A 115343-nucleotide genomic window follows, 5' to 3' on the forward strand; every position below is an offset into this window, starting at 1 on the left:
ACGTTTTGTAATTTAATTCCCAGTGTCGATTTGGCAGGTTTCTCTGGCTTCATGCCCACCAAGTGAGCCGGCAGGATCAACAGGGATTCCACCAGGGAGAAGACCAGACACAACAGTACCACCACCGGCAGGGCCAGCATCATCTGTGCGGTAATGCCGGGTAGAAACAGCATGGGGATAAAGAACACCATGGTGGAGGTCACGGCGAAAATTACCGGGGAAGCTACCTGCTTCACCCCTTGCTCAGCTGCAGCTAAGCCAGATTCACCTCTATCGTGGGCAGCATGCACTGCCTCCCCCACAATGATCGCATCGTCCACCACAATCCCGAGTATTAACAGGAAGGCGAACAGTGACAGCATATTTAGGCTGACGCCGGTCACCGGCAACAGCCAGAAAGCACCCAGGAAAGCGACAACAATGCCCACGGTTACCCACATGGCCAGAGCCGGGCGCAGGAACAGCATCAGCATGACAAACACCATGGCAAAACCGCTCAGGGCATTGGTAGTCAGCAGATTCATGCGGCCTTCAAATGCCTTGGAGAAGTCGAACCAGACATCCAGTTCCATGCCCGGTGGCAATTGCTCGCGAGTCTCCTCCAGGAACGCTTTTATTCGCTCAGCGGTTTTCACCACATCCAGGGGCTCGCCCTGAATAATGCGAAGGTTCATGGCGGGATTGCCATTAAAGCGAATAACGTTGTTATATTCCTCAAAGCCATCGCGCACTGTCGCTACATCGCGCAGCAACAATACAGAGCCATCGGCACGGCTAACTACGGGGATACGCTCGAAGTCTTCAGCGGTATAGGCCTGGCCACGAGTTTGCACCTGAATATCACCGCGGTCCGAGCGCACCATGCCGGCAGGCAAATCCAGGGAGGAGCGGCGCACCGCGTCGGCAACCTGATTAAAGCTCAGGTTGTAGCGACGTAAATCCAGCTCGGAAACTTCAATGGATAACTCGTCTGGTCGATCACCCCAAACATCAACTCTGCGCACACCGGAAATCAGGTTGAGCTTATCGCGCAAATCCAGGGTGGTTTCCTTGAGCTGACGCTCAGAAACTGGCCCACCGATGGCGATCATCATTAACTCGGCGTTGGCTTCAATCAAGCGAATAACGGGACGCTCAATACCGTCGGGAAAGGTGTTGATACTATCCACCTGAACCTTAATATCGTTGAGCAATCGCAGCTCGTCGTAGCCATCCATCGCCTGGATTTCAATAGAGGCACTACCCCGTCGGGAAGCAGAATTTACCTCCTTAATACCCTTTACTTCGGAGATAGCCTCCTCAACCCGAACGGTTACCTGCTGCTCCACCTCTGCCGGACCGGCGCCGGGGTAAGAGATATTAACCTCTACAATCCCAAGCTGCAGCGTGGGAAACACCTCCCGGTCGATACTCATAAGGCCAAAAATTCCGCCGATGATTATCATAATCATCAGCAAGTTTGCGGCTTTGCTATTGCGCGCAAACCACGGGATGATTCCACTCATTACTTGCCTCCCTGGGAAGCATTGCTAACGCCGGCAGCATCACCTGTTGCTGATATCGCAGCGGGCTCAGCAGTATCTTCAGAGATATTGCCCAGGCCCGCAGGTCTTTCATTCAGGGGATTTGCAGTCAACACCATACCTTCGCGGGAATACCCCAGGCTCGAAACAATCACTCGGTCACCCACAGCGATATCACCGCGGAGCCAGATTTTGTCACCTATGGTTTGTAACAGCTCAACAGTTTTGTAGATCAGCTGACTCTCGTCATTCAGCACCAACAGGTGATCCCCTTCATGCAGTGCCTGACGGGGCAACTCCACAACATCATCAAAGGTTCTGCCGGCAATATCTGCCTCTACAAACAGGCCATTCATCAGCGGTACATCCCCTTCATAGGGCTTCTGTACCTGGGCAACAGCAAAAATAAAGCGGCTGTTGGGATCGATACTCGCTTCGGTTCGCACCAATTGCGCACGCCACTCGTGTTCACGTCCAGCCACAACAGCTTTCAGACGCACAGCGGGACCATTCTCAATAGTTTTACCCAGGGGAAGATCGAGCAACGCCAGTTGCTGGTCGGTCAGAGGGAGACGGACTTCAGCGATACCGGTGCTGTGAATTTTTGCCAGAGGGGTGCCGGGGGTAATGTACTGTCCCAGGTCGACAAAAGTCTCAACTACACGACCTGCAAAGGGGGCTTTGAGTGATGTGCGCTCCAAATCCAGCTTTGCCTGGTCGCGGTCAGCTCTCGCGGCTTCCACTGCAGCCTGGGCAGCTTCGAGATGGGGTTTGCGCAGGAACAGGGCATTGGCAGCTTCAGATCCCAGGTCACGCCACTCGCGCTTAGCTTGCTTGGCATGGCCCTGCTCCTGAGCCAGGGCGGACTTGGCATTTGCCAGTTGCGATTCTGCGCGAGTGACCTGGTAGCGATAGTCTGCTTGCTCAAGCTGTAATAAACGGGCGTCTTTATTGAAGAAGCCACCGGGAACAAATGCATCATCCACGCTTTCGATCACACCGCCGACTCGTGCGATCACATCGATTTCATGGCGGGCATGAACGGTTCCCTGGCTGGGTACCAATAGTGTCTGGCGACGGGGTTCTATATAGAGAACATCGGCCATTGGCGGTACCACCACCTCTGGCGGTTTTTCCTCCGGCTTCGGTTTCAATACAACCACCGCAGCAATAACAGCCACCCCGACTAACAATACAATGAATAACAGCTTGTTTTTACTCGAGACTTTCACAGGTACCCTCTACCCCGTTCCCTGACCTGAATTGGTCAAATTTTAGTTAGTACGCATTCTACTGGAGTTCGACGCACATAAGAGGCAATTTGGATGCAGACTGCCGCACAACTTTGTGTCCTGCCGCAAACCTTCCTCGCTGCGCTCGGGTAACGCATAATGCCGACCCAAAATTACTCCTGTAAGGGCCCTCTCGTTTACCCGCCAAATACCACGGAAACTGAAAGGCTACTTACTGGTCCAACATCGCCCTTAACGGTACGAAATTTCCCGGAAAACGGATGTAAACATCAAATGCTGGATATCAACGTTCGCATCGCCGAAGAACTCAATGTCAGACCACAACAGGTTACCGCCGCAGTATCCCTGCTCGATGAAGGAGCCACAGTCCCATTTATTGCGCGCTACCGGAAAGAGGTGACAGGAGCCCTGGACGACACCCAGCTGCGCACCTTGGAAGACCGACTGCGCTATCTGCGCGAACTGGAAGAGCGCCGCGCTGCCATCCTGAAAAGCATCGATGAGCAGGGCAAGCTGACTCCAGAGTTGTCACAACAAATTAACAGTGCCGACACCAAGAATCGCCTCGAAGACCTCTACCTCCCCTACAAACCCAAGCGCCGCACCAAAGGACAAATCGCCATCGAGGCTGGACTGGAGCCACTGGCCGATGCACTGACCAACAACCCCTCCCTCGACCCCGCAGCCGAAGCAGAGCAATACCTCAACACCGACAACGAAGACGCCTCCCTTCACGTCAAAGACATCAAAGCCGCTCTGGATGGAGCCAAATTTATCCTGATGGAACGCTTTGCCGAAGACGCCGAGCTGCTGGGCAAGCTGCGTGAATTCCTCAAGCGCGACGGACAGGTGAAATCCAAACTGCTCGAAGGCAAAGAAGAGGAAGGGGCCAAGTTCCGCGACTATTTTGAATACGCCGAAGATTGGTCCAAGGTGCCCTCCCACCGCGCCCTGGCTATTTTCCGCGGCCGCAACGAGGGCGTGCTCGCCATCAGTGTGGGCCTCGCTGAAGAAGAAGGGGCCTCCCCAACCGCCAGCCATCCCTGCGAAGCCATGATTGCCCGCCATGTGGATATCACCGACGAGGGACGACCTGCAGACAAATGGCTCGGCGAAGTGGTGCGCTGGACCTGGCGAATCAAGCTGCTGACCGCACTGGAAACTGATCTGATGGGTGAGCTGCGTGAGAAAGCAGAGGAGGAGGCCATCAAGGTATTCTCCCGCAACTTGAAAGACCTGCTGCTGGCAGCTCCGGCCGGGCAAAAGGCCACTATCGGCCTCGACCCGGGCCTGCGCACCGGGGTCAAAGTCGCCGTGGTCGATGCCACCGGCAAGATACTCGATCACACCGCTATCTTCCCCAACCCGCCACAGAATCGTCACCAGGAGTCTGCAGCGGTTATTGCTGCCCTGTGTAATAAATACAATGTGGGCCTGATCGCCATTGGCAACGGCACCGCCAGCCGCGAAACCGACAAATTCGTCGGGGAAACCATTAAGCAATATAAGCTGACAGCTCAAAAAGTTGTGGTTAACGAAGCCGGTGCTTCCGTTTACTCCGCCTCTGAATTTGCTGCGCGGGAATTCCCGGATCTTGACGTGACTATCCGTGGAGCCATCTCCATCGCCCGTCGCCTGCAGGACCCGCTGGCAGAATTGGTGAAAATCGAACCCAAATCCATTGGTGTTGGCCAGTATCAGCACGACGTTTCCCAGACTCAACTGGCCCGCTCATTGGACGCAGTGGTTGAGGACTGTGTAAACGGTGTCGGCGCTGAGCTGAACTCCGCCTCTGCACCGCTGCTGGCTCGGGTTTCCGGCCTGACTGCATCTATTGCCAACAATATCGTCAGCTACCGCGACCAGAACGGCGCTTTCAAAAATCGTAAGCAACTGATGGAAGTTCCGCGTTTAGGGCCCAAGGCATTTGAACAGGCCGCCGGCTTCCTGCGTATTAATAACGGTGAAAATCCGCTGGATAAATCCGGTGTGCACCCCGAGTCCTATATCGTGGTTAAACGCATTGCCGAAAAAAATAGCCGTGAAATTAACAGCCTTATCGGCGACTCCGGCTTCCTGCGCCGACTGAATCCGGCAGACTATACCGACGAAAAATTCGGTGTACCTACCGTTACCGATATTATCGCCGAACTGGAAAAACCTGGCCGTGACCCGCGCCCAGAATTCCGCACGGCCAAATTTGAAGAGGGCGTAGAGGAAATTAAAGATCTACGCCCGGCAATGGTACTCGAGGGGACAGTCACCAACGTTACCAACTTCGGTGCCTTCGTGGATATCGGTGTTCACCAGGATGGCCTGGTACATATCTCTGCACTCTCAGAGAAGTTCGTTAAAGACCCTCACGAAATCGTAAAAGCCGGTGATATTGTCAAAGTTAAAGTGATGGAAGTGGACGTTGCCCGCAAACGTATCGGCCTGTCCATGCGCTTATCTGACGAGCCCGGTGAGCAAGGTAGTGGCGGTATTAAAAAGGGTGACCAGCGCGAAAACCGCCAAGCCCAGCGCTACAACAAGCAGCAGGGCAACAGCTCCCAGAAAGGGGGCCAAGGTAATGGCCGTGGTAGCATGGGTGATATTTTGATGGCCGCGATGAAGAATAAAAAATAACCGATAAAAAGGGCGGCCAAATGGCCGCCCTTTTTATATCTCTCTGACAACCCCTCTTGGCATATTATTCAATTAAAAACTCTCCGGGCAACTCGCTAGTAAAATGTAAAGCTTCTCCACTTACAGGGTGAGAAAATTTCAGCTCGCTAGCATGTAACAGTAGCCTCGAAGCCCCCTTCAACGCATCAAGATGGGCATAAAAGGGGTCCCCCAATATTGGATGTCCTATTGCCTGCATATGCACGCGGAGTTGGTGAGAGCGTCCAGTAACTGGCATAAGTCGAATCAAGCTACTGTTTTCAGAGCTGGAGACTTTCTCCCAGCGAGTTAGAGATGGCTTGCCCTCGGCAAAATCTACTTTTTGCCTTGGCCTATTTGGCCAGTCACAAATAAGGGGTAAATTCACTTCACCATTTGCATTTTCCGGCACACCCCATACTCGTGCATAGTAGGTTTTCTCAACCTCACGATTTTGAAATAAAGTGCTCAGCGCCTTATGCACCTCAACACTGCGTGCCATTACGATTAGTCCTGAAGTATCCATATCCAATCGATGGACAGTTAATGCATCTGGATATAGTGATTGCGCTCGACCGGCCAAACTGTCTTTATGATCAGCGCTTCTTCCCGGAACACTAAGAAGTCCACTGGGTTTTTCTAAGATGAGTAGTGCTTCATCCTTATACAGCACTGAAATAAACGGGTCTGCTGGAGGATTATAATCCCGCATTATTCGTACCTAATAACCTCAATAAATTAAGTTCATAGCCAGTTAAAAGAGTCTTTCTTCTGCTTAGCGAATTGGAGGACTTAATATGCAATACAGTTACTTTCAGAAAGTAGAAGTTACATTCAAATATAATAAAGAATTATACCCAAGCCAATTACTCCCCGTTTTTAACTGGATACTCTTTAATCTCAAGAGATGCTTCTCTATGCAAAAGTCTGACGAAAGAGAATCTACAACAGTCACAAATGTCAGCAAAGGATCAATATCCTATTTTGTTCTAGTACTGCTGCCAAAAACAGATCAATTAACAGTCAACTTGGCACAAAAAAACTGCCGGGCAGATCAAAAAGAACGTTCTTTCCGTTAAAAAAACACTATGAAGGTCAAAAAAACAGGAAACTCATCCTAGTCGGGCTGGCAAATTAGTGATAAATATTTCACCGAAAGGTAAAGTAAATGATGCTTAGTTTGTTTTGTTTAATTTATATTAAACTACTCGAGACTATCGAATCTAACAGTTAATATCTATCCTCCACTAATAATAAGTGGCAAAAAAGTCACAACATTATATTTAAAATATTAGGCACGTTTCTTTGGAGGGTTAAGTGGAACACAAGTTTAAAAAGAGCTTTTTAAGTCTAGCAATCGCTGGTACTTTTTCTTTAACAGCATTTCCAAGTTTTGCTCAAGAGGGGGAAGATAAGTTAACTCAAGAAGATGTTTCTGCAAAAGAAGTTGAAATTGCAGAGTCCAGTTCTCAGAATGAAGTTGAAGAGGTTATGGTTACTGGATCACGTATCTCTCGTGATACCTTTTCCAGTGTGTCCCCCCTTCAGATTATTGATACAGAAGGGACTAGAGCAGCTGGCTTAATTGATGCTTCGTCTATCTTGCAAAACAGTCAGGCCGCTTCAGGCCAGCAAATTGACTTAACTTTTTCTGGGTATGTACTTGATAACGGGCCAGGTTCATCAACTGTAAGCCTTAGAGGCCTTGGTTCTGGACGTACCCTTGTCTTGCTCAATGGTAGACGCTTAGCCCCTTCAGGTGTAGGTGGTGCTCCTAGTGCTCCAGACTTAAATCTGATCCCCTCTTCCTTAGTTCAGCAATATGACATGTTGCTTGATGGCGCCTCCTCTGTTTATGGCTCAGATGCGGTTGCCGGTGTAACAAATGTCATCCTGAAGAAAGATTTTGATGGCTTTGATTTCGAGTTTTTCTCGACTAATCCTACCCAGGACAGCGGCGAAGAAAACACTTTCAGCCTTAGCTGGGGTAAAAATTACGATCGCGGTTTTATAGGCTTCGGTGCTGAATATTTCGAAAGCGATGCTGTTACTTATGCTGATCGTGAATGGACATCAGGTTGTGAACAGAATATTGAAGTAGGTCGTGACGGAAACATCTATAAAAGTGATGCTTATTACAGCACTAATTATGGAATGGACTGGCAAGGCGGCTGTAATGTCGGGCTTCTCGCCGGTCGTGTAAGTGTACCGGGTGCAGGCAGCATCTACTATACACCAGGCCAAAGCAATGGAGGTTGGAGTAACTTCTCTGAGTCTAACCTTTATGCAGTAGGGGCTGATGGCAATGGGGATGGCGTTACTGACGTTTCCTTCCTGGACTATAGCTTGAACGGTCGCGAAAACTTTGCACATCTCTACCCAGAACAAGATCGTGCAAGCTTCATGGCCTTCGGTGAGTACACTTTCGATGGAGAAATGAACCTTACTCCATTTTTTGAAACCCTATACTCTCAAAGAAATACCTTTGTTAATACTGGAGCCTCCCAACTATTCCCTGATGTTCCAGCTGAGAATCCCTACAACATCTGTAATCCTGATGGGGTAAATGGAGTTGACTGCGGCCTAGCTTATGATGCCCTACTTACTAACCCAAATATCGTAGACGACTTTGCTGCATACTACGGTGGCTCACCAAGTGACTTTGGTCTTTTAAATGGTGCACTCGGTGCTCAGTCAACAACGCCTATCGTTGCGGTGCGTGGAGACAGAAATAAAACTGAAGTAAGCCTGGAAAGCCTTCGTTTTGTGACCGGTCTTCGTGGAGACCTGCCAATGCTTAATATTGGCACTATGTCAGACTGGTCGTTTGAAACTTATGCTTCATTTAGTAAGTCCGATGGTAGATCCACGACTTGGGGGATACGTGAAGACCGTTTGATGCATTCATTGAACACAACTGTAGAAGATCCAAATAATCCTGGAAACTATATTTGTGGTGATGGCACTGATGGCTGCGTACCCGTTAACCTCTATGCAGGTTCACTATACGACGGGGTTATTGGGGATTTTGCTACCCAAGAAGAAAGAGATTACGTATTTGGAGAGCGGAAGTTCCGTACCGAGTACTATCAGACTATTTTATCCGCCTTTGCATCAGGTAATATTTTAAGCCTTCCAGCTGGCGATATGGCTTTGGTTCTCGGACTTGAGTTCCGTAATGACCGTATTAAGTCAATTCCGAACGATGTAGCAGCTGAGGGTTTATTCTTTGGCTATACATCTGATAAGGGTGCTACCGGTCACAAAGATACTCGTGAAGCTTACGCAGAGTTAGAAATTCCTTTGCTAGCGGGTAAATTCATGGCTGAAGAGCTTACAGCTAATTTGTCTGCTCGTTTCACCGATGATGAGTACTATGGCGGCGACTGGACAGAATCTGTTAAGTTAGGGTATCGCCCTGTTAACTCCTTGCTCTTACGGGGTACTTTTGGTACTTCATACCGCGCTCCAAACTTACGCGAGAACTTCCTCAAAGGACAAACAGGGTTTAATGACGTTACAGACCCCTGTGTTATTCCAGAGGCAGCAATTGATAACGTAACTGGTAACGGCTATAACGCTGACTTGGATACACGCGCACCAGAAGTTCTGGCAAATTGTATTGCTAATGGTGTGGACCCCACGGCACTAGACAATAACGGCCTTGCCACCTATTCATCTGAAATTATTTCAGGTGGCTCACTGGAGCTAGAAGCCGAAACTTCTGAGTCTTATACGCTTGGATTCTCTTGGGAGCAGCCTTTCTTTGATGCCTTTGGTCTAACTATTGGCATGACTTATTATGATATTGAAATTGAGAACGCAATTGTTGAGCCATCTCATCAATATCTTGTAAACGACTGTTATACAAGTGCAGTTCAAAGCTCATTCTGTGGTCTGATAGAGCGCAATGACGAAGGCTTTATAACTTCTATTGATGCGGGCTTTATTAATCGCGATATAGAGGTGTCCAGAGGCATCGACTATAACATCCGCTATGAGCAACCAGTAACAATCTTTGGCGCTCCTATCGAGCTATCTGCCAGCATTAATGTTAACCGCATGCTGGAAAGATCATTTACCTACATCAATGATCAAGGCATTGAGGACTTTGAAGACTACTCCGGTGGATTTGGTTATGCTAAGTGGACTGGCAGCAGTCAGCTACAAGCAGAATATGATGATTTCCGCTTCACCTGGAGCTCACGCTATATCAGCTCTGTAGAGCAAAACGCATTATATTTGGATGAGTTTAGTGATATCTATGATACCAATGAAACAGGTTATAGCTCTGATACCTGTATTGGTGAAGCGAATGGTGGTACTGACTGTCGTGATGTTGGTTATGCTGATGATTACATAGTTCATAATGCATCACTATATTATTACGCAGACACCTGGACAGCAGGCATTGGTGTTAACAACATATTTAATGAAGCACCTCCTGAAGTAGATGGCGACGAAATTCTATCCATCAATAATTCACCAATTGGTTATGGCTATGATTTACAGGGCCGCACCATATTTATGAATATGCAAATGAATTTCTAATTTGCTTTAGTTTTTTAGGCCCGCTATGCGGGCCTTTTTTATTTGTATTTCGAGTAAACACCAGATGAATAAACTTAATTACAATATTTGTATATATTTCTCACTACTAACAACACTCTTATTTTCATCGGTCTCTCAGGCCAACTCCCCCTACCCTCTAGAGTATTGGGCACTTCGAGATGTAATAAGAAATGTAGAAATATCTCCTGACGGAAAGCACCTGGCATTAATTAAAATACCAACTAAGGACGGATCTCCAATAATTGAAATCTATGATACAAATTCAATGGAGAAAACGCCCTATAGAGTCAATTCTGATCCAATGGAAATCACACGATTCTATTGGGCCTCAAATGACGTAATAATCATGAACCTCCGACAACAAGTCAGAAAAAAAATCGATGGATTTAACCAGGGGGTCTATGAAGGAATTATTGCATCTCTGGATATTAAAAAGAAAAAATTAAAAAAATATGATCACATGGGGGCAAGAGTAGAGCATCTACTACCAGAAAAGAAAAATAAAATTATATATTCATTTTTTCCGGGCGGGGATAACAATAAGATAAAAGAGGCATTTAGACCACAAACATATTATGAATTAGACCTGAAAACTGGAAGTAAAAAACTAATTTTGCGCGGAAAGCTTGCTCTAGGGGCGGTAGAATTTGATGGGAAGGGAAATCCCTGGCTAGCTAGGGGTTTTGATATTTCTGAGGGTGAATATGTTTGGTATGAAAGAGTAACAAATAAAAAAGAATGGCAAGAAATTTATAGGCTTAGTGAAGACAGTTTTGAGACATTTGAAGTAAATGGCTTCGACGAAAAAAATCCAGAAATTTTTTTCGTAAGAGCAAATAACGGAAAAGATAAAGTAGGCCTTTGGGAATTCAATATTGCCAAAAAGAAATTTTCTGAAGCAATATACTTAAGAAACGATGTAGATATTGCTGGAGTTACTTACCATAGTAATAAATGGACAAATCCAGATACTATAGCGGGTGTATATTACTATAAAGATGGGGTGAAAACTGAATATTTAGACCCCATCAGTTCTGCAATGGCCAACCAAATACAAGGAGTTATACCTAATTCAGAATTCACAAGAATAACTAGCAGAGATCGATCCGGAAACTCTCTGATTATTACAAACACTGGTTCTCATGATCCCGGTTCATTCTATTTATTACATAAAGGAAAACTGAGAAAAATTGGTAGCCGCCAACCTCTACTCGAAGCAGACCAGCTTTCAGAAGTACGTTATATTGAGTATAAATCCCGTGATGGTAAAAATATACCTGCATACCTGACCATACCAAATGGAGAACCTCCTTTCCCTGCTGTCGTAATGCCACATGGAGGACCTTTTGTATCCGAAGTGGTAATTTATGACGAGTGGGCGCAAATGTTGGCTAACAACGGCTACTTAGTGCTCCAACCACAATACCGAGGCTCAATGGGGTATGGAATGGAGCACTACAAATCTGCATTTAAGGATGGCGGTCAGGGTGGCCACAAAATGCAGGATGACAAAGATGATGGGATGCTCTATTTAGTCGATGAAGGACTTGCAGACCCTAAACGAATGGCAATTTTTGGTTGGTCATATGGTGGTTATGCAGCTCTTATTGCTGCGAGTAGAGAGGATCAAATATACCAGTGTGCCATTGCTGGAGCAGCAGTTTCAGACCCTCAAATGCAAGTGAATTACTATCGCTATCGTATGCGAGGAGCTCAGAAAGAGGAACAGCTCACCATGTGGGGAGATAGTATATCCCCGATAGAACACGCTGCCGATGTAAATATTCCCTTGCTAATTATTCATGGAAGTGTAGATCAGCGCGTACCATTGATTCATGCAGAGAAGTATAGAAAGGCCCTAGATAAGCACGAAAAAGATTATAAGTACCTTGTACTAGAAGGTGCCGATCATTTCTCAAATACACTTTTCTTTAACCATCAAAAAGATCTTTTTGAGTCAATGATTAGCTACTTAAATGAGGATTGTAATTTAGCAAAAAAATAAATTCGTAGATACGAGGCCACTCATTATCTAGTGGCCTCCTCTTTTTTAGATATACGAAACCGATCTCATTACAATTGATGATAAAGCCTAGTCTCAAATAATTAAATTCTTTTAAGTCGAAAAGATAAAATCCATCATTGCACAATAGCTGGAGCAGCTGTTCCAGCCACCTTAATGCAAATGAACTAATATCGCTATCGTATACGTACGAAATGTGGGTAGACTGCATTTCGCTACTGGAACATGCAAAATATGTAAACATCCCACTTCTACTAATCCATTTCTGTGTAGACCAGTACGCGCCACCAATTCACGCGAAAAATACCGCAAGGCGCTAGAAAAATATATAGTAAAGACTCAAAATATATTGAACAAGATGGTGCAGATCGCTTTCAGATACTTTTTTCTTCGAGCATCAAAATAAACTGTTTGAGTCAATGATCTCTTACTTTAAGGATAAATAAGGCCCTCAAGACCTCTAGTATTTTGATAGTTTTTTAGATTTTTGCCCGAATTTTATCGGGCCTAAATCTATATTTTATTCTAAAGAAATGCTCAACGCCCTTAAAATTTCAGCGCTCATACCAGCCTGATTCATGGTATAGAAGTGCAGGCCTGGCGCTCCTCCCTCTAACAAAGTTTCGCAGAGATCAGTCACTACTTCCAATCCAAGCTTTCGAATATCATCAGAATTACGATAGCTTTCCATACGTTTAACCAACCATCTTGGGATTTCTGCACCACAATTGCGAGAGAAACGCACAAGGTTAGCAAAATTAGCTATAGGCATAATACCGGGGTAAATAGGCGCGTCTATGCCAGCCTTCTCACACTGATCAATGAAATAAAAATAAGAATCTGGATTATAGAAATACTGGGTAAGAGCACTATTGGCCCCCGCCTCGAACTTGCCTTTAAGATAACGTATATCATCATCATAGCTGTTCGACTCAGGGTGTATCTCAGGGTATGCAGCTACTTCAAGATGAAATTGATCACCAGTATGTCGGCGAATAAAAGCGACTAATTCATTCGCATAAACCAGTTGCGCCACCGCCCCCATGCCCGATGGCATATCACCACGCAGTGCAACTATTCGATTAATTCCCGCCTCTTCATATTCATTTAACAAACCCAGTATGGTCTCTTCATTGTCACCACCAAACGATAAATGAGGGGCAATGGAAATACCATCACGTCGCATATTGGTCACAATACTCGACGTTGTATCTCTCGTGGTGCCACCAGCACCATAGGTAACAGAAAAAAATTCAGGATTAAATGCCTGGAGCGCTTCGCGAGTTTTGTATAGCTTCTCGCGACCCTCTGGCGTTTTTGGAGGGAAAAATTCGAAACTTATGCGAATGGAGTCTTTCATTATATTTCTCCAACCCCGCACAATTCAGGTGCCGGCGATACCGGCACCTTTTAGTTAGGGGTGATTAGTACTTATAACTTTCAGGTTTGAACGGACCTTCAACTGAAACACCGATATAGTTAGCTTGTTGCTCGGTCATACGGGTAATAACACCACTAAAACCCTCAACCATATAGCGTGCAACTTCTTCATCCAGGTGCTTAGGCAGCACTTTTACATACAGCGCTGAAGTTTTTTGATCTGCCGGTAAGTCAGCAAACTTTTCTTTGAACAAATGGATCTGGGCGAGAACCTGGTTGGCAAAAGAGCCATCCATGATGCGACTCGGATGGCCAGTAGCGTTGCCGAGGTTTACCAGGCGGCCTTCAGACAGCAGCAGCAAGTGATCATTGGTTTCGCTATTGCGAACCACCTTATGTACCTGCGGCTTAACTTCCTGCCACTCCCAGTTTTCACGCATAAAGGCGGTGTCGATTTCATTATCGAAGTGACCAATATTACAAACCACCGCGCCACTCTTCAGGGCGGAAAGCATGTGGGCATCGCAAACGTTTACGTTGCCAGTTGTAGTAACGATCAGGTCTGTATTGGCCAGCAGCTGTTTGTTAATACCCTCAGCGGTACCAGTATTAACGCCGTCGATGTAGGGGGAAACCAGCTCGAAGCCGTCCATACAAGCCTGCATCGCACAGATCGGGTCCACTTCAGAAACTCGTACGATCATGCCTTCCTGGCGCAGGGATGCTGCGGAACCTTTACCTACGTCGCCGTAACCAATAACCAGCGCTCGCTTACCAGAGAGCAAGTGGTCAGTGGCGCGCTTGATGGCGTCGTTGAGACTGTGGCGACAGCCATATTTGTTGTCGTTCTTGCTCTTGGTCACAGCGTCATTGACGTTGATCGCAGGAATCTTCAGGGTGCCTTCGCGCAGCATATCCTGCAGGCGGTGTACGCCAGTGGTGGTCTCTTCACTCACACCGTGGCAAGCATCGAGAAGTTGCGGGTATTCGCGGTGCAGCAATTCGGTGAGGTCGCCACCGTCATCCAAAATAATATTGGGTTGCCAGCCGGCAACATCGGCACCAATAGTGCGCTCAAGGCACCACTCGTATTCTTCTTCAGTTTCACCTTTCCAGGCAAATACGGGGATTCCGCGCGCAGCAATGGCAGCAGCGGCGTGGTCCTGGGTGGAGAAAATATTACAGGAGGACCAGCGAACTTCAGCCCCCAGTGCGACCAGAGTTTCAATCAGCACTGCAGTCTGGATTGTCATGTGGATACAGCCCATGATACGGGCACCCGCCAGCGGCTGCTCTGCGCGGTATTTCTCACGCAGGGTCATCAGTGCCGGCATTTCACCTTCTGCAATTTCAATTTCACGGCGCCCCCACTCGGCCAGGGAAATGTCTGCGATTTTGTAATCTTTAAATTCAGTGCTCATTTGATTCATCGTTTTTGAGTCCAAAAATTATCTGCTTGCCGAGTGGTACCCAGCATATTTTGTGTGCCCGCGCTTTTGGCGCAGGCATGAATATTTATTTCTGAAACTTAGAGGCCGGCTTGGGAGCGAAGCGCATCCGCCTTGTCGGTTTTTTCCCATGGGAAAGCAGTAAAGCTCTCACTGCGTTCCTGGCCATTGCTGTCGATCCAGTTGTAAGTGTGGGTAAACGGATCGCGACCAAAGTGACCATAAGCTGCGGTCAACTGATACATCGGGTGCAACAGGTCGAGGGATTTGGAGATGGCGTAAGGACGCAGGTCAAAGTTTTCACGCACCAGCTCTACCAGCTTATCCTCTGGTACCAAACCGGTTCCAAAAGTATTAATTGCTACGGAAGTCGGCTCGGCGACACCGATGGCGTAGGAAACCTGAATCTCACAGCGCTTGGCCAAGCCTGCAGCGACAATGTTCTTAGCCACATAGCGACCTGCGTAAGCGGCAGAGCGGTCAACCTTAGAGGGGTCCTTACCGGAAAACGCACCGCCGCCATGGCGAGCGGAGCCACCGTAAGTATCGACGATAATCTTGCGCCCGGTGAGACCGCAGTCCCCAACTGGCCCGCCAATAACAAAGTTGCCCGTCGGGTTGATATGGAACTTGGTGTCTTTATGCAGCCATTCCAGCGGCAAGGTGTTGTGAACAATCAGCTCCATCACTGCATCGCGCAGATCTTTTTGGCTGACATCCGGGTTGTGCTGGGTTGAAAGAACAACCGCATCGATCGCGCAGGGGCGGCCCTGTTCGTCGTAACGGAAGGTCAGCTGGCTTTTTGCATCAGGACGCAACCAAGGGAGCAGACCGGATTTACGCACTTCAGCCTGGCGCTCAACCAGACGGTGGGAATAGTAGATCGGCGCAGGCATAAAGGTGGGAGTTTCATTGGTCGCATAACCAAACATTAACCCCTGGTCCCCAGCACCCTGGTCTTCCGGCTTAGCGCGGTCTACACCCTGTGCGATATCCACAGATTGTTTACCGATTACATTGATAACACCACAGGTCTCGCCGTCATAACCCACGTCAGAAGAGGTGTAGCCAATATCGGTAATCACTTTACGCACCAGCTCTTCCAAGTCCACCCAGGCAGAGGTGGAAATCTCGCCGGCAATAACAGCAATACCGGTTTTCACCAGGGTTTCACAGGCAACCCGCGCCTGCTTGTCACGGGCCAGTAGAGCATCCAATACAGCATCGGAAATCTGGTCGGCAATTTTATCCGGGTGCCCCTCAGATACGGATTCTGAGGTAAACAGTCTGTATTCACTCATTTTGAGGTCTCCATTGTCCCGCCGCAGCGGTTGAATATCTTTTAACTTCAGGCTGTGCCTGACAAACCCCCGTCAGGGCTTAATAAACTCTCTTATCTGGATCTGAAAGCCGTTGCGCAGGGCACTGTAAATACTGCGCCCATCTTGTAAGCCGGCAGTCGCGGCCCAGTCACTCAACTGCTCTGGAGCAAAACCCAACCATAAATCTCCGCAGGCCTCTCTGGCCCAGTCCTGGCTGTGTTCTTGCAATTCTGCAATTAAAAGCTGCCCGCCCTTTTTTAGGGCGCCGTGCAAATCGTGAAAAATTTGTGCCGGGTCAGGAGTGTGGTGCAGCACCATGTTCACCACGATGGTGTCGGCACTGGCCGGCCGTGCCGCAGCAGCGCGAGTATCGCTACAGACAAACTCGATATTTTTAATACCCTGTTCATCGGCAAAAGATTGAGCCCGCTCCAACATTGCAGAAGACAGATCCAGTGCTGTCACTGTCGCGAAACGCTGAGCCAACTCCTGTAGAAATTCACCTTCTCCAGGCCCAACTTCCAAGGCATGGCGACCAGGTTTGAGCAGCTGAGCCACCTGTGGTCCGTATACGTCATAGCTGGCAATCAATTCCTGCTGCTCGCGAAAGCGGTTGCCGTAATCGGCAAAGAAACGTCGCGATGCTTCCGCTCTCTCCTCAGAAATCCGGGATACCGCCTGCACCCGCACATCGGCCAGAGGCAAATGATCCAGGTTTGTAAATAGCTGTGCCAGCAATGGAGTAGCTGCAGTGCGCCGGTAGAAAAGGTTATTACCTTCGCGGTGCTTGTTCACCAGACCTGCCTGGGCGAGCACTTTCAAGTGATGGCTCAAAGCAGGTTGGCGCAAATCGAAGATTCGGCACAGCTCTAAAACACTGTAAGAATCCTGGCTGAGCAGGCGCAATATTTCGAGCCGCAGGGGATCTCCGGCGGCTTTCAGGGTCAAGGCCAGCTGAGGAATTGCCTCGGCTGGGCTCAGTTCGGGAGCTGGCTCATTTTCAGACATGGGGCGAAGTCTAGCAGGGGAGCACACCTATATCAAAATGTTTTGATATAGCTTTATTAAATATTTTTGATATAGATGTTAATGGCGCCGCCTGATGCATGGAATTGGAAGTTTGTTGCTGCACTCAACAACAATTCCCCCACCAAAGCTTTGCGCAGGGCCGCCCTTTACGGGAAAATACGCCACCATTTTCGTTGTTGCGGGAATCTGCCGGCAGAGCAGCGCCGCACCCTAGCCAAGAAACCAGAGAGCTCTTCTTATGTCTTCTACTCCCTCTCGCACTGAAAAGGCCAACGCCATTCGCGCCCTATCCATGGACGCGGTCCAAAAAGCCAAAAGCGGCCACCCCGGTGCGCCCATGGGTATGGCGGATATCGCCGAGGTGCTGTGGAATGACTACTTAAAGCACAACCCGGTCAACCCCAGCTGGGCCGATCGCGACCGCTTTGTACTGTCCAATGGTCACGGCTCCATGCTGCTTTATTCCCTGCTGCACCTGTCCGGCTATGATCTGCCGATTGAAGAGCTGCAGAACTTCCGCCAACTGCATTCCAAAACTCCGGGCCATCCCGAATACGGTTATGCCCCTGGTGTAGAAACCACCACCGGCCCACTGGGCCAGGGCATCACCAACGCTGTTGGTATGGCAATGGCAGAAAAGATAATGGGTGCCCAGTTCAATCGTCCCGGCTACGAGCTGGTAGACCATCACACCTATGTATTCCTGGGCGATGGCTGCCTGATGGAAGGTATCTCCCACGAAGCCTGCTCCCTGGCCGGCACTCTGGGCCTTGGCAAGCTGGTCGCCTTCTATGACGACAACGGCATCTCCATCGATGGTGAAGTGGAAGGCTGGTTCACCGACGACACGCCCAAGCGCTTTGAATCCTACGGCTGGCACGTAATCCCCAATGTGGATGGCCACGATTCTGCCGCTATCAAAGCCGCTATTGAAGAAGCGCGCTCTGTTACCGATAAGCCCACCATTATTTGCTGCAAAACCGTGATCGGCTTCGGCTCCCCGAACAAACAGGGGCGCGAAGAGTGTCACGGTGCACCGCTGGGTGACGAAGAGATCGCCCTGGTTCGCGAAACCCTCGGTTGGGCCCACGGCCCATTTGAAATCCCCGAAGATATCTACGCTGGCTGGGATGCCAAAGCCAAAGGTGAAGCCCAGGAAGACGAGTGGAAAGATATCCTCGCCGATTACCGCGAAGAGTTCCCGGAGCTGGCAGCCGAATTTGAGCGCCGTATGAGCGGTGAACTGCCTGCGGACTTCCTCAGCAAAGCAGATGAGTACATCAAAGCTTGCCAGGAAAGTGCAGAGAAGATCGCCTCTCGCAAAGCCAGCCAAAACGCTCTCAACGCCTACGGCCCGCTGCTGCCCGAATTCCTCGGCGGCTCCGCCGACCTGGCTGGCTCCAACCTCACTATCTGGTCAGGCTCCAAAGGTGTCAGCGCCGAGGATGCCTCCGGCAACTACATCTATTACGGTGTGCGCGAATTCGGTATGAGCGCCATTATGAATGGTATCGCTCTGCACGGTGGTTTCGTGCCCTACGGCGCTACCTTCCTGATGTTTATGGAATACGCCCGCAACGCTGTGCGCATGGCCGCACTGATGAAGCAGCGTGTGGTCTTTGTCTACACCCACGACTCTATTGGCCTGGGAGAAGACGGCCCGACTCACCAGCCGGTAGAACAGCTCAGCGCCTTGCGCGCCACTCCAAACCTGCACACCTGGCGCCCCTGTGACGCCACTGAATCCGCAGTGAGCTGGAAGATGGCTATCGCGCGCAAAGAGGGCCCCAGCACCATGGTCTTTAGCCGCCAGGGCCTGGCTCCTCAAGATCGCGACAGCGCACAGCTGGCTCAGATTGAGCGCGGTGGATACGTACTGTCCGACTGCGAAGGTGCTCCTGAAGCCATTATTATTGCCACTGGCTCCGAGGTAGAGCTGGCGATGGCGGCCCAGGAGAAACTGGTTGGCAAGAAAGTTCGCGTTGTTTCCATGCCCTGTGCCGAGTTGTTTATGGAGCAGGAAGAGGCTTATCGTGAGTCAGTACTGCCTTCTTCGGTACGTGCACGAGTAGCGGTAGAAGCGAGCCACAAAGACTACTGGTATAAGTTTGTCGGTTTCGATGGCGCTATTATCGGTATGGAAACCTTTGGCGAATCTGCCCCTGCCGGCGACTTGATGCGCTACTTTGGTTTCACTGTGGACAATGTGGCTGAAGCGGTAGAAAAACTGCTGAAGTAATACTGTTCTCTCCACTGAATATCGTTTAGGTATCAACCCCGCGCGGCACTGACTCAGCGCCGCGCGGAGACGCTTAGCTGACATTTTTTCTCCTGCCTAAAGTTGTGCTATGACCACTAGAATTGCCATCAATGGCTACGGCCGTATCGGCCGCTCCGTTTTACGCGCACTCTATGAGTCTGGCGCCCGCGATAACTTACAAATAGTCGCCATCAATGAACTGGCTGACTGCGACACCATTGCACACCTGACAAAATACGATTCTGTCCACGGCCGCTTCTCAGGCGAAGTTTCCGTGCATAAAGATGTCCTTGTGGTTAACGGAGATTCTATTGCCGTAACTCATTGCGAGCAGTTAGAAGACCTGGATTGGCGACGGGATCAAGTAGATATCGTTCTGGAATGCACCGGCAGCTTTAAACAGCGACGTAACGCAGAGTTGCACCTTGCCGCCGGAGCCAAAAAAGTATTGTTTTCACAACCTGCCAGCCGGGATGTCGATGCCACCATTGTTTACGGGGTTAACGACCATATTTTAACCGGCAAAGAGCAAATAATTTCTGCAGCCTCCTGTACAACTAATTGCAGCGTGCCAGTTATCGCCGCTCTGGATAAGGCCTTCGGAATAGAAGCTGGAGTTATTACTACTATCCATTCAGCGATGAACGACCAGCCAGTAAGTGATGCCTATCATCATACTGATCTGAGAAAGACGCGTTCAGCAGTAAGCTCAGTTATTCCTGTTGATACGGCCTTGGCCCGGGGTATTGAGAGAATATTACCTAATTTAGCAGACAAGTTTGAGGCACAAGCCCTGCGAGTGCCCACAGTCAACGTTTCCGCGATTGATTTATCAGTCTCACTACAAAAAGAAGTTAGCCGGGAAGATGTTAATGCCCTATTAAAATCAGTTTCTAAATCTGAATTTAATGGTGTGTTAGGTTTTACCCAAGAACCTCTCGCTTCCTGTGATTTTAATCACGATCCCCGCTCCGGCATCATTGATGCAAGCCAAACTCGTGTAGCGGGGAATCGCTTAGCCAAGATTTTGATTTGGTTTGATAATGAATGGGGATTTGCCAATCGGATGCTGGATGTGGCGAAACTGCTTTCTCACTAAACTAATTGTATAGTATCTGGGGAGATCTAATTCCTCCAAACTTAAATGCAATTAAACCAGCCCCAGAGGCGGTAACGCTAACAGCTACCGCCTGATTTTTTACATACACTTTTATTTAAAGGGCTTTATATTCCCGGAACCTCGAATGGTCTTTCGGATATTTTTTCCATCTTTGAATTATAAATATAAGCGTTTTCTACTGACAACTGCCCATTTATACTTGATATATCAGAAAAGTGCTTTAACGTTTTTTTCATATAAAACCTATTTTCACCATCAACTCGATAGAGATCCCACTTATACTCTCTAGCGAGTTGGCACTCTGAAATAGTATCAGGGTCCCATAAGCCTGGGATACAGCTCTCTGATCCTTGAGAGTAATGCCTAATGGTTAGCTCACCATTTTCCTCTAGCCTCCAGAGGCCTGGTGTTAGATTAATCTCGCTTTCGTCAAATTGCCCATCAAGATTTAAATCCAGTCCTCGTACTGTACTCACTGATCCATCGGCATTTAATTCAACCCAGTAGTGCTCTAATACGGTGAAGAAAGGCCTGCTAAGATTAGGAATATAATACATTCCGGGCACCTCTTGTCCTTCCCAACCCTCTAGCTCCTGGCCAAATAGAGAGCTGAACTTTGTTAGTTTTATTTCATAGGACTCATCCACAACAAAGACTCGATTATAATCATCGGAGTTATAATCGAAAAAAGTATAGGTAAGGGTTTTCTTATTTGTAACTTCAACCGTAAGTTGATTATGATCATTTACAAACCAAACTCCTGACAATTCAGTTTCAAATGAAGTTCCATCGATGTAGAGTTCAGGAACAATAATGTCAACCCTTCCGCCATTCTCGTAGTCACCATGAAAAGACATATCCAATACCATTACCGCATTAACTGGCGATAATTCTTTATCGGAGTCGACAATATCACTAACTGTTGATGCAATAGGCAAACTATATGTTTTCCCCAACTCAATAACATTGGATACAGCTAATTCTGCGGAAGACCTCAATGCTAAACTCATTAAAGTTTTCTCTATGAAGTAACTACCTTGATATTCTCCACCAGGGTAGTGCTCATATTGAACAGAATTAAGAATAACTGAATCGACAGAAGCCGCATTTGAAACCCAATTTAATTTGGTAACTCTGATATGAGTTTCTACAAAGGCTAAATCATACTCATGATAATAATAACTTGTAACTAGATCTGCCCCTTCAAGAACAAGTCCATCATCGGATTGTGCCCAAGTAATCATGGCACTATCCATGGCACCAATCATTTCTCCTGTTCCATCAGCTCGAAGTGTTAATTTTAAATTATCCCCCAAAAGATAATAAGTATCTTCAATACTGGATAGAATTGATGGTGAAGCGCTAACAAGATTTTGATTCTTGGAAATAGAAATTTTCGTCGATTCAAATTCTTCCAAAAAGTTTTCTTTAATTTGCGAAATATATAAAGCCATCAGACTAAAGTTTGTGGCGAACTCATATACGTCATCAAACTCATCAGGTACGGCAAATCTATCTTCCTGTGGATTATTGATCAATAAATTAATATATGCAGCTACATCAAATACTGTATAGGGATTTAGCTGTTGATATGCTGTCTCATACTGAGATTCAGATATTAACGTACCATTATTCTCAACCTCCAACAGAGCAGAGAGTGCCGTAGTAACACTGGTAATATTTACACTTAATAATTCAGAACGAACTAAAATAGCGTCATCCCCAGATTTTTCTAGCAAGCTTTCAAATGAGCCCAGCGCACTGACGAGCTTCATGCCGCTACCAGCAGGGAAAATAGCCTCAGCCTGAACAAAGGAATCAGTCTCTAACTCAGAGACCTCCAATTCTACTGTGTAATTCCCATACATATCCAAGTCAGCATTAAAAACTTCATCTTCAATTTGGAATACCACTTCCACCCCGGTATAGTCACCAACCTCAACATAACCTTGAATAGTTAAGTTCATAGTAATTTCAGGATCATCATCTATAGTGTCTTTTTTATTACTAGATGACCCGCCACTACAAGCAGAGATGCATAGGAAAACAACCAAAGGAAACAATTTATGGAATAACTTAGGGTAAATCATACTAATTTATTGACTGAGGAAGATTAATTAAGGGGGAGTCTAAAAGAAAAATGTAAATCAGATTTACACAGATGCGCTAGCATATTAAAAACCCATAGAAAAACCAACCAGCCTAACCAAAATAGAAGAGCCAGACCTCAAAAGGCAAATATCTTAATAAATTAAAAAATTTTAGATTCGCCACACCTATAAAGCCCCACTTGGTAAGCAACCCCAAGGACAACTAATTTTCAAGCAGCGAAAAATTTATTAAAAACGACCTGAATTTATAAATTTTTATAAAGTATAGAAAATCAATTTCTATAAAAATCGTTGTTGTTTATACAAGCTTCGACATCAAAAACAATTGCTTTCTTAGGTTTGTTATTTTTCTGCCTAAATTCAGTAGCCAGCCTTAACAGCTCCTGCTCTCTATCTTCCTTATCGAGCTCACCCAATCTTTCAGCTGCATTATAAAAGTCCTCCCAACCATTACTATCAATATAAAGCTGACGAAAAGCTGGAACCAAAGATTCATATTCTGCAGCCAAAGCCAAAGTAGCATTATTGGTTTTCTCTATATAGGCCTGGTAGCGCGCGGGGTAAGACCACTCTGCTGCCATACGCCAATAGCAACGCCTCAATCGACTCAGAATTTCCTCCTTTTCTTGGCGCTTTTCCTCGTCGGGCAAGTTGGATTGGTAAACTGGTTGAAGCTCTTTACGCGTCGCTGTCATTAACTGTCGTACCGCCAGTGCCTGAGCCTTAGTCTCCTCAGCAGAACTCGAGAGACCTTGGCTACGAAGCCAATCAGGTAGGGCAATTTCGGACACTGCTGTAGCAAAGCTCTCATTAAAGCGGGTATCACCCGGCACATAAACTCTTCTGTGGGCCAACTCATGAAATAAGAGTCCGGCTAGTCTCTCCGGTGTCCAATTCACAAAGCTTGATAACACAGGGTCATTAAACCAACCCAGGGTGCTGTAGGCCGGAACGGCTCCCAGGTAGACATCGTAACCCTGGTTCCGCAGGCTGTTTGCTTTGGCAATAGCCGCTGATTTGCGGAAGTAGCCCCTATAGCTAGCGCAACCGGCTATGGGGTAACACCATCGTTTGGGGCTCAGGGAAAACTCTGGTGCGGCCAAGACATTCCATATCGGGTACTCATCATCGAGCTGCACATAGGAGCTATAGGCTTGCCCCACTGGTAGTTTTAACTCCTGTGCTGCATAGGCACGGATTTCCTGAACGAGCTGTAATTGCTTCTGGAGTTGATCACTGGCATTGCCGTCTTGAACCAGCTCTTCAATCGGCTGCCGGGCAGAGAGTATCCGCAATTGACCGCTTGCAGCCTGGAAGTAATAGCCCGCAGTCTCGCACCCGTAGAGCCCTAACAATACTAATACGAGCAGCCAAACTCTGGGGCGCGCTAAAAACCTAAGATCAGAAATACTGATATACACTCTTTTTCCTATTAGTATTTTTCTTAGAGAAACCCACCAGTCAAACGATTCCATGTGCAAAAGGTTATTCCATGTCACCAGTGGCAGCCGTCTTAACAGTATTTGCCCTGGTTTTAGGTGCTGTTGCCTGGTTGCGACTGCTATTTATTGGTTTTAGTCGCGACCCCTTGTCGGGGCTGATAGCACTATTTATGCCACCTTTGGCGCTTTTGCTGCTTCTGCCTGACAGGCGAGAAAATAGTGATCTTTATTCTTTATGTGGCGCGTCCTTACTCTGCCTGCTAGCAGCCCTGACCCTGCGTTGACCAACCCGTCGTTCTTACAATAAGTCGATCCAGCTTGATTTAGGTCAAGAGATTTCCATTACAGCTCCCTAGACTGCATAGGTGAAGCATTAGCCTATTTGGAGAGAAAAATGGATGCTTTAATTGACCTGTTTACCAGCTTTTCTGGCCTTCTCAGCTTGGCCGTTATTGCCTTTATATTCCTGATGGCAGCGTTTTTCGTTCGCTTGGTTCGCAACAATGTTGAAAAAGCTGTTGCCGAGCAGGAACGCATCGCAGCACAAGCAACCGGTTCCAATAAATAACTAGGCTTCCATCGTTGTTGTAAGCAACCAAGCACAAGCTAGTTTAGCGTTTATCTCTCGACCTGGTATCTAATAGCGGGCTTTCTACAGCCGGTAGGGTGGTCAACCTCCCTGCAGCTGGGAAATAACCGTGTCATCAAGCTTCTTGTCATGGAAGAGATGGAGTTGATGCTACTGAGAAGAGAGTGCGGCGTTGTACCCGTATAGCTAGCGCTCTCAGGTGAGTAACCCTATCGAGAGCGCAACTGCAATACCTCAAGCGCTGCCTGTGAAGCTAACCGCTGAAAACCCAGTGGTGACTTTTTTATATCTCAGGTAGCAGGCTTATCTTTGGGTGAAGACTTCATCCAACGCCCAAATAAAATGCCAATCTCAAACAATAGCCACATGGGGAAGGCCAATAAGGATTGGGAAATTATATCCGGCGGTGTCAGTAGCATCCCAATTAAAAAGCATCCCACAATCACATAAGGGCGCTTACTTGCCAGGGTCTTGGCATCCACTACGCCACTCCAGATCAGTAGGACTGTCGCGATAGGAATTTCAAAAGCAAAACCAAAAGCAAAGAAAAGCTTCAGCACCAGATCCAGATAACTGCGCATATCTGGCATTACCTTAATATCTTCTGGAGCAGTTCCAACAAAGAAATCAAAAAGAAGGGGAAAGACCACAAAATACGCAAATGCAATGCCGATATAAAAAAGTGCGACGCTACTAATTAATAATGGAATAGCAATACGTTTTTCATTTTTATACAGTCCCGGGGCAATAAATGACCAAACCTGGTAAAGCACAAAAGGGATTGCAATAAAAAAAGAAACTATAAAGGTCGTTTTGAACGGAGTAAGGAACGTGGAAGTCACCTCTGTAGCGATCATTCCAACATCACCCGCCAAACGCTCCTGTAGTGGGTGGGCAATAAAATTATAAATTTCAGACGCAAACGGCATCAAGCAGACAAATAAGACCAATACGACCAAAAGGATTCGCAATAGGCGATCACGCAGTTCGATCAGGTGGTCGATAAAAGGCTGATGTTTATCTTGGGACTGATCGCTCATGACTGGCTATCTTTTTCCTGTTGCGATGTTTTCTTCTCGCCTTGTTTTTCTTCTTCATCTTCATCGATGTTTTCAGGATGGTCCGGGTTTAAATCCGGGTCCCCAAAATCATGCCAATGCTCCGGGTATTCGGGGTCCTGTAACTCCTCGGCAGTTTCATCCTGTTCTGGCAAATAATCCTCCTGCTCTGCACGAGGATGAGCAGGTTCTTCTATCGCCTTTTCAGGCTTTGGTGCCTCAGGATGATTTACTCCAGCTGCCTGTTTTTCTACTGGTGTCCCTGCAACTTGTGGTTTTTCAGGCTGATTAAGCGCGTCGTGAACTTCCTTATTGGCTTCGCTAAAGGTTTGCTCCATCTCACGACGACTCTCCTCAATCTCACGCATAATGCGCTCGTTGTGAAGTTCACGCCGTATATCATCGGCTCCAACCTCTCGCTCCAATTCTTCGCGAGCACTATGTAAGGTCCGCTTCAAACCGGACCACCAGCGGGAAGTGGTACGCACCGCATCGGGCAGTCGCTCAGGGCCAACCACCAACAGGGCCACGGCAGCAACTACCAATAGTTCTAAAAAGCCGATATCAAACACAGAGTGACGCTCGCCTTAGTCGTTGCCGATTATTTGTCCTGAGACTGTTTATCTTTATTTTTGACAGTAGTGTCTTGGCCTGGCTTCTCTTCCTCATCGTGCTTGAGACGCTCGACATCTTTGTCTTCATCAGCATCCTTGGATTTGTCTTCATCCTTAACCGCTTTGCGGAAACCCTTAATTGCGCCACCCAGATCGCCTCCGAGGTTTTTCAAACGCTTGGTTCCGAACAGTAGCAAGACTATGACCAGGACAATCAACAACTGCCAGATACTAATTCCACCGAATCCCATAATTGTCTCCATTACATTCAATAGGATGGCTTGAGTTTCTTACCGGGCACTCCCGCCATCAGGGGTGGTGCCACAAGTGATTCAAATTTTACTTAGTTCGCGCAGCTTTCTCTTCCAGGCCAGAAAGACCAAATCGGCGCCCAAGCTCTCGAACCACGTCCTGAGAATCAGCGCCCAAGTGAGATAGCATGACCAGCGAGTGAAACCATAGGTCCGCTGTCTCGGCAACCAGGTCTCGATTATCGCCACTACTCTGTGCGTCTTTTGCTGCAAGAATAGCTTCAGTGGCTTCTTCACCGACTTTTTCCAAAATCTTGTTCAGGCCTTTGCTATGTAGACTGGCCACATAGGATTCAGAAGCATCACTGCTATTTTTACGGCTTTCCAACACCGCATCGAGCTGTTGCAGCACATCTTTCATAATTGTTTCACTTATAAATGGACTTCGGGTCCTGAATCACCGGCTGATTCACCTGCCACTCTTCATCTTGAAGGAGGTGATAGAAACAACTACTGCGTCCGGTATGACAGGCGATTCCACCTTCCTGCTCGACCAACATTAATACGGTGTCCCCGTCACAATCCAGGCGCAATTCACGCACCTTCTGCAGGAAACCAGAGGTTTCTCCCTTGCGCCACAGGCCCTTGCGGGATCGGGACCAGTAGACCGCGTAACCCTCACTGGCAGTGAGCGCCAGCGATTCGCGGTTCATCCAGGCCATCATCAACACCCGCCCGGTTTTGAAATCCTGCGCAATCGCAGGAACCAGGCCATCACTGTTCCAGCTGACTTTATCGAGAAAACCGGCCTTTGCTTGAATTTGAGTCAATGTCTAACAATCCTTAGAAGTTCCAGTGTAGGCCGAAGCGCCCTAGGGCCACAGCAGCAGCACTAGTGCAGCAACGCCCAGTACCCAACCGGTCGGCGGCAACTGAGCCAGCCATTCCGGCTTACTGACAGCGACGGCGCCAACGCCCAACACAACTCCGGCGACCCGCCGAATATATTGGCGCAAGCCTCGGCGTTGCGAGCCCGCCAACTGCTCGCCAATTACCTCTAACTTGGGCGCCAGTTCCCGCGACTGCTCCAGAGCTGAGTACACCAGCTGTGGCATCTGCGGGAATTTCTCAAGCCACTCTGGACCATAGCGCTTTATCTCACCCACAATTGTTTTGGGGTGGATTCGATCGCGCATCCAGCGCTCTAAAAATGGATGAGCAGTCTTCCACAGATCCAGCTGCGGATAAAGCTGTCGACCCAAACCTTCGATATTCAACAGGGTCTTTTGTAACAGTACCAGCTGTGGCTGTACCGCCATATCGAATCGACGCGCAGTCTGGAACAGACTGATCAACACCCGAGCGAAGGAAATCTCTCCCAGGGGTTTTTCAAAAATGGGCTCACAGACCGAGCGAATAGCAGACTCAAAGGCATTGATCGGCGTATCGGAGCGAACCCAACCACTTTGCACGTGCAGCTCCGCCACCATACGGTAATCGCGGCGGAACATCGCCAGGAGATTGCGCGCCAAATAGTACTGGTCTTCCCGTGTCAGGCTGCCGACGATTGCGGTATCAATCGCAATATATTGCGGGCGCTGTGGGTGCTCCCTGGAAACGAAAATGTTGCCCGGGTGCATATCCGCATGGAAGAAGTTGTACTCGAAGACCTGCTTAAAGAAGATCTCAACACCGCGCTCAGCCAGCAGCTGCATATTGGTGTCCTGGGCGCGAAGCTGGGCCAGGTCGGTGACGGGGATACCGTCGATACGCTCCAACACCAGGACATTTTCGCGAGTGTAATCCCAGTGCACTTCGGGGATATACAACAGCGGGGAGTTGGTAAAGTTGCGGCGGAGCTGGGTGCCGTTGGCCGCTTCACGAGTTAGGTCCAGTTCACCTTCAATCGTGTGCCGATAGTCCTCAACCACCTCCACCGGGCGCATGCGGCGCCCTTCGGGCACAAAGCGTTCAATTCCACGGGCGATCACCCCCAGAAGTTTCAAGTCTTCCTGGATTACCTCATCAATGCCCGGGCGCAGTACTTTGACAACCACTGATTCGCCGCTCTTTAATTCAGCCGCATGCACCTGTGCAACTGAAGCCGCTGCCAGTGGCTGCTGATCAAATTTGGCGAAGACCTCATCCACCTTGGCACCAAGGGCCTCTTCGATCAGAGCCGTGCACTGGTCACTGGGGAAGGGCGGCACCTTGTCCTGTAAATAATCTAATTGCTCGACAATATCTGGCGGCAGCAGGTCGGGACGAGTGGAGAGAAGTTGGCCGAATTTAACGAAAATGGGGCCCAGCTCTTCCAAGGCTCGGCGCAGCCTTTCGCCCCGTGGCATCTTGGACTGCGGCAGCAACTTCACCGGAAGTAGCAATCCCCGCAACCACAGTGGGCGCTCCTCGGCTGGCAATAATTGATCGAGACGATAGCGCAGAAAAACCCGCGCGATTGTGAGACTTCGACGAACAGGCAAAACTACTCAGCCTCCCTGCGGGAAAACTTTTCTTCCAGCAAGCGTACGCGCGCCTCGAGCCGTTCAGCAGCTAGAGAGGCCTCGGCCAGGTCTTCGACAAATGCTTCGAACTGGGCCTGGGGCGGGGTCAGCTGCCACTCCTCACTGATAGCCTCCGCCGCCACTTCAGGCGCCCGATTCAGGTTGCCTCCCAACCAGCGGGCAGCATCGCGCAGGACATTGCCAATTGAGTGGGCGGGAATATCGCCAACCACTTGTGCCAGCGGCGCTTCCCAATCGATATCCAAGTCACTCAAGATCCATTGCAGTTCTGCCAGCAGGGCACTGGAGCCGCTCACTGACACCCCCAATCCGGCAGGAGTTGCATCCGGGTCTTTGATCAGGCGTACAAAAGACAGCGCTGAACCGCTTAACTGGGTGGTAACTTCCCCCTCCCAGTGCTGGCGCACCCGCACCTGGTCACCCTCGATACACAGGCAAAACTGTAGTTGCGGGGCGGTTAAATCCAGCGCCATGGTTTTCCCATCCAGTGCGGAAAGGCGCTCGCGTGTCGCCGGGTCATACTGGAGGGCAGCATTAATTGTGGTTTCCAGCGCGGCATCAAAGCCCGCGCGAAAAGTGGGGTCGCTCATGGCGGTTTACGGCCTCGTGCCTGCGCTCAGAGAAAAAATAGGCTTATGCAGTTTCTTAGGGCTTGATGCCCCGGTGCAAAGCGACAATTCCGCCGGTCATGTTGTGGAATTCACAATCGACAAAACCGGCATCCGCCATCATCCCCTTGAGGGTTTCCTGATCTGGATGCATGCGGATACTCTCCGCCAGGTAGCGATAGCTGTCCGCATCATTGGCAACCAGTTTGCCCATAAATGGCAACAGGCGGAAAGAGTACTGATCGTAGACTTTCTCCAACAGCTTCGACTGGGGCTTGGAAAACTCCAGCACTAACAATCGGCCACCGGGTTTCAACACGCGCAACATGGAGCGCAGTGCCAGGTCCTTATCGGTGACATTGCGCAGGCCGAAAGCGATCGTGATGCAATCAAAGGTATTGTCCGGGAAGGGCAGGTACTGGGCATCCGCCTGCACCGGTACCACGTTGCCGGCGATTCCCCGGTCGAGCAGGCGATCGCGACCCACTCGCAGCATCGATTCATTGATGTCCGCCAATATTACCTGGCCGCTGGCACCCACAATACGGGAGAAGCGCGCGGTGAGGTCACCGGTACCCCCGGCGATATCGAGAATACTTTGGCCCCGTCGGGCCCCGGACAATTCGATGGTGAAGCGCTTCCAGAGGCGGTGAACACCTCCAGACATCAAGTCGTTCATTACATCGTAACGGGCTGCTACAGAGTGGAACACTTCTGCCACACGACCGGCCTTTTCTTCCACCGGCACTTCCTGGTAGCCGAAGTGGGTGGTCTTGCGATCCTTCATGCTATGCCTGCTGAGCGAAAACTTTAAAAGGCCATTGTACATTGCCGGAGCCAGTGGGGCACCGCTTGAAATCAAGCAGAGCGGAAACCACTAAAATTTAGTGGGATCACCCGGGACTGTTCTATGAGCTATCAATTCCAATGTGACTCTCCTTTTCCCGAGCAAATCAAATCTATCGCCCAGGCAGAAGTAACGGCGGCAAACGGATACTTGCTCCGCAACGGAGGGGAAACTGCCGTCCACGAACTGCGCAAACGCTGCAAGAAAATTCGCGCGCTACTGCGCCTGGTCCGCCCACAAATCAGTAGCACTTTTCAGCGTGAAAATACCCACTACAGAAAATTGGCAAACACTCTCGCCCACACCCGCGACCTCACAGCACTGCGCATCGCTTTACTGGGATTGGCACCGCCACATCACTTTCACCGGTTACACCATCTCCTCGACGAACTGATCCAGGCAGAGCAAAACCACTCAGCGGTTCAAGCGGCATTGAAACTCCTCGATAAAGGTCAAATAAGAATTCCATCGTGGCCGCTTGAACAGCTCGGCTGGCATGATGCGGAAGCCGGTTACCTGCGCGGCTACCGAAAAGCCGCAAGCGCATGGCGTAAAGTGCGCAGGCACAAAAATGCAAACCGCCTGCATCTATTGCGTAAAAGAGCCAAGGATCACTGGTACCAGAGCCGCTTATTGAGGAAGCGTTATCCGCTCACTGTGGGCGAGCGCTGTAAGTCACTAAAGGAGTTGGGAGAAGTTCTGGGTAACTGGCGTGATCTCCATTTGCTGGCACGGCTGGTAATCACTCAGGGAGACAAGCTGCAAAGTGAGTTTGGCACGGTGCTAAAAATTATCCGGCACCGACAAAGCCTACTAATGAAAAAGACCGAAGCACTCTGTGGGGCGCTTTTCTCCAAGCCTCAATTCAAGATCTAACCGGGGAAAGTGTCGGTGTGGATGAACATGCCATCCACACCGACAGCTGATGGAATTACTGTTCCAATAATCCGCCAGCGCGTGCCATTACGTGAAACAGGAAGTTTTGTTCGTTGGTGCCGCTCACCAGGTGCGCACCCGGTCCGCGCGCCCAAACACCCACATCCTCACCGGCGTGGGATTCACTGCTCATGGGAATCAGGGCATCCTGCTGGTAATCCAGGGCGGCAGTGTCTGTGCTCACCAGGCTCGGACGCGCTCCGCTATCACCGGCACTGTAGCCCGGGCCATTGGCATAGCTCAGAGTCGTGTAGGGCAGGCCATCTTCCGCCAGGGCATGAGAGGTTTCCGCTTCGCCATGGCCGTCATTGCCAATCACTTTTCCGAGAATGGGGTTACCGCGAGTGGGGTAGCCGGCGATAGTCATCACGTGGCTGTGGTCCGCAGTAACAACAATCAGGGTGTCTTCTGCACTGGTATTATCCATGGCGTACTGAATCGCTTCTGCAAATTCCACCGCATCGGTCAGGGCGCGATAGGCGTTGCCGGCGTGGTGACCGTGGTCGATACGACCGGATTCCACCATCAGGAAGTAGCCGCCCTCATTTTTCTGCAGCATCTCGAGACCTTTGGCGGTCATCTCTGACAGGGAGGGCTCACCGGCTTTGTCGTCCTCGCGAACAGCCTCGAATTCCATATGTGAGGAATTAAACAGGCCGAACAACTTGTCAGTTGCAGAAGCGTCTACGGCTTCAAAAGCAGTGGTGTCTTCAACGTAAGCAATATTATTTACACCGTCGTCGTAACGGGCCTTCCATTCATCCACCAGGTTGCGCCCATCTTCACGGCGCCCCGCTTCACCTTCGATATCGGTAATATCGCTGGGCAGGAAGTTGCGACGGCCACCGCCCATCACCACATCGATACCATCACCGGCTTCAAGCTCAATCAGTTGAGCGGCGATATCGGTGCAGCCATCCGGGGCTGCTTCTTCCCAGCCGCGCTCAGGCACCTTGGCATAAGTAGCCGCCGGAGTGGCGTGGGTGATACGCGCGGTGCTGATAATACCGGTGCTCTTGCCCAGGTCTTCAGCCAGCTCAATTGCCGTCGTCAGCGGGTACTCGAGGCTGGCAGCACAATCGCCGCGCGCAACATTTTCGGCAACACTCAATACACCGGCCTTGGTTTTAACACCGGTTACCAGCGCGGTCATGGTGCCGGCAGAGTCCGGGGTTTGCTGGTTGGTGTTGTAGGTTTTAACCAGACCGGCAAATGGCATCTTCTCAAAGCTCAGCTGGTATTCCTCACCATCGAGGCCCTGCTGCTGACCCGCCAGGATACGGGCGGCGGTCACTGTGGAGATACCCATACCATCGCCAACGAACAGGATAATGTTCTTGGCGGCACCGGGGGTGTTGTTGATTTCTACAGCGCTCGCTTCTTCGATCGCCTGCTGGGCTTCCTGGAACCAGCTGCTGTTGCTCTGCGCAGAGGAAACACCGACATGCTCCTCTTCGGGTAATTCCACTACGCCGTCAGAGTTTGAGTTGTCGTCGCTACAGGCGGTGGCCAGTAGGGCGACAGAGAAAGCCAGTACTGTTTTCTTAAAATGTCTCATGGTGAATTACCCCCAGTTATTCTTCTGTCAGCGACAGGTCGGTCGCAGCAGTCATCACGTGGAAGACTGCACTCTGCTCCAGGCTACCTTGTACCCGCTCGGCGCCGGCGCCGATAGCGTGCAAGCTGATATCCTCGCCCGCATGGCTCTCAGACTCCAGGTGCACCATTGCTTCCTGGTGGAAGCCCGGCGCCTCGGTATCCACGCCGGAGAGATCTTTGCGTCCGGTATCGGCGGCGATATCGTAGCGCTCATCCGCGTCGGTATTTTCACCTAAATCGGCATAACCCAGGCCATTGGCATAGCTCAGGGTGGTGTAAGGTTTACCGTCCGCAGCGAGACCTTCTTCCGCTTCTGCGGCACCGCTGCTGTCATTCTCAACCACTTTACCGAGTATCGGGTTACCGCGAGTCGGATAGCCGGCGATAGTCATCACATGGCTGTGGTCGGCGGTCACGAGGATCAAGGTGTCCTCAAGATCCACTTTATCCAAAGCAACCTGTACCGCATCCGCAAAGGCGATGGCATCGTGCAAGGCGTTATAGGCATTACCGGCATGGTGGCCGTGGTCGATACGCCCGGACTCTACCATCAGGAAGTAGCCATCGCTGTCTTTTTCCAACAGCTCGATGGCGGTATCAGTCATCTCGGCAATGCTCGGCTCATCGCTGTCCTTGGCGATGCGATCCGCATCGTAACTCATGTGGCTGCTGGTGAAGAGCCCCAATAACTTATCGGTGGAGGCAATGTCGACGCCTTCCAGCTCGGACCCACTCTCCACGTACACAGCAGTCTGCTCGCCGTCATAGCGCTCCAGCCATTCACTGGTCAGGTCGCGGCCATCTTCTCGCTTGCCATCGTTGTCGGTGGTAACAAAGTTGCGGCGGCCACCGCCGAGCATGACATCGATACCGTCGCCGGCAGACATCTCAACCATCTGCGAGGCGATATCGGAACAATCACCCTCGGCGGAATACTCCCAGTTGCGCTCCGGGCTGCGCGAGTAAGTGGCTGCGGGCGTGGCGTGAGTCAGGCGCGCAGTGGAAACAATGCCGGTGGCCTTGCCACGGCTCTCCACCATTTCCAGGAAGGTGTTTAACTCCTTACCCTCAGTGCTGGCGCAATCAGCTCGCAGTGCATCGCCGTCGATATTAATTACACCGGCGCGGGTTTTTACACCGGTCATCATAGCGGTCATGGTACCGGCAGAATCCGGGGTCTGCTGATTGGTGTTGTAGGTTTTGATCAGTGCGGTATGCGGAAACTCTTCAAAAGAGAGTGCATTTTCTTCGCCGCTCTCACCGACTAGCTGGCCTTCAAGAATACGGGCGGCGGTTAGTGTGGAAATGCCCATTCCATCGCCGACGAACAGAATTACATTCTTCGCAGTTTTTGCCTCTCGGGAAAGCGAAGCGCGCTCTTCCAATCGGTCAGCACTTTCCGTGTACCAGGCACTATTGGTTTGGTAGTCGGGCAGGGTTGCCGCTGAAACAGCGGAAGCGAGAGGAATCAGACAAAAGGCGCTCAGTGCGCGGACAATTGTTTTTGCCATGGGGGCCTCCGAAACTCGTTAATTTGGCGAGCATTAGAGTTCCAAAATGTGACAAAAGAATTACGCGCCGGTTACGTTGTTAATATCTTTGCTCTGAAAATCAATGAATATCAAAGAATTACGTAAACTTGACAATATTTGGCAAAGACGTACCAAAAATTAATTATTTCGGTAATAAATTATTGAGAAGAGTGGGGAGATATTGAGAGAGAGAAGGGTGGAACCGCCCCCTGGGGAGCGGTTGTCATTACCGATCAATTTGCCACTAGCCGATAAACTTCACCACACTCTCATCCGGGTCGCGGCCCTGACCAGCATCGCGCAGACGCTGTAGGTAAGCCTCCCAGTTGGACGAATAGTTTTCAGCTAGTTCGTGCAAATACTCCCAGGTAAAAATACCGGTGTCGTGGCCATCGTCGAAATCGATTTTTAGCGCATAGCGGCCAGCCGCCTCCACCGTATCGATACCCACATGCATTTTGCCACTGACCAGCACCGGTTCGCTGGCACCGTGGCCACGCACTTCGGCGCTGGGGGAGTAGACGCGCAGGTACTCTGCCGGCAAGGTAAATTCAGCATCGCCAAATACCAGATGCAGGCTTTTCTCTGCGCGATTTAATCGGATTTTTTGCGGTTTCATTATATTTACAAAATAAAACGCGACAGGTCTTCGTTCTGGCTCAACTCGCCCAGATGGCTGTCCACATAGGCGGCATCAATGTTCAGCGAAGTATTGCCATCGCCCGCATCAAAGGAAATTTCCTCCAGCAAGCGCTCCAATACCGTGTGCAGACGGCGTGCACCGATATTCTCGGTGCGCTCATTCACCTCGAAGGCCACTTCCGCGATGCGGCGAATACCGTCTTCACTAAATTGCAGTTCCAGCCCCTCAGTGGCCAGCAATGCTTTTTGCTGCTCGGTAAGGGAAGCGGACGGCTCGGTGAGGATACGCTCAAAATCTGCGGAGCTCAGCGAATTCAATTCCACGCGAATGGGCAGGCGACCCTGCAACTCGGGAATCAGGTCCGAGGGCTTGGACAGGTGGAAGGCGCCGGAGGCAATAAACAGGATGTGATCGGTTTTAATCATGCCGTACTTGGTGTTAACCGTGCTGCCTTCAATCAGTGGCAGCAGGTCGCGCTGTACCCCTTCGCGGGAAACATCGGCACCGCCGCTCTCCTGGCGCTTGGCGACTTTATCGATTTCATCGATAAATACGATGCCATTCTGCTCAGCAGCGCGGATCGCACGGGTCTTAACGTCTTCGTCATTGACCAGCTTGGCCGCTTCCTCGTCGGTAAGCTGCTTGAGGGCCTGTTTCACCGGCAGCTTGCTCTTGCGGGTCTTGCCCTGGGACATATTGGAGAACATGCCCTGAAGCTGGTTAGTCATTTCCTCCATACCGGGAGGGGCCATAATCTCAACGCCCATAGGCGCAGCGGCCAGATCCACCTCAACCTCTTTGTCATCGAGATCACCTTCGCGCAACTTCTTGCGGAATAGCTGGCGAGTGCTGGAATCCTTATCGGTGGGCTCGGTGGAGCGCGCCGGCGGCAGCAGGGCATCGAGGATGCGCTCTTCTGCTGCGTCCATAGCGCGCTGCTCAACACCAGCCATGGCCTGCTCGCGTTCCTGCTTCACTGCCATCTCGACAAGATCGCGGACAATCGACTCTACATCCCGACCGACATAGCCCACTTCGGTAAATTTAGTCGCCTCTACCTTGATAAAGGGCGCGTTCGCCAGTTTAGCCAGGCGGCGGGCAATTTCCGTCTTACCCACGCCGGTAGGGCCAATCATCAAAATATTTTTCGGCGTGATCTCGGCGCGCAGGTCTTCACTAACCTGCATACGGCGCCAGCGGTTGCGCAGCGCAATGGCTACCGCACGCTTGGCCTCCTGCTGGCCGACAATATGGCGGTCGAGTTCGTGGACAATTTCTCTGGGTGTCATCTGGGACATACAAATTCCTGCAAAAATTCTTGCGGGGGCTTAAACAGCCCGCCAGCCGGTCACTCTAGGGTGTACCCGGTAATCAATAAGCCAGTTCTTCGATGGTGTGGTTCTGGTTGGTGTAAACACAGATATCACCGGCGATCTTCAGTCCCTGCTCCACAATAGAGCGGGCATCCATATCGGTATTGTCCAGCAGCGCGCGGGCTGCCGACTGGGCGAAGGGGCCACCGGAACCGATAGCAATCAGGTCGTCTTCCGGCTGAATCACGTCGCCATTACCGGTCACAATCAAACTGGCAGTGGAATCGGCAACCGCCAGCAGGGCCTCCAAGCGGCGCAGGGCGCGGTCGGTACGCCAATCTTTGGCCAACTCCACAGCGGCGCGGGTCAGCTGGCCACCGTGGGCCTCAAGCTTGGCTTCAAAACGTTCGAACAGGGTGAAAGCGTCTGCAGTACCACCGGCAAAACCGGCAATAACCTTATCTTTGTACAGGCGACGCACCTTGCGTGCATTGCCTTTCATAACGGTGTTGCCCATGGACACCTGGCCGTCGCCGCCAATCACAACTTTGCCGTTGCGGCGACAGGATAAAATAGTAGTTCCGCGATACTGTTCCAATGGAGACCTCTCGGATTGCGCGTGTACTCTGGCAGCGGGCATCGAAGTGCCCGCGCCGGGGAATTGTCTTCAGACTAGGTAAGTGAGGACGGTACGCGCCGATTTCAATAAGAGAGGTCACAATTACTGAGTGGGGCAACACACCTTAATAAACGGAATTGATGGTCACTGGGTCGCCGGGCGTTTTAGCACCAGCGGCATCAGGCGATGCTCAGCCAATGTTTGGCGCGCTTTGGCCATCCGGGAGCGGTTGCTGTAAGGGCCCACCAATACCCGGTGCCAGGTACCCCGGCTATCGGTGGCCGATTCCACTTTGACATCCAGGTTGGCCAGGGTCAGCTCAACGCGCAAGCGCTCCGCTTCAGAGGCATCGCGAAACGATGCCGCCTGCAGGATATATACCTGTGCCGGGGTGCTGCGATCGGGTTCCGATGAGCTACTGTTCTGGGAACTGTTGGTGGAGTCACTGCGGCGCGCCGGTTGTGCCACTTTGGGCGGGGGTACCGTGACTTCGTTTTCTTTTAATTTTGTATAAAAATCAAAACGCGGTTGAGGCGATGTTTCCTCTCGCTGCTGCACCGCCTTTGGCTTAATGCTGCTTATTCCCCGGCTGTCCTTGTCCATGCCCTGAAGAAACAGTACGGCCACCGCAAAGCCACCGACAAAATTCCCCAGGACAAACCAAACCCATGCGGGTTTGCCTGCGGCTTTTTTACTGCGGCGATTACTGGTGCGACGGCTCATCGAAAATTTCTTCCCTGCAAGGTTTTAGCGGTTTGTGAATTGTACCGCCAATTTAGTGCCAGGCGCGTAACCCAGCGCATATTCACGATAATTCCTGCGCATCCATATCCACAGCCCAGCGCAGGCGGCGATTTTTATTGCCCTCCGCCCAGGCACACACTCGCGCCAGCAGCGGCTGTAAGTGGGCTCGGTTTTGTGCGGTGACCTGAATATAAAACCGGAAGCGCCCGGATTTGCGCTCCAGTAGTGCCGGCACCGGCCCCAGATACTGGATCTGCGGCGATGGGGGTGCCAGGGACTGCATAAAGAGTCGCGCATTTTGTAGAAACTCTTCAGCCCAACCAGGCTCTTCACACTCCGCTCTCACCAGTGCCATAGCACTCGCGGGAGGCAACTGTGCAACCGTGCGATCCCTCAGCAACTGGCGCGCAAAAGCGCCATAGCCTTTTTCCAGCAGCAATTGTAAAAGCGGGTGCTCGGGGAAGCGGCTCTGAACCAATACCCGCCCACTGAGACTGCCGCGCCCCGCACGACCCGCCACCTGTTCCAATAACTGGCCGGTACGCTCTGGCGCGCGGAAATCTGCGCTGAACAGGCCGCCATCGGCATCCTGGATCACTACCAAAGTGACCTTGGGCAAATGGTGCCCCTTGGCCAGCATCTGGGTTCCCAGCAACAGGCAGGGCTCGCCCTCTCGCGCCGGTGCTAACAATTTATCCAGGGCCTGTTTGCTCGCCGTGGTATCCCGGTCCACACGTATCACTGGGTAGTCGGCAAAGCGACGGGCCAACAGTTCCTCGCTGCGTTCCGTGCCGGCACCCAGGGCCGAGATCGAACGGCTGTGACATTGTGGACAGCTATCAACCAGCGGGCGGCGGTAATCGCAGTGATGGCAGCGCAACTGGCGTTGCCGCCGGTGCATAGTCAGCTTGCTCGAGCAGTGCGGGCAATCCGCCAGCCAGCCGCAATCATCACAAGTCAACGCGGGGGCAAAGCCGCGCCGGTTGATAAACACCAGGGCCTGCTCACCTCGCGCGAGGGTATCACCGATATGGCGAAGCACCTGGGGAGAAAATCCCTCTTCCAAAGGCTCCCGCAGTGTCGGTACTACGTGAATTTGCGGCGGTTTGGCATCGCCGGCGCGATAGCGCATACGCAGGTGTTGATAGCGCCCATTCAGAGCGTTGTGCAAGGTTTCCAGAGAGGGAGTGGCCGAACCCAAAACCACCGGCACATTATTATTGCGCCCCAAAACCACGGCCAAGTCCCGGGCCGAATAGCGCACACCGTCCTGCTGTTTAAAAGAAGCATCGTGTTCTTCATCGACAATCACAACGCCGAGCCTGGGCAGGGGAGTCATAATGGCTGAACGGGTGCCGATCACAATATCTGCCTGCCCACCCGCTGCCGCCAGCCAGGATTGAGCGCGCTCGCCGTCGGCCAAGCCAGAGTGCAGCGCTGCAATACTGTGCTTGGGAAATCGTGCGGCAATACGCCTCAGCGTTTGCGGCGTAAGTCCAATCTCCGGCACCAATAACAATGCCTGGCGGCCGCCATCCAGAACCCGCTGCATCAGGCGTAGATAAACTTCGGTCTTGCCACTGCCGGTGGTGCCCTCTAGTAGTGAGGCAGAGAAGCCGCTGCAATCGATACTGTCGAGCACCTGTTGCTGTTCGCTGTTCAGCTCCGGAGCCGGTGTGCTCTCTGCAGCGGGCAATGGCGCAGGTACGGTAGGGCCTGGAATCCACTCCACCAGGCCGCGATCCTGCAGGGCTCGAATCACGGGGGTATTGTGGCCGAGGGTCTTAAGATGGGTTCGGCTCTGCTTGCCATCACTCAACAGCAACTGGAACAGAGCCTGCTGCTTGGGCGCGCGTGCCAGTGCAGTTTTCGGTAAGCCCTTTCCCTCTGTCGTGAGCTGAAGCCACTGCTCCGCCCAATGATCAGACGGCTTACCTTTGCGCAGTGCCACGGGCAGGGCAGCGGCGTAGACCTCGCCGAGGGGCGCCTGGTAATAGTCGGCAATCCAGGACAGCAGCTTGCGGCTGCCATCGCCAAACAAAACCTCTGAATCCACCAGTTCCAGCGCTGGCTTCAAACTGCTGTGCGGCGACTCCTGCACTATATCCAACAGTACTGCCACTAACTTGCGCCCGGCAAAGGGCACCCAGAGGCGCTGGCCGGGCCGCAGTGACTCCGGCGACAGTCCCTCTGGCGGCAAATAGTCAAACAAGCGCCTCAGGGGCACGGGCACTGCCAGCCTTAAAATGACTCTCTGTTGGACTGACTCCTGCACCTGGCCCCCACTCACTCAAGCAAAAGGCGCTAGTGTAATGGCAGATGTGGCAAGTTGCAGGGCTTCGTCGGGGATAATGACTGTTAAGGAGCCTCTGAATAACTCCGTAAGGCCGAATTGGCGACTTAGGCGTCACAGAGGAATTAGTTAGGTCAATTGTTATCAAAGCTATTGTGCAATGCTAACAAGTGGCCATCCTCAGTTGTTTCGCCACCCAATTGTGCTTGAACCGCGACATTAATCTGATAGTATGCGCCGACTTTTTAAACAGCCTGGAACCATACTGGTTCCTGCACCAATGACGATGCCGTGCTCGGCAAAAGATCGAGTGGCGGTTTCGAAAAGAGGCAATCATGAAAGCAGATATCCATCCTAACTACACCGACATCTCCGCTACCTGTTCCTGCGGCAATGTTGTAAAAACCCGTTCCACTCTGGGCAAAGACCTGCAAATCGACGTTTGCTCCCAGTGCCACCCTTTCTACACTGGCAAGCAAAAGCAGGCTACCACTGGTGGTCGTGTTGACCGTTTCAAGAAGCGTTTCGGCAGCCGTATCGGCAAATAATCCGGGCTCTTCGCTCGAGTGGGCCCGCCGCTTGCGGCAGGGTCCATTCCAAAAAGGCACCTCGCACTGCGATGGTGCCTTTTTTGTATCTATTCATTCCCCATCATACCCAGCAGCCGTAAGCGTCTGTGTACAAAATCAAAATCGACTTGAATCGCTTAACCTTACCGCTATTGGCGACCATTTTATCCTTATAAATCAAAATATTGCGGCTATTTATCCCGAAAATCGTCGACAAGCACGATAAAAATAGAAGTCCGTACCATATATTGCAGATTTTCACGCTTGTAGCGCCAAGCTTCCCTCGGTTATTCTCTGGCCCCCGCAGTAACCGGGATAACACTTAAGTGTTGTCCACAGTATTCGAGAGAAAAGCCCCCAAATGACGGATTCATTGCGCCAGGCAGCGCTCGATTACCACGCGCTCCCCAGTCCCGGCAAACTTTCAGTAGAACTGACGACCCCTGCCGAAACCCAGGAAGACCTGTCCCTGGCTTACAGTCCCGGCGTCGCCGAACCGGTGCGAGAAATCGCCAAGGACCCAGAAGCAGCCTATCGATATACCGGCAAAGGTAATCTGGTAGCAGTCATTTCCAATGGCAGCGCCATTCTCGGTCTCGGCAATCTGGGCCCGCTGGCCTCAAAACCCGTGATGGAAGGCAAGTCACTGCTGTTTAAACGCTTTGCCGATATCAACTCAGTAGATATCGAAGTTGATGCCAGCAGCCCGGAGCAGTTTATTCAGACCGTGGCCTCGATCGCCAACACCTTCGGCGGTATCAACCTCGAAGATATTAAGGCGCCAGAGTGCTTCCATATTGAAGAGACCCTAATCGAGCGCTGCCCGGTACCGGTTTTCCACGACGATCAGCACGGCACCGCCATTGTGACCGTTGCCGGTATGCTCAATGCTCTGGAGATTCAGGGTAAGAAAATTAGTGAAGTGCATATGGTCTGCCTGGGCGCAGGTGCCGCTGCGACCGCCTGCTGCAAACTGCTGCTGGCTGCCGGAGCGCGCAAAGAGCAGATCACCATGCTCGACAGCCGTGGGGTTATCCACTCGGGTCGAACGGATATCAACGCCTACAAAGGTGAGTGGGCACGGGATACCGATATGCGCACCCTCGACGATGCCATCGCCGGTGCGGATGTATTCCTTGGTGTGTCCGGCCCGGACCTGCTCTCCGCCGAGCAGCTACAGCGCATGGCCCCAAAACCGGTGGTCTTCGCCTGCTCTAACCCCAACCCGGAGATTAAACCCGAGCTGGCTCACAGTGTGCGCGACGACCTGATTATGGCCACAGGCCGTTCCGACTACCCAAACCAGGTTAACAACGTCCTCTGCTTCCCGTTTATTTTCCGGGGTGCCCTGGATGTTCGCGCTGCGCGCATTAATGAAGAGATGAAGCTGGCAGCGATCGAGGCGATCCGCAAAATTGCCCACCTGCCGGTACCGGATTCAGTGCGCGAAGGTTATGGCGGTATCGAGCTCAGCTTCGGGCCCAACTATATCCTGCCCAAGCCAACCGACCCGCGTTTACTGCCTGAGGTGGCTTCGGCCGTAGCTCGAGCAGCCGTAGACAGTGGCTGTGCGCGCCTGCCCTACCCGGACAACTATCCCCTGGAAACCCTGTAAAGATCACAGATTTCCTCACTTAACCCGTTAGAGCAGGCATTTACCGCTTTCGCTCTAACGGAGTTCTTGAGCCATAAAGCCCCCGTCGCTAAACTGCCTTTCTGTCACAGCATCAAAGTTGCCCAACATAATGAGTCATGTGTACGTGCTGACCAATCAGCACCAGCAGTTCCTGAGTAAAAGCGGCGAATGGACCGATGGCCGCGAGCCGAACAAACTGTTTCGCAGCGAGCATAAAGACGTCGCTATCAACCAGATGTTCGAGGCTAATACTCGCAATGTGAGCCTACGCATTGAATTGCTACTGTGCGAACTCAGCATTAAGGGGCAGCCCCAGATCCCCGAGGAAGCTCTGGCACCGGTATCCAGTGATGTGAGTCAGGGTGACCCTGAAATCACCCCCTCAACACCTGAGGAACTGCCAGAGCAGGCCAACCCGGAGATAGAACCCCAGCCTGCGCCTGAAGCCGCACCGGAAGAAGCGCCTGAGGTTGCCCCGGAACCAGCGCCCGCTGAAACGCCCGCACAGCCTGACGAAAACAAATCTGAATCCGCCGCCTGAGCGCCAGAACATTCAGCACCGGCACAGAGAGTCGCCCGAGATGGCAGCGATAAAGAAGCGTTCCGGTAGTACCAAGGAGATTCGAGTGCCCATTTCCCACCTGGCCGCGCTATCGCAAGCCAAACCAGCCCAACTGCTCAAAGGCATCCTCCGCGGTGTCGAGAAAGAGAGCCTGCGTGTCGCTCCCGATGGCGCCCTTGCGCAAACGCCGCATACCACAGCACTGGGCTCCGCACTTACCCATGAAAGTATTACTACCGACTTCTCTGAGGCCCTACTGGAATTTATTACGCCGCCAGTAGCGACCCCAGAGGAAGCGTTACAGGTCTTGGACCGTATCCACCGCTACACCTACAACCAGATCGGTGACGAGCGCCTGTGGGTTAACAGCATGCCCTGTGCGATTGGCGAAGATAAAGATATTCCCGTTGCCCGCTACGGCAGCTCTCACAGCGGCACAATGAAAACTATTTACCGGCTGGGCCTGGGGTTGCGCTACGGCCGCGCCATGCAGACTATCGCCGGTATCCACTACAACTTTTCGCTTCCTGAAGAGTTCTGGCTGTGGCTGCATGAAATCGAAGGCAGCAGTGAGGATTTAAAGAGTTTTAAAACCCGTCGCTACTTCGATCTAATTCGCAATTTCCGCCGCAATTACTGGTTGCTGATTTACCTGTTTGGCGCCGCACCTGCGGTATGCGCTTCTTTTGTCGATGGCCGCGAGCACAGTCTTGAGCCCTTCAATGGGGATGACCACACTCTGCACGTGCCCCACGCTACGTCCCTGCGTATGGGCGACCTGGGCTACAACAGCAACGTGCAGCAGTCACTGGTGGTTTGCTACAACGACCTGCGCAGCTATTTATCGACGCTCTGTTCAGCGATCAGCAGTTCCTACGGCCCCTACCAGGAAATGGGGGTTAAAAATGAAGGCGGCGACTACCAGCAATTGTCCACAGGCATACTGCAAATCGAGAATGAGTTTTACTCACCGATCCGTCCCAAAAACCCCGCCAAACGCGGCGAAACAGCGCTGTCTGCCCTGGATAATCGCGGTGTTGAATATGTTGAAGTGCGCTGTCTCGACCTGAACCCCTTCGCCCCCCTGGGAATTGACGCCCAGCAGATGCGCTTTCTCGATAGCTTCCTGCTGCACTGCCTGCTCACTGACAGCCCCAAAACCAGTGATGCCGATTACCGCAGTACCCAGGAGAACCAACAGCGTATCGTCTACCGGGGTCACGAACCGGAACTAACACTGCTGGATAACGGTGGCGAGCGTAAACTGAGCGACTGGGCCACCCAATTATTGGAAGAGGTCGACTCAGTGGCAGAACTGCTGGATAACGCCTGGGGCGGCTCGCAATACCGCGGCTCAGTGGGCGTGCAGAAGGCCAAGGTGAAAGGGGATATCCTCACACCGGCACAGCAGATACTGGCAGAGATGCGCGAACAAAACATTACCTTTTCCCAGTGGGCTATGGATAAAGCCGAACAGCACCGCCGCTACTTCCTGGAACGCCCTCTGGACAGCGACTATCTGCAAGACTTCTTACAGCAGGCAGAAACCTCACTGCTCAAGCAAAAAGAAATTGAAGCGCAGGATAGCGGTACTTTTGAAACATTCCTGAGCCGTTACTATGCCCAATACAACTGCTGCCAGGACTAGCGGCTGATACAGTGCCGCAGCCTGAGCGAGGCTTATGAACTATCTGGCACACCTGTTACTGTCCGGGCCCAATCCGCGCTGGCGACTGGGCGGGCTCCTGGGGGACTTTGTTAAAGGCCCCCTGGATGACAGTTGGCCAACGGATATTGAGCATGGTATTCGCCTGCACCGTCGCATCGATGCCATCACCGATGCTCACCCGGCCTACCGGGATGCCCTGTCACAACTGGACCCGCGCTGGCGTCGCTATGCCGGTATCGCACTGGATATATGGTTTGATCACCTGTTGGCAGAAAACTGGCAGCAGTGGCACTCTGAGGCGCTGGATGAGTTTTGCCGGCGCTGTTGGAGAGACTTTCATTTCGACAGCCGGTATATTCCGCCACGCGCAATGGCATTTATTGAGCGCGCCGAGCAAATTAAGCTGCTGCAAAGTTACCGCGAGGAGCGGGTAATCGAGCTGACCCTGGAGCGGGTTGGACAGCGGTTGCGCCGCCCGGTAGCACTGCAGGAGCTACTGCCTGAACTTATCGCCGGGCGGAACAAACTGGAAAGCAATTTCAATAAACTATTAACCGACTTGAATCTCGAAGCGAACCGCTTTCGACAGCACTATTCAGGACCCGAATTACCATGACCTTACCCAACCCGCGCATCACTTTTCTTCTGGTCTTCCTAATGGTGGCCTTTTTACTCGGCTCCGCCTTTTATCTCGAGTACGTGCAGGGGCTGGAGCCTTGCAAATTGTGTATTACCCAGCGGGTAATGCTATTGGGTGTTGGCGTAGTTTCGTTGATCGCATTCCTGCACAACCCTGCCACCATTGGCCGTCGTGTCTACGGCCTGCTGGTATCCCTATGGGCAATGGGTGGTCTCTACTTTGCCGGTCGCCAGCTTTGGCTGCAAAGCCTGCCGGAAGACCAAGTGCCGGCCTGTGGTCCAAGCGTCAGCTATATGATTGAAGTTTTCCCGATGGCCGATGTGCTCAAGGCGCTGCTGAGCGGCGATGGCAATTGTGCTGAAGTACAGTGGACCATGATGGGCCTGAGTATCCCCGGTTGGGCCGCTATCGGTTTTGCCGGTCTGATCCTGTTCGGTGGCTGGCAAGCATTCCGCAGAGCTTAACAATCTCCGGCGGCTTTACCGGCCGCCATTTCCTACATGTCAAAATCCACGCTGCACAACATACTCCGCTGGCTGGGGGGAGCTGCCATTCTGGTTGCCTGTACCTGGCTGGGCAATTTCACCAGCTCAAGCCTGTCACTACCCATTCCGGGATCTGTCATAGGGATGCTGATGCTACTGGTGATTCTCGTGTTCAATGGTGGGGCTCCCGCAGGCCTTGCCAAAGTCAGCTCACAACTGCTTTACCTATTGCCGCTGTTATTGCTACCGGCGGCTGTCGGGGTATTTTTTTTCCAGGGCCTGACTCTATCCGACTGGCTAGCCTTAATCGCCGCTATTGTGATTGGCACACTGATCAGTATCGCTATTTGCGCACAGCTACTAAAGAAATTGCTGATTCGCTCTGGGGGTAATAGAGAGTGAATGAATTTCTGGCGAGCCCAATCTTTGTATTGCCCTTGAATGTCATAGCTTTTCTTGTCGGCGTTACCCTTTACCGGCGCTACAAGACTGTTCTGCTGCACCCTATCATCAGCGCTAGCATTTTGACCGCAATAACATTGAGTGTTCTCCATATCCCCTATGAGAGTTACCAGGGCTCCAGTGCATTACTGTACAGCTTGCTAGGGCCAGCAGTTGTTGCCCTGGCTGTCCCTCTCAAACAAAATCTAGTGATTATCCGCAAAGCCGGCTGGCCGCTACTTGTCACTATTTTTGTGGGTGCGATTTTGGCCCCAGTTATAGCGGTATTAATCGCCTTGGTATTTGGCGCGGGCAAGTCAGTACTACTGGCGTTGAGCGGCAAATCTATTACCACACCCATCGCATTGGCCCTGGCGGAAACAATCCACGCTTCTCTCAGCCTCACTGCAGCTATTGTGGTCTTGACCGGGGTGGTCGGTGCTATCGCTGGCCCAGCTCTAATGAGTAGGCTCAATATTCACGATGAGCGCATTGTCGGTATCGTACTCGGCATCAATGCCCACGCGGTGGGGACCGCACGAGCATTAGAAATCAGCGCCCTGTGCGGCGCCTGTGCAGCATTGGCCATGGGTACCTGCGGTACGCTCACCGCGCTGATTTTGCCGCTCATTATCAGAGGATAAAACACCCTAGATTTGCTCCACCAAAGATCGCCGCAGGCATCGTTGTATTCTGGCGTAGATCACACTCTGCACCTTGCCGTCGGCGGGGGAATCTCCTATCTTCTTAGGGCCTTCGGGATCAGCAATAAAGCTGGCTATCACGGCAACAGTAACCAAAGGATTCTTGGAGATGCTGGAAAATTGTAAATCTGCGCGCGAGCGCTGGGGTGGCGTCAGTGAAATCATTGACCGCTGGCTACAGTCCCGACAAATCCTGCTGGTAAGTTACTACCATCTATCTGAGAAAAAAGAATTTAACGATGGGGATTCGGAGACCGAGAACGGTGTTCGTCATCTTTGCCAGTTGCTAGTGGACTACGTCTCTGCGGGACACTTTGAGGTATACGAACAGCTCATACTTGAAGGCCAGGCTTTTGATGATAAACAGGGGCTGCAACAAGCGCGGGAACTCTATCGGGATATTGATGTGACCACTGATGTCGCTGTCGATTTCAATGATAAGTACCAGGAAACCGACGATCTATCCAGCCTGAACCCAGATTTGTCACAGCTGGGGGAAGCACTGGAAACCCGCTTTAGTTCCGAAGATCGAATGATCGCACTTTTGCACACAGCCCATAAAAACCAGCTGGTCTAAAAAACTGAATTCATCACTGTAAAGGCGATGGGAAGCCGGCGCCTTTAATCGAATATTTTTGCTGTTGATTTTTCAAGGTAAAAAATAAAGGCGCCCATTGGGCGCCTTTATTGAATCCAAAGTAGTAAATTTATTTACTCGCTTTTGGGCTCTTCTTTTTTCTCTTCTTTTTTCTCTTCTTTTTTCTCTTCTTTTTTCTCGGCGCCATCTTCCTTGCCAACATTGGCTTTGTGCAGCTCCACTTCAAAAATCAGCGTTGCGTTAGGGCCGATCTTACCGCCTGCACCACCCGGGCCATATGCCAGCTCGGAGGGGATGTAAAGCTCCCACTTGGAACCCTCTTTCATCAGTTGCAACGCTTCGGTCCAACCCTTGATAACACCATTAACCGGGAACTGGACCGGCTCACCACGGGCGTAAGAGCTATCAAACTCTTCACCATTAATCAGGGTACCCTTGTAGTCCACTTCAACAGTGCTGTTCTCACTGGGCTGGCCGCCGGAACCCTCAGTAATCACTTTGTACTGCAGACCGGAATCAGTGGTAACAACACCATCTTTCTTGGCATTCTCTTCGAGGAAGGCTTTTCCTTCCTGCAGGTTTTTATCAGCAGTCTCTTTGAATTCTTTCTCTTGCTGAGCCAGCATTTCCTGCTGCTTCTTCTGCATTTGCTCTTGGAAGGCGGCGATAGTTTGCTGCTTTTCTTCTTCAGTCAAACGGGATTCATGGCCGCTGGAGACATCCTTAAGAGCCATCATCACCACTTGGGGATCTAATTTCACATCCTGAGCTTCAAGGCGCTTCGCCATATCTTCGGCAATGATGTAGCTGACCTTCTTCTCCTGGGTGTCCAGGGCAACTTCTTTTTCCTGCTTAGATCCCTGTTCGTTACAGCCGGTCAGCGCCAGGCCAAGGGCAATTGCTGCAGCCAAAGGGTATTTATTCATGGGTGTTGTCTCTTTGTCCGTATTGCGTTGAATGATTCGCGCTTGACCCTGGGTCAATGCCTGCGGCGGCTTATCAAGTAATCCTGATTCGGCCCTTAGCCTCCAGGCGCACCTTTTCCGCCAGTCCGCTCAAGTCTAACCTAAGGCGACTGCAAGTGCATACCGATGACGCGCACACTGTGCAGGACACCACATTCCACCTTAAGGTTCCAGGGACCAGCGAGAAAAAAATACATTTACAGCACTATTTTCGCTGCTTACGGCATACATTTTTTTTAAAAACAGCGCTATTATCGACCAGTCGCCGGTTATTGTTCCGGACTGTTTGAGGTGCTTTTCAGTTTCAGAACAATTTACAGTGTTCAGATCCTCGATTTAAATATGTCTATTACATATAGATCTGATCCGTACACTGTCCGGATGTTCCAATTGATAATAAACGTCAGGACATTTACTCATGGCTGCCAAACAAAGAGCTGTCAATTCAGTCGCAGAACTGGAAGCACAAATTTCCAAGCTAACCGTCAAGCTGGACAAAGCCCGCAACAAGAAAGTTACCGATGCCGGCAAAAGTGTTTTAAAAGCCGGAAAAGCACTGACTTCCGCAAAAGAAAAATTAGCTAAAGCGAAAACCAAACTAGTAGACGCTAGAACTGCAGCCAAGACACGAAAGACAGCTGCCACTCAAAAACGTGTAGAAACCGCCAAGGCCAATGTAGAAAAGCATAACGAAGTACTCCAGCAAGCAAAGGCATCACACGCCGAAGCAAAGGGTACTGAGTCCCAGGCAAAAGCCGAGCTGAAAGCTGCCGAAGCTGTACGTAAGGCCGGTGTAAAAGCAGAAAAACTGCTGAACAAATCCAAGCCAAAAGCCCGTAAAGCTACCACCTCAAAAAAAGTAGCCGCTCCTAAAGCAACCGCAGCAAAGAGCCGCACTAAAGCAAGCACTACCAACACCACCAAAACAGCGAAAAAGACAGTGGCAAAAAAAGCCACAGAAAAGAAAACTAGTGCCAAGAAAGCGCCGGCAAAAACCGCCGCTGCCACTAAAGCAGTAAAGAAAACTCCCGCAAAGAAAGCCTCCACTGCTGCGAAAAAAGCGCCAGCCAAGAAAGCTTCTACTGCCGAGAAAAAAACTTCAGCGAAGAAAGCTCCAGCTAAAACTACTGCTGCCAAAAAACCAGCGGCGAGCAAACCCTCTACGGAAGCCAAGCCTGCAACAGTCAAGCCAAGCGTGGAAACTCCGAAGGTGAAGGCTGCCAGCAAGCCAGAAACCGTAGAGAAGCCCAAAGACGATTCAAAAACCATGGCTCCAGCTGAGCAGCAGAAACCTATGGATACTCCGCGCCCAGCAGCAACGATTACTCCTAGCACTCCGGCAAACAGCCTGTTTTCTTCGGAGCAACCCAGCGGCGAGTAGTCTCGGGACTCCTCGCAGCCAAATACGGTGCTGCTTAATTGAGCTCTGTACTTTTCACGACTGTATTACCGGCGACCCCAGAAAAGTACAGTGCCCAGAGGGGTGTAACAGTGGCTTAACCCGCTGCCCCCCTGTGAGCCAAGTAGCTTTCGATCAGGCCCGCCCAGCGGGCCTGATCTTTTTGCTGCAAACCATATTGCTGGGATGCTAGCTCCAGTGCAGAACGATCCCCCGGCCAGTCCTCAGCATAAATTTTCCACAGCGCAGCCAACTGTAACTGCTCCAGCTTCAATTCATAGCGTTTACACAGTGCGTAGGCCCGCTGGGTATGGGGGCGCAAACTCCCCAACCAACGACGCAGGTGTCGCACACTGCGAATCATTCGCCTGCGCGGCGCAACGCCTCGATCTGCGACTCTCCATCCCTCTTCACTGATTTCCTTGCCACAAACGGCTGTATAGCTTGCCCACAGCAGAAGACACACGTCAGCGCCATTTCTGTCTTGGCAGTCGAGTAGGAACTTCTCAACATCCTGATAGGCATAAAAGTCCAAGCTGAACTGCCAGAGGGGGTTTTCCTTGGGGGAAGATGGAGGTGAAGTATTTGTCACGTTAAAATCCCGACCCTTTGCTGATCGGCATAGTGCCCCAGTCTCTGTGGAGTCCGGGTCTGTTCAATAGCCTAGCATTCATCGGCCTATTCATATGAGGTTTTTCCAGTGATCAATTTACAAGGGGTTTCTCTGCACCGAGGTGAGCGCGACTTGCTTGACAGCGCAGATTGCAGAATCTTCCCCGGCCACAAAGTCGGAATTATCGGTGCCAACGGCTGTGGCAAGTCAACTCTGTTCAAACTGCTGCTTGGACAACTGGAAACCGATGCAGGGCGGGTAGACCTCCCCAGCACCTGGCGTATCTCCCATATGGCTCAAGAGGTAGAAGCTAGTGAGCAGTCAGCACTGGATTACGTTTTAGACGGCGATAGCGAGTTGCGGCTATTGCAAAAGCAACTGGCAGAGGCCGAAGCGAGCGGCGATACCGACGGTCACAAACTGGCAGAACTGCACGAGCGCATGGCCAGTATTGATGGCTATAGTGGCCCGGCGCGCGCCGCGCAACTCCTCGACGGGCTCGGCTTTTCCCACGAAGAGCAACAGCGCCCCGTTCGCAGCTTCTCAGGTGGCTGGCGTATTCGCCTCAATTTGGGCCGCGCCCTGATGTGCCCCGCAGATCTTATGCTATTGGACGAGCCCACCAACCACTTGGATCTGGATGCCACCCTTTGGCTGGAACAGTGGCTGCAACGCTTCCCCGGTACCCTGCTGATTATTTCCCACGACCGCGACTTTCTCGATGCAGTGGTCGACGGCATTGTCAGTTTTGAACAGCAAAAACTGGTCTTGTACAGCGGCAATTACAGTGCCTTCGAGCGCGCTCGCGCTGAGCGCCTGGCCCAGCAGCAAATACAGTTTGAAAAACAGCAGGCCGAACGCGCACATATGGAAGACTTTGTGCGGCGCTTTCGCGCCAAAGCGAGCAAGGCCAAGCAGGCACAAAGCCGCCTGAAAGCCCTGGACCGGATGGCTCTGATTGCCCCAGCCCATGTGGATTCCCCTTTTCATTTTACTTTGCCATCCTCAGAGAAAACCTCTAATCCGTTAATCGACCTGCGCGAGGCGGATATTGGCTATGCCGAAAAAATAGTGGTGAAGAACGTTCAGCTGGGCATTCAACCGGGACGCCGTATCGGCCTGCTCGGCCCCAATGGTGCGGGCAAGTCCTCTCTAATCAAAACCCTGGCTGGCACACTCGCCCCCCTCAGAGGCGAGCGCCAATGTGGCGAACACTTGGCCATCGGCTACTTCGCCCAGCATCAGCTGGAAGCACTGGATAGCAACGGTTCCCCATTGCTGCACCTGCAAAGGCTGAGCCCCGATGCCTCGGAGCAATCGCTGCGGGATTTTCTCGGCGGCTACGGTTTTATCGGCGATCGGGTTTTCGAAACGGTAGGGGGCTTTTCCGGCGGTGAAAAAGCCCGTTTAGCCCTGGCACTACTGGCCTGGCAAAAACCTAACCTGTTGCTTCTCGATGAACCGACAAACCACCTTGATTTGGAAATGCGCCACGCCCTGACCCTGGCGTTGGCGGAGTTTCCCGGTGCCGTCATATTGGTTTCCCACGATCGTCATCTACTGGCCAATACTGCCGACGAATTTATTCTGGTGGCCAATGGCCGCGCCGAACCCTATAGCGGTGACCTTGATGACTACAAACAGTGGCAGCTCGGCTTTAATCGGGAAAAGAAACGCAAAGAAGAGAGCGCCTCCACTGTTACAAGCACAGAGGAAAAAGCCCCTGAGGATAAGAAGGCCCAAAGGCGCGCCGCCGCCGCTCTACGCGAACAACTGAAACCCCTGACCAACAAACTCAAGAATATTGAGCGACAGATGGCTACGGCAGAAAAAGCATTGGCCGCAGTACAGGAAAAACTTGCCGATGAAACGCTATATAGCGGCGGCCAGCAGGAGGAAATAGCTCGACTTAATAAAGAGCAGTCGGAGCAGCAGGAATTAATGGAAGAGCTGGAAATGGAATGGCTGGAAATTTCTGAGAAGCTCGAAGAAATTCGCGGCGAGTAATTTTATAGAAGATCATTTTAAACAATATCTTCAGCGGGCTTCAGAACCTTTCTGCCGTCCGCTGAAGAAGTCTATTTTAGTTGTCCTTAACGAATGCAACCGTATTCATCCACTGCAATACCAATCGGTGTATTTGGGCATTGATCGATATAGCTGGGTACACCATCAAAATCTGTATCCAGCGGGCAGCCATCTAATTGCACATCGATTCCCACTGGGGTCTGCGGACATTGATCAGTGGCATCAATAACACCATCAGCATCTTCGTCATACCAAAAATCCGGATATTCAAGCCATTGATAGCCGACCGCCAAGCTGGCAAAACCATCGACACCACCTTCTTCGACCCCCTGGAAAAGCCGTATATCTGCGCGGGCCTGCCAGCGGGGCCCCAGGTGATATTTAATTCCCATTCCCACATTCACCATATTCTGCCGGTCATGCCAGTCACAATGGTAAGGCGGGTAGGGATAATGATGGCCGTCTGGCCGATCCTCTGGGACATAGAATTTCTTACGACAATCCCAAGGATAGGGATAGTATGGGTCGTAGGGATGATCCGGATCATAGACATACTTTGGGTCATCTGGATGCCAGTGTTTTTTACGGTAGCGCCGGTCGTAATTAATACGCATTTCACCCAGGCCAAACGCGACATAAGGCTGCCAACAAAAATTACCGCAGAACTGCCCTCCAAATTGATATAGGAGATCTATGCGGTAGTTATACACATCTACTTTCTCGGGCGTATCCGCAACACTCACGACGAAATAGTCGACAACCCCTTCCATCGCCCAATGATTTGTCATGTTAAAGCCAAAACCGGCACCGACACCTGAGGTATCTCGCATTTCAAAACCGCGAAATGGCGTGCCCTGTAGGCGGTCACCATCAAACCAATGCTTACCCCCATTAACATAGAGGTTTAAAGTTCCAACAAAATCAGCGCGGACTTCAGAAACTGTAAAGAGTAAGATAAACGGCAGGCTATAGAGAAATGAAAGCAGAGGGTCACGCCTTCTCATTAGAAACACCAAGATTCCTTCCTTGATCAACCCCCCAAATTATTATTAACATCAATATCCATTAATAAAAATAATTCGGTTTTGTTTTCGCGATGCTTCCTGAATCCGGTTCTTATTGGAAATAAAATTCGATAATCACAGCACCACTAGAAGCATAGACGGCTAGTGGCGAAAAACAGTAATAAAGACAGGAGAGTTAACCCTTGCTGGCACCCAATATCGATAACTATGTTAGGAACTTGGTTCACCCACAAAACATACAAACCACCTGCTATGTCCCCAAAAGTATCCGTGAGTACGCACAGGACTTCCAAAATAATTCCAATAGCAATAGTAAGTGGTATCACAAGCGCAGTAGTGATGGACTAACCCGGATCGACCAATTAGTAAGCCAGGCAGTACAAATTCAAACAAATGATTATGGAAGGATTACCCGTGTCGCCAAAGTACTAGTGGAAACCCTATATACCTGGCTTACTGGATTTGATCCCTCCACACCCACCAAGCTACTCGATAGCGATGGAATAACACGCCGTAAAGATGCCGTTTTAGCTTTACTCGGTGGAGCTTACTGCTGGTATCGACAGGCCAGTGAAGCTTTCAGCTCTGAGAGGAGAGCAATATCCAACATCGAAGCCCATTTGGACGTCCCTTTCTCACTATTTAATTACCGATTTAGCCGCAGTGGTTTTAATCTGCACACAGTGACAACGCTGTTATACCGTGGCGATACCCGCCCACCACAGAAGCTGTGGCAAGCCGGGGGATTCTTTCCCTGGATGAATCAAAATGGCCGCTTTGATCCGCACCTGGGTACCGGAGCATCTAACCAAGTCATCTCAACCACTACCAATGCAAATATTGTTGCGCGCTTTGCCTGGCACAACAAAACTTATTGCCCAAAAAGGTATTATTTTGTGCATGGAACAAATGAGGGTGACTTAGCCACTACCGGTTTTATCTATGAGCTCGATAAAAGAAACCACCAATGCGTAGAGGTTTCCACTGTCACCCAGGGACGTGAAGTTGCCTTTATGGCTATTCCCAACCAATTTATTCGCCGCTTTCGCATGCGTTATTTTGCGGGCACCCAAAATAATATTGAACTGTCGGACTGGATGTCCTATGACAGTAACACCATCCGCAACCTGAATGTTGTAGAAGACAAGCGCCGATGGGAAGCCGCCAAGAAAAACTGGAATGAGTTTTTCTAACAATAGAGGTGGGCTGTTGCATGCCACTGGTGCCATGTTAGCACCGGTGGCAAACATCGATCGTCAGTGCGAATTATTCGCCTTTGGACTCTTCAACAGTTGACGCATCTACGTCAGTGGTAGTTAGCGGCAGCGCTTCACCAGGTAACCTGCGGTATACCAGATCCCAAACACCGTGCCCCAGTCTCTGCCCTCGACGCTCAAACTTGGTCTCTGGGCGCCATTCTGGCCGGGCAACATAATCACCCTCACTGGCGGTATTTTCTAGCAGGTTTTCACCCTGCAATACTTCCAGCATATGCTCGGCATAATTCTCCCAGTCTGTCGCCATATGCATAAGACCGCCAGTTTTTAACTTGCTGCAAATCAGGCGAACAAATTCCGGCTGCACTATCCGGCGCTTGTGGTGTTTCTTCTTGTGCCAGGGGTCAGGGAAGTACAGCTGGAAACGATCCAGGCTCCCATCGGCAATACAATCGTTTAGGACATCGACCGCATCGGCCATGTAAACACGCAGGTTCTTGATACCTGCCTTGCCGGCATTATTGATCAACCGGCCAACCCCCGGCGGGTGTACTTCAATACCAATAAAATCCTTATCTGGCTCGGCTTCAGCCATGGCCAGCAGGGAATCCCCCATACCGAAACCGATCTCTAACGCCAGTGGCGCCTCGCGGCCAAAGACCTGTTGGCGATCCAGAGGTCCATCAAATAGGGAGAGCCCAAACTGCCCCCAATAATTGTCAAAGGCATTGCGCTGCCCCTCTGTCATTCGCCCCGCGCGAATCACATAGCTGCGGATAGATTTCTTCTTAAATTCTGTGCGGTAGGGAAAATCTTCCGCAGATTCGTCTTGCATTGTTCGCGACCTCTTATGCGAAACGGTTTATATCTTGATGTTTTGTTCGGGCTCGGTAACTGAGTGTAAGCCCAGTAAAGGTGGCTACTTAGAGAAATTAAATGCGGCAAAAAACAGGACTAGCCAACCGACAATCATCATCAGCCCACCGAGAGGAGTGATTGGACCTAACCATCGGGGGCCTCCCAGTGCCAGGGCATAGAGACTGCCGGAGAAAAAGATAATACCGAAAGTAAAAAGAGCACCGCTCAGGGTCAGCGATAATCGGTTTCCCCAGTTTTGCATTAGCAGTACCACACCAAACAGCGCCAGGGCATGGATCATCTGGTACTGGACTCCGGTTTTATAGGCCTCTAACAGGTTCTCTGCCACTTTACCGCGCAGGCCGTGAGCCCCAAACGCCCCCAGAGCCACACCACTAGCGCCAAAGAATGCGCACAGCAGCAGATAGAGTTTGGCCATTACCTTCCCTTTTTGTTTTACCCAGTGGTGACAGGTATGCCTGTAACAGGCGGGACAAAAAAAACCGCGCTACTGCGCGGTTTTCTACCCGTGTACCAGAATGCCGATTTAGGCTTCCATAGCAGCACGCACTTTCTTCATGGCATTTTTTTCCAGCTGGCGAATTCGCTCAGCGGAAACACCATACTTATCAGCCAACTCATGCAATGTGGATTTCTCCTCACTGAGCCAGCGGGCCTGAATAATATCGCGGCTGCGATCATCCAGTTGTGCCATGGCACTGGCGAGGCTGGTCAAGTTGGTTTCCTGCCAGTTATCCCGCTCAAGCTGGGCGGCCGGATCAAAACTGCGGTCTTCCAGGTAGTGAGCCGGTGCCTGCCAGGCGGTATCGTCATCGTCATCGACACCCGCATCAAAAGCCGCATCGTGTGCAGCCAGGCGGCCTTCCATTTCATGGACCTGGGTAACATCCACATTCAGGTCTTTGGCGACGGCTTTAGCTTCTGCATTGGTCAACCAGGCGAGTTTTTTCTTCTGACCGCGCAGGTTGAAGAATAATTTGCGCTGCGCCTTGGTGGTGGCAATTTTGACAATACGCCAGTTGCGCAGGATAAATTCGTGGATTTCAGCTTTAATCCAATGTACCGCAAAGGATACCAGGCGCACTCCCTTTTCGGGATTGAAGCGTTTGACGGCCTTCATCAAACCGACATTACCTTCCTGAATCAGGTCGGCTTCATTGAGCCCGTAGCCGGAATAAGATTTGGCGATATGCACTACAAAGCGTAGGTGTGACATGACCAGCTGGCGTGCAGCATCGAGATTTTCGCGGTAATAGAGGTCTTCTGCCAGGTGCTTTTCCTGTTCAGCGGTCAGTACGTCAAAACCACTGACGGTCTGGATATAAGCTCCCAGGTTGGCGCCCGGAGACAGCGTATGCACTGGCTGTAGGCTGGTTCCCATTCAGGTCTCTCCTGTCATTATTAGTCGGCCGATCTTACCGGCCGCTGCCGGCGGATACTGTATCCGGCGACAAGCTGGACTCAGTGTAGCACTTGCACGGGCAGATAAGAAAGCCCGCCAACAACTACCGTATTCTGTTGTATTTCGCGGAATTAGAGGGGCTTTTTACGCCTCAGGTTCCCTTTGCCAGAACACTTTACCCTTCTTGATCAGACTGAACGGTCAGCGGGGTTCTATCTTGCGAGTGTGTCGCGCTACCGCAAGCCAAGCCCCTAATAGGCCCAGAGAGGAGGCCCCCAAAGTTAATTGAAAGAAGTAACTGGCGCCCGGCCCTCTCAGTTCGAAGCTACTGCCATAACTTGATGACAGACTCTCAACTGGACCAGACAACATAGCCACACCACCTGCAAGCAACAGCCACGCCAACAGCCCGCCAAATAGTCCATAACAAATGCCACTGTAAAGGAACGGCCGTCGCACAAACGCATTAGTGCCGCCAACGAGCTTTACTACCAGGATCTCCTCCCGACGACTTTCGATATGCAGTCGTATGGTATTGATCACCACCAATACCACTCCCAGCGCCAATAACAGGGCTAGACCTGCGGAGAGACACTGTCCCAGTTCGGTGATCTGGGCGAGGCGCTGGACCCAGGCGAGATCCAAGACCACTGAATCCGTCAGTGCCTGGGCTCTCAGATTCTCCACCAAAGCCTGAAGTTTATCGCCGTCCTTCGCATCCCTTGGCCGCAGCAACAGTACTGCCGGCAGGGGGTTGGCATCCAGGCCAACCAATACATCCCCAAGCCCCGAGGCCTGTTCAAACTCTGCCAGTGCATCTTCCGGGGAGACATAAGTTACCTCCGCGATAGCGGGGTCACTGCGCAATTTGTCGGCCAGGGAATTAACCGCAGCCTGTCTCGCATCTTTGTGTAGAAAAACAGAAATTTGTGGCTGCCCATCCCAACCAGCCACCGCGCGCTGGAAATTCAACAATCCCAATTGCAATGCCGCCGGCAGGGCCAGGGCAATAGCAATCACCAGCGCCGTCATTGCACTGGCCATGGGTGCGCTAAAAAATCGACTGACAGAGTCGGCAGCCATCTCACGGTGATGCCCCAACCAGCTATTCCATCGATCGCCCAACCCTGTTTGCGCAACAACAGCGCCGGTGCTGCGCACACGCTTGTCTGCGGCAGGGTTGGCCTGCCGTTGCGCTTTAGCTTGGGTGTACTTCACGGCTCGGAACTCCGTCGTAAATCAATTGGCCAGCCTGTAGGGTCAATACCCGTCGGCGCATCCGTGCAATCAGCTCCAAGTCGTGGCTCGCCACCAGCACCGTAACCCCCACAGCGTTAAAGTCGGCGAACAACTGCATGATTTCCTGCGAGAGTGTTGGGTCCAGGTTGCCGGTGGGCTCATCGGCAACCAGTATCGCGGGCTTGTTGACGACTGCGCGGGCAATCCCAACCCGCTGCTGCTCACCACCAGACAACATAATGGGATTTTGCTTTTCCTTATGCAGCAAGCCGACCTTATCCAGGGCTGCGCGAACCCGACGCCCCACCTCGCGCTTATTGCAACCAGCAACAGACAAGGGCAGGGCAATATTGTCAAAAACGCTTCGGTCGAATAGCAGCTGGTGATTCTGGAAGACAATACCCAGGTTGCGACGGTAGTAGGGGATCTGGCCATTGCGCAGGCGGTTGAGATTCTGTCCGGCGACAAGAATACTGCCCTTAGTAGGGCGTTCAATCGCGGTCAGGAGTCTCAGCAAAGTACTTTTACCCGCACCGGAGTGACCGGTGAGAAACACCATATCGCCACGGGGGATTTCCAGGCTGACTCGCACCAGGGCATCCTGCCCCGATGCGTAACGCTTGTTCACATTATCGAAAGTGATCACGGCTTCTGTTGTTCTTGTTATTTCCTAGGCGAATTATCAGGCCTTATCGCGGCCAAACAGGGCGGATACGAACTCACGAGCGCGGAATGGCTGTAGATCTTCCGCCTGCTCACCCACACCGATAAAACGCACCGGGATGCCGAAACGGCGAGCCAGGGCAAAGATAACGCCGCCTTTGGCAGTACCATCCAATTTGGTCAGCACCAAGCCAGTAACGCCGGCCGCCTCACGGAACTGAGAGGCCTGGTTAATCGCATTTTGGCCAGTGCCAGCATCCAGAACCAATAGCACCTCGTGGGGCGCGCTGGGGTCCAGTTTGCCCATCACCCGGCGCACCTTGGACAACTCCTCCATCAAGTTGGATTTGGTGTGCAGGCGCCCGGCGGTATCGGCAATTACCACATCGACGCCGCGCGCCTGGGCAGACTGAACCGCATCGAAAATAACTGACGCACTATCGGCACCGGTATGCTGCGCTACAACCGGTACATCGTGGCGCTGCCCCCAAACCTGTAGCTGCTCAACGGCTGCGGCACGGAATGTATCACCGGCAGCCAACATCACCGACTTGCCTTCACCGAGAAAGCGGTGAGCCAGCTTGCCGATTGTTGTGGTTTTACCCACACCGTTTACGCCCACTACCAGGATGACGTAAGGCTTTTTGCTGATATCGATTTCCAGGGGAGCATCAACACTATCGAGTAAGTCAGCCAGCTCCTGCTGCAATGCCTTGTAAAGTGCATCGCCATCGGCCAGTTCCCGACGGGACACCCGTTCGGTCAGGCGCTCGACGATCTCGCTGGTGGCCTCAACTCCCACATCTGCCATTAACAGCTGTGTTTCAAGTTCTTCCAGCAGATCTTCATCGATCTCCTTGGCCCCGAGGAACAGGTTTCCCATCCCCTCGACAAACTGGTTGCTGGTGCGGCTGAGGCCGCGGCGAATACGCGCAAAGAAGCCCTCTTTCTTTTTGGCTTCCGGTTTCAGCTGCTCTTTGGCTCTGGGTTTTGGAGCTGGCTCGGGTTGAATCGGAGCTGGCTTCTCGGCCTCTTCTTTTATTACAGGCTCTGCTGCTGCAACCACCTGGGGGGCTTCGACAACGGCCTCCGGCTCGCCCGCCACATCAGTATGCTGCGCCCAGCCGGCACTTTCCTCTTGGGGGGCAGAAGCTGGGGCAGTGGGTTCATCGATAGGGACCTTTGCCTCCTCCAGAGCGGAAGTTTCTCCCTGGGCAGGCGACTTTTCCTCTATGTCTGAGGGCGTTTTGTCCAGCGCTGAGGACTCTTTCTCTAGCGCTGAAGGCTCTGGGCTCTGCGCCGATGATTCCTCTTCAGACGCAGCAGTGACCTCCGCCTGGGATTGCTGGGGCTCACTTTGTTCGGGCTTGCGCTTCTTCTTTTTGCGCAGGAAGTCAAAAATCATTCGTATGTCCGGATGTACCGCTTGCAGAAAGACGCTAATCTTAGCATCGCTAAGCCCCCAGTAGAGAGTTACCTTGGCCAGAAGTTCATCCCGAAAGCAAAGCCCGCAAAACCTTTCACAGTTACGCATCATTGGCGGACAGTGGCGCGGGCGAAAATTACAGTTTGCCCCAGTGGAGGGCTTGAGACCTACCGGCGACCGACTGCGGGAGGTTCTGTTTAACTGGCTACAGTTCTACCTGCCCGACGCCCGCTGCCTGGACCTCTTTGCCGGTTCAGGAGCCCTGGGTCTGGAGGCGCTATCCCGAGGCGCCGGCTCGGTAGATTTTGTCGAGCTGAATACTCGCGCTGCGCGAACCCTGGCGGAACAGTTAAAACAGTTAAACGCCCGGGAAGCCAAAGTCCATAACTGTAGTGCAGAAGAGTTCCTCGGAAGTAATGGAAGTAAATACGACCTCGTATTTATCGATCCCCCTTTTGCCGACAATCTTTGGCAGGCAACTCTAGGCGCCCTGTCCGGCCATCTTTCGCAGGATGCATTAATCTATGTGGAAACACCGCGAGACACAGTGATTGCATCAATACCTGGCTGGGAACAGGAAAAAGAAAAACGTGCGGGACAGGTGTGTATGCGCTTGTTTCGTCGCGCTGGCCCGGCAGGTTAGGGAAGAATAAAAAGATTCGGTTTTGACCTTAGCCGTAAATTGTTTACCATTCGCATCCCATTCGGCCCGCATTTAAGCCTTGGCGTATGAAAAAAGTCGTCTATCCCGGAACCTTCGATCCCATCACCAATGGTCACTTGGACTTGGTGGAGCGCGCATGCCGCTTGTTTGACCACGTTATCGTGGCTGTGGCTGCCAGCAATCGCAAAAACCCCCTGTTCACCTTAGAGGAGCGGGTAGAACTTTCACAAAAAGTTCTCGGTCACCTGCCCAATGTCGAAGTCATTGGGTTCGATATCCTGCTCGCCGACCTGGTGCGCCAGGTAGATGCTTATGGCGTACTGCGCGGTCTGCGCGCGGTGTCCGACTTTGAATACGAGTTCCAGCTGGCCAATATGAACCGCCAGTTAGCGCCCAATATGGAAAGCTTGTTCCTGACACCGGCAGAACATTTGTCCTACATTTCATCCTCTTTAGTACGTGAAATTGCCTCCCTGGGCGGCGATGTCACCAAGTTTGTTCCGGCTGCTGTACAAAGCGCGCTGGAAGAGAAATTTCGTTAAGCCTGAATCTGGCTATTTCTGATACACTCGAGCGGATTTATCCACAATCCGCGGAGTGTTACGTGCGCAACTTTCTCGCCGCCTTTGCACTGGTTCTGAGTCCCGCTTTCGCTTTTGCCGATGAACCACAACCGGAGTTTGATACCGGTCGCACTGCCGTTAAGTCCTCAACGGCCAACTTCTATATGGCAGTCACTGCCAACCCCCATGCCAGCCGGGCTGCCGAACAGATTCTCGCCCGGGGCGGCAGCGCTGTGGACGCCGCCATTGCCGCTCAGATGGTATTGGGATTGGTAGAACCACAATCCTCCGGGATTGGTGGCGGCGCATTTATGCTCAGCTATGACGCTGCGGCAAAGAAGCTCAAGTACTACGACGGGCGCGAGACAGCCCCCTCTCAGGTAGACGAAAATTACTTTATCCGCGACAACAAGCCGCGTTCATTTTTTGAGTCTGTAATCGGCGGCTACTCGGTCGGCGTTCCCGGTGTTGTGCGAATGCTGGAAATGGCTCACGAGCGCGATGGCAAGTTACCCTGGGAGCAGTTATTTCAGCCGGCCATACACCTGGCCAAATCCGGCTTTCAGATATCACCGCGCCTTCACCAGCTGTTACTGCGCATGCCGAAGGTGGCTGCTCGACCGGAAATTGCCAGCTACTTCTTCAACAGTGATGGCAAGCCCCTGCCGGTGGGTCACAACTTGAAAAATCCAGCTTACGCGGAAACTCTGGAGGCAATTGCCCAGGGCGGTGCGGATGCCTTCTATCACGGCGACATTGCCAAGGCTATCGTCAAAGCTGTGCGCTATGACAGTGCCAACCCTGGGCTCCTGAGCCTCGAAGATATGGTTAGCTACCGGGCCAAGGAGCGCCAGCCCCTGTGTTCGGAGTTTCTCGAATATCGTGTGTGCGGTGCGGATGCCCCGTCGTCCGGAGGTACCACAGTAGGCGGCATTCTGGGCATGCTGCAACAATTCCCACTGGAGCGCTTCGAGCCTGGCAGTGATCTGCTCACCCACTTATTTATCGAAGCTTCGGAACTGGCATTTGCCGATCGCAACACCTACTCCGGTGATTCCGACTTTGTCCAAGTACCCAGTAAATCACTGGTGTCCAGGGATTATTTGGCTCGCCGCGCGCAGTTAATCGACCCGGACTCCGCCACAGCTGCGACTCCGGGTACCCCAGCCGAACTCGGGGTGAAGCGGGTGATGGCCCAGTCGCCAGAGTTGCCCAACACCAGTCATTTAGTGATTGTCGACCGCTACGGTAATGGTGTCAGTATGACGACCAGTATTGAAACCGGCTTCGGGTCGCGCCTGATGGTGAAGGGCTTCCTGCTCAACAACCAGCTCACCGATTTTTCCTTCACTCCAAAAAACAGTAGTGGGGAGCGGGTGGCCAACCGCATTCAAGCGCGCAAGAGACCGCGCTCTTCCATGTCCCCCACCATCGTTTTCAACAAAGATGGCAGCATGCGCCTTCTGGTGGGTTCCCCCGGCGGCTCACGAATTATTGACTACACCGCGCGCACCATTCTCTACCACCTGGGCTTGAATATGCCGATTGCCGAAGCGATTTCTGCGGGAAATATCGGTGCAATCGGTAAGAGGGTCGAATTGGAGCCCGGCTTTTTCAGCCCCGATACTATCGAGAAACTCGAAGCCCGTGGGCACGAGGTTGTCGAAAGGGGCCTCAACAGTGGTATCCATGCCATCGCTTTGCAAAATAACAAGCTGTACGGGGGAGCCGACCCCCGCCGCGAGGGCAGCGCCCAAGGGCGTTAACATTGATCAACCGAGGGGCGCACTGCCCCTCGGTTTCTTCCTCTCCTTAGCGCCTGCGGTCATAGACTTTCTGACCTTTGTAATAAGTCTGTATCACCCGGACACTACCAATATCTCGCTGCGGAATTAAAAACAGGTTTTTGTCCAAAACAATAAAGTCCGCCCACTTTCCCACCTCCAAACTACCAGTATCCTGCTCCAGGTGATTCGTAACAGCACCGGTAAAAGTGAACATTTCAATCATTGTCTCCAATGATATCTGGTTACTGACTCCAGCATGGATGTTCTGGATTGGTGACACCTCTCGCCCGGCAACATATCCCGAGTCCATAACCACGGCTATATGACGAGGCTCTGTATTAGATTTTCGACTTTCAGTTAAGTAACTTTTATCATCTGGAGAAACTTTTGAGCGCGCTGCTACTGACAGCAATAAAATCGGTTTTTCCTTATCAGCTGACAATACACCCCCAGCATTATCCGAACTAATATTAAGCAGGGTGTTACGCAATCCCAACTCCCTGCCACCATCCAGGGATATCTGTATGAGCTTTTGTAGAGCTGCCAACTCTTTATTACTCTTAGCATCCAGGTAAAACTGGAAATTATGTGAATTAGCACGAGTAATTATCTCGGAAATAAGTTCACTCGATAGGCCTGAATCACGTTGATCACCTAAACCTACCTTGTCAGCTTTCAAGCTGACCGAATTGATCTTGAAATCATCACCGGAATATTTTTCTGCAACCTTCTGCAATTCTCTAAGTTTCTTACCAGTGACATCCATCGCTATTTCAAAGGATGCTCGGATACGCAAACTCAATTTCTCTGACGATAGTGGGCGATCGAAGGCGCTGAGATACTTATTTAAATCATTGAGCGGCATTACAGCCTGAAAAAAAGTAGTTACGCCTCTCTGGGCCGCAATATTCTTAATCTCTGAAAAACTTCGAGTTGGTTTTTCACCCTCATTATTTACGGGTATCAGACGGGAAAAAACCTCCACCGCTTCACGACCATGAAAAATACCGATGGGAAGACCATCTTCATCTTTTTCGATTCTACCGCCCTCAGAAAAATTAGACTCCATATCAATCCCAGCTGCGGCAATACCTTCAGAGTTAGTCCATACACTGGCGCCATCTTCTGAGAAAAGAATAATGGGGATCAAATCATTTATTTGATCCAGTATTGCTTTATGTGGTCTGTGTGGTGCAAAAATGACATGACGCCAGCCGCTGCCAACGACAAGCTGCTTCTCGGGGTTGGCCTGAATAAATTTACGAACGCTATTCTCATACCCCTCTACAGTTTTATATGTGGATAAATCCAAACTGTCACTGATACCAACATCAGGTATTTGCTGAATAAAACCGGGCAATACCATTTTTCCACTGAGATCAGTGACCTTTGTTCCCTCTCCTACAAGGGCTTCTGCCCCCCGATCTGTACCCACATAAACAATGCGCCCATCGCGGATAGCCATTGCCGAGGCAACACTGCGGGCCGGGTCGACGGTATAGATATACGCATTCCTTAAAACGTGCTGGGCGGTTTCAACACTGGTGGCCGGCGAGGGGGATTCAGCTCGTTCACAAGCAATTAACAATAGTGAAATGAGCAGGCAGGCCAGACGCATAGGGACTCCTCACAGTTTTCCGCAATTCCCCGGGACTCGGGTCTTATCAGGAAAAGTGTAGAAAGCTCGGACACATTTGTGTGCCTAACCTCGAGACCACAACCAGTGATACCCAAATGACCCACTGGTGCAGGGACCCAGACCGCACTCGAGGAGAACCGCGACTAAATTGGCCAACACGACAGTGAAGAACGAGATGGCAATGCACTTTTCAATCAAAGTAAACTCTCTCGTGGCAAAACTTCGCCGCTTAAAGCCAAACATTAATGCAACGCCACAGTAGATCAGTAAGACAAAGAAAATCAGCGCAGACCAAGTGTATAAATGTAAGCCAAATACTGGGCTGCCAAACCCTGGATCGCCAGGGGTGATATGCAGCAATACCTGCCTGACAGCAGCAGCCAGACCGGCCAGACACGAAAGAATAACAACGCCGTAATGCTCTGCACGAATACTAAAGCGCAGGTTCAACATCAATCCCATGCCAATCATGGCAAAGGCAACACGTTGTAAGAGACAGAGAGGGCAGGGGTGTTGGTGAGATACCAACTCCATGATCAAGGCAATCCATAGGATTATGCTTACCGCTAACAGCGCCAAGCTATCCAGCCTTCTGACCATAAACACCATCATGGGCACGGTCCCTAGAAAGACAGCGACAGTGCTCGCGTCATATGATATCCACACCACATAATGAAGATCAGCAAGGTCAACAACCACCAGCCCATTGCAGAGCGGCGACGACCATTCCAAACGGCCCAAATCGACAGGGTGACCGTAAGAAAAGGCAATATCATGACCACTAAGCAGCTCCTTATCGGCAATACGATGATATTAGTATTGCCTAAAGCTGCCAGAAGGATGCGATTTAACGTTGGCAGCTAGAGCAGAAAAAGGTATTTCTCTGGCCCAAAACCATATCTTTGACTGCTCGGCCGCAAGAGGGACAGGACTCACCCGCACGGCCATAAACATTTAGCTGTTGGGCGAAATAGCCAGGTTTTCCATCGCCGCCAATAAAGTCCCGCAAGGTAGTCCCACCTTGGGCGATTGCCTGACTGAGAACCTGCTTTATGGACTCAGCCAAGCGCTGGTATCGGGCTTTGGAAATAGAACCGGCCTGTCGATCTGGGCGAATGCCCGCCAGGAAAAGAGATTCACTGGCGTAAATATTACCCACCCCCACAACGATACGGCCATCCATGACGAAGGTTTTGACAGACTGCTTGCGCTTGCGCGAAGCCTCGAACAGATAGTCACCACTAAATTCTTCCGAGAGAGGCTCTGGGCCCAAATGGCTGAGTAAGTCGTGGGCCAGTGGGTCCGCCACTGTCCACAGTAGGGCACCAAAACGGCGCGGGTCGCGGTAACGCAGTGTGAGACCACTATCCAGGCGCCAGTCGATATGATCATGCTTTTCCGGTGCCTGTGCAGCCTCGACCATTCGCAGGCTGCCAGACATCCCCAGGTGCCAGATAGCGCAGCCTTTATCGGTGTGCACCAGCAGGTACTTGGCGCGGCGCTCCAGCTTCAGTATCCGGGCATTGCGGACACGGCGCTCAAAGTCTGCTTCCACGGGCCAGCGCAACTGGTGCTGGCGCACTTTTGCGGAGCGAATTTTATGCCCCTCCAGGTGAGGTTGCAGGCCTCTGAGAGTGGTTTCTACTTCTGGGAGCTCTGGCATCTTCTGGAGTTACCCTGTGTAAACTGGCTGCTCAATTTCCAATACGCACAAAAAAGCCCGGTTAGAACCGGGCTTTTTGTACAGTAGCGGTAGGCAATTATTTAATTTTGCCTTCCTTGTACATTACATGCTTGCGTACAACGGGATCGTACTTTTTGATCTCCATTTTCTCAGGCATGTTGCGCTTGTTTTTGGTAGTGGTGTAGAAATGGCCAGTACCGGCGCTGGAATTCAGACGAATCTTCTCACGCATTGCTCTATCTCCAATCTATTAGCTGGGCTACAGCCGTTACACTTTTTCGCCGCGGGCGCGCAGCTCAGTCAGCACAGCGTCGATACCTTTCTTATCGATAACGCGCATGCCTTTCGCGGAAACACGCAGCTTCACAAAACGCTTCTCGGATTCAACCCAGAAACGGTGGCTGTGCAGGTTCGGCACAAAGCGACGCTTGGTGCGGTTCTTAGCGTGGGATACATTGTTTCCGGTGACCGGACGCTTACCGGTTACCTGACATACCTTGGACATCTGTTGGCCTCTTCAAAACGCTTGTGCCCGCATGGCGCCAATCCTGAAGAGGAAAAGGTAGTGCGGGAACATAAAAATCGGGATTCTAATCCGGTTCCTGGATGGCGGCGGAACCTGTGCAGAATCTGGCCCGGCCGCAAAGAGCGGCGTTTTATACCAAAAGAGCCCGTAGGGAGCAAGTTTTGTACAACATTTCAACGCCGGGAACGACACCTTTACATCAATCCCTGCTCTGCAAAGGATAGCGCCTTGCCCTCACCGACGATCAAATGGTCCAGAACCTTGATATCCACCAGCTCTAGTGCCTGGGTCAAACGCTCGGTAATCCAGATATCTGCCTGGCTGGGCTCACTGACACCAGACGGGTGGTTGTGCGCCAAAATAACCGCCGCAGCTCCCTTCAACAGCGCTTGCTGTACTACTTCGCGCGGGTAGACATTCGCTGCATTCAGAGTCCCCTCGAACAGCTCCTCAAAAGCGATCACCCGGTGTTGATTATCCAGGTAGAGGCAGCAGAACACTTCCCTGCGCCGGTGCCTGAGCTGGATTGCCAGGTAATCCCTGACCGCCCCGGGACTGCACAGTGCGCTGCCGTGCTGTATCGTCTCCGCCAAGTGCCGCTTGGCCATTTCCAGCGCCGCTTGCAACTGTGCAAACTTGGCGTCGCCGAGCCCTCGCGCGCGGCAAAAGTCATCTCGCTCGGCCTCTAATAGAGGGCGCAAGCCACCAAAATCATTGAGAAGTCTCCTGGCCAGATCCACTGCTGAGAGGCCGGGTAGCCCCACGCGCAGAAAAATTGCCAACAACTCTGCATCCGACAGGGCTTCAGCCCCTCTCTCCAACAGCTTTTCCCGAGGCCTCTCACCTGCCGGCCAGTCCTTTATTTTCATTTGTAGCCCAGTTAGTCAGTGTCTTATCTATCGCACATCTACTGAACACCTCTTCCACGCTGCACCTTTGTAGCACTACTGCAGTCTTATAAGAAACGACACAGAAATGCTAATCTTACCGGCTCGCACCAAATCGGAAACAGCATTTATGTCCTCTCTGGCCGACAAACGCATACTTTTAGGTATCAGCGGTGGAATTGCCGCCTATAAGAGTGCCGACCTGGTTCGCCGGCTCAAAGAGCGCGGTGCCGATGTCCGAGTGGTAATGAGCGCCGGAGCACAGGAGTTTGTACAGCCACTGACCTTTCAGGCGCTATCCGCTAACCCGGTGCATACAGACTTGTTGGATCCCTCGGCAGAAGCCGCTATGGGTCATATCGAACTGGCGAAATGGGCTGATCTTATCCTGATTGCTCCAGCCAGTGCCCAGGTAATGGCAAAGTTGGCTGCCGGTATGGCTGATGACCTCTTAACCACCCTTTGTTTGGCCAGCGAAGCCCCCCTGGCCCTGGCACCAGCCATGAACCAAGCCATGTGGCGCCACGCAGCTACCTCAGCCAATGCTCAGACCCTAAAGGAGCGCGGAGTCATATTCTGGGGCCCAGGCGCGGGTAGCCAGGCCTGTGGCGACGTGGGCCCCGGCCGTATGCTGGAACCAGAAAACCTGGCGGAACACACTGAATCCCTGTTTCACACAAGCCACTCACTGCAGGGCCGCAAAGTAGTAATCACTGCCGGCCCTACCAGGGAAGCCATTGACCCAGTGAGATTCCTCAGCAACCACAGCTCTGGAAAAATGGGCTTCGCCCTGGCTGCGGCGGCGCAGAGTGCCGGTGCCGAAGTGACGTTGATTGCCGGCCCCGTAAATTTGGATACGCCGCCAAAGGTCAATCGTATCGATGTTATCAGCGCCCAGGATATGTATGAGGCCGCCAAAAGTGCCGCCGATCACTGCGATATCTTTATCAGTGCAGCAGCCGTTGCTGATTTCCGCCCGGCCCAAGTCGCTGAGCAGAAAATCAAAAAGAAAGACGGGCAAGATGATGATGCAATTGCCCTCATCAAAAATCCCGATATTGTTGCAGCCATAGCCACGCGTACTGAGCTACGGCCTTTCACTATCGGGTTCGCCGCAGAGACAGAACAGGTTCTCGCCCACGCCCAGAGCAAGCTGCAGCGGAAAAACCTCGATATGATCATTGCCAACGATGTGAGCCAATCGGATTCGGGATTTAACAGCGATCACAACGCTGTCACTGTGATAGATGCGGATGGTCAGAGCCGACTGGCTCCCGCATTAAAGACCGACCTAGCCCGACAGCTCATTGAACTCATCGCCTCCAAGGCTCAGTGACAACATTTACGCTCAAATCAGGGATATCTGTGGGCTCCAACAACAAAAAGAAACCAGGCGGTACCATGCAGAAAGGGTTATTTTTACCGTTATTATTAGTAGTTGTCGCTTGGCTGGGCGGTGCCTATCTGTTAATCCAGTATCTTGTAATACCCCATAATCATTCGCAGATTGAGCTAGCCGCCAAGCAAAAAACTGCCGAACTAGCTGAAGTCGTGCAGTCTTACGTCGCAGACTATTCGAAGCGCCTGCAGGCCCTTGGATCAAGGAAGCTCCCTGCAGCAACACTGATTGAATCTACCAAACTACCTGAGCAGGTATCCCTCCAGGCCTTTTCTTCCGAACAGGTTCGAGTGGGATCAGGGCAAAATCCCTCCCTGAACTTTGCCTTGGTCGATCTGTTAAAGCGCAGTCAGGAAATACCTGAGCAACCGATGGAAGTACTGCGTACAGGTGTGGAAAATAGCTGGCAACTTCATAGTGTTATCACCCTGGAAAATGAACAACTACTGGCTACCCAACCCTTTTCCGTGCTGGAAAACATTTTAAAAAGTCTGGGCGGTAGTCATGGACAAGTTCAGTTAATGCAGAAGTTTCCCGATGCCCACCGACAAACTCTGTGGCGCGCAGGCATAGGAAAAGGCTACAACACTGTAGAGCAACTTGAGGACAGCTATTTAAGCCTCCACTTCAGTCCCTCCCAAATCTTTGTCGAACAGCACAGTCTGCCCACATACTGGATTTACATCGGAGCCGGTATTGGAATATTGGTGAGCCTATTCGCCCTACTGAAATTCCTACCTCGCGATTCGAGAGCCCCGTGGGAAAGAAGTAAGGATGCTAGTGGCAGCGAGCTTAATAAGGCGCACCCACAAGCCTCTGATGGAGGAAATACACAGGTTTCCAATACAGATTTTCTGCCGCAGAGCTTGGCCTCAGCACCCAGTATCTCGGACTCTGATTCGGAGAACTCAGAAAGCGAAGAAAAAGAAAATAGTTCAAAGGACTTGCCAGAAAGTGACGATGACAAGCCCGAGCTGCCTCTGACCTCTGAGTATCCCCAGCATGTTTTCCGCGCCTACGATATCCGTGGAATCGCCGGGCAGGAAATCAACGAACCTTTTGCCTATCAACTAGGTAGAGCGCTCGGCACCCTGGCACAGCACGCTGGAGAACATCTCTTGCTAGTTGGCCGAGATGGACGCAATAGCAGTGAGACACTTAGCCAGTGCCTGATTGAGGGAATTCTAGATAGTGGCTGCAACTCTATTAATCTCGGCCTGATTCCATCACCACTTCTCTATTACGCTTGTGCGAAAGGAAAAAATACCAGTAGCGGGGTCATTGTTACCGCAAGCCACAACCCTGCGGAATACAACGGCTTTAAGATCGTACTGAAAGGTCGCGCCCTGGCGGAAGACAAACTGCAGGGGCTCTACCAGTTGATGAAAAAAGGCCCATTCAAAAGTGGGGAAGGCGCCAATCGGGAGCAAGAAATCACCGATAAATATATCGATGAAGTTTTCAATAATGTCGCCCTCGCCGGGCAACCGCACTTGGTTATCGATGCTGGCAATGGCGCCACCTCTAACCTGGCTCCCCGCCTCTTTGAGCAGCTCGGCTGTGCAGTAACACCGATCTATTGTGAGGTGGATGGCAACTTCCCCAATCACGCACCGGACCCCTCCAGACCAGAAAACCTCGAAGCCTTGACTGAAAAGGTTCTGGCTACAGGAGCAGATCTGGGCGTGGCCCTGGATGGTGATGGTGATCGTGTTACCCTAATTTCAAGCAGCGGCCGTATCGCTTGGGCAGACCAACTGGTTATGTTGCTGGCAAGGGATATCCTTGCGCGCAATCCGGGAGAAAATATTGTCTTCGACGTTAAGAGCAGTCGCAGTTTATCCCAGCTAATCAGCCAGTATGGGGGCCGCCCCATTATGTGGAAGACCGGACACTCTCCGATGAAAGCCAAGATGTTGGAGACCAAAGCCATTTTGGGCGGCGAGCTTTCCGGACATATCTTTATTAAGGACCGCTGGTTTGGTTTCGACGATGGTATCTACGCTGCTGCGCGGGTACTAGAAATTATGGCACTGCGCGAACAAAGTCTTGATGAACTCCTCGACACCTTGCCGAAAATGCACAGCACCCCTGAGATCCTGCTACCAGTAGAGGAAACTGAGAAGTTTTCACTGATAGACCAGCTGCGCGATAAGGGGAATTTTGGCAATGCCGATATCAATACTATCGACGGCCTGCGTATAGAGTTTCCCGATGGCTGGGGGCTTGTACGTGCCTCCAATACCACTAGCGCACTAACCCTGCGCTTTGAGGCTGAAAATGAACAGGCCCTGGAGCGCATCCGTACTGAGGTGATGGGACAGCTCAGAAGGATTGCTCCCGCAATTACTGTACCCGACTGGCAGCTGCTCGATTAAGATAAAACGGCGGAATAGACTGCGCCGCCATCGGGCCAGTGCCCCTATTGCTTAGAAAACAATCCACCACATTTGCTTTAAATCGTTGGCGACTCAATTCAGGACCCCAAACCTGATTCCCTTTCGCCCTGTGTAAGGAACTGCCCATGTCCCTAGATCTAAACTCTGCGCTGAAAAGTGCCCAGGTCCTCAATGAAGCACTGCCCTATATCCAGCGCTTTACAGGCAAAACTATTGTGGTCAAGTTCGGTGGCAACGCCATGGTGGATGAGCAACTACAAAACAGTTTCGCGCGAGACATTATCCTGATGAAGCTGGTAGGTATGAACCCAGTGGTAGTGCACGGTGGCGGACCTCAAATTGGGCAGCTGCTAAATAAGCTCAGTATTGAGTCCCGCTTCGTAGACGGAATGAGAGTCACCGATAGCGAAACCATGGATGTTGTGGAGATGGTGTTAGGGGGCACCGTCAACAAACAGATCGTCAATTTGATTAACAAAAATGGGGGCCGCGCGGTAGGTATCACCGGTAAAGACGGATTACTGGTTAAAGCGCGAAAGTTGACCCGAAAAAATGAGAGCGCGGGACTACATGCCTCTGAAATCATTGATATCGGCCAGGTTGGAGAAGTCGAGAAAGTTAATATTGATGTGATCAATATGCTGGTCCACAGTGACTTTATCCCAGTTATTGCGCCCATTGGGGTCGACGGCAATGGGGTTTCATACAATATTAATGCCGATCTCGTCGCTGGAAAAATCGCCGAGGAATTGAAAGCAGAAAAGCTGATGTTACTCACCAACGTCGCCGGTCTGCAGGATAAGGAGGGGGAGGTTCTCACCGGACTGACTACCAATGAAGTGGAGAGCTTAATTCAGGATGGCACCATCTATGGCGGCATGCTGCCAAAAATCACCTGCGCTCTGGACGCTGTTCAGGATGGGGTAAATTCCGCTCACATCATCGACGGCCGTGTGCCCCACGCCATATTGCTCGAAATATTTACAGATCGAGGCGTGGGTACCCTGATTACCAACATAGAAGCACAAACTGTGGACCACTAGCCCCTTGGCAATTGAAGACAGCCCGGCGAATCGGTAGGATTCCGCCGCCGTCAAAATAAGACGACAAGAGCAAAACTAAATTCCGCCCCCCAAGCGGACCAAAGGCAGTCAATGAGCAGCGAAAAAATCAATCGGCGTCAACAAATCCTGGAAGCTCTAGCACATATGCTGGAAGTCAGTCCCGGCGCACGTATTACAACAGCAGCACTGGCCAAGGAAGTTGGTTTCTCTGAAGCCGCGCTATATCGTCACTTCCCCAGTAAATCCAAGATGTTTGAAGGGCTGATCGAATTTATTGAGGAGACCATTTTCAGCCGTATCGCAATGATCCTGCAGGAGGAGCCCTCGGCTCTCAATCGCTGCCAGAAAATTCTGCAGCTCCTGCTAGCTTTCTGTGAGCGAAACCCTGGAATCACTCGCCTGCTCACAGGCGACGCGCTTACCGGTGAAACTGAAAGGCTGCATGGACGAATCCTGCAGTTATTTGATCGACTGGAAACCCAAATTAGACAGATCTTGCGCGAAGCCGAGTTGCGCGAGCACCTGCGCCCGACTCTTCCTCTCGGTGGTGCTGCCAACCTGCTTTTGGCGAGCGCGGAGGGGCGTATCGTCCAATACGTGCGCAGCGGTTTTAAGCGTAAGCCTACAGAGTACTGGGCAGAACAGTGGCCCGTATTAACGGCTGGTTTCTTCCGTGAGACAGTGGCTGCAGCCAGATAACCATTTCCTCATGAGGGCTGTTTGGCGGTAGCCCTCCGAAATTATTCAGGCATTGAGAAATTAGCTAGCTCTCAGCATTAAGTTCGGTATAGCGGGCTACCGCCTTATCAAAATCAACCCCTATGGTATCCGCTTCAGCCGCACGCCGGCTGAGGCGCTCCTCAAGCACTTCCATTTCTTTTTGTAGATCTGCAATTCTCTGCAACAATTCGGGAGCCACCTCACGGCCGCCCCGCTGCGTGCGCGCAGCAGAGGCTTCTTCCTGGGCAATTTGCCGGCGTAGACTGCTGATATTTGACTGCATGATAGCCATATCCTGCTCTACGACAGCCAACTTGCGCGACCGAGCACTCTCAATATCCGCAATACTGTTATAGCGCTTGAGCAACTTACGATCCGCCTCACGCTGGGCCTCCAACTTAAGCTGGGCCTGGTACTCTTCAGGACTGAGCTGCGGTGCGATTACTTCAACTACACGACCGGTAAGAGTGAGAATCTCATATCCATTTGGAACAAATTCCGGTGGAATAGCATCGTTGATCACCAGGACTCCCTGGTGATCAGTGTATCGATACAAAACCCGGCTATTGTTACCATAAGCCTCTACAGCCAACATCAAAAGGGTGCTGACCAATAGAGGTACTAAAGGGGCGATTCGCATCGCTCTTCTCTCTGAATTAACCGGCCCACAGCTAGGGGGGGCAATATTTATTGACCCGCGACACCGTAGCGCTGCCGGTAGTCCACAATTTTCTGCAGAGTATCGCTATCATTCGACTCCTGCTCGAGAAAGCTGATCACATCGTCTAACTGCACGATGCCGACCACAGGAATATTGTACTGTCTCTCAACTTGCTGAATAGCGGAGAATTCACAATCTTCACTAGCCTTTTCCTGGCGGTTGAGACCAATCACAACTCCCGCTGCTTCTGCGCCATGAGATTCGATAATTTGCATCACTTCGCGCACGGCTGTGCCCGCAGTAATAACATCATCGATAATCAAAACCTTGCCATTAAGCGGCGCACCCACTAAGGTTCCGCCTTCACCGTGATCCTTGGCTTCTTTTCGGTTGTAACAGAAAGGCTTATCGATCCCCTTTTGGGCTAGAGCCACAGCAGTCACCGCACCCAGCGGGATACCTTTGTAGGCCGGCCCAAAAATGACATCGAACTCCACTCCCGAAGCGATTATCGCCTCGGCATAGGCCTGCCCCAGCGCTGCCAGTGCAGCACCGGTGTGGAAACGGCCGGCATTGAAAAAGTAGGGGCTTTGACGGCCCGACTTCAAAGTGAAGTCGCCGAAACACAAAACCTGATGATCCAGGGCAAGTTGGATAAAATCGCGCTGATATTGCTGCATGGAAAATTGTTAACTATTGGCTAAGGTGAAGGGAGACCTCCCCGTAGCATTCCCGGGGGTAGGCATGCATATAATGTTTCTAATGATACACAGTCCGCTGGTAAGGGGCTAATAATGCGAATAGTAAGCTTGTCGGTAGACGGCGTTCATCAGGCCGCCCAACGCGGTCTCTACGATTGGTTGGCGGAGCAGGACGCAGATATTATCTGCCTTCAGGATCTGCGCTCTCTCGAGCCTGAATTGGACCACCCAATATTTCACCCCGACGGTTATTACAGTTACTTTTTCGACTCGGGAACTCCCCACGAAAATGGTGTGGCTATCTACACCCGCAGCCAGCCCAAAGCCATCATATTCGGCATGGGCTTCGCCAATGGTGAGGATATGTACGGCCGCTATCTACAGGCGGATTTCGAGCGACTGAGCGTTGGCTCTCTGCTCGCGCCAGTCGCCTCCGATGAGACGTCGTTAGAGAAAAAAGTCCAATTCTTTGAGGACATGCAGGCGCACTTGCTAAAAATAAGCCGCAAACGCCGCGACTTTATTTTCTGTGGTAACTGGGGCATGGCTCACCGTCGTGCAGACGTACAGAATTGGCAGGATCACCAGGATTCTCCCGGCTTTATGCGTCACGAACAGCGCTGGCTGGACCAACTGTTTAATGATGTTGGCTATGTCGATGCTTTTCGCCGTGTAGTAAAAGATACCGACGAATTTAGCTGGTGGCCCAGCGGTACTGTCGGAGAAGGAGATGGCTGGCGTACTGATATGCAGATCGTTTCTCACGGTCTAAAAAATCGCATTGAGTACGGTGCAATCAATAAGAATGTGAAATTCTCCAGCCACTTACCGGTAATCATGGACTACGAAATCGAAGTTTGAATCGCACGGAGTTCCGGCCCCTTCCCTATTGGGAGAGGGCCGGATACAAACCAAGGGGCGGCTGCTTTACTCGTCCAGCGCCCGCTTTTGCAGAGCGATCAATTCATCAATACCCGCCTTGCCCAACCCCAGCATCTGAGCAAACTGCTTTTCGGTAAATGGCTCACCCTCTGCAGTGCCTTGAACCTCGATCATGCCGCCATCTTCGGCCATCACCAAATTCATATCGGTATCCGCTGAACTGTCTTCCGGGTAATCCAGGTCCAGTAACGGCTCCCCCTCATAAATTCCCACTGATACCGCCGCTACCATATTCTTAAGCGGATCTTCGGCAATGATTTTTTCCCTCTGCATATGACGCAGGGCGTCAACCAGTGCCACACAAGCACCTGTGATTGCTGCGGTTCGGGTACCGCCATCGGCCTGGATAACATCGCAATCGACGGTGATTTGATTCTCACCTAGCTTCTCCAGGTCTACCGCCGCTCGCAGTGAGCGCCCGATCAAGCGCTGAATTTCCACGGTGCGGCCACTCTGCTTGCCCTTGGCCGCTTCCCTTGGCATACGAGAGCCTGTGGAGCGTGGCAGCATGCCGTACTCTGCAGTTATCCAACCGCTGCCCTGGCCGCGTAAAAACCTTGGGACTTCACTGGAGAGAGAGGCATTACACAAAACCTTGGTATCACCAAACTCCACCAACACAGACCCCTCCGCATGACGGGTATAGTTGCGGGTAATTTTTACCGGGCGCAATTGCGCAGGGGCGCGGCCACTGGGACGCTGCATAGTCCACCTCAAATATTGAATGAAAGCCCCGCATTATATACCCCAGCATGGCGATCCAAACGCTGTGTTATTATGCCGGGCCGATTAATACGCCTGTAGGGGATCAGCTATGGCCAGTCAACGGGAACAGAACAAAGTGCGCAGCATGACAGCCTTTGGACGCGCCGAGGCCAATTACGCAAGCGGCACTGCTATCTGGGAACTGCGCTCGGTCAACCATCGCTACCTGGAACCACATTTCCGTTTACCCGAAGCGGCTCGCTCCCTGGAAACACAACTGCGCGATACGCTGCGCAAGACGCTGTCCCGCGGCAAAGTTGAACTGACCTTGAGCCTGAAGACCAATAGCGCCGAAGACACTGGGCTGGAAATCAACCAACCCCTCGCCCAGGCGCTGATTCATGCGGCAAAACAGGTAGCCGGTGGCGAGGATGTTCAACCACTCAATCCCTTGCAAATTCTCCAGTGGCCCGGTGTTATCAGTGAACCTGAAGCAGATACCGATAAACAGACGGCAACGATATTAGAGGCTTTTCGCGAGGCACTGGGACAGCTGCGCGCAAACCGTGAACGCGAAGGCGCTGAGCTAGCCAAGTTTATTGAGGCCCGACTCAAGGGAATCGAAGAGCAGGTAGCCAATGTTCGAGAACTGCTTCCCCTAATTCTTGAAGCACAGCGAGACAAGCTGCGCAGCCGCCTGGAAGAATTGCAAGTGGAGCTGGACAAGGACCGGCTCGAACAGGAGATCGTCCTGTTGGCCCAGAAGGCTGATGTGGATGAAGAGCTCGACCGCCTCAGTGCGCACACTTCTGAAACACGTCGGGTTTTAGCCGGCGGTGGATCAATCGGCCGGCGGCTGGATTTCCTGATGCAGGAGTTTAATCGCGAAGCCAACACCCTTTCCTCAAAGTCTGTGGTTACTGACACAACCCAGGCTGCGGTAGAGCTCAAAGTATTGATCGAGCAGATGCGCGAGCAAGTACAAAACATCGAATAACCCTCTGGGGCATTCTCACCGAGACTGTGGATGCCCCTCTGCCACCAGAGAGGGGGATTTGTGATAGCTCACCCTTTAAGGAATATTTATGCGACACAACCTGAAGTGGGTCGGCGCTATTTTTTTAGTGCTTGCTGCAATTGAGATTATTAATATTCTGAGCGGCCGATCGCTTAATTACTTTGGTATTGTTCCCCGCTCAATCAACCACCTCCCCCATATTTTTTCTGCACCATTACTGCATGGAAATAGCTGGCATTTCTTCTCGAACATATTCACTCTGTGCATCTTCAGTTTTTTAGTGTTGCAGTACGGGGTAAAAACTTACCTTAAAGTGACCCTGTTCGTTGTGATCACCACCGGACTGGCCGTTTGGCTTTTTGCTGGCAGGGGCAATCATTTGGGAGCTAGCTCAGTTATCTATGGCTATTTCGGCTTTTTGCTTCTTGCGGGATTTATCAGCAGGAAATTTAGCCGTTTATTAATATCTATTGTGGTAGCCGTCCTTTATGGAGGGCTTATTTTCGGTGTCTTGCCACGAGGTGGTTTTATCTCCTGGGAGTCCCACCTATTTGGATTTATCTTTGGATTGCTGGCTGCAAAGCTGTGGGCCAAAGTTCCCAGTTATAGCAAGGCCAGATAAACACAAGTCCTAACACCAACCTTTCAACCTCAAACCCCAGTAGTAGCCAGCAAAGGTTTTCATTACTGGGGTACCCTCAGGAAACAGGCCCCAAAGCCAAGCTACGTAAATGCTACGTACACGTCACTAAGAAGCGTTTAGCGATTCATCTTTTCTACGCACGATAATTCTTTTATCTGAAAATATTCGTTTATCATCCAGTTTCCCCCCTGTGAACCCCTCCACATCTCTCCCGTAGATAAATTCTCACTATCAGATTTTTTTCCCAAAACTTATAAATTTGTCGCCAAAAGCCACACAAGTTTAAAGGCTTAAGCTGAGGATAATAATTTCACGAACGTTATAAAGAAGTACCATTTTGAAACTTTGGTACCAATTTTGGTCAAACTGACTTACCGACTGTGAGAAAGACAGTTTCAAGGCCTATCCGTTAAACAAATTTATTTTGTTAGTGCGGAGTTTTTCAGGAGTCTCCGGCCTATCGGAATACTGATAGCCGGATTTAAAATATCTCGGAGATATAACAATAATGAAATCATCATTGAAAAGTCTTTTGCAAAAGACGACTCTGGCGAGTGCGTTTTCGTTACTGTGTGCTACCCCTTTCGCTACTCACGCAGCGGACGCGGAAAAAACACTGCTAACCGACCGCATCATCGTAAAGTACAAGGAGAGCGCTAAAGTTGGGAAGGCGGCCACCATGGCCACAGAGACGGTCGAAAAAGCTTCCCGTCGTGCCGGCCACAAGATGCGCCACCTCCGCCGTATGGCCACTGGCGCCCAGGTAATGCGCCTGGAAGGCCGTAAAAGTAGAGCTGAAGTAAACGCGATCATCGATCGCCTGAAACAGGATCCGGATGTGGAATACGCAGAGCCGGACCTGATTATGAAAGCGATGGCCGAGCCCAATGACCCGAGCTATCTCAGCCAGTGGCATTACTACGAGTCCACCGGCGGCTTGAACCTGCCCTCAGCTTGGGACGTTACCCAGGGCGATGGCGTAGTGGTTGCCGTACTCGATACCGGTTATCTCCCCCACGCCGATCTGGTAGACAATATCCTACCAGGCTACGATATGATTTCTGACACTTTCGTCTCCGTAGATGGAGATGGACGTGATGACGATCCCACTGACCCAGGGGATTGGTATACAGATAAAGCCTGCGGTGACGATCCGAGCATCCCCTCCGAGAGCGACAGCAGCTGGCACGGCACCCATGTAGCCGGCACCATTGCCGGGGTTACTAACAACAACATGGGTATCGCCGGTGTAGCCTATGATGCGAAGATAGTGCCCGTTCGTGTGCTTGGACGCTGTGGTGGCTATACCTCTGATATTGCCGACGGTATTATCTGGGGTGCCGGTGGTTCTGTCAGCGGATTACCAAGCAACCAAAACCCAGCCCAAGTATTGAACCTGAGCCTCGGCGGTGGCGGTAGCTGTGACACTACCACGCAAAGCGCTATCGACACTGCGCGCAGCCTCGGCGCTACCGTGGTTGTCGCCGCTGGTAACAGTGGTGCCAACGCAAGCCAATACTCGCCTGCCAGCTGTGATGGGGTTATTACCGTTGCGGCAACTGACCGTACCGGCGGCCGCTCTTATTACTCCAACTATGGCAATGTGGTTGATGTCGCTGCACCCGGTGGCGCACAGAGCTTCGCAAACGATTCCGACGGTATCCTTTCCACCTACAACAACGGCTCTACCGATGCGGGCAGCGATAGCTACTATTACAGCCAGGGCACCAGTATGGCAGCCCCCCATGTCGCCGGCGCAGCAGCGCTGATTTATTCGGTTAACCCCGACGTTACTCCGGATGAAGTTGAATCGATCCTCACCAGCACCGCTCGCAGCTTCCCCTCTTCTTGCAACAACTGCGGCTCCGGTATTGTGGACGCGGCAGCAGCTGTAGCTATGGCGAGCGGCGACGATAGTGGTAATGGCGACGACGATGACGACAGTGGCAGCAATGGTTCAGGTTGGACAGAAACTAACCTTTCTGGCAGCCAGGGCAGCTGGAATGACTTCACCATTGATGTTGAGTCGGGGACTTCCACCCTTACTATAGAGATGTCCGGTGGCTCCGGCGAAGTTGATCTCTACGTGCGCCACGGTAACTATCCTACCCTGCGTCGATATGACTGTCGTCCATACCTCTGGGGTAACGAGGAGAGCTGCACCATTAGTAACCCGGATTCCGGCACCTGGTACATCAGTGTCTATGGGTATGAATCCTACAGCGGTGTGACTTTGGAAGCGGAAGCTAGCGAGTAAATAGCGACCCGTTCAGAGTAAAAAAAGACCGGCATTTGCCGGTCTTTCTATTTATAAACTCCAAAGAAAATCCTTTCACGAAGAAAACCATGCCTAAACATCAAAAGTCGCACCTAGCCGTGGTACCAATTCGACGTATCGCATGCTCTTGCCAATCTTTTGATTAGTGCCAATCAGGCACCACTTTTGTAAACCTGAAAGTTAATTACGTCAAAACCCCTTCAGCGAATACTGACTGATTTCAGAATCCATGCTTCACTGGCATATGCGGCCCAGTAGCCGTGTGGCAGAGTTCGATAGATACGCTATCTAATAATAAAAATATGGGGTTTCTGTGGACCTGCTTACTTTCTCCATTCCATTTTTTCTGACCGCCATGCTTATGGAGTTCGCCCTGGATCGCTGGAAAGGCTGGGGGCTCTACAGGCTGAATGACACTATTGGCAATCTCAGCACGGGGATTCTCAATCGTATTATCGGGCTTACCTATAAAAGCTTATTCCTCGTTATCTATATCCCGCTGTTTACGTTGCTACAACCCTACTATCAATGGGTTGGTTTCAACTGGTCTATCGACAATGTCTGGCACTTGGCCCTGGCAGTTCTCGCATACGACTTCTGCTACTACTGGAAGCACCGTATCTGTCACGAGGTAAATATCTTTTGGGCAGAACACCTGGTGCACCACCAGAGTGAGGACTACAACCTGAGCACAGCATTGCGCCAGTCTTCGGGGGGGTTACAGCTGGATTGGATATTTTATCTACCGCTTCTATTGATTGGTTTGCCGGCAGAAATTGTTATTGTCGCCGGCGCAATTGATCTTATTTACCAGTTTTGGGTTCACACACAAAAAATACCCAAGATCCGCTGGTTGGAGTGGTTTGTCATTACCCCCTCGAATCACCGGGTACACCACGCCCAGAACGCTGTCTACGTAGATAAGAACTACGGCGGAATATTAATACTTTGGGATCGCTTATTTGGCACTTACCAGCAGGAACTCGAATCTGAGCCCTGTCTTTACGGTGTGCGTAAACCCCTGAATACCTTTGATCCTGTAGCAGCCAATTTACAACACTTAAAGCGCATGGCCATTGATGCCTGGCACACGAAAAGCTGGTGGGAAAAGTTCACTCTTTGGTTCCGCTCCACAGGCTACAGACCCACAGATGTAGAAAAATCCATGCCAGTAGCCTCTACCGATCTGACAAACTTTAAACGTTTCAACCCTGAAATTAGCCCTGGTTTGCGCAACTACGCATTCGCACAACACCTCTGTTACACCGCCACAACCTTATCTCTCCTCTGGTTCACCAGCGTATTGAGTTTCTGGCAACTTATGGGCTCGGTTATTGCCTTGATTATCTGCCTGGCAATTAATGGAAGGATACTGGATGGTCATCCTATTTCAGGGCGCCTCGAAACTTTGAGACTCGCAGCACTCATCTGCGCTATTCCGCTACTAAACAATACATATGTACCACTCTTCATATCCTACTTGCTCGCAAGCTCTTTGGTATGGTGGTGGTTGGCAACCCGGCGCAAAGAGGATAGAGTCACTTTCGTTAGCGATTAACAACAGGGAGATCCCCTTAATCACAGGTGGTTGGCGGTGATTGAGAAACTCCCGCGAGGCTATCCCGGCCGGGCCCAGGCGCGCAGGTGGTAACGCGCCCTGAATCTCCCAACAGATACCCCCACTCCGGTCGGGGGCTAGCCTTGTCCCTTCATGACACTCTTTCATCTCCAGACGCAAGCTTCGGTTATAATGGGCTCTTTGCTCGCGAACAGGATCAGTTGTGCAAACAGGAACCCTCTACACCGTCTCCGCTCCCTCCGGTGCAGGAAAAACCAGCTTGGTCAAAGCGCTGGTAGACAGCGACAGCCAGGTTACCGTATCGGTTTCCCATACCACTCGTGCCATGCGCCCAGGCGAAACTCACGGCGTTGACTATCACTTTGTCGAGCGAGAAGAATTTTTGGCAATGTTGGAGCGTGATGCTTTTTTTGAGCACGCCCAAGTTTACGGCGATAATTATTACGGCACCGCCAAAGCTGAGATCGAAGAGACTCTTGCCAGTGGTCGCGATGTAATCCTGGAAATCGATTGGCAGGGGGCCGAACAGGTTCGTCGCCTGCGCCCTGATGCAGTGGGTATTTTTATTTTGCCTCCGTCCCAGGAAGCCCTGCGCGAGCGCCTCACCGGACGCGGTCAGGACGATCAAGCAGTCATTGATCGCCGTATGGACCAGGCCATCGACGAAATGACCCATTATGTCGCCGCAGATTACCTGGTAATCAACGACAACTTCGACCAAGCGTTAACAGAGCTGCGTGCCATTATCGTTGCCCAGCGACAGCGCTTAGAGCTGCAGCAACTGCGCCACGGCGATCTACTTCAGGCACTGTTGCGCCACTGAACCAATTGATCGAATTGCATACATTTCCCGGTCCGGTAAAATAGCCGGTCCCCTGTACAGAATTTGCCTTCGGGCACAGCAAATGGAAACGAAAGTTTATGGCACGTATTACCGTTGAAGATTGCCTTGAGCATGTGGACAACCGCTTCGAGCTCGTTATCGTCGGCAGCAAACGCGCCCGTCAGATCGCTACAGGCGGCAGGGATCCATTGGTTCCCGAAGAAAACGATAAGCCCACGGTAATTGCCCTGCGCGAAATCGAAGAGGGCCTGGTGGATGCCGCCATCCTCGACGAGCCGGAACGCGAAGAGGCACCTGCTCCTATCGTTGCCCCCAACTACCTAACAGATCAGCAAGTCTGATCAGGTCTCTTACTGGGTACTTTTTGAGTTTTATGAGAGGCGCGCGCGGCATTGCACACCATAGATAGTTTGGCCCACCGCCTCTCCTCATACCTTCCCCCCGACCAGATCCAAATCGTCCGCCGCGCCTATTTTTACGCGGAGCAGGCTCACGATGGTCAGCAGCGCCGTTCCGGCGAGCCCTATGTCACCCACCCGCTGGCAGTTGCCACTATTCTCGCGGGCATGCATATGGATCACGAGAGCCTGGCGGCAGCCATGTTGCACGATGTGATCGAGGATACGGGTATCCCCAAGGCAGCTCTGGCCGAGCAGTTTGGTGGAGAGGTTGCCGACCTGGTCGATGGGGTCTCCAAACTAACCCAGTTCGAGACCGACAGCCCGGCAGAAAAGCAGGCGGAAAACTTCCAGAAGATGGCCCTGGCCATGGCCCGCGATATCCGCGTGATTCTGGTCAAACTGGCCGACCGCCTGCACAACATGCGCACTCTCGGCGCGCTGAAACCGCAGAAGCGTGCCCGTATTGCCCGCGAGACGCTGGAGATCTACGCACCCATCGCCCACCGACTGGGTATGAACGACGTTCGTATCGAGTTCGAGGATCGCGCTTTTTTTGCCATCTACCCACTGCGTGCCAGCCGCTTACGCGCCGCCCTGGTCGCCGCCCGCGGCAATCGCAAAGAGCTGCTGGAACAAATTCAGAATGCTATAGAACTGCGCTTGCAGCGGGAGGGCATCAGCTCTCTGGTGATTGGCCGGGAAAAGCACCTATTTAGCATCTACCAAAAGATGCGCGCCAAGAAGAAGTCCTTCAAGGAGATAATGGATGTCTACGCTTTCCGCATCATTGTGGACAGTGTGGATACCTGTTACCGGGTTCTAGGTGTTATGCACAGCCTGTACAAACCGGTAATCTCCGAGTTTAAAGATTACGTCGCTATCCCCAAATCCAATGGCTACCAGTCACTGCACACAGTGCTGCTGGGTATGCACGGGGTGCCCATTGAAGTTCAGGTCCGCACCAAGGAAATGGATGAAATGGCCAACAGTGGCATTGCCGCCCACTGGCTGTACAAAGCCTCCGGCGATGAGGTGATCAATACCGGTGGCACCAGCCAAGTGCGCGCACGGCGCTGGGTCCAGGGACTGCTAGAGATGCAGCAGCGCGCCGGCGACTCGTTAGAGTTTATTGAAAACGTAAAAATTGACCTGTTCCCGGATGAAGTTTACGTCTTTACCCCTAAAGGGCAGATCGTCGACCTCCCCGCAGGAGCCACTGCCGTGGACTTCGCCTATTCCGTACACACGGATATCGGCAACTCCTGTGTTGCCGTGCGTATCAATCAGCGCCTGGCCCCTTTGTCCCAACCTCTGGAGAGCGGGCAAAAAGTCGAGATTCTCACGCGCAAAACTGCACAGCCAAACCCTAACTGGCTCAATTTTGTAGTAACCGCCAAAGCGCGCAGTGCTATCCGTCACTTCCTTAAGCACCAGCGTCACCACGATTCCATTACCCTGGGACGGCGCCTGCTGGAAAAAGCACTCAGTAAGTTCGACACGAGCCTAGACGCGCTATCGCCAGAGCAATTAGAAGCGGGCCTCAAAGAAGCGAAATGCGCAACTTTGGACAAACTGCTGGAAGAGATAGGTATGGGCAGTAAAGTGGCCTTCTCTGCCGCTAAATTACTCGCGCCCGTCACCAGTGAAGAGACTGAAGCCAGCAATATCTCTTCACCCTTAACGATCGATGCCCAAGAGGGCATGATGATCAGTTTTGCTCGCTGTTGCCGCCCCATTCCCGGGGATGCCATTATCGGCCATATCAGCTCGGGCAAAGGCGTAGTAGTACACCGCGACACCTGCCGCAATACCGGTGATTTTCGCGAGCACCCGGAAAATATCATGCTGGTGAACTGGTCGCCGGATGTGACAGGGGAGTTCCTCGGTGATGTGCGGGTAGAAGTCGAGTCAGAGAGAGGGATTATTGCCCGACTGGCTACTCGTATTACGGAAGAGGGCGCCAGTATCGAGCAGATCAATGTGGATGAGAAGGATGCCCACAACAGCGTGATCTCCCTGACCCTAGAAGTCAGTGGCCGTGTACATTTGGCGCGTGTTATGAAGCGCCTGCGCAACCTCCCTTCTGTCATACGCATCGCCCGCCCTTGAGGAACACAAGGGAATCCCACTGGGAACTGCCATTAGGCTTCAAAGCGCGATATATTTAACCGACTTCTGAAAGCCCCGCAAATAAGTAAGGGATTATTCGGAAGTTCCGTATAGGTCTTCCTTTTCAACAATATTGATAAGTAATGGAGTACCCCATGCCCAATCGAGCCGTTATTAAAACCGACCGGGCACCCGCCGCAGCTGGTACCTATTCCCAGGCAGTAAAAGTGGATAATACTGTTTACCTGTCGGGACAAATAGCTCTGGACCCAGAGACACAACAGATGATTGGCGGAGGTTTTAGCGATGAAGTCCACCAGGTCTTTCGCAACCTCAGCGCAGTCTGTGAGGCCTCTGACGGATCTCTCCAGCATATTGTGAAACTCAATCTCTACATTACCGACAGCAGCAACTTTGCCGCTGTAAATGAGATAATGGCAGAGTTTTTCGAAGAGCCTTATCCCGCCAGGGCAACCGTCGTCGTCAAGGAGTTGCCGCGGGGAGCCTTGTTTGAGGCCGAAGCGATTATGGTGACCTGAGGCAAGAAGTTCTCGCCGAAGCTGTCACAATAATAGAGGAGGAGGGCAACTCAGCCCTCCGACTCCAACAAAGCACTGTAGCCCACCTTGTAATCTGGATACTTCAATTCGTAACCACTGGACAGCATCAACTGATTGCTGAGCTTTTTCGAGCGGCGCTCGCTCGTTTGCACAATCTCGCGCAGGTGGGCACTGGTGTACCCCATCGCTTTTACCAGCCACTGCTGTAGCTCGTACATTGGCACAGGCTGGCTATCGGCACCAATATAAAGCGGTTCTGGGGCCACCCCCTGCTTATGTCGTTCAATCAGGTGCAATAGAAAGCCAATGCAGTCATCTATATGGATACGATTGCTATATTGCGGTGGCTGGGGAGGGGCGCAGCGACCAGCGCGAACCTGTGACAGCAATCGATCGCGACCGGGCCCATAAATACCCGCAAAGCGTACAATGCAACTATTGGGAATTGAGCTGCGGATGATCTCTTCGGCCGTCAGCAAACTATCCCCCTGAAAACCACTGGGCATAGGTAAAGTTTGCTCATCGATAAAGTCGTCGCCGCTCTGGCCATAAACACGAGTAGATGAAACCCAAATAACCAAGCGCGGTGGGGATGGAAGGTGCGGAACAACTTCAGCGACTGCCTTTGCCGTTTCCACATAGGCGCGGTGATAGCCGGTTGGCGTGTGCTCAGTGGGGGTAAATGTTGCGAGAATGATATCCGCCCCCGTAGACAACAAGCGTTCAATATCCTCTTTCTTAGTGGCATCCCCCCGGCGCCAATTCACCACATCTGCCCTGCGCTTACTCGCCAGAGCTACCAAGGGATTGCGCCGCATCCCATAAACCGCGTATTGCTTTCGGTCTATATGCAGTGCCAGTCTCGCCCCGAGGTCACCACACCCAAGGATCCAAAGCTTTTCTTGTTGTGTCATATAGTTCCCGGTGAACAATCTTTGCTGCTCACCTTATTCCCTTGATTCAGTGCTATTCAGTCCTAAGGTGCTGGGGTCATTTGGGCAAATTCAAATTCGGAATGCTTATAGTTCGCCGCCGAGGCTCTCCCCAAAGGCGGACTAGTTGCCACGCCTTTTGAACATGCGATAGATCGCAAGAAAAATTATCGCACCAATCGTAGCCGTTATTATGTCGCCAATTCCGAAACCAGTCACTGGGCCACCGAACCCAATCAGGGCACCCAGCCAGCCTCCAATAAAGGCACCGACAATGCCGATGACCATAGTGACTATCCAACCACCAGGATCTCTCCCGGGCATAATCCACTTTGCCAAAGCGCCGGCAATCAACCCGAGAATGACCCAGGACAGAACTCCCATGACGTATCTCCGTTCGGTGTGCCCCTTACAGATATAGCAAAATTTTGCGCCTCAATCCCACCTGAATTCCCAAAACTAGTAAATTTTCCCAATATTCGCTCTCAGCTTACAGATTGAGACAGGGTATTGGCCAGCAGCGATTATTTATGAATAATTACTATTACCAATGGCCATCTGATTGCCTCGACCATGACTCTCAATGAACTGCGCTATATCGTAACTCTCGCCCAGGAACAGCATTTTGGCCGTGCCGCCGAGCGCTGTTACGTCAGCCAACCGACACTCTCTATCGCGGTAAAGAAACTGGAGAAAGAACTCGGTGTCGCCCTGTTTGAGCGCTCAAAAACCCGAGTGCAGGCAACACCATTGGGCGAGAGAATTGTCGCCCAGGCCCAGCTGGTTCTGGAACAGTCAGCAGCTATCAAAGACATTGCCAGCGCCGGCAAGGACCAGCTGGCGAGTCCCCTGTCAGTTGGCGCCATCTTTACTATTGGGCCCTACCTGTTCCCACACTTTATTCCCCAACTACAGCACCTGGCACCAGAAATGCCACTCTATGTTGAGGAGGGATATACCGCCACTCTGAGACAGAGGCTGCGCAAGGGCGAACTGGATGCCATCATTATTGCGCTGCCCTTTACCGAGCCCGACGTTGTCACCCAACCCCTGTACGACGAGCCATTTGTTGTATTGATGCCCGCAGGGCACCCACTTACAAAGCAGGAGGTTATCTCCCCGGATCAACTCACTGAAGACAATGTGCTTCTTCTGGGTGAGGGTCACTGCTTCCGTGATCAGGTACTGGAAGCTTGTCCGAACCTACAACTAACCATGGAAAAAGAAGCGGGCGGCGGCAGCATACGCACAGCCGCAGATGGCAGCTCACTGGAAACACTCCGCCATATGGTGGCTTCAGGGCTAGGGATTACTGTATTGCCACTCTCAGCCGCCACCGCATCACAGTACGCCAGTGGCCTGCTCGAGACCCGCCCCTTTACCGCACCGGGCCCACGCCGCACCGTAGCACTGGCCTGGCGGGCAAGCTTCCCCCGACACCGCGCAATCGACATACTGCGAGAGGCCATTAGCCAGTGTCACCTGACCATGGGATAGATAACAACCTGGCCGAACTGCCCGTTACCACCCTCAAAGGCGTGGGGGATAAATTTGCCCAGGTGTTGGCCAAACTCCATATCAACTCCCTACAGGATTTGGTTTTCCACTTGCCCCTCCGCTACCAGGACCGCACTCGAGTAGTACCCATTGCCGGCCTCACCGCCGGTATGGATGTGGTTATCGAAGGGGAGGTCAGTGCCGCCGATGTCGTATTCGGCCGCCGCCGCAGCCTGGTGGTCAGATTACAGGATGGCAGCGGCACCTTAACCCTGCGCTTTTTTCATTTTTCTGCCGCACAGAAAAGCCGCTTTGCCCGAGGAACCCGAATACGCTGCTTTGGGGAGGCCCGTCGCGGAGCCAACGGCCTGGAGCTCTACCACCCGGAAACGGAAATCGTCGGTATCGAAAACGCGGAGACCGCAGATACCCTTACGCCGGTTTACCCGCTAACAGAAGGTGTGAGCCAGGCCCGTATGCGAGGATTGGTGGAGCAGGCACTGGTTCTACTGAAAAACGGTGCTGTTACCGAGTTCTTGCCGGCAGAGCTGTTACCCAAATCTCTGCGCTACCCCCTCAGGGACGCCTTGCTGTATTTGCACGCCCCTCCGGCTGGCACCCAGCTAGATCAACTGGCAGCAGGTACTCACCCCGCCCAGCAGCGTCTGGCCCTGGAAGAGTTACTGGCACACCATCTGAGTCTGCTGGAGTTGAGGCGCAATAGCGCTAGGGTAGCGGCACCACCTCTGTCCGTTAACCGATCCCTGGAGCGAGACTTTTTATCGCGCCTGCCATTTTCCCTCACCGGCGCACAGCAGAGAGTTTGCGAGGAAATCGCTGAGGATCTGGCTCAGCAAACCCCGATGATGCGCCTATTGCAGGGAGATGTGGGCGCGGGAAAGACCCTGGTCGCCGCTATGGCTGCCCTCAAGGGCATCGGGGCCGGCGCTCAAGTAGCAGTCATGGCACCGACAGAAATCCTGGCAGAGCAGCACCGAATCAACTTTTGTAATTGGCTGGAACCTTTAGGTATTGAAGTTGCTCAGCTAACGGGCAGCTTAAGGGCTGCCGAGCGGCGTAAGCAGCTGGGCAAGATAGCCAGTGGCGATGCCCAGTTAGTGGTGGGCACCCACGCACTTTTTCAGGAAGAGGTGGCTTTCCACAACCTGGTGTTAGTGATTATCGACGAGCAACACCGCTTTGGCGTACAGCAACGTCTGGAGCTGCGTGAGAAAGGGGCGGCAAGTGGAGCTACCGGCAGGCTGCAACCCCACCAGCTGATTATGACCGCTACACCGATTCCCCGCACCTTGGCGATGTCCGCCTTCGCTGACCTGGATTGCTCAATCATCGATGAGCTGCCGCCGGGGCGCCAACCCATCAACACCGTTGCCATTGCCAATGATCGGCGCGACCAGGTTATGGAACGGGTGCAAAGCGCCATCGCCGAGGGTCGCCAGGCCTACTGGGTTTGCACCCTTATCGAGGAGTCGGAAAGCCTGCAGGCCCAGGCGGCAGAATCGACCGCCGAAGAGCTCGCCGAAATGCTCGAAGGCGTTCGCGTAGCCTTAGTACACGGCCGCCTGAAGCCAGAGCAAAAAGAGCAGGTGATGAGCGCCTTCAAGGCCGGGGAAGTGGATTTGCTGGTGGCCACCACGGTCATTGAAGTGGGCGTCGACGTGCCCAATGCCAGCCTGATGATTATCGAAAACCCCGAACGCCTGGGCCTGGCCCAATTGCACCAGTTGCGCGGCAGAGTCGGGCGCGGCTCTATTGCCAGCCACTGTGTGCTGCTGTACGGCACACCGCTATCGCAGAATGGCCGCGCCCGCCTGCAAGCGCTGCGTCAACACAGCGATGGTTTTGCTATTGCAGAGGAAGACCTGCGTCTGCGAGGTCCCGGGGAAATCCTCGGCACCCGCCAGACAGGGGAGATCCAGCACCGTATCGCAGACTTGCAGAGGGATGCTGAGCTGCTGCCGCAAGTGCAAAAAATTGCTATTTCCCCTCAATTGACAGAGGGCATGCGACAACAGCTGATTAAACGCTGGTTACAGAACAAGCCTCGATTTGCCGAGGCTTGAGGAAAGCGCCCTAGTGGGCGCCTACTGTGTTGTTGTCGTTAATGCTGACACTCTTGTAATTGGCATCGTAGTAAGTCTCTTCGTCCAAGGCACCTTCACTCTTCGCCACCACACTACTTACTACCGCATCACCGGTAATATTGACCGCCGTGCGCACCATATCCAGCAGGCGATCTACGCCGATCACAATGGCAATCCCCTCGAGTGGCAGCCCCACCTGTTGCAATACCATACCCAACATAATCAGGCCGACGCCGGGCACCCCAGCAGTACCAATAGACGCCAGAGTTGCTGTCAGGATCACCGTCAGAAAGCCGGTCAGGCCGATCTCAATTCCAAAGAACTGGGCAATAAAGACCGTAGCCACACCCTGCATAATCGCGGTGCCATCCATATTGATAGTCGCACCCAGAGGAACTGTGAATGCAGCAATTTTATTATCCACACCCAGGCGCTTCTCTACCGTCGACAAAGTCACCGGGATAGTGGCAGCAGAGGAAGCGGTACTGAAGGCAAATAACATGGTCGACCACATTTTCTTCAGTAGCTCTAGGGGATTGAGCCCACTCAGCAGCTTCAGAATCACCGAGTAAGTACCCAATGCATGCAGAAGCAGGGCACAGACCACGACCAGGAAATACTTTCCGAGTTGTATCAAGCCTCCTAACCCAAGACCGGCAAAGGTTTTCGCCAGCAACGCAAAAACGCCATAGGGGGCAAAAACCATCAGTACACCGACCATGCGCAAAACAACGGTATTGAGGTCATTAAAGAAAGCGGCAATACGTTGACCCGGCTCCCCGCAACGAGAGATCGCATAGCCCATCAACAGGGCAAAAACGATAATCTGCAGCATATTTCCCTCAGCCATAGCGGCAACAGGGTTGGTCGGGAATATATTGACCAGTACCTCTGAAAGAGGTGGGGACTCCTTCGGCACAAATGTTGAAGCGGCTTCAGCTGCGGCTTCATTAACACCAACTCCAGGCTGGAAGATTAATGCCAGACACAGTGCCAGGGTAATGGCAATGGCCGTTGTCGCCATATAAAGCAGGACGGTTTTACCCGCCAGCGGTCCAATTCGGCTGCCTTCCGATAGGGCACAGGCGCCACTGATCAGCGAGACCAGAACCAAAGGTACCACCATCAACTTTAGTGACGCGATAAAGATACGGCCGATAACATCAAACAGGCCTTCGGTCAGGTAAAGATTAATAGCACTGTTCACGCCAGCACCGAGCAGCTGGGTCTCATTCAAGGAGTTGATTAACCCCCCAACGGTAATGCCCGCAAACATTCCCACTAAAATTTTGGTCGTAAGCCCCATAACAAGCTTCTCTTTATGAATCGTTGTTTTCATTGCAGTGAGCACTATATCCATTGCCGTGCTGGGGAGCAAAAATGCAACAGGGAGAGACCTGTTGCCACCGGCCGGGATACAATGGGGCCTTTATCCAGACTGCGGAGTTATCGTTGCACCAATCACCATTTGTGCCCTCTGGCGATTGGCAGAGTTTGCCTCTTGAAACCCAGCAGCAACCACCCAAAAATCTGGTGCCCTGGCTGACCTATTCCGGATCACTCACCGCCGCTCTCAAGCAGCAAAGTGACGGGGACTTTTATGTTCGCGTGCTGTATCAGGGTTGGCAGACACCTCGCCCAGAAGAATGCCTTGTACTGGGTTTACACAATGGTAGCCGGGCCCTGATTCGGGAAGTTTTGCTCTACGGTTGCGGACAGCCCTGGGTGTATGCCCGCAGCGTTTTGCCCGAACGCAGCCTTCAAGGAAAATCTCGCAATCTGCGCAGCCTGGATACCCGCCCGCTGGGGGAGCTGCTGTTTAGTGAACCGGGTATTCGCAGAGGGGAGATCGCCCTCAATTTGCTGCAAAAATCCCCTGGCTGCGCCGATCGTGAACTTGGGGAAAAGGATTCTGAAGTCTGGGGTCGCCGCTCGCTATTCTGGCTGCGGGACAAGCCTTTACTGGTGTCGGAGGCTTTTCTTCCCAACTTCACACCGACAGGTGACCCCATAGCGCAAGAAGCAGCCAAAACTATCGCAACTGAGGATTCACTGTGATCAGCCAACAGATCGCACAACGCTGGCCCACCGCGCTGCCCTACTGGCAATTAGCGAGGATGGACAAACCCATAGGTTCACTGCTGTTACTCTGGCCCACTTGGTGCGCACTATGGCTAGCCGCTGAGGGGTGGCCGGGCTTCCACTTGTTTATCGTATTTACACTCGGTGTGATCCTGATGCGAGCGGCTGGCTGCGCAGTCAATGATTTCGCCGATCGCAAAATTGACGCCCATGTAAAGCGCACTGCGGAGCGTCCTCTGGCCACCGGCGCACTGACGCCAAAGTCTGCATTGGCGCTTTTCGCCGGCCTCAGCGCTGCCGCCTTCCTTCTGGTACTCACCACCAACACACTCACAATTCTCCTCTCGTTTTTAGCTCTGGCTCTGGCATTCGGCTATCCCTTTGCAAAGCGCCACACACACCTACCCCAGATGGTCCTGGGCGCCGCCTTTAGTATGGGAATCCCCATGTCTTTTGCAGCGGTTACAGGAGAAGTACCAGCAGAGGCCTGGTTGCTCTATACCGCCAACTTGGTTTGGACCCTGTGCTATGACACTTTCTATGCGATGGTGGACCGCGATGACGATCTTCAGATCGGCGTTAAATCCACCGCCATTTTGTTTGGGGAAATGGACAAGGTGATCACCGGAACCTTACAACTTTTAGTTCTAATAGCCCTGCTGCTTATTGGATCAAGGTTCTCACTCGGTATTTTTTACTACTTGGCGCTATTGCCGGTTTGCAGTTTATTCGTTTATCAGCAGTGGCTGATTCGGGACCGAGAGCGAGAGGGCTGTTTTCAGGCTTTTATCAACAATAATTGGGTAGGGTTTGCCATTTTCGCCGGCATATCGCTGCATTTTCTGCTGAATTGAAAGATGAGTGGGCCCTAGAAGTGGAGCGTCATATATTTGTCATATAAATCCCGTTTAATCCTCGGCCATAACTGGGGAAACCCTGACAACAGAGCGGGTATGGCAGGCAAATGCACAGTAAAACGATCCTGATTGTCGATGACGAATCCGCAGTGCGCGATATGCTGCGGGTCGCACTGGAAATGGCGGATTACCGCTGCCTTGAGGCGGAAAACGCCCAGGAAGCTCACGCCCTGATTATCGACGAGAAGCCAGACTTAGTGCTGCTCGACTGGATGCTGCCGGATGTTTCCGGGGTAGAGCTGGCAAGGCGCCTCAAGCGCGATGAACTCACCACCTCATTGCCGATCATCATGCTCACGGCAAAAGGTGAAGAAGACAATAAAATCAAAGGGTTAGAGACCGGGGCCGACGATTACATCACCAAGCCTTTCTCCCCCCGGGAGCTGGTTGCACGCTTAAAGGCCGTACTGCGCCGCGCGGGCCCGGCAACCCCGGAAGAACCCCTCAGCGCCGGCGCATTGATATTGGACCCACTGAGTCACCGAGTCACTATCAAAGGGCAGCCGGTGGATATGGGGCCAACAGAATTTCGCCTTCTCACCTTCTTCCTCTCCCACCAGGAGCGCGCCTATACACGCACCCAACTCCTCGATCATGTATGGGGTGGGAATGTCTATGTGGAGGAGCGCACCGTGGATGTCCATATCCGCCGTCTGCGCAAAGCCCTGGCCATTGATGGCCACGACCGCTATATCCAGACAGTTCGCGGCACCGGGTATCGGTTTTCTGTGCAAACCGCAGAAAAAGTGTGACAATCCTCTCTGGATCGGTACCGATCCCTGCAGAATCAAACCTCCGCGCTTAACGGGTGCGGGCCTGGTTCCATGAGGTATTGAATGCGGGCGGAAGAGGCTGTGCCACTGCCGCCATCTATCAGGCAACACGGCAACTCTATGTTGGATCGCAGTATTGGCGAGTTCTCGCGTTTCGTAATTATCGCCCTGGGATGCACCATTCTCGGTGTCACCTCCGGCAGCTGGTCTCTCGCCCTGATTGCGGGATTGGCCAGCTATCTGATCTCAGTGCTGTGGCAACAGCAACGTTTCAACCGCTGGCTGGCAAACGGCAGACGCGGCCCAGCCCCAACCGCCTTTGGTATTTGGGGCGAAATCTACGACGACTTTTACCGTATGCAGCGGCGCCACCGCCGCGAGAAGCAGAAGCTGCACGTGATGTTGCGCCGAGTGCAAGACAGCACCAGCGCACTGCGCGAAGGCATTGTAGCCCTGGAAGACGGCGATAACCTGGCTTGGTGGAACCCTGCAGCGGGTGAACTCCTTGGGTTGCAAGCCAGTGATTCCGGCCAGTCATTAGTCAACTTTGTCCGCGACCCTGGCTTTGTCAGCTATATGCACGGTGATAACAGCGGAGAACCCCTCACTCTGCCCGCACCTGGCAATGAAGCCCGCATGTTACAGCTGGAAGTCACCCGCTACGGTAAAGATGAGGCTTTGGTCATTGTTCGCGACATCACCCGTTTACACAATCTCGAGCAGATGCGCCGGGATTTTGTCGCCAATGTTTCCCATGAGCTGCGCACCCCCCTCACGGTAATTGCCGGCTACCTGGAAACACTGCAAAGCAGTGATATGGCACCGCCTCCCTGGAGGAAACCCCTGGCTCAAATGGAGGAGCAGACTGGCCGCATGAGTACGCTGGTCAATGACCTGCTGCTATTGGCTCGCTTGGAGACCTCAGAACGCAAAAGCGGGGATATGGCTGTAGCCGTACCAGAACTGATTGAGAGGGTGGCCCAGGAAGCGCGCAGCTTCAGTGGCGATCGGCATCATCATATCGAAGTTGATTGCAAAGGGGATTGCTACCTCAATGGAGACCCCGGCGAATTACACAGTGCGTTTGCCAACTTAGCTTTAAATGCAGTGAAATACACTCCCGAAGAGGGCGGAATTCAATTGCGCTGGTGGCAGGATGACAAAGGCGGGCACTTTTCCGTAGAGGACAATGGTATCGGTATCGATTCGATCCATATTCCCCGCCTGACTGAGCGCTTCTATCGAGTTGATCCAGGCCGCTCACGGGACAGTGGCGGCACAGGTCTCGGGTTGGCGATCGTTAAGCATGTGTTGCTGCGACACAATGGAGAAATGAGTGTAGAAAGCACGCCCGGGCAGGGCAGTCTCTTCACGCTTCACTTTCCGCCAGCAAAGCTGGCTCAAAAGCCAGCATCCAGGTTGAGTTCTGAAGCCGCTAATTAAAGCGGCTTTCGATTACTCCAGTTCCTGCAGTTCTACTTCTTTACCGTCTTTGACATAGCTGGCCGTGCCCTCTTTACCCAGAGCGTTTGCTTCCCGGCGCAAAACCAAATGGTGCAACTGCAAATCCCCATCGCGCAGCAGTAGGTGCTCATTGCCCTCATCATCGGTAGGCAGGGCCTTAGCACCAATGAGGGCATCTCGCAGAGCGCGCAGCTTGGGCACATCGCGATAGCGATTCAAGTCATTCGACAAACGGGCTTTCATGCGCTCACTCTCATGCAGTGCCGCCGCTGTCTCACGGTACTTGGCAAAAAAGAATACGGCTCCAATGGCAAAAGCTACGATCACCGCTATTTCAAACCACTCAGGCATAGTTACTCCTTATTATCATTTTTGCGCCAAACAATTAATTGATTATTGGCCGGCAAGAAATTTAGTTCTGTGCGACTGAACCCCGCACTCTCTGCCAGCTGATCGAGCCATTCGAGATCGCGAATCCCCCGCTCGGGATCATGCTCCTTCAACTCGATATCAAAATCCGCATTAGTAGGGCCAATAAACTCTCCTGCAATTTTCACTGGACCGTAAACGATCAACAAACCTTCCGGCTCCAGAACATCGGCACTGTGCAGAAAGAACTTTTGTACCAGTTCAGCCGACATAATATGTAAGGTGTTTGCAGTGAAAATAGCATCAGCCGAAATCTCGGGCCAAAATTCGCCAACATCGAGCACTAGCGGCTGTGGCAGGTTGCTATTGGGGACCTCCGCCAGCCAGGACTTTACTACCTCCAGCTGTTGCGATCGCTCTGAAGTTTGCCATTCAAGATGCGGTAAATGCGGAGCAAAATATACTGCGTGCTGACCAGTACCACTGCCAACCTCAAGCACTTTGCGACTTAAAGCCAACAGGCGAGTCAGTTGTTGGAGAATCGGCTCGCGATTGCGCCCGCAGGAGGGCGCATTCGGCAATTCAGTACTACTCACTGCGGTTCATCCCGGGTAAATACCCAATCCCACTCAGTGGACATATTCGGGTTATAGACATAACCGGCCACATCAAACCCTTTCAGCTCTTCAGCCTTCTTTACCCTCTGGTCAATGGCCCAGCGACTCATCATGCCTCTGGCTTTTTTAGCGAAGAAGCTAATCATCTTATACTGACCATTTTTCAGGTCCTTAAAATGCGGGGTGATCACCTGAGCATCAAGCTGCTTGGTTTTGACTGATTTGAAATATTCATTGGATGCGAGGTTTACCAACTCGCGACTCTTCACGCCCTGCAACTGCGCATTCAATGCTTCGGTAATCTTATCTCCCCAAAATTCATAGAGATTCTTACCCTTGGCATTTTCAAATTTAGTACCCATCTCGAGGCGATAGGGCTGCATCAAGTCCAATGGGCGCAGCAAACCATAAAGGCCAGAGAGCATACGTAAGTGCTTTTGCGCATAGGCAAAGTCCCGCTTACCCATAGTCTCCGCCTCCAGTCCGGTATAAACATCACCTTTAAAGGCGAGCAGGGCGGGGCGGGCGTTGTTATCGGTAAACGGACGCTTCCAAGTATGGAAGCGATCGTAATTTAAGACTCCCAACTTATCTGAAATTTTCATCAAGCTGGAAACCTGCTGCGGGCTCAGTTCGCGCAGCTCTTTGATCAGGGCTGCTGATTCTTTCAAAAAGTCCGGCTGGGTGGTTTCCAGTGAGGGAATATCACTTTCATAGTCCAGGGTTTTCGCCGGTGAAATAACTATTAACATCGGGTGCCTTCTCGCTTCGCTATCGCCTCAACCACACACTACCAAGCTATTGTGGCTGACCCAAATATATCGCGGATGTTTACTCTGGCTTTAGGACGTCCTGCCACCAATTGAGTGGAGTCTGCCCGTCCTTAGGGTCATAAACATTGCCGTAATACCAAACGCTGTTAGCCCCATCGCAGGCACTGTTGAGGATCTCCTCAATCTTATCGAATCCACAACTGACATGAATGCTGTAGACCAATACGCGCGGAGCCTCCAGATCCAAATCGCCCCCGAGCTTCTCCAGCTGTGGGGTCAACTTATCAGACAGTTCCGTGCTATCGCCGCGACAAAAAATACGCACCGCCAAATTCCCCGAGCGCTTTACCAACTCAAATTGCTGGGTGTCTTTATCGACCTTAATGTAATCCCCACTGGCGATTCCCTTAATAAAGACAGGGGATCGCACCAATTGGCAGCTATCATCCTCGCTCACACGAACCTGTAGCCGTTCCACCACGGGCTCACCTTCGGGGTTGTTGCCCGCAAATAACTCAATGACTTGAAGTGCCGTCATAAACCTCAGTTCCCGTACTGTGTACAATGAGTAACCATTCTAATGACTCAACATTATACAGGGAGGGAGGCAATGATCTCGCGTACCCAAGCGCTTACGGCATGTGTCGCGTTTTGGACAACCACGATTCTCGGAGGATGCGTTGTCAATCCAGTCACCGGTGAGAAACAGGTTTCGCTGATATCTCCGCAGCAGGAGGTTCAACTGGGGCAACAGCACTATGCTGCCAACCAACAGCAACAGGGCGGCCAATACACCATTGATCCGGCCCTGCAAAACTACATCAATCAGGTTGGCCAAAAGCTGGCGCGGGCCTCAGACCGCCCCCAGCTACCTTACGAGTTTGTGGTTCTGAACAATTCGGTTCCCAACGCCTGGGCCTTACCCGGCGGCAAAATCGCTATCAATCGAGGCCTGCTGGTGTTACTCGATGACGAAGCTGAGCTCGCTGCCGTACTGAGCCATGAGATAGTTCACGCTGCTGCGCGACATTCCGCAACTGCGATGTCCCAACAACAATTACTGGGCGCAGGCCTGGCAATCGTGGGAGCTGCCACCCAGGACTCTGGCTACTCTGACTTGATTGCCACCGGGACTCAACTGGGGGGCTCCGCCTATATTGCCCGCTACAGTCGCGGCAATGAGTTAGAGTCAGATCAATACGGTATGAAATATATGGCCGCTGCGGGATATGATCCCCAGGGGGCCGTACGCCTGCAAAGAAAATTTGTTGAACTGTCGGAGGGGCGGCAAGCTCGTGGACTGGAAGCGCTCTTTGCCAGCCATCCCCCTTCCCAGTCTCGTGTCAGCGCTAATATCAAGCACAGTCAATCTCTACCCAAAGGGGGAATCACCAACCGGGCCTCTTACCAAAAAGCCATAGCGCAATTAAAGCGCGATGCCGATGCTTACAAGAATTACGACGATGCGGTTGTCGCAGCCAATGATAAAAAGTTTGACTCTGCACTAAAGCTGGTGAGAAAAGCTCAAAAACAGCAACCCAAAGAAGCTGCCTTTTTTGCGCTAGAAGGCGATTTATTCAGTCAAAAGAAACAATATAAAAATGCTCGAAAGGCATACGATAGTGCCATTCAAAAGAATCCGGCGCTATTTTCGTATTGGCTAAAGCGGGGAATCACTAATATCCAATTAAAAAATTATAGCTCTGCAGAGGGCGACCTAACCAGATCACTACGCTATCTGGATACAGCTTACGCTCACTACTACCTCGGCCAGACCTATGAGAGACAGGGAAATAAGCAAAGTGCTTACAAGCACTATCAGGAAGCTGCTGGGGCTGGAGGAGAAATTGGCACCATGGCACAAAACCGAATAAAAGCCATCACCAACAAAGGGTAAATAAATTTGATTTATAAATAAAAAGGGCCGTCTCAGACAGCCCTTTTTTAATTTTGCTTATAACTGAAAAATTACGCTAAGTTCGAACTTTTCTACATCAAGTTCAATAAAGGGAGTCAAAAAGCTAAGCACGGTATCATTTTCAAGATCCGGCATTACATCAAGCGTTGAAGTAGATCCAGCACGATAGGTATCACTACCAAAGCTGCGAATATTAATATTATCATCTGCCTCCATAGTGCTATAAGCGGCCTCAAAGGCAATATTCCGACTAAAGAAGTGAGTGAAAGCCAGCTTCATATCGTCTTTCTCGTCCAGTTTCATACCAAACGAGGTGCTTTGTGAGAAGAAATAATCTGCACCGATCTGCCAATAATCGTCATCACCTTCATAGTCGGCATAAGAAAGTTCAGTGGTCAAATACCTCCCACCTCCCAGGCTTGTGAAATATTTAGAGGAAAAGACAGCCACATCCAGACCATCGTCACTGACAAAATCAAAACCAATATAATCAGCACCGCTCAACGGATAGTTGTATCGAAATTCAACATAAGTCTCTTTATCAGACTCAAAATCAGTATGGGAAAGTTCTAATAAAAAAATTCGGGGTGAATAAATAGCCAAGAGCAACCGTGTCAATATTTCGATCATTAACTTCAGTTAAATCTATACCGAAAATAAAACCATTTTGAGAGAAATACTCCCCGGTCACAGCGTAATTATCGGCATTATTACTATCTACCTCATTATGGAAAAAGGCAGCCGATACATTGCTTACTTTGTTAATATATCCAAACTCATTTAGGGGGCCTAGAGTTTCTTTTCCAGAAAAGTAATAAGTAGTTTCAACCAAAAACTGATTTCCATCTAAATCAAACTCACCGCCCCAAATATCTAGATTATAATCCAAGCTAGAATAGCCAGCTGTAGTAATTAAATTATATTCTTCAGCGTCAGCGGTTACAGAGAGAAATAACAGGGGAAGAACAGCGAGACTGAATCTCATTTCCAAAACCTTTCGTTAACATAATGATCTAAATTAGGATGCGAATTCTAACAATAATTTTTCACTGTGCAACAAACACTATTTGTAAGAGATAAAATCAAAGCCCACATATAAAAGAGTTATGCGATAGGTTCACTATTGCAACTAAACCTTGTTGATTTATTTCACACAGCAGACCCTCTATGATCTTTCTGCCCATATATAGCTCTACTGAACTAACAAGCAACCTTTTGTCTAGAGATACCTATCGATGAATGTTCTTCATCCACTGGCTTTTATAGAACATTCAAATCGATAAGGTTCCTCTTAGTAAGCCCACACAAGAATTAAGCTATTTTTGGAAGGGGTATCTCGCGATAGCAAGAGACTTAGGGAGGTTTCAAGCTTATTTAGAGGTCGTATGTAAAAAGGAAGATCAACAAAGTATCTCCAACTATTACATAAAAACAACTAAATACAGAAGAAAATTGGCACCAAGGTACCGAGAAAGATTAGAGCAGTAAAGCTAGGTTACTTTGAGCTTACTCAAGTTAAACATGAAAAATAAAGGGCTATCAATGACAGCCCTTTATTTAAACTAACTTACAATTGAACAGTTAAGCCCAACTGATAGATATCAAGATCACCCTTAATATCATTGTTAGAGAGATAAGCCGTTTCAACAGCAATATTGCGGTTAAAGAAGTGGGTCATACCCAGCTTGTAACTTTCTTGCTCATCATAATTAAATTCAACAGAAGTGCGTTGATTGAAGAAAAATTCAGACCCTAACGCCCAGAAATCATCAGCATTCTCAATGCTATTGTAAACCAATTCTACAGTCAGGTATTGCTCTCCAGCCAGATGAGCGAAGTACTTGGAGGACAAAGCACGATTTTCGAATTCTTCATCAACAAAAAGGTTAAAACCAACATAATCAGTCGAATTCAACTGGTAGTTATAACGAGCCTCCATGGAAAACTCATTATCACTATCATCATCAACATGATTTAACTTAACAAGAAAATCTGGAGAGAATAGATATCCGATAGACTGATAATCTAAATTAGTCTCCCAAAGGTCACTTATGCCGGCACCGACAACCAAACCATTAGAAGCAAAGTATTCACCACTTACCGAGAAAATGTCAGAGTGATCACCGCCACTGTTAAAGTGCGAGAAACCTGCAGAAACATTACTCACTTTGTTGATATATTCAAACTCTTTCAAGGGGCCAAGAGTTTCTTTACCGCCAAAATAGTAAGTAGTTCCAAGATCAAAAGAATCTGTGTCAGAACTGTAGCTTAAACCATTGCTTCTAATATCAAACTCGGAATGAGAGTATGTAGCATTAGTAAAAGAGTTGTATTCCTCAGCACCTACAGTTGCAGCGGCGAGCATCAGGGGGAGAGCAGCAAGCTTGAATCTCATTTGATAAATCCTTCGTTAACGTAGCGATCCAAATTGGGCTGCGGATTGTAGCAAAAGTTTTTTGGTGCGCAACAACAGCAAATTACACGATAAGCAATTAGAGCCAAATTTGCGGTAAAGCGAATATTTTTTTTCGACAAAAAAACGTATCAACAAGAAAAACAAATGCTGTAATTGGCTGTAATGTACCAAATGAATAAATTCCAGCTAAAAACAATAAAATAAAAAGTTTTATTTTTTATTCGAACACATATTTATTCAGGCTGTGTTCAGGTTCAGTTGATTAACATCAAGCGCTATTAATATTTACAACCCATTGCGGGTCATAAAATTCCCCTATTAAGCTAATTTTTACAAAAGGGGCCACGCTGGCAATGATTTCATCGATTTTTTTACTGTGCTCATCTTGCATAGCATCCCGATCTTTTTTACATCGCCAGCTAGCAATGGCTATCAACACATTGGGGTCATCAATTTTTCGATGAAGCTCTGTGCCCATCGCTCCCGGGGAGCGCTGGATAATCTCAGAAGCGCGCATCCAGGCATCGGCATAATCCTCAGCTTTAAACCCATTTTGTAGATGAACTTCGAAGATAAATTTCATGCTCTGTATTACCTAACGACTAACAAATAGTTTTCCGTAAAAAAAAAAGGCCGCACTAGGCGACCTTTTTAAGTTAGCAAAGCCCTTTAGGACTTGCGTAGATTTTCCTGGTGCCCATGCCGGATATCAGCACCCTCCACCAAGTAAACAACCTGCTCACAAATATTCTTCGCATGGTCACCGATCCGCTCCAGTGAGCGCAGGGTCCACAACACATTAATGACCCGGGAAATACTGCGCGGGTCCTCCATCATGTAAGTTACCAGTTCACGTACGGCCGTACGATAATCCATATCAACCTGCTGGTCCTCAGCAAGAGTTTGCAGAGCCGACTGCACATCGAAACGTGTATAGGCATCCAACGCGTCATTGAGCATTTTGCGCACGGCATTGGCAATATGACGGATTTCGGTATACCCGCGCGGCGACGTACCTTCATCTGTCAGTGCTATGGCCATCTTGGCAATTTTGCTCGCCTCGTCCCCAATGCGCTCCAGGTCGCGGGCAATTCGAATCACAGACAGCACCATGCGGAGGTCGGATGCCGCCGGTTGGCGCTTGGCAATAATTAGCGTGGCGTGCTCATCCAGGGCCATCTCACTTTTATCTATGACTTCTTCAATACGCAGCACTTCCTCGGCCAGCTCACTGTCCGCATTGGCCAGGGCATCAACCGCATCGGCAACCTGGCGGGCGACCATACCGCCCATTTCCAGCATCTCTGTCTTTAAGCTTTCCAGGTCTTCATTAAATTGGCGTGAGATATGTTGATCGAAATGCATTTCCATAGTTTTCCCTCCGAGCAGGAACCTTAGCCGAAGCGGCCGGTGATATAGGCTTCAGTGAGTTCGTGCTCGGGGTTGGTGAACACCGTTTCAGTATCATTAACTTCCACCAAATGCCCCAAATGGAAGTAAGCCGTACGCTGACTCACCCGCGCAGCCTGCTGCATCGAGTGAGTAACGATTGCGATAGTGTAGTTCTGGCGCAGCTCATCGATCAGCTCTTCGATTCGCGCCGTTGCAATCGGGTCCAGGGCAGAGCAGGGCTCATCCATTAGGATTACTTCCGGGCTCACCGCAATAGCGCGGGCGATACACAGGCGCTGCTGCTGACCACCGGACAGACCCGTACCCGGCTTATCCAAACGATCTTTAACCTCATTCCACAGACCGGCGCGGCGCAGGCTGTTTTCTACGATCTCATCCAGATCGGCACGGCGGCTGGCAATGCCGTGGATTTTTGGGCCGTAGGCCACATTCTCGTAAATGGACTTGGGAAAAGGGTTTGGTTTCTGGAATACCATGCCAACGCGGGCGCGCAGGGGTACCACGTCCACTTTGGGGCCGTAGATGGGGTCACCATCCAGACTTAACTCGCCCTCGACGCGACAACCTTCAATAGTGTCATTCATGCGGTTGAGGCAACGCAAAAACGTCGACTTACCACAGCCGGAGGGACCGATCATGGCAACCACTTCATTTTTTCCGATATCGAGACCGACCGAGTGGATCGCCTGGGTTTCACCATAGAAAACATTCACATTGCGCATACGCAACTTGGCGGTGTCACAGAAGGGTTGGCCAACTGTTTCTCTAACATCAGCCCGATCATTCATCATTTGCCTACCCGCAACATCGGATTGCGCCGCATCAGTTTGGCTGGCGGCATCCAGGGTCATGGTACTCATATAATATCCCGCTTTCTGATAATCCGCGCTCTGTTACCAGCGGCGCTCAAGTTTCTTGCGCAGCAATACCGCGCTGGTATTCATCACAATCAGCACACTCAGCAACACCATAATGGCTGCGGAGGTGCGCTCGACAAAGGCGCGCTCCGGGCTGTCTGCCCACAGGAAAATCTGCACAGGCAGCACGGTGGCCGGGTCGGTTACCCCAGCAGGTACGTCGACAATAAAAGCGACCATACCAATCATCAATAGGGGCGCCGTCTCACCGAGGGCCTGGGCCATACCGATAATCGCGCCAGTCAACATTCCCGGCATCGCCAGGGGCAGCACATGGTGGAAAACCACCTGCATACGCGAAGCCCCCATACCCATTGCCGCCTCGCGAATTGAGGGTGGCACCGCCTTCAAAGCCGCGCGGCTGGAAATAATAATCGTGGGCAAGGTCATCAGTGTCAGTACCAAGCCCCCTACCAGAGGTGCCGAACGCGGCAACTCAAAGAAATTAATAAATATCGCCAGACCCAGAAGGCCGAAAACAATAGAAGGCACTGCCGCGAGGTTATTGATATTCACCTCAATCAAATCGGTCCAACGGTTTTTGGGTGCATACTCTTCCAGGTAAATCGCCGCCGCCACACCGATAGGAAATGACAGTGCCAGAGTTACCAACAGGGTAAACAGGGACCCCATCAAGGCTGCGCGGATGCCCGCCTGCTCTGGTTCACGGGAGTCGCCATTAGTAAAGAAGATGGTATTGAACCGCTTCTTCAGTTCACCGCTGTCCAACAGCTGCTCAATCCAACCAGCCTTCTGGTCCGAGGTACGACCACGGAAACCCTCTTTGGAATCCTTCAGGCTTTTGACGAAAGTATCCACATCGTCATCGACTGACAGCCAGACTTTCTCGGATTTACCCAACAGTTCCGGATTCGCAGCTAAGCGATCGCGCAGGGTAAAAGGTGCTCCGGAGGAAACCAGGCTGTAGAGTTCACGCTTGTCACTGCGACCAGTCACAGTGGGAAAGCGCTCGCGCAGGGACTGGCGAATAACACCGGTGAAGTTTGCCCAGGTCAGACTTTCATCATCGACCTTATCGATGCCCAAAACCTGTTTGTCGTAGTGCACTTCCAGCTGGATAGCTGTCTGCACAAAGGCACCACTGCCTTTGCTGATAATGTCAGTGAACAGAATCAGTACAGCGAGTACACCAAAGGCGATACTGCCAATACCCAGCCCACGAAACAGCTTTTCTTTGCGGTGACGGCTGGCGAGGCTTTTCTCTATGCGCTCGCGAACTTGCGCCTGAGTAAGATCAGTCATACTGCTCCCGGTATTTTTTCACTACGTGCAAGGCAATAAAGTTCAGCACCAAAGTGGAGATAAACAACATCAGGCCCAAAGCAAAAGCGGCGAGGGTCTTTGGACTGTCAAATTCCTGGTCGCCAACCAACAGAGTCACAATCTGCACCGTCACAGTCGTGACCGATTCAAGCGGGTTGGCGGTGAGGTTTGCCGCGAGCCCGGCGGCCATCACCACAATCATGGTTTCACCAATTGCGCGGGAAACCGCCAGTAATACACCGCCGACGATGCCAGGCAGTGCCGCAGGAATCACAACTTTGCGCACCGTCTCGGACTGGGTGGAACCCAAGCCCAGGGCGCCATCGCGCAGGGACTGGGGCACCGCATTGATCACGTCGTCAGACAGAGAGGAGACAAAGGGAATAATCATGATTCCCATCACCAGACCAGCGGCCAGTGCGCTTTCACTGGAGGCCTGTAGGCCCATAGAGGTGGCCAACTCGCGAATAAATGGAGCAACGGTTAAGGCAGCAAAAAATCCGTATACCACGGTAGGTACACCGGCGAGAATTTCGAGTACCGGCTTGGCCAGGGAACGCACGCGCTTACTGGCGTACTCGGCCAGATAAATAGCCGCCATCAATCCCACTGGTACCGCCACAAACATGGCGATCGCGGACACCATCAGGGTTCCGGTAAACAGCGGGACAGCACCAAAAGCACCGCTCGATCCCACCTGGTCTGCGCGCAGGGCCATCTGTGGGCTCCAGTGCAAACCAAACAGGAATTCACTCACCGGCACGGACTGGAAGAAGCGCAGGGATTCAAACAATACCGATAACAAAATTCCGACAGTGGTTAGAATCGCAGCGCTGGCACAGGCAATCAGCACTGTGCGCAGCACTTTTTCAACTTTTTCGCGAGCGCGCAGCTTCGGAGAAAAGCGCAGCAGTGCAAAAGCGGCAAGGCCGCTGGCCAACACCAAACTCAGGAAGGCCTGTAAATTATTGGAGCTGGAACGCAACTGACCGAGGTAGTCCGCAGCACTCTGCAATTGCGGGGACTTTTCACCTATCAGGTGGCCCGCCGCGAGATTCTGGATCTGCGCGTAGAGAAGGTTCTGCCCGGAGATACTCTCCGGCTTATCGGCAATACTATTCATGACCATCGCACGGATGATCGAATCGTCAAACACCAACCAGCCACAGAGTAATATCAGTGCTGGTAAACCACACCAAAGGGCGGTGAGTAATCCGTAGTAACTGGGCAGGGCGGCCAGATTGCGAACGCCGCCAAGACTGCGAGCAGCGTTCACTGCACGGCGAAAGCCAGTGCCGTAGGCCACTAATATCAAGAGCAGCAAAAGTGCGAACAGTGTGGGGGTTTGCATTGAATTACCGTACTAAAAATATCGTCGCTGGCATTATCCAGACTTTATCCCCGCGTTCCATCACAGGGGGGGCGACAATTTGTGAGTCTTCTTATAAAGAACGGCCAAGCCCTTTCGAGCTTGGCCGTCAATTCCCTTTGACAGTACAACTCCAGAATTTTTTTACTTGGCTGCGAGATTACTCAGTGCGTTCAGCTTGCGCACATCAGTAGCAATCTTTTGACGCTTCTCGGTGGGCAGAGGAATCATACCTTTGTCAGCCAGGTAGCCGTCTTCACCCCAAGCGCGCTCATTGGTGAATTCAGCCAGGAACTGCTTAACACCGGGAACCACGTCAGCGTGCTGCTTCTTAACGTAGATAAACAGCGGACGGGAAACCGGGTAGCTCTGGTCAGCGATGGAGTCGAAAGTGGGGGCCTGATCTTCGATCAGGGAGCCCTGTACCTTGTCAGCATTCTGGTCGAGGAAACTAAAGCCGAAGATACCCAGGGCGTTCGGGTTGGCAACCAGCTTGTTCACGATCAGGTTGTCGTTCTCACCGGCCTCAACATAAGCGCCGTCTTCGCGAACGTTGTGACAGATCGCTTTATAAGCGCTCTTGTCTGTTTTCTTCATGGCTTTGATCCAGCCAAACTTCTTACAGCCACCTTCCATTGCCAGCTCGGCAAAAGCATCGCGAGTACCGGAAGTGGGGGGCGGACCCAAAACTTCGATTTTGGTGTTGGGCAGAGCTGGGTTTACGTCCTTCCAGGTCTTGTAGGGGTTGGCTACCAGAGTTTCAGAACCGTCTGGGTTAGGAACTTCCTTAGCCAGGGCCAGGAAGATGTCCTTGCGAGTCAGCTTAAAGGGAGCTGCTTTCTTAGCATTCGCAAGAACGATGCCGTCGTAACCGATTTGCACTTCAACAACATCAACACCGTTGCTGTTACACATTTCCAATTCGGATTGCTTGATGCGACGGGAGGCACCGGTGATATCCGCAGTACTTTCTCCAACACCCTGGCAAAACAACTTCATGCCACCACCAGTACCAGTGGACTCAACGACTGGAGTTTTAAACTGGGTTGCGCGGCTAAAACGCTCCGCCACAGTCGTAGTAAACGGGTAAACAGTAGAGGAACCTACAACACTAATGTAATCGCGCGCCGCCATAGCAACCTGTGAAGTTGCCAGGGTCAGGGCTGCCAGAGAAGTCGCCAGAATTTGCTTGTTCATTGTGTAACTCCGATGAGTGTTTTTATTTCACGCGGCGATGCTAGGAACAACGGGTGACGATTCTATGAATAAAAGATTACAAAAAGGTTACAGCTGTATTTTTACCCTGCTGGCATGAGAGCGGGCAAAGGGTTAACCTTCGAGCAACATAAATAACAATAAGATGTAAAGAGAGAAGCCCCCATGCGTTTTCTGCTGTGCAGCGCGCAGGCACTCGAGCGCCTGACCAGTCATACCGGGCAACTGCTGTCCTGGTTCACCTGGGCCATGGTCCTGTTACAAAGCTGTGTTGTGGTGATGCGCCACGGCTTCAATACCGGTTCTATCGCCCTACAGGAATCCGTGATTTACCTGCACGGTGCCGCCTTTATGCTGGGGCTGGCCTATGCGTTACAGACCGATGCCCATGTGCGGGTGGACGTCTTCTACCGCAAGATGAGCGCCAGGGCCAAAGCCTGGATCAATGCAATTGGCTATCTGATATTCCTCTTACCGCTTTGCGTCTTTCTATTTATAAGCAGCTGGCACTTTGTACTGAATAGCTGGTCAGTTTTTGAAGACAGTGCGAACGCCGGCGGCCTGCCTGGGGTATTTTTACTGAAGAGCCTGATTCCTCTATCCGCAGTCACCCTGGCTCTGGCGGGGCTGGCCCAGTTTATTCGCGCCCTGGTGCAATTGATGCTGCCCCAACAACAGTCCATTCCAATGTCGTCGTCAAAAGCAGTACTGAAGCAGGTAGAAGGGGCCGAAGTGTGATTGAGCTAATCCCCTTTCTGATGTTTGCAGTCGTCTGCGCTCTGCTTATGTTCGGCTACCCAGTAGCTTTTACCCTCGCGGGTACCGCCCTGCTATCAGCGGGCCTGGGTATTGTGTATGGCGTATTTGATGCTGAGTTGCTGCGCGCTTTCCCCGATCGCCTCTACGGCATTATGCAAAACGGCACTCTGGTTGCCGTTCCGCTATTTGTGCTGATGGGGGTAATACTGGAGCGAGCCAAGATTGCTGAGGATTTATTGGTTAATCTGAGCAAAGCCTTTATGGGGGCTCCCTCGGGACTTGCCATTTCCGTAGTGGTAGTAGGCGCGCTGCTCGCCGCCAGTACTGGCATCGTCGGTGCAACTGTAGTCACCATGGGGCTGATGTCACTGCCCACCATGTTAAAAAATGGCTACTCCCCCAAACTGGCTACCGGCACTATCTGCGCCACCGGTACCCTCGGGCAAATTATCCCACCCTCTATTGCCTTGGTTCTGTTGGGTGACACCCTCTCCAATGCCTATCAACAGGCACAACTATCTGCAGGCATTTTCAATCCCAAGCCAGTCAGCGTAGGGGATCTGTTTGTAGGGGCAATTATTCCCGGCTTACTGCTGGTGGCCGCCTATATCATTTATCTATTATTTATTGCCCGTCGCCCCAAACCCACGGAGAGCAGCGAGCCTCCAGAAGTGGATAAGGCCCAGCTGCTTCGCAGTCTTTTACCCCCGATTGCCTTAATGCTGATTGTGCTCGGATCAATCATCGTTGGCGCTGCCACCCCTACAGAAGCGGCCGCCGTCGGCGCACTGGGGGCGGCGTTACTGGCGTCCAGTCGCGGAGCACTGAGCTTTAAGCGCGCCGGGGAAATAGGCCGCAGTACACTTCAGGTCTCGGCCATGGTTTTCGCCATATTGATTGGCGCCTCATTGTTTTCTCTGGTATTTCGCGGTTACAACGGCGAAGAGCTGGTGACAGGATTTTTCCACAGCCTGCCCGGAGGGGTAATCGGCGCGACCCTGTTGGTGATGCTGGTAATATTCCTGCTGGGCTTTATCCTCGACTTTATCGAGATCACCTTTGTAGTGGTACCAATTGTGGGCCCGGTACTGCTGGCAATGGGCGTCGATCCGGTGTGGCTCGGCATTATGATTGCCATCAATTTGCAAACCTCTTTCCTAACGCCTCCATTTGGGTTTGCTCTCTTTTACCTGCGCGGGGTGGCCCCCAGTTCTGTCGCCACATCGGCCATCTATCGCGGGGTAGCGCCTTTTATTGCCATCCAACTTTTACTGCTGTGCCTGCTGGCGATATGGCCGGCCCTGGCCACTTGGCTGCCGGGGGTGGTTCAGCAACAGTGATCTGCGCATGTGGAGAGCCATCCATAGACTGAGAGGCAGTACCAACGGCCAAAAACGCGCCTACGGTCGACTAAAGGCCGAAATTTATTCTGGTCAATTACTGGCCAAATTGTGCTAGAATGCGCCACCATTCCAGTAGTGGAAACCAATAACTCTAACAATCTGTGAGTACCCGATGTCCGCACTGTCAGCTCTCGATGAAGATCCGCAACCCACAGGCACGCTAACCCTGCAAACCCTGGCTATGCCCCGCGATACCAATCCGCAGGGGGATGTTTTTGCCGGTTGGCTGATGTCGCAGATGGACCTCGCTGGCGCCATTCTCGCACAAACCATGGCACGCGGCCGTGTCACAACCGTTGCAGTGGGCAGCATGGTTTTCCTGCGCCCGGTTCCGGTTGGCTCAACAGTCAGCTGCTATGCGGAGGCTATCGAAGAAGGGCGCTCCTCGATTCGCACCATGGTAGAGGTTTGGCTGACGCGGGTGGATTCCGGTGAGCAGGTCAAGGTCACCGAGGGTGAGTTTGTATTTGTCGCTATCGACGATGCCGGCCGTACCAGGCCGCTGCCCTGATTGTAGGTTTCGAGTTCGCCGGCTGTAGAGCAACACAGCCGGCAATATCATCGGCCCAGTAGTTGGGCGCTAATCTTCCTTAAACTCTCTCGCCTGGTAGTAAGCCTCTTCACTGATCTCGTGGTAGGGCTTCACATCCCGTTCAAATTCTTTAAAGGCTTTGTAAACACGGGCAAACTCCGGGTCCTGCTGCGCCGTCTCCTGCATAATTTCGTTGTTGATCTTCTTCAGGTGAGACAGAACATCCTCCGGCAAGCGCTCCACTTTTACCCCGTGCTCTTCTACCAGCTCCTTGAGGGCCCGGTTATTGCGTGCCGTGTATTCGTCCAGCATATCCTGGTTAGCTTCACGGGCGGCGACCCGCACTATTTCCTGCAAATCAGCAGGCAATTTTTTGAACGCCTTTTTATTAACGATAAATTCCAGGATAGAGCCCGGCTCATGCCACCCGGGGTAGTAGTAATACTCAGCGACCTGGTGGAAACCAAAAGCGAGATCGTTGTAGGGCCCCACCCATTCGGTAGCATCGATCACTCCAGTCTGGAGGGCGGTATAGAGTTCTCCACCGGGAATGGTCACCGCAGTGCCGCCTGCGCGGTTTAAAACCTCACCACCCAGGCCGGGAATACGCATCTTTAGGCCCTTTAAATCCTTCACCGACTCAATCGGTTTGTTAAACCAGCCCGCCATCTGCACACCGGTGGAGCCCCCCGCAAGTGGAATTAGGTTAAAGGGCTCGTAGATCTCCTCCCAGAGTTCGAGACCACCACCGTGGTGTAACCAACCATTCATTTCCTGGGCATTCAAGCCAAAAGGCACCGCAGTAAAAAACTGGGCAGCGGGCACCTTGCCTTTCCAGTAATAGGCAGCACCGTGTCCCATCTGCGCGGCGCCTTCCGATACAGCACCAAATACGCCCAGGGCAGGTACCAACTCACCGGCACCGTACACTTTGATCCTGAGACGCCCGGCTGACATCGCCTCGACTTTCTTGGCAAAACGCTCCGGCGCACTGCCGAGGCCAGGGAAATTCTTGGGCCAGGTAGTAACTAATTTCCACTCGAACAACTCTTTATTGCCCTCTGCGGAAAAGTGCTGGGCAGGGCCCATCGCTGCACGGGAAGCTACCAGGGCGGCGAAGGTAATGGCGAGCAGGGCTAAGAGCCCGAGAATGATAGCCGGGTACCAATTGAGTTTTTTCATTGCTACTAATTTATCGTTATTTTTGTATTGTACAAATTATCGGCAGACGCTTTGGTCGCCAACTTAGGTCTTCAGGGGAAGTCCTCTGTGATCTGACCCTGGTATTTTGAATGGATTCCCGCTATCGCTGGAATCCATTCACCACTATCTAACTTTCAATTCTGCATGCTTCTCAGTACCGACATGCTCTGGCACTCAGTATTTAATGCTTAGTGCCAGCTCAAGCCATCACTTAAAGCGGCTGCAACTTGGCCATTGAAAGTATCAGCCTCTTGTCGCCAACATCGTCAAAATTAACCAGCACCCGCATTCGAGGACCCGTTCCCTCAAACTCAATGACAGTTCCTTCACCAAACTTGGCATGGTCCACTCGCCCGCCCAGGACCAGCGGGGGTAAATCATCGAAGTCTGGCGCCGGGTCGGAAAACTGGCCTACCTTGCCGTAGTCCGCCTGATAGAGAGGACGGGAAATTTCGGTCTTCAGGCGCACTTCTTGCACCAAATTAGGTGGAATTTCGCCGATAAAGCGGGAAGGGCTGTTATAGGTTTCGCTGCCAAACAGACGCCGGTTTTCCGCGTAGGTAATGTATAGCTTGCGCATGGCGCGGGTGATACCCACGTAGCAGAGGCGTCTCTCCTCCTCCATGCGGCCGGGCTCCTGCGCCGACATCTTGTGGGGGAACAGGTTTTCCTCCACACCCGCCATAAATACCAGGGGAAACTCCAAGCCTTTGGCGGAGTGCAGGGTCATCAGCTGGACGGCATCCTCAAACTCATCCGCCTGACCTTCACCGGCATCGAGGGCAGCGCTGTCGAGGAACTGGTTAAGAAGCGGAATTTCCTCTTCATCTTCCTCTCCTTCGGGCAGGCCTGCACCGGTAAAGCCGCGACAGGCAGTAACCAGTTCCTGCAAGTTCTCCACCCGTGTTTGGCCTTTCTCGCCTTTCTCTTTGCCGTGAAACTCCAGCAAACCGCTGTTTTCGATCACATCCTCAGCAATAGCATCCAACTCTTTATCTTCTGCATTTGCTGCCAGCTGGTTAATCAGGTCCAGGAAGCTCTGCAGGGCATTGCCGGCGCGAGCAGCCAATACCCGTTGCTGCAACATCAGCTTGGCCGCCTGCCACAGGGAGCAGCCCTGCTCCCGGGCATAAGAACGCACCATCTCTACAGTGCGCGCACCGATGCCACGGGTGGGCGTATTCACTACCCGTTCAAACGCAGTATCATCATCGCGGTTGGTAATCAGGCGTAAATAAGACAGGGCATTCTTGATTTCCAGGCGCTCGTAGAAGCGCTGGCCGCCATAGATACGGTAGGGAACCTGCTCGCGCAAAAGCCCCTCTTCAAGTACCCGGGATTGGGCATTGGAACGGTAGAGGATGGCGATGCTGTCGCGGCGATTACCGTCGCGCACCCAGTCATTGATACGTTCGACAATAAAGCGCGATTCATCCTGTTCGTTGTAGGCCGCGTAGACGGCGATGGGCTCACCCTCTTCACCCTTGGTCCACAACTCCTTGCCTAGGCGACCACTGTTATTAGCGATCACCGCATTTGCCGCATTTAGAATGGTGGAGGTGGACCTGTAGTTCTGCTCCAGTCGCACCGTCTGCACTTCTCGTAAGTCTGTGGAAAAGTGCTGGATATTCTCGATCTTGGCACCGCGCCAACCGTAGATAGACTGGTCATCGTCACCCACGGCGGTGATATGGCACTGCTCACCGGCGAGTAAGCGCAACCAGGCATATTGAATCGTGTTGGTATCCTGGAACTCATCCACCAGGATATGGGGGAAGCGCCGGCGGTAGTGGGCCAGAATAGCGTCGTTATTGAGCCAGAGCTCGTGGGCGCGCAGCAGCAGCTCGCCGAAATCCACCAATCCACCGCGCTGACAGGCCTCTTCATAGGCGAAATAGATTCGCACCATGGTCTGCAACCAGGGATCGGCGCCGGCATTGATATATTGCGGACGCAGACCTTCATCTTTCTGCGCGCCAATCCACCACTGGGTTTCACGCGGTGACCACTTTTTATCATCCAGCCCCAGATCTGCCTGTACCCGCTTGATCAGGCGTAGCTGGTCGTCGGAATCCAGGATCTGGAAGTTCTGCGGCAACTTGGCTTCTTGCCAGTGAGCCTTGAGCAGGCGGTGAGCCAGGCCGTGGAAGGTGCCCACCCACATGCCAAAGGTATTCACCCCCAGCAGCTCTTCGATACGGGCGCGCATCTCGCGGGCCGCCTTGTTGGTAAAGGTTACCGCCATAATGGAGTAGGGCGAGGCGCCCTCCACCTGCATCAGCCAGGCGATGCGGTGTACCAGCACCCGGGTCTTGCCCGAGCCGGCACCGGCCAGAACCAATTGATTGCCGGGCGCGGCAGCTACTGCTTCGCGCTGGGCGTCGTTGAGGGGGTCTAAAATCTGAGATACGTCCATGGGCGAAGATTGTACCAGAGCTGATGCACAAGACCTGTGTAAATAAACAGGATTTTGCCCTGCCTGACAATGTAATGTCGCTCGCCAGCGGAGGGCACAGCGGCTAAACTGCGCCATCTGGCATAGAGAAGGAAGTCCTGTGAAACCGGCGGAAGTAACGCAACGAATCAGTGAACAACTGTCATCCATGCGCAAATCAGAGCGCAAGGTGGCGGAGTATATTCTCGCCAACCCCGATGAAATCATTCATATGCGCATCGTCGACCTGGCTACTGAAGCCCAGGTGAGTGAACCTACCGTGGTGCGCTTTTGTCGCGCCGTGGGCTGCTCCGGATTCCAGGAGTTCAAGCTGAACCTGGCGCAGCAGCTGGCTTCCAGCCCCAGCTTCGGCCAGATTGCGGTTACGGAAACGGATACCATTGCCGAGTACAAGCGCAAGGTTTTCGACTCCACGGTGGATACCCTGCTGAAAGTCCGCGATAGAATTGACGACCGTGCCCTCGAGGCCGCTGTCACTGCGATGGCCGCTTCCAAGCGGGTGGAATTCTTCGGTTTTGGCGCCTCCGGTGCCGTCGCCGCCGATGCCCAGCACAAGTTCTTCCGCCTGCAATTGGCCACCGCTGCTCACTCGGACCACCACATCCAGAATATGTCGGCCATGTCCATGCAAGCGGGGGATGTAGTAGTAGCTATCTCCCAGAGCGGTCGCACCAAGGCGCTACTTCGCTCCATGAGC

109 protein-coding genes (2 of these 109 only partly in view) are annotated in these 115343 nt (G+C 51.8%); 48 read left to right on the forward strand and 61 right to left on the reverse strand.

Going from position 1 to position 115343, the window contains the following annotated elements:
- On the reverse strand, window positions 1-1505 hold the beginning of the coding sequence (locus ACG1BZ_RS22555; protein WP_413663777.1) for an efflux RND transporter permease subunit. Its footprint begins 1627 nt before the window's first position; the window shows 1505 of its 3132 coding nt (coding positions 1-1505); its start codon is at window positions 1503-1505; its stop codon lies beyond the left edge, outside the window.
- Window positions 1505-2755 carry an efflux RND transporter periplasmic adaptor subunit gene (locus ACG1BZ_RS22560; RefSeq protein WP_413663778.1) on the reverse strand — a complete coding sequence of 417 codons (1251 nt, stop codon included), beginning with the start codon at window positions 2753-2755 and terminating at the stop codon, window positions 1505-1507. Before ACG1BZ_RS22560 ends, ACG1BZ_RS22555 begins: the two co-directional genes overlap by 1 nt.
- A 294-nt stretch (window positions 2756-3049) precedes the next feature.
- On the opposite strand from ACG1BZ_RS22560, the gene ACG1BZ_RS22565 reads away from it, so the two are divergent.
- On the forward strand, window positions 3050-5404 hold the full coding sequence (locus ACG1BZ_RS22565; protein ID WP_413665902.1) for a Tex family protein: 2355 nt from the start codon (window positions 3050-3052) through the stop codon (window positions 5402-5404).
- 64 nt (window positions 5405-5468) lie between these two features.
- On the opposite strand, the gene ACG1BZ_RS22570 is transcribed toward ACG1BZ_RS22565, so the two are convergent.
- A complete protein-coding gene (locus ACG1BZ_RS22570; RefSeq protein WP_413663779.1) occupies window positions 5469-6134 on the reverse strand; it encodes a pseudouridine synthase in 666 nt (221 codons plus the stop codon).
- An 85-nt stretch (window positions 6135-6219) separates the two neighbouring features.
- On the opposite strand from ACG1BZ_RS22570, the gene ACG1BZ_RS22575 reads away from it, so the two are divergent.
- From ACG1BZ_RS22575 to ACG1BZ_RS22585, 3 genes are all read left to right on the forward strand, one after another.
- Window positions 6220-6501, forward strand: a complete 282-nt coding sequence (locus ACG1BZ_RS22575) for a hypothetical protein (RefSeq protein WP_413663780.1) — start codon at window positions 6220-6222, stop codon at window positions 6499-6501.
- A 238-nt stretch (window positions 6502-6739) separates the two neighbouring features.
- Window positions 6740-9973, forward strand: a complete 3234-nt coding sequence (locus ACG1BZ_RS22580; protein ID WP_413663781.1) for a TonB-dependent receptor domain-containing protein — start codon at window positions 6740-6742, stop codon at window positions 9971-9973.
- Between the two features lie 64 nt (window positions 9974-10037).
- Window positions 10038-11999 carry an alpha/beta hydrolase family protein gene (locus tag ACG1BZ_RS22585; RefSeq protein ID WP_413663782.1) on the forward strand — a complete coding sequence of 654 codons (1962 nt, stop codon included), beginning with the start codon at window positions 10038-10040 and terminating at the stop codon, window positions 11997-11999.
- A gap of 538 nt (window positions 12000-12537) precedes the next feature.
- On the opposite strand, the gene metF is transcribed toward ACG1BZ_RS22585, so the two are convergent.
- The 4 genes from metF to ACG1BZ_RS22605 form a co-directional block, all read right to left on the reverse strand.
- Entirely contained in the window at window positions 12538-13377 is an 840-nt protein-coding gene (gene metF, locus ACG1BZ_RS22590; RefSeq protein WP_413663783.1) for a methylenetetrahydrofolate reductase [NAD(P)H], read from the reverse strand.
- Window positions 13378-13441: 64 nt separating this feature from the next.
- A complete protein-coding gene (gene ahcY, locus ACG1BZ_RS22595; protein ID WP_369974263.1) occupies window positions 13442-14818 on the reverse strand; it encodes an adenosylhomocysteinase in 1377 nt (458 codons plus the stop codon).
- A gap of 107 nt (window positions 14819-14925) precedes the next feature.
- On the reverse strand, window positions 14926-16146 hold the full coding sequence (gene metK / locus ACG1BZ_RS22600) for a methionine adenosyltransferase (protein ID WP_282930687.1): 1221 nt from the start codon (window positions 16144-16146) through the stop codon (window positions 14926-14928).
- Window positions 16147-16218: 72 nt separating this feature from the next.
- The gene (locus ACG1BZ_RS22605) at window positions 16219-17175 is read right to left on the reverse strand and encodes a metalloregulator ArsR/SmtB family transcription factor (RefSeq protein ID WP_108734975.1); all 957 of its coding nucleotides are present in this window, start codon (window positions 17173-17175) and stop codon (window positions 16219-16221) included.
- 259 nt (window positions 17176-17434) lie between these two features.
- Between ACG1BZ_RS22605 and tkt the strand changes: the two genes are divergently transcribed.
- Together tkt and gap are read left to right on the forward strand one after the other, a co-directional pair.
- Window positions 17435-19435 carry a transketolase gene (tkt, locus tag ACG1BZ_RS22610; protein WP_413663784.1) on the forward strand — a complete coding sequence of 667 codons (2001 nt, stop codon included), beginning with the start codon at window positions 17435-17437 and terminating at the stop codon, window positions 19433-19435.
- A 109-nt stretch (window positions 19436-19544) separates the two neighbouring features.
- Window positions 19545-20555: a type I glyceraldehyde-3-phosphate dehydrogenase gene (gap, locus tag ACG1BZ_RS22615; RefSeq protein WP_413663785.1), complete on the forward strand. Its 1011-nt coding sequence runs from the start codon at window positions 19545-19547 to the stop codon at window positions 20553-20555.
- A gap of 125 nt (window positions 20556-20680) precedes the next feature.
- Here the strand turns inward: gap and ACG1BZ_RS22620 are convergent, their stop codons facing one another.
- Entirely contained in the window at window positions 20681-22666 is a 1986-nt protein-coding gene (locus tag ACG1BZ_RS22620) for a hypothetical protein (RefSeq protein ID WP_413663786.1), read from the reverse strand.
- A 293-nt stretch (window positions 22667-22959) separates the two neighbouring features.
- Window positions 22960-24108, reverse strand: coding sequence for an aminopeptidase (locus tag ACG1BZ_RS22625; RefSeq protein ID WP_413663787.1), 1149 nt, complete (start codon window positions 24106-24108; stop codon window positions 22960-22962).
- Between the two features lie 71 nt (window positions 24109-24179).
- Between ACG1BZ_RS22625 and ACG1BZ_RS22630 the strand changes: the two genes are divergently transcribed.
- On the forward strand, window positions 24180-24413 hold the full coding sequence (locus tag ACG1BZ_RS22630; RefSeq protein ID WP_413663788.1) for a hypothetical protein: 234 nt from the start codon (window positions 24180-24182) through the stop codon (window positions 24411-24413).
- Window positions 24414-24523: 110 nt separating this feature from the next.
- Window positions 24524-24697: a DUF3149 domain-containing protein gene (locus ACG1BZ_RS22635; protein ID WP_282930681.1), complete on the forward strand. Its 174-nt coding sequence runs from the start codon at window positions 24524-24526 to the stop codon at window positions 24695-24697.
- Between the two features lie 311 nt (window positions 24698-25008).
- Here the strand turns inward: ACG1BZ_RS22635 and tatC are convergent, their stop codons facing one another.
- The 8 genes from tatC to ubiE form a co-directional block, all read right to left on the reverse strand.
- On the reverse strand, window positions 25009-25758 hold the full coding sequence (gene tatC, locus ACG1BZ_RS22640) for a twin-arginine translocase subunit TatC (RefSeq protein ID WP_413663789.1): 750 nt from the start codon (window positions 25756-25758) through the stop codon (window positions 25009-25011).
- A complete protein-coding gene (tatB, locus tag ACG1BZ_RS22645) occupies window positions 25755-26348 on the reverse strand; it encodes a Sec-independent protein translocase protein TatB (protein WP_282930679.1) in 594 nt (197 codons plus the stop codon). The genes tatC and tatB overlap by 4 nt, the downstream gene beginning before the upstream one ends.
- Window positions 26349-26377: 29 nt before the next feature.
- Window positions 26378-26641: a Sec-independent protein translocase subunit TatA gene (gene tatA, locus ACG1BZ_RS22650; protein WP_282930678.1), complete on the reverse strand. Its 264-nt coding sequence runs from the start codon at window positions 26639-26641 to the stop codon at window positions 26378-26380.
- A gap of 88 nt (window positions 26642-26729) precedes the next feature.
- The gene (locus ACG1BZ_RS22655) at window positions 26730-27062 is read right to left on the reverse strand and encodes a phosphoribosyl-ATP diphosphatase (protein ID WP_282930677.1); all 333 of its coding nucleotides are present in this window, start codon (window positions 27060-27062) and stop codon (window positions 26730-26732) included.
- A gap of 7 nt (window positions 27063-27069) precedes the next feature.
- Entirely contained in the window at window positions 27070-27462 is a 393-nt protein-coding gene (gene hisI, locus ACG1BZ_RS22660) for a phosphoribosyl-AMP cyclohydrolase (RefSeq protein ID WP_282934621.1), read from the reverse strand.
- A 51-nt stretch (window positions 27463-27513) separates the two neighbouring features.
- Window positions 27514-29124 carry a ubiquinone biosynthesis regulatory protein kinase UbiB gene (gene ubiB / locus ACG1BZ_RS22665; protein ID WP_413663790.1) on the reverse strand — a complete coding sequence of 537 codons (1611 nt, stop codon included), beginning with the start codon at window positions 29122-29124 and terminating at the stop codon, window positions 27514-27516.
- Between the two features lie 2 nt (window positions 29125-29126).
- Complete coding sequence (locus ACG1BZ_RS22670; RefSeq protein WP_413663791.1) at window positions 29127-29756, reverse strand: SCP2 domain-containing protein; 630 nt, start codon at window positions 29754-29756, stop codon at window positions 29127-29129.
- A 55-nt stretch (window positions 29757-29811) separates the two neighbouring features.
- The gene (gene ubiE, locus ACG1BZ_RS22675; RefSeq protein ID WP_413663792.1) at window positions 29812-30561 is read right to left on the reverse strand and encodes a bifunctional demethylmenaquinone methyltransferase/2-methoxy-6-polyprenyl-1,4-benzoquinol methylase UbiE; all 750 of its coding nucleotides are present in this window, start codon (window positions 30559-30561) and stop codon (window positions 29812-29814) included.
- 123 nt (window positions 30562-30684) lie between these two features.
- On the opposite strand from ubiE, the gene ACG1BZ_RS22680 reads away from it, so the two are divergent.
- On the forward strand, window positions 30685-31497 hold the full coding sequence (locus ACG1BZ_RS22680; RefSeq protein WP_413663793.1) for a CHAD domain-containing protein: 813 nt from the start codon (window positions 30685-30687) through the stop codon (window positions 31495-31497).
- A gap of 55 nt (window positions 31498-31552) precedes the next feature.
- Here ACG1BZ_RS22680 and ACG1BZ_RS22685 read toward each other — a convergent pair whose 3' ends face one another.
- The 7 genes from ACG1BZ_RS22685 to ACG1BZ_RS22715 all read right to left on the reverse strand — a co-directional run bounded on the left by ACG1BZ_RS22685 (window position 31553) and on the right by ACG1BZ_RS22715 (window position 40282).
- A complete protein-coding gene (locus ACG1BZ_RS22685) occupies window positions 31553-33115 on the reverse strand; it encodes an alkaline phosphatase (protein ID WP_413663794.1) in 1563 nt (520 codons plus the stop codon).
- Window positions 33116-33131: 16 nt separating this feature from the next.
- Entirely contained in the window at window positions 33132-34667 is a 1536-nt protein-coding gene (locus ACG1BZ_RS22690) for an alkaline phosphatase (protein ID WP_413663795.1), read from the reverse strand.
- Window positions 34668-34932: 265 nt separating this feature from the next.
- Window positions 34933-35307: a gamma-butyrobetaine hydroxylase-like domain-containing protein gene (locus ACG1BZ_RS22695; RefSeq protein ID WP_413663796.1), complete on the reverse strand. Its 375-nt coding sequence runs from the start codon at window positions 35305-35307 to the stop codon at window positions 34933-34935.
- A gap of 5 nt (window positions 35308-35312) precedes the next feature.
- Window positions 35313-36629, reverse strand: coding sequence for an ATP-dependent protease ATPase subunit HslU (gene hslU, locus ACG1BZ_RS22700; protein ID WP_282930670.1), 1317 nt, complete (start codon window positions 36627-36629; stop codon window positions 35313-35315).
- 73 nt (window positions 36630-36702) lie between these two features.
- Window positions 36703-37242 carry an ATP-dependent protease subunit HslV gene (gene hslV, locus ACG1BZ_RS22705; protein WP_108734993.1) on the reverse strand — a complete coding sequence of 180 codons (540 nt, stop codon included), beginning with the start codon at window positions 37240-37242 and terminating at the stop codon, window positions 36703-36705.
- Between the two features lie 165 nt (window positions 37243-37407).
- Window positions 37408-37986, reverse strand: a complete 579-nt coding sequence (locus ACG1BZ_RS22710; protein ID WP_413663797.1) for an SPOR domain-containing protein — start codon at window positions 37984-37986, stop codon at window positions 37408-37410.
- 82 nt (window positions 37987-38068) lie between these two features.
- Window positions 38069-40282: a primosomal protein N' gene (locus ACG1BZ_RS22715; RefSeq protein ID WP_413663798.1), complete on the reverse strand. Its 2214-nt coding sequence runs from the start codon at window positions 40280-40282 to the stop codon at window positions 38069-38071.
- A gap of 353 nt (window positions 40283-40635) precedes the next feature.
- Between ACG1BZ_RS22715 and rpmE the strand changes: the two genes are divergently transcribed.
- From rpmE to rsd, 9 genes are all read left to right on the forward strand, one after another.
- The gene (gene rpmE / locus ACG1BZ_RS22720) at window positions 40636-40848 is read left to right on the forward strand and encodes a 50S ribosomal protein L31 (protein WP_108734996.1); all 213 of its coding nucleotides are present in this window, start codon (window positions 40636-40638) and stop codon (window positions 40846-40848) included.
- A 382-nt stretch (window positions 40849-41230) separates the two neighbouring features.
- Window positions 41231-42484, forward strand: a complete 1254-nt coding sequence (locus tag ACG1BZ_RS22725) for a malic enzyme-like NAD(P)-binding protein (protein ID WP_108734997.1) — start codon at window positions 41231-41233, stop codon at window positions 42482-42484.
- 130 nt (window positions 42485-42614) lie between these two features.
- A complete protein-coding gene (locus ACG1BZ_RS22730) occupies window positions 42615-43046 on the forward strand; it encodes a hypothetical protein (protein ID WP_413663799.1) in 432 nt (143 codons plus the stop codon).
- A 40-nt stretch (window positions 43047-43086) separates the two neighbouring features.
- Complete coding sequence (gene gshA / locus ACG1BZ_RS22735; protein ID WP_413663800.1) at window positions 43087-44715, forward strand: glutamate--cysteine ligase; 1629 nt, start codon at window positions 43087-43089, stop codon at window positions 44713-44715.
- A gap of 34 nt (window positions 44716-44749) precedes the next feature.
- Entirely contained in the window at window positions 44750-45352 is a 603-nt protein-coding gene (locus tag ACG1BZ_RS22740) for an ACP phosphodiesterase (protein ID WP_413663801.1), read from the forward strand.
- Window positions 45349-45840 carry a disulfide bond formation protein B gene (locus ACG1BZ_RS22745; protein ID WP_282930663.1) on the forward strand — a complete coding sequence of 164 codons (492 nt, stop codon included), beginning with the start codon at window positions 45349-45351 and terminating at the stop codon, window positions 45838-45840. The genes ACG1BZ_RS22740 and ACG1BZ_RS22745 overlap by 4 nt, the downstream gene beginning before the upstream one ends.
- Before the next feature lie 36 nt (window positions 45841-45876).
- Window positions 45877-46263, forward strand: coding sequence for a CidA/LrgA family protein (locus ACG1BZ_RS22750; RefSeq protein WP_413663802.1), 387 nt, complete (start codon window positions 45877-45879; stop codon window positions 46261-46263).
- Window positions 46260-46946 carry an LrgB family protein gene (locus ACG1BZ_RS22755; RefSeq protein ID WP_413663803.1) on the forward strand — a complete coding sequence of 229 codons (687 nt, stop codon included), beginning with the start codon at window positions 46260-46262 and terminating at the stop codon, window positions 46944-46946. Before ACG1BZ_RS22750 ends, ACG1BZ_RS22755 begins: the two co-directional genes overlap by 4 nt.
- A gap of 169 nt (window positions 46947-47115) precedes the next feature.
- Window positions 47116-47583: a sigma D regulator gene (gene rsd / locus ACG1BZ_RS22760; protein WP_413663804.1), complete on the forward strand. Its 468-nt coding sequence runs from the start codon at window positions 47116-47118 to the stop codon at window positions 47581-47583.
- Window positions 47584-47717: 134 nt separating this feature from the next.
- Here rsd and ACG1BZ_RS22765 read toward each other — a convergent pair whose 3' ends face one another.
- Entirely contained in the window at window positions 47718-48530 is an 813-nt protein-coding gene (locus ACG1BZ_RS22765) for an FKBP-type peptidyl-prolyl cis-trans isomerase (RefSeq protein ID WP_413663805.1), read from the reverse strand.
- Window positions 48531-48987: 457 nt separating this feature from the next.
- Between ACG1BZ_RS22765 and ACG1BZ_RS22770 the strand changes: the two genes are divergently transcribed.
- On the forward strand, window positions 48988-49950 hold the full coding sequence (locus ACG1BZ_RS22770; RefSeq protein WP_413663806.1) for a histidine kinase: 963 nt from the start codon (window positions 48988-48990) through the stop codon (window positions 49948-49950).
- 115 nt (window positions 49951-50065) lie between these two features.
- On the opposite strand, the gene ACG1BZ_RS22775 is transcribed toward ACG1BZ_RS22770, so the two are convergent.
- Complete coding sequence (locus ACG1BZ_RS22775) at window positions 50066-50560, reverse strand: TIGR02444 family protein (RefSeq protein WP_413663807.1); 495 nt, start codon at window positions 50558-50560, stop codon at window positions 50066-50068.
- A gap of 108 nt (window positions 50561-50668) precedes the next feature.
- On the opposite strand from ACG1BZ_RS22775, the gene ACG1BZ_RS22780 reads away from it, so the two are divergent.
- Complete coding sequence (locus tag ACG1BZ_RS22780) at window positions 50669-52588, forward strand: ABC-F family ATP-binding cassette domain-containing protein (RefSeq protein ID WP_413663808.1); 1920 nt, start codon at window positions 50669-50671, stop codon at window positions 52586-52588.
- An 86-nt stretch (window positions 52589-52674) separates the two neighbouring features.
- Here the strand turns inward: ACG1BZ_RS22780 and ACG1BZ_RS22785 are convergent, their stop codons facing one another.
- A complete protein-coding gene (locus tag ACG1BZ_RS22785) occupies window positions 52675-53613 on the reverse strand; it encodes an outer membrane beta-barrel protein (RefSeq protein ID WP_282930654.1) in 939 nt (312 codons plus the stop codon).
- Between the two features lie 203 nt (window positions 53614-53816).
- On the opposite strand from ACG1BZ_RS22785, the gene ACG1BZ_RS22790 reads away from it, so the two are divergent.
- A complete protein-coding gene (locus tag ACG1BZ_RS22790) occupies window positions 53817-54827 on the forward strand; it encodes a hypothetical protein (RefSeq protein WP_413663809.1) in 1011 nt (336 codons plus the stop codon).
- 73 nt (window positions 54828-54900) lie between these two features.
- Here the strand turns inward: ACG1BZ_RS22790 and trmB are convergent, their stop codons facing one another.
- The 6 genes from trmB to ftsY all read right to left on the reverse strand — a co-directional run bounded on the left by trmB (window position 54901) and on the right by ftsY (window position 60004).
- Window positions 54901-55686 (reverse strand): tRNA (guanosine(46)-N7)-methyltransferase TrmB, encoded by a 786-nt coding sequence (gene trmB, locus ACG1BZ_RS22795; protein ID WP_413663810.1) that lies wholly within the window; start codon window positions 55684-55686, stop codon window positions 54901-54903.
- Window positions 55687-55770: 84 nt separating this feature from the next.
- Window positions 55771-56148: a DUF423 domain-containing protein gene (locus ACG1BZ_RS22800; RefSeq protein WP_413663811.1), complete on the reverse strand. Its 378-nt coding sequence runs from the start codon at window positions 56146-56148 to the stop codon at window positions 55771-55773.
- Between the two features lie 108 nt (window positions 56149-56256).
- Window positions 56257-57111, reverse strand: coding sequence for an RNA polymerase sigma factor RpoH (rpoH, locus tag ACG1BZ_RS22805; RefSeq protein WP_282930650.1), 855 nt, complete (start codon window positions 57109-57111; stop codon window positions 56257-56259).
- A 222-nt stretch (window positions 57112-57333) separates the two neighbouring features.
- Window positions 57334-58350, reverse strand: a complete 1017-nt coding sequence (gene ftsX / locus ACG1BZ_RS22810) for a permease-like cell division protein FtsX (protein WP_413663812.1) — start codon at window positions 58348-58350, stop codon at window positions 57334-57336.
- Window positions 58331-59017, reverse strand: a complete 687-nt coding sequence (ftsE, locus tag ACG1BZ_RS22815) for a cell division ATP-binding protein FtsE (RefSeq protein ID WP_282930649.1) — start codon at window positions 59015-59017, stop codon at window positions 58331-58333. Before ftsE ends, ftsX begins: the two co-directional genes overlap by 20 nt.
- A gap of 36 nt (window positions 59018-59053) precedes the next feature.
- Window positions 59054-60004, reverse strand: a complete 951-nt coding sequence (gene ftsY, locus ACG1BZ_RS22820) for a signal recognition particle-docking protein FtsY (protein WP_282934620.1) — start codon at window positions 60002-60004, stop codon at window positions 59054-59056.
- Window positions 60005-60512: 508 nt separating this feature from the next.
- Between ftsY and rsmD the strand changes: the two genes are divergently transcribed.
- From rsmD to ggt, 3 genes are all read left to right on the forward strand, one after another.
- Entirely contained in the window at window positions 60513-61103 is a 591-nt protein-coding gene (gene rsmD, locus ACG1BZ_RS22825) for a 16S rRNA (guanine(966)-N(2))-methyltransferase RsmD (protein WP_413663813.1), read from the forward strand.
- A gap of 86 nt (window positions 61104-61189) precedes the next feature.
- Window positions 61190-61666: a pantetheine-phosphate adenylyltransferase gene (gene coaD / locus ACG1BZ_RS22830; protein WP_282930647.1), complete on the forward strand. Its 477-nt coding sequence runs from the start codon at window positions 61190-61192 to the stop codon at window positions 61664-61666.
- 62 nt (window positions 61667-61728) lie between these two features.
- Window positions 61729-63453, forward strand: coding sequence for a gamma-glutamyltransferase (ggt, locus tag ACG1BZ_RS22835; RefSeq protein ID WP_413663814.1), 1725 nt, complete (start codon window positions 61729-61731; stop codon window positions 63451-63453).
- A gap of 46 nt (window positions 63454-63499) precedes the next feature.
- Here ggt and ACG1BZ_RS22840 read toward each other — a convergent pair whose 3' ends face one another.
- From ACG1BZ_RS22840 to radC, 7 genes are all read right to left on the reverse strand, one after another.
- On the reverse strand, window positions 63500-65092 hold the full coding sequence (locus tag ACG1BZ_RS22840; protein ID WP_413663815.1) for an amidohydrolase: 1593 nt from the start codon (window positions 65090-65092) through the stop codon (window positions 63500-63502).
- 84 nt (window positions 65093-65176) lie between these two features.
- A complete protein-coding gene (locus tag ACG1BZ_RS22845; RefSeq protein WP_413663816.1) occupies window positions 65177-65725 on the reverse strand; it encodes a disulfide bond formation protein B in 549 nt (182 codons plus the stop codon).
- Window positions 65726-65736: 11 nt separating this feature from the next.
- A complete protein-coding gene (locus ACG1BZ_RS22850; protein WP_282934619.1) occupies window positions 65737-65889 on the reverse strand; it encodes a DUF5993 family protein in 153 nt (50 codons plus the stop codon).
- Between the two features lie 71 nt (window positions 65890-65960).
- Window positions 65961-66776: a bifunctional DNA-formamidopyrimidine glycosylase/DNA-(apurinic or apyrimidinic site) lyase gene (gene mutM, locus ACG1BZ_RS22855; RefSeq protein WP_413663817.1), complete on the reverse strand. Its 816-nt coding sequence runs from the start codon at window positions 66774-66776 to the stop codon at window positions 65961-65963.
- A gap of 97 nt (window positions 66777-66873) precedes the next feature.
- Window positions 66874-67029: a 50S ribosomal protein L33 gene (gene rpmG, locus ACG1BZ_RS22860; RefSeq protein ID WP_020413983.1), complete on the reverse strand. Its 156-nt coding sequence runs from the start codon at window positions 67027-67029 to the stop codon at window positions 66874-66876.
- A gap of 36 nt (window positions 67030-67065) precedes the next feature.
- A complete protein-coding gene (gene rpmB / locus ACG1BZ_RS22865; protein WP_020413982.1) occupies window positions 67066-67302 on the reverse strand; it encodes a 50S ribosomal protein L28 in 237 nt (78 codons plus the stop codon).
- Between the two features lie 215 nt (window positions 67303-67517).
- A complete protein-coding gene (gene radC, locus ACG1BZ_RS22870) occupies window positions 67518-68192 on the reverse strand; it encodes a RadC family protein (RefSeq protein ID WP_413663818.1) in 675 nt (224 codons plus the stop codon).
- Between the two features lie 148 nt (window positions 68193-68340).
- On the opposite strand from radC, the gene coaBC reads away from it, so the two are divergent.
- From coaBC to slmA, 4 genes are all read left to right on the forward strand, one after another.
- Entirely contained in the window at window positions 68341-69546 is a 1206-nt protein-coding gene (gene coaBC / locus ACG1BZ_RS22875; protein WP_413665903.1) for a bifunctional phosphopantothenoylcysteine decarboxylase/phosphopantothenate--cysteine ligase CoaBC, read from the forward strand.
- Window positions 69547-69611: 65 nt separating this feature from the next.
- Entirely contained in the window at window positions 69612-71987 is a 2376-nt protein-coding gene (locus tag ACG1BZ_RS22880; RefSeq protein WP_413663819.1) for a phosphomannomutase/phosphoglucomutase, read from the forward strand.
- A 146-nt stretch (window positions 71988-72133) separates the two neighbouring features.
- The gene (gene argB, locus ACG1BZ_RS22885; RefSeq protein ID WP_413663820.1) at window positions 72134-73051 is read left to right on the forward strand and encodes an acetylglutamate kinase; all 918 of its coding nucleotides are present in this window, start codon (window positions 72134-72136) and stop codon (window positions 73049-73051) included.
- A 111-nt stretch (window positions 73052-73162) separates the two neighbouring features.
- The gene (gene slmA, locus ACG1BZ_RS22890) at window positions 73163-73771 is read left to right on the forward strand and encodes a nucleoid occlusion factor SlmA (RefSeq protein ID WP_108735025.1); all 609 of its coding nucleotides are present in this window, start codon (window positions 73163-73165) and stop codon (window positions 73769-73771) included.
- Between the two features lie 64 nt (window positions 73772-73835).
- Here slmA and ACG1BZ_RS22895 read toward each other — a convergent pair whose 3' ends face one another.
- The gene (locus ACG1BZ_RS22895) at window positions 73836-74432 is read right to left on the reverse strand and encodes a hypothetical protein (protein ID WP_413663821.1); all 597 of its coding nucleotides are present in this window, start codon (window positions 74430-74432) and stop codon (window positions 73836-73838) included.
- A 47-nt stretch (window positions 74433-74479) separates the two neighbouring features.
- The gene (pyrE, locus tag ACG1BZ_RS22900; RefSeq protein WP_413663822.1) at window positions 74480-75133 is read right to left on the reverse strand and encodes an orotate phosphoribosyltransferase; all 654 of its coding nucleotides are present in this window, start codon (window positions 75131-75133) and stop codon (window positions 74480-74482) included.
- A gap of 114 nt (window positions 75134-75247) precedes the next feature.
- On the opposite strand from pyrE, the gene ACG1BZ_RS22905 reads away from it, so the two are divergent.
- A complete protein-coding gene (locus ACG1BZ_RS22905; protein ID WP_413663823.1) occupies window positions 75248-76015 on the forward strand; it encodes an exodeoxyribonuclease III in 768 nt (255 codons plus the stop codon).
- Between the two features lie 66 nt (window positions 76016-76081).
- Here ACG1BZ_RS22905 and rph read toward each other — a convergent pair whose 3' ends face one another.
- Window positions 76082-76801 carry a ribonuclease PH gene (rph, locus tag ACG1BZ_RS22910; protein WP_413663824.1) on the reverse strand — a complete coding sequence of 240 codons (720 nt, stop codon included), beginning with the start codon at window positions 76799-76801 and terminating at the stop codon, window positions 76082-76084.
- Window positions 76802-76910: 109 nt separating this feature from the next.
- Between rph and ACG1BZ_RS22915 the strand changes: the two genes are divergently transcribed.
- From ACG1BZ_RS22915 to ACG1BZ_RS22950, 8 genes are all read left to right on the forward strand, one after another.
- Entirely contained in the window at window positions 76911-77798 is an 888-nt protein-coding gene (locus ACG1BZ_RS22915; protein WP_413663825.1) for a YicC/YloC family endoribonuclease, read from the forward strand.
- Window positions 77799-77886: 88 nt separating this feature from the next.
- Window positions 77887-78441 carry a rhomboid family intramembrane serine protease gene (locus ACG1BZ_RS22920; RefSeq protein WP_413663826.1) on the forward strand — a complete coding sequence of 185 codons (555 nt, stop codon included), beginning with the start codon at window positions 77887-77889 and terminating at the stop codon, window positions 78439-78441.
- 529 nt (window positions 78442-78970) lie between these two features.
- Window positions 78971-80719: a S8 family peptidase gene (locus tag ACG1BZ_RS22925; protein WP_413663827.1), complete on the forward strand. Its 1749-nt coding sequence runs from the start codon at window positions 78971-78973 to the stop codon at window positions 80717-80719.
- A 334-nt stretch (window positions 80720-81053) separates the two neighbouring features.
- Window positions 81054-82298, forward strand: coding sequence for a sterol desaturase family protein (locus ACG1BZ_RS22930; RefSeq protein WP_413663828.1), 1245 nt, complete (start codon window positions 81054-81056; stop codon window positions 82296-82298).
- 223 nt (window positions 82299-82521) lie between these two features.
- Entirely contained in the window at window positions 82522-83142 is a 621-nt protein-coding gene (gene gmk / locus ACG1BZ_RS22935) for a guanylate kinase (RefSeq protein ID WP_413663829.1), read from the forward strand.
- Between the two features lie 98 nt (window positions 83143-83240).
- Window positions 83241-83504 carry a DNA-directed RNA polymerase subunit omega gene (gene rpoZ, locus ACG1BZ_RS22940; protein WP_413663830.1) on the forward strand — a complete coding sequence of 88 codons (264 nt, stop codon included), beginning with the start codon at window positions 83241-83243 and terminating at the stop codon, window positions 83502-83504.
- Between the two features lie 51 nt (window positions 83505-83555).
- Window positions 83556-85673 carry a bifunctional GTP diphosphokinase/guanosine-3',5'-bis pyrophosphate 3'-pyrophosphohydrolase gene (spoT, locus tag ACG1BZ_RS22945; RefSeq protein WP_282930627.1) on the forward strand — a complete coding sequence of 706 codons (2118 nt, stop codon included), beginning with the start codon at window positions 83556-83558 and terminating at the stop codon, window positions 85671-85673.
- 155 nt (window positions 85674-85828) lie between these two features.
- The gene (locus ACG1BZ_RS22950; protein ID WP_413663831.1) at window positions 85829-86212 is read left to right on the forward strand and encodes a Rid family detoxifying hydrolase; all 384 of its coding nucleotides are present in this window, start codon (window positions 85829-85831) and stop codon (window positions 86210-86212) included.
- Window positions 86213-86262: 50 nt separating this feature from the next.
- On the opposite strand, the gene ACG1BZ_RS22955 is transcribed toward ACG1BZ_RS22950, so the two are convergent.
- On the reverse strand, window positions 86263-87147 hold the full coding sequence (locus ACG1BZ_RS22955; protein WP_413663832.1) for a sugar nucleotide-binding protein: 885 nt from the start codon (window positions 87145-87147) through the stop codon (window positions 86263-86265).
- Between the two features lie 141 nt (window positions 87148-87288).
- Window positions 87289-87549: a GlsB/YeaQ/YmgE family stress response membrane protein gene (locus ACG1BZ_RS22960; protein WP_108735039.1), complete on the reverse strand. Its 261-nt coding sequence runs from the start codon at window positions 87547-87549 to the stop codon at window positions 87289-87291.
- 189 nt (window positions 87550-87738) lie between these two features.
- Here ACG1BZ_RS22960 and ACG1BZ_RS22965 point away from each other — a divergent pair, with 189 nt between their 5' ends.
- Complete coding sequence (locus ACG1BZ_RS22965; protein WP_413663833.1) at window positions 87739-88662, forward strand: hydrogen peroxide-inducible genes activator; 924 nt, start codon at window positions 87739-87741, stop codon at window positions 88660-88662.
- On the forward strand, window positions 88641-90746 hold the full coding sequence (gene recG, locus ACG1BZ_RS22970; protein WP_413663834.1) for an ATP-dependent DNA helicase RecG: 2106 nt from the start codon (window positions 88641-88643) through the stop codon (window positions 90744-90746). The genes ACG1BZ_RS22965 and recG overlap by 22 nt, the downstream gene beginning before the upstream one ends.
- Window positions 90747-90756: 10 nt before the next feature.
- Here the strand turns inward: recG and ACG1BZ_RS22975 are convergent, their stop codons facing one another.
- The gene (locus ACG1BZ_RS22975; protein ID WP_413665904.1) at window positions 90757-92073 is read right to left on the reverse strand and encodes a dicarboxylate/amino acid:cation symporter; all 1317 of its coding nucleotides are present in this window, start codon (window positions 92071-92073) and stop codon (window positions 90757-90759) included.
- A 74-nt stretch (window positions 92074-92147) separates the two neighbouring features.
- Between ACG1BZ_RS22975 and ACG1BZ_RS22980 the strand changes: the two genes are divergently transcribed.
- The 4 genes from ACG1BZ_RS22980 to phoR all read left to right on the forward strand — a co-directional run bounded on the left by ACG1BZ_RS22980 (window position 92148) and on the right by phoR (window position 95982).
- Window positions 92148-92825 carry a chorismate--pyruvate lyase family protein gene (locus ACG1BZ_RS22980; RefSeq protein ID WP_413663835.1) on the forward strand — a complete coding sequence of 226 codons (678 nt, stop codon included), beginning with the start codon at window positions 92148-92150 and terminating at the stop codon, window positions 92823-92825.
- A gap of 59 nt (window positions 92826-92884) precedes the next feature.
- Window positions 92885-93703: a 4-hydroxybenzoate octaprenyltransferase gene (gene ubiA / locus ACG1BZ_RS22985; RefSeq protein WP_413665905.1), complete on the forward strand. Its 819-nt coding sequence runs from the start codon at window positions 92885-92887 to the stop codon at window positions 93701-93703.
- Window positions 93704-93813: 110 nt separating this feature from the next.
- Entirely contained in the window at window positions 93814-94518 is a 705-nt protein-coding gene (gene phoB, locus ACG1BZ_RS22990) for a phosphate regulon transcriptional regulator PhoB (protein ID WP_108735044.1), read from the forward strand.
- Between the two features lie 84 nt (window positions 94519-94602).
- Window positions 94603-95982, forward strand: a complete 1380-nt coding sequence (gene phoR, locus ACG1BZ_RS22995; protein WP_282930620.1) for a phosphate regulon sensor histidine kinase PhoR — start codon at window positions 94603-94605, stop codon at window positions 95980-95982.
- A 12-nt stretch (window positions 95983-95994) separates the two neighbouring features.
- Here the strand turns inward: phoR and ACG1BZ_RS23000 are convergent, their stop codons facing one another.
- From ACG1BZ_RS23000 to ACG1BZ_RS23015, 4 genes are all read right to left on the reverse strand, one after another.
- Window positions 95995-96354, reverse strand: coding sequence for a hypothetical protein (locus ACG1BZ_RS23000; RefSeq protein ID WP_282930619.1), 360 nt, complete (start codon window positions 96352-96354; stop codon window positions 95995-95997).
- A gap of 2 nt (window positions 96355-96356) precedes the next feature.
- A complete protein-coding gene (locus tag ACG1BZ_RS23005) occupies window positions 96357-96968 on the reverse strand; it encodes a DUF938 domain-containing protein (protein WP_413663836.1) in 612 nt (203 codons plus the stop codon).
- Window positions 96965-97741, reverse strand: coding sequence for a peroxide stress protein YaaA (gene yaaA, locus ACG1BZ_RS23010; protein WP_282930617.1), 777 nt, complete (start codon window positions 97739-97741; stop codon window positions 96965-96967). The genes ACG1BZ_RS23005 and yaaA overlap by 4 nt, the downstream gene beginning before the upstream one ends.
- Window positions 97742-97820: 79 nt before the next feature.
- Complete coding sequence (locus tag ACG1BZ_RS23015) at window positions 97821-98300, reverse strand: DUF4265 domain-containing protein (RefSeq protein WP_282930616.1); 480 nt, start codon at window positions 98298-98300, stop codon at window positions 97821-97823.
- A gap of 72 nt (window positions 98301-98372) precedes the next feature.
- Here ACG1BZ_RS23015 and ACG1BZ_RS23020 point away from each other — a divergent pair, with 72 nt between their 5' ends.
- Entirely contained in the window at window positions 98373-99659 is a 1287-nt protein-coding gene (locus ACG1BZ_RS23020; protein ID WP_413663837.1) for a M48 family metalloprotease, read from the forward strand.
- A gap of 57 nt (window positions 99660-99716) precedes the next feature.
- On the opposite strand, the gene ACG1BZ_RS23025 is transcribed toward ACG1BZ_RS23020, so the two are convergent.
- The 9 genes from ACG1BZ_RS23025 to ACG1BZ_RS23065 form a co-directional block, all read right to left on the reverse strand.
- Window positions 99717-100310: a putative porin gene (locus ACG1BZ_RS23025; protein ID WP_413663838.1), complete on the reverse strand. Its 594-nt coding sequence runs from the start codon at window positions 100308-100310 to the stop codon at window positions 99717-99719.
- Window positions 100234-100665, reverse strand: coding sequence for a putative porin (locus ACG1BZ_RS23030; protein WP_413663839.1), 432 nt, complete (start codon window positions 100663-100665; stop codon window positions 100234-100236). Before ACG1BZ_RS23030 ends, ACG1BZ_RS23025 begins: the two co-directional genes overlap by 77 nt.
- A gap of 582 nt (window positions 100666-101247) precedes the next feature.
- Window positions 101248-102075: a putative porin gene (locus ACG1BZ_RS23035; RefSeq protein WP_413663840.1), complete on the reverse strand. Its 828-nt coding sequence runs from the start codon at window positions 102073-102075 to the stop codon at window positions 101248-101250.
- Window positions 102076-102364: 289 nt separating this feature from the next.
- Entirely contained in the window at window positions 102365-102679 is a 315-nt protein-coding gene (locus tag ACG1BZ_RS23040) for an antibiotic biosynthesis monooxygenase family protein (RefSeq protein WP_413663841.1), read from the reverse strand.
- 86 nt (window positions 102680-102765) lie between these two features.
- Window positions 102766-103467 carry a phosphate signaling complex protein PhoU gene (gene phoU, locus ACG1BZ_RS23045; RefSeq protein WP_282930610.1) on the reverse strand — a complete coding sequence of 234 codons (702 nt, stop codon included), beginning with the start codon at window positions 103465-103467 and terminating at the stop codon, window positions 102766-102768.
- Window positions 103468-103490: 23 nt separating this feature from the next.
- Window positions 103491-104300, reverse strand: a complete 810-nt coding sequence (pstB, locus tag ACG1BZ_RS23050) for a phosphate ABC transporter ATP-binding protein PstB (protein WP_282934617.1) — start codon at window positions 104298-104300, stop codon at window positions 103491-103493.
- Window positions 104301-104402: 102 nt separating this feature from the next.
- Entirely contained in the window at window positions 104403-105689 is a 1287-nt protein-coding gene (pstA, locus tag ACG1BZ_RS23055; protein WP_413663842.1) for a phosphate ABC transporter permease PstA, read from the reverse strand.
- Entirely contained in the window at window positions 105682-107061 is a 1380-nt protein-coding gene (pstC, locus tag ACG1BZ_RS23060; RefSeq protein ID WP_413663843.1) for a phosphate ABC transporter permease subunit PstC, read from the reverse strand. The genes pstA and pstC overlap by 8 nt, the downstream gene beginning before the upstream one ends.
- A gap of 162 nt (window positions 107062-107223) precedes the next feature.
- Window positions 107224-108276 (reverse strand): PstS family phosphate ABC transporter substrate-binding protein, encoded by a 1053-nt coding sequence (locus ACG1BZ_RS23065; protein ID WP_282930607.1) that lies wholly within the window; start codon window positions 108274-108276, stop codon window positions 107224-107226.
- Window positions 108277-108459: 183 nt separating this feature from the next.
- Between ACG1BZ_RS23065 and ACG1BZ_RS23070 the strand changes: the two genes are divergently transcribed.
- The 3 genes from ACG1BZ_RS23070 (at window position 108460) to ACG1BZ_RS23080 (ending at window position 110967) form a co-directional block, all read left to right on the forward strand.
- On the forward strand, window positions 108460-109032 hold the full coding sequence (locus ACG1BZ_RS23070) for a TRAP transporter small permease subunit (RefSeq protein ID WP_413663844.1): 573 nt from the start codon (window positions 108460-108462) through the stop codon (window positions 109030-109032).
- Window positions 109029-110393, forward strand: coding sequence for a TRAP transporter large permease (locus tag ACG1BZ_RS23075; RefSeq protein WP_413663845.1), 1365 nt, complete (start codon window positions 109029-109031; stop codon window positions 110391-110393). Before ACG1BZ_RS23070 ends, ACG1BZ_RS23075 begins: the two co-directional genes overlap by 4 nt.
- A 184-nt stretch (window positions 110394-110577) precedes the next feature.
- Entirely contained in the window at window positions 110578-110967 is a 390-nt protein-coding gene (locus ACG1BZ_RS23080) for an acyl-CoA thioesterase (protein WP_108735392.1), read from the forward strand.
- Between the two features lie 69 nt (window positions 110968-111036).
- On the opposite strand, the gene ACG1BZ_RS23085 is transcribed toward ACG1BZ_RS23080, so the two are convergent.
- On the reverse strand, window positions 111037-112170 hold the full coding sequence (locus ACG1BZ_RS23085) for a TRAP transporter substrate-binding protein (RefSeq protein ID WP_413663846.1): 1134 nt from the start codon (window positions 112168-112170) through the stop codon (window positions 111037-111039).
- A 232-nt stretch (window positions 112171-112402) separates the two neighbouring features.
- On the reverse strand, window positions 112403-114607 hold the full coding sequence (gene uvrD, locus ACG1BZ_RS23090; protein WP_282930603.1) for a DNA helicase II: 2205 nt from the start codon (window positions 114605-114607) through the stop codon (window positions 112403-112405).
- Between the two features lie 187 nt (window positions 114608-114794).
- Here uvrD and hexR point away from each other — a divergent pair, with 187 nt between their 5' ends.
- A protein-coding gene (hexR, locus tag ACG1BZ_RS23095; RefSeq protein WP_413665906.1) for a transcriptional regulator HexR crosses the window boundary here: on the forward strand, window positions 114795-115343 show its 5' portion. Its footprint extends 258 nt past the window's final position; 549 of the gene's 807 nt are visible here — the first part of the coding sequence; the start codon lies at window positions 114795-114797; the stop codon falls past the right edge of the window.

The organism is Microbulbifer sp. CNSA002 (assembly GCF_047324085.1).
Lineage (GTDB): Bacteria > Pseudomonadota > Gammaproteobacteria > Pseudomonadales > Cellvibrionaceae > Microbulbifer.

What these genes read in the sequence shown, in the direction of transcription:
- ACG1BZ_RS22565 (WP_413665902.1), top strand. Translation starts at nt 3,050, where the DNA reads ATGCTGGATATCAACGTTCGCATCGCCGAAGAACTCAATGTCAGACCA.
- ACG1BZ_RS22570 (WP_413663779.1), bottom strand. Translation starts at nt 6,134, where the DNA reads ATGCGGGATTATAATCCTCCAGCAGACCCGTTTATTTCAGTGCTGTAT.
- ACG1BZ_RS22575 (WP_413663780.1), top strand. Translation starts at nt 6,220, where the DNA reads ATGCAATACAGTTACTTTCAGAAAGTAGAAGTTACATTCAAATATAAT.
- ACG1BZ_RS22585 (WP_413663782.1), top strand. Translation starts at nt 10,038, where the DNA reads ATGAATAAACTTAATTACAATATTTGTATATATTTCTCACTACTAACA.
- metF (WP_413663783.1), bottom strand. Translation starts at nt 13,377, where the DNA reads ATGAAAGACTCCATTCGCATAAGTTTCGAATTTTTCCCTCCAAAAACG.
- ahcY (WP_369974263.1), bottom strand. Translation starts at nt 14,818, where the DNA reads ATGAGCACTGAATTTAAAGATTACAAAATCGCAGACATTTCCCTGGCC.
- metK (WP_282930687.1), bottom strand. Translation starts at nt 16,146, where the DNA reads ATGAGTGAATACAGACTGTTTACCTCAGAATCCGTATCTGAGGGGCAC.
- ACG1BZ_RS22605 (WP_108734975.1), bottom strand. Translation starts at nt 17,175, where the DNA reads ATGTCTGAAAATGAGCCAGCTCCCGAACTGAGCCCAGCCGAGGCAATT.
- tkt (WP_413663784.1), top strand. Translation starts at nt 17,435, where the DNA reads ATGTCTTCTACTCCCTCTCGCACTGAAAAGGCCAACGCCATTCGCGCC.
- gap (WP_413663785.1), top strand. Translation starts at nt 19,545, where the DNA reads ATGACCACTAGAATTGCCATCAATGGCTACGGCCGTATCGGCCGCTCC.
- ACG1BZ_RS22620 (WP_413663786.1), bottom strand. Translation starts at nt 22,666, where the DNA reads ATGATTTACCCTAAGTTATTCCATAAATTGTTTCCTTTGGTTGTTTTC.
- ACG1BZ_RS22630 (WP_413663788.1), top strand. Translation starts at nt 24,180, where the DNA reads ATGTCACCAGTGGCAGCCGTCTTAACAGTATTTGCCCTGGTTTTAGGT.
- ACG1BZ_RS22635 (WP_282930681.1), top strand. Translation starts at nt 24,524, where the DNA reads ATGGATGCTTTAATTGACCTGTTTACCAGCTTTTCTGGCCTTCTCAGC.
- tatC (WP_413663789.1), bottom strand. Translation starts at nt 25,758, where the DNA reads ATGAGCGATCAGTCCCAAGATAAACATCAGCCTTTTATCGACCACCTG.
- tatA (WP_282930678.1), bottom strand. Translation starts at nt 26,641, where the DNA reads ATGGGATTCGGTGGAATTAGTATCTGGCAGTTGTTGATTGTCCTGGTC.
- ACG1BZ_RS22655 (WP_282930677.1), bottom strand. Translation starts at nt 27,062, where the DNA reads ATGAAAGATGTGCTGCAACAGCTCGATGCGGTGTTGGAAAGCCGTAAA.
- ACG1BZ_RS22670 (WP_413663791.1), bottom strand. Translation starts at nt 29,756, where the DNA reads ATGAGCGACCCCACTTTTCGCGCGGGCTTTGATGCCGCGCTGGAAACC.
- ubiE (WP_413663792.1), bottom strand. Translation starts at nt 30,561, where the DNA reads ATGAAGGATCGCAAGACCACCCACTTCGGCTACCAGGAAGTGCCGGTG.
- ACG1BZ_RS22680 (WP_413663793.1), top strand. Translation starts at nt 30,685, where the DNA reads ATGAGCTATCAATTCCAATGTGACTCTCCTTTTCCCGAGCAAATCAAA.
- ACG1BZ_RS22685 (WP_413663794.1), bottom strand. Translation starts at nt 33,115, where the DNA reads ATGAGACATTTTAAGAAAACAGTACTGGCTTTCTCTGTCGCCCTACTG.
- ACG1BZ_RS22690 (WP_413663795.1), bottom strand. Translation starts at nt 34,667, where the DNA reads ATGGCAAAAACAATTGTCCGCGCACTGAGCGCCTTTTGTCTGATTCCT.
- ACG1BZ_RS22695 (WP_413663796.1), bottom strand. Translation starts at nt 35,307, where the DNA reads ATGAAACCGCAAAAAATCCGATTAAATCGCGCAGAGAAAAGCCTGCAT.
- hslU (WP_282930670.1), bottom strand. Translation starts at nt 36,629, where the DNA reads ATGTCCCAGATGACACCCAGAGAAATTGTCCACGAACTCGACCGCCAT.
- ACG1BZ_RS22710 (WP_413663797.1), bottom strand. Translation starts at nt 37,986, where the DNA reads ATGAGCCGTCGCACCAGTAATCGCCGCAGTAAAAAAGCCGCAGGCAAA.
- rpmE (WP_108734996.1), top strand. Translation starts at nt 40,636, where the DNA reads ATGAAAGCAGATATCCATCCTAACTACACCGACATCTCCGCTACCTGT.
- ACG1BZ_RS22725 (WP_108734997.1), top strand. Translation starts at nt 41,231, where the DNA reads ATGACGGATTCATTGCGCCAGGCAGCGCTCGATTACCACGCGCTCCCC.
- ACG1BZ_RS22730 (WP_413663799.1), top strand. Translation starts at nt 42,615, where the DNA reads ATGAGTCATGTGTACGTGCTGACCAATCAGCACCAGCAGTTCCTGAGT.
- gshA (WP_413663800.1), top strand. Translation starts at nt 43,087, where the DNA reads ATGGCAGCGATAAAGAAGCGTTCCGGTAGTACCAAGGAGATTCGAGTG.
- ACG1BZ_RS22740 (WP_413663801.1), top strand. Translation starts at nt 44,750, where the DNA reads ATGAACTATCTGGCACACCTGTTACTGTCCGGGCCCAATCCGCGCTGG.
- ACG1BZ_RS22745 (WP_282930663.1), top strand. Translation starts at nt 45,349, where the DNA reads ATGACCTTACCCAACCCGCGCATCACTTTTCTTCTGGTCTTCCTAATG.
- ACG1BZ_RS22750 (WP_413663802.1), top strand. Translation starts at nt 45,877, where the DNA reads ATGTCAAAATCCACGCTGCACAACATACTCCGCTGGCTGGGGGGAGCT.
- rsd (WP_413663804.1), top strand. Translation starts at nt 47,116, where the DNA reads ATGCTGGAAAATTGTAAATCTGCGCGCGAGCGCTGGGGTGGCGTCAGT.
- ACG1BZ_RS22765 (WP_413663805.1), bottom strand. Translation starts at nt 48,530, where the DNA reads ATGAATAAATACCCTTTGGCTGCAGCAATTGCCCTTGGCCTGGCGCTG.
- ACG1BZ_RS22770 (WP_413663806.1), top strand. Translation starts at nt 48,988, where the DNA reads ATGGCTGCCAAACAAAGAGCTGTCAATTCAGTCGCAGAACTGGAAGCA.
- ACG1BZ_RS22785 (WP_282930654.1), bottom strand. Translation starts at nt 53,613, where the DNA reads ATGAGAAGGCGTGACCCTCTGCTTTCATTTCTCTATAGCCTGCCGTTT.
- trmB (WP_413663810.1), bottom strand. Translation starts at nt 55,686, where the DNA reads ATGCAAGACGAATCTGCGGAAGATTTTCCCTACCGCACAGAATTTAAG.
- ACG1BZ_RS22800 (WP_413663811.1), bottom strand. Translation starts at nt 56,148, where the DNA reads ATGGCCAAACTCTATCTGCTGCTGTGCGCATTCTTTGGCGCTAGTGGT.
- rpoH (WP_282930650.1), bottom strand. Translation starts at nt 57,111, where the DNA reads ATGGGAACCAGCCTACAGCCAGTGCATACGCTGTCTCCGGGCGCCAAC.
- coaD (WP_282930647.1), top strand. Translation starts at nt 61,190, where the DNA reads ATGAAAAAAGTCGTCTATCCCGGAACCTTCGATCCCATCACCAATGGT.
- ACG1BZ_RS22840 (WP_413663815.1), bottom strand. Translation starts at nt 65,092, where the DNA reads ATGCGTCTGGCCTGCCTGCTCATTTCACTATTGTTAATTGCTTGTGAA.
- ACG1BZ_RS22845 (WP_413663816.1), bottom strand. Translation starts at nt 65,725, where the DNA reads ATGATGGTGTTTATGGTCAGAAGGCTGGATAGCTTGGCGCTGTTAGCG.
- ACG1BZ_RS22850 (WP_282934619.1), bottom strand. Translation starts at nt 65,889, where the DNA reads ATGATATTGCCTTTTCTTACGGTCACCCTGTCGATTTGGGCCGTTTGG.
- mutM (WP_413663817.1), bottom strand. Translation starts at nt 66,776, where the DNA reads ATGCCAGAGCTCCCAGAAGTAGAAACCACTCTCAGAGGCCTGCAACCT.
- rpmG (WP_020413983.1), bottom strand. Translation starts at nt 67,029, where the DNA reads ATGCGTGAGAAGATTCGTCTGAATTCCAGCGCCGGTACTGGCCATTTC.
- rpmB (WP_020413982.1), bottom strand. Translation starts at nt 67,302, where the DNA reads ATGTCCAAGGTATGTCAGGTAACCGGTAAGCGTCCGGTCACCGGAAAC.
- radC (WP_413663818.1), bottom strand. Translation starts at nt 68,192, where the DNA reads ATGAAAATAAAGGACTGGCCGGCAGGTGAGAGGCCTCGGGAAAAGCTG.
- coaBC (WP_413665903.1), top strand. Translation starts at nt 68,341, where the DNA reads ATGTCCTCTCTGGCCGACAAACGCATACTTTTAGGTATCAGCGGTGGA.
- ACG1BZ_RS22880 (WP_413663819.1), top strand. Translation starts at nt 69,612, where the DNA reads ATGCAGAAAGGGTTATTTTTACCGTTATTATTAGTAGTTGTCGCTTGG.
- argB (WP_413663820.1), top strand. Translation starts at nt 72,134, where the DNA reads ATGTCCCTAGATCTAAACTCTGCGCTGAAAAGTGCCCAGGTCCTCAAT.
- slmA (WP_108735025.1), top strand. Translation starts at nt 73,163, where the DNA reads ATGAGCAGCGAAAAAATCAATCGGCGTCAACAAATCCTGGAAGCTCTA.
- ACG1BZ_RS22895 (WP_413663821.1), bottom strand. Translation starts at nt 74,432, where the DNA reads ATGCGAATCGCCCCTTTAGTACCTCTATTGGTCAGCACCCTTTTGATG.
- pyrE (WP_413663822.1), bottom strand. Translation starts at nt 75,133, where the DNA reads ATGCAGCAATATCAGCGCGATTTTATCCAACTTGCCCTGGATCATCAG.
- ACG1BZ_RS22905 (WP_413663823.1), top strand. Translation starts at nt 75,248, where the DNA reads ATGCGAATAGTAAGCTTGTCGGTAGACGGCGTTCATCAGGCCGCCCAA.
- rph (WP_413663824.1), bottom strand. Translation starts at nt 76,801, where the DNA reads ATGCAGCGTCCCAGTGGCCGCGCCCCTGCGCAATTGCGCCCGGTAAAA.
- ACG1BZ_RS22915 (WP_413663825.1), top strand. Translation starts at nt 76,911, where the DNA reads ATGGCCAGTCAACGGGAACAGAACAAAGTGCGCAGCATGACAGCCTTT.
- ACG1BZ_RS22920 (WP_413663826.1), top strand. Translation starts at nt 77,887, where the DNA reads ATGCGACACAACCTGAAGTGGGTCGGCGCTATTTTTTTAGTGCTTGCT.
- ACG1BZ_RS22925 (WP_413663827.1), top strand. Translation starts at nt 78,971, where the DNA reads ATGAAATCATCATTGAAAAGTCTTTTGCAAAAGACGACTCTGGCGAGT.
- rpoZ (WP_413663830.1), top strand. Translation starts at nt 83,241, where the DNA reads ATGGCACGTATTACCGTTGAAGATTGCCTTGAGCATGTGGACAACCGC.
- ACG1BZ_RS22950 (WP_413663831.1), top strand. Translation starts at nt 85,829, where the DNA reads ATGCCCAATCGAGCCGTTATTAAAACCGACCGGGCACCCGCCGCAGCT.
- ACG1BZ_RS22955 (WP_413663832.1), bottom strand. Translation starts at nt 87,147, where the DNA reads ATGACACAACAAGAAAAGCTTTGGATCCTTGGGTGTGGTGACCTCGGG.
- ACG1BZ_RS22960 (WP_108735039.1), bottom strand. Translation starts at nt 87,549, where the DNA reads ATGGGAGTTCTGTCCTGGGTCATTCTCGGGTTGATTGCCGGCGCTTTG.
- ACG1BZ_RS22965 (WP_413663833.1), top strand. Translation starts at nt 87,739, where the DNA reads ATGACTCTCAATGAACTGCGCTATATCGTAACTCTCGCCCAGGAACAG.
- ACG1BZ_RS22975 (WP_413665904.1), bottom strand. Translation starts at nt 92,073, where the DNA reads ATGGGGCTTACGACCAAAATTTTAGTGGGAATGTTTGCGGGCATTACC.
- ACG1BZ_RS22980 (WP_413663835.1), top strand. Translation starts at nt 92,148, where the DNA reads ATGCAACAGGGAGAGACCTGTTGCCACCGGCCGGGATACAATGGGGCC.
- ubiA (WP_413665905.1), top strand. Translation starts at nt 92,885, where the DNA reads ATGGACAAACCCATAGGTTCACTGCTGTTACTCTGGCCCACTTGGTGC.
- phoB (WP_108735044.1), top strand. Translation starts at nt 93,814, where the DNA reads ATGCACAGTAAAACGATCCTGATTGTCGATGACGAATCCGCAGTGCGC.
- phoR (WP_282930620.1), top strand. Translation starts at nt 94,603, where the DNA reads ATGCGGGCGGAAGAGGCTGTGCCACTGCCGCCATCTATCAGGCAACAC.
- ACG1BZ_RS23000 (WP_282930619.1), bottom strand. Translation starts at nt 96,354, where the DNA reads ATGCCTGAGTGGTTTGAAATAGCGGTGATCGTAGCTTTTGCCATTGGA.
- yaaA (WP_282930617.1), bottom strand. Translation starts at nt 97,741, where the DNA reads ATGTTAATAGTTATTTCACCGGCGAAAACCCTGGACTATGAAAGTGAT.
- ACG1BZ_RS23015 (WP_282930616.1), bottom strand. Translation starts at nt 98,300, where the DNA reads ATGACGGCACTTCAAGTCATTGAGTTATTTGCGGGCAACAACCCCGAA.
- ACG1BZ_RS23020 (WP_413663837.1), top strand. Translation starts at nt 98,373, where the DNA reads ATGATCTCGCGTACCCAAGCGCTTACGGCATGTGTCGCGTTTTGGACA.
- ACG1BZ_RS23025 (WP_413663838.1), bottom strand. Translation starts at nt 100,310, where the DNA reads ATGATCGAAATATTGACACGGTTGCTCTTGGCTATTTATTCACCCCGA.
- ACG1BZ_RS23030 (WP_413663839.1), bottom strand. Translation starts at nt 100,665, where the DNA reads ATGAGATTCAGTCTCGCTGTTCTTCCCCTGTTATTTCTCTCTGTAACC.
- ACG1BZ_RS23035 (WP_413663840.1), bottom strand. Translation starts at nt 102,075, where the DNA reads ATGAGATTCAAGCTTGCTGCTCTCCCCCTGATGCTCGCCGCTGCAACT.
- ACG1BZ_RS23040 (WP_413663841.1), bottom strand. Translation starts at nt 102,679, where the DNA reads ATGAAATTTATCTTCGAAGTTCATCTACAAAATGGGTTTAAAGCTGAG.
- phoU (WP_282930610.1), bottom strand. Translation starts at nt 103,467, where the DNA reads ATGGAAATGCATTTCGATCAACATATCTCACGCCAATTTAATGAAGAC.
- pstB (WP_282934617.1), bottom strand. Translation starts at nt 104,300, where the DNA reads ATGATGAATGATCGGGCTGATGTTAGAGAAACAGTTGGCCAACCCTTC.
- pstA (WP_413663842.1), bottom strand. Translation starts at nt 105,689, where the DNA reads ATGACTGATCTTACTCAGGCGCAAGTTCGCGAGCGCATAGAGAAAAGC.
- pstC (WP_413663843.1), bottom strand. Translation starts at nt 107,061, where the DNA reads ATGCAAACCCCCACACTGTTCGCACTTTTGCTGCTCTTGATATTAGTG.
- ACG1BZ_RS23065 (WP_282930607.1), bottom strand. Translation starts at nt 108,276, where the DNA reads ATGAACAAGCAAATTCTGGCGACTTCTCTGGCAGCCCTGACCCTGGCA.
- ACG1BZ_RS23070 (WP_413663844.1), top strand. Translation starts at nt 108,460, where the DNA reads ATGCGTTTTCTGCTGTGCAGCGCGCAGGCACTCGAGCGCCTGACCAGT.
- ACG1BZ_RS23085 (WP_413663846.1), bottom strand. Translation starts at nt 112,170, where the DNA reads ATGAAAAAACTCAATTGGTACCCGGCTATCATTCTCGGGCTCTTAGCC.
- uvrD (WP_282930603.1), bottom strand. Translation starts at nt 114,607, where the DNA reads ATGGACGTATCTCAGATTTTAGACCCCCTCAACGACGCCCAGCGCGAA.